Annotated in this window: 124 protein-coding genes and 4 tRNA genes (2 of these 128 only partly in view); 57 read left to right on the top strand and 71 right to left on the bottom strand. The window is 48.1% G+C overall.

Annotated elements, in window-relative coordinates; all coding sequences use genetic code 11:
* From AC0KH7_RS06680 to AC0KH7_RS06670, 3 genes are all read left to right on the top strand, one after another.
* On the top strand, positions 1 to 43 hold the 3' end of the coding sequence (locus tag AC0KH7_RS06680) for an ATP-dependent DNA helicase (RefSeq protein WP_472371864.1). Its footprint begins 1877 nt before the window's first position; only the last 43 of its 1920 coding nucleotides appear in the window; its start codon lies beyond the left edge, outside the window; the stop codon is at positions 41 to 43.
* Between the two features lies 1 nt (position 44).
* The gene (gene tsaB / locus AC0KH7_RS06675; RefSeq protein ID WP_472371862.1) at positions 45 to 707 is read left to right on the top strand and encodes a tRNA (adenosine(37)-N6)-threonylcarbamoyltransferase complex dimerization subunit type 1 TsaB; all 663 of its coding nucleotides are present in this window, start codon (positions 45 to 47) and stop codon (positions 705 to 707) included.
* Between the two features lie 234 nt (positions 708 to 941).
* Positions 942 to 1823: a hypothetical protein gene (locus AC0KH7_RS06670; protein ID WP_472371860.1), complete on the top strand. Its 882-nt coding sequence runs from the start codon at positions 942 to 944 to the stop codon at positions 1821 to 1823.
* 29 nt (positions 1824 to 1852) lie between these two features.
* Here the strand turns inward: AC0KH7_RS06670 and AC0KH7_RS06665 are convergent, their stop codons facing one another.
* On the bottom strand, positions 1853 to 2143 hold the full coding sequence (locus tag AC0KH7_RS06665) for a c-type cytochrome (RefSeq protein WP_472371858.1): 291 nt from the start codon (positions 2141 to 2143) through the stop codon (positions 1853 to 1855).
* A gap of 334 nt (positions 2144 to 2477) precedes the next feature.
* Between AC0KH7_RS06665 and ycaO the strand changes: the two genes are divergently transcribed.
* From ycaO to AC0KH7_RS06630, 7 genes are all read left to right on the top strand, one after another.
* The gene (gene ycaO / locus AC0KH7_RS06660) at positions 2478 to 4196 is read left to right on the top strand and encodes a 30S ribosomal protein S12 methylthiotransferase accessory factor YcaO (protein ID WP_472371856.1); all 1719 of its coding nucleotides are present in this window, start codon (positions 2478 to 2480) and stop codon (positions 4194 to 4196) included.
* A gap of 165 nt (positions 4197 to 4361) precedes the next feature.
* On the top strand, positions 4362 to 5318 hold the full coding sequence (locus AC0KH7_RS06655) for an acetyl-CoA carboxylase carboxyltransferase subunit alpha (protein WP_472371854.1): 957 nt from the start codon (positions 4362 to 4364) through the stop codon (positions 5316 to 5318).
* Between the two features lie 23 nt (positions 5319 to 5341).
* Entirely contained in the window at positions 5342 to 6616 is a 1275-nt protein-coding gene (gene tilS / locus AC0KH7_RS06650) for a tRNA lysidine(34) synthetase TilS (protein ID WP_472371852.1), read from the top strand.
* Between the two features lie 134 nt (positions 6617 to 6750).
* Positions 6751 to 8376 (top strand): CTP synthase, encoded by a 1626-nt coding sequence (locus AC0KH7_RS06645; protein WP_472371850.1) that lies wholly within the window; start codon positions 6751 to 6753, stop codon positions 8374 to 8376.
* Between the two features lie 16 nt (positions 8377 to 8392).
* Positions 8393 to 9226: a 3-deoxy-8-phosphooctulonate synthase gene (gene kdsA, locus AC0KH7_RS06640; protein ID WP_472371848.1), complete on the top strand. Its 834-nt coding sequence runs from the start codon at positions 8393 to 8395 to the stop codon at positions 9224 to 9226.
* 114 nt (positions 9227 to 9340) lie between these two features.
* Complete coding sequence (gene eno / locus AC0KH7_RS06635) at positions 9341 to 10621, top strand: phosphopyruvate hydratase (protein WP_472357298.1); 1281 nt, start codon at positions 9341 to 9343, stop codon at positions 10619 to 10621.
* 12 nt (positions 10622 to 10633) lie between these two features.
* The gene (locus AC0KH7_RS06630) at positions 10634 to 10990 is read left to right on the top strand and encodes an FtsB family cell division protein (protein WP_472371846.1); all 357 of its coding nucleotides are present in this window, start codon (positions 10634 to 10636) and stop codon (positions 10988 to 10990) included.
* Between the two features lie 3 nt (positions 10991 to 10993).
* Here AC0KH7_RS06630 and AC0KH7_RS06625 read toward each other — a convergent pair whose 3' ends face one another.
* Positions 10994 to 11539 (bottom strand): Smr/MutS family protein, encoded by a 546-nt coding sequence (locus AC0KH7_RS06625; protein WP_472371844.1) that lies wholly within the window; start codon positions 11537 to 11539, stop codon positions 10994 to 10996.
* Positions 11540 to 11596: 57 nt separating this feature from the next.
* Between AC0KH7_RS06625 and surE the strand changes: the two genes are divergently transcribed.
* From surE to AC0KH7_RS06605, 4 genes are read left to right on the top strand one after another with little or no spacing between them, the layout of a single operon-like run.
* On the top strand, positions 11597 to 12349 hold the full coding sequence (gene surE / locus AC0KH7_RS06620; protein WP_472357303.1) for a 5'/3'-nucleotidase SurE: 753 nt from the start codon (positions 11597 to 11599) through the stop codon (positions 12347 to 12349).
* Positions 12346 to 13047 carry a protein-L-isoaspartate(D-aspartate) O-methyltransferase gene (locus AC0KH7_RS06615; RefSeq protein ID WP_472371842.1) on the top strand — a complete coding sequence of 234 codons (702 nt, stop codon included), beginning with the start codon at positions 12346 to 12348 and terminating at the stop codon, positions 13045 to 13047. The genes surE and AC0KH7_RS06615 overlap by 4 nt, the downstream gene beginning before the upstream one ends.
* 49 nt (positions 13048 to 13096) lie before the next feature.
* Positions 13097 to 13669, top strand: coding sequence for a YqaA family protein (locus tag AC0KH7_RS06610; protein WP_472371840.1), 573 nt, complete (start codon positions 13097 to 13099; stop codon positions 13667 to 13669).
* A 51-nt stretch (positions 13670 to 13720) separates the two neighbouring features.
* On the top strand, positions 13721 to 14422 hold the full coding sequence (locus tag AC0KH7_RS06605) for a peptidoglycan DD-metalloendopeptidase family protein (RefSeq protein WP_472371838.1): 702 nt from the start codon (positions 13721 to 13723) through the stop codon (positions 14420 to 14422).
* Positions 14423 to 14485: 63 nt separating this feature from the next.
* On the opposite strand, the gene AC0KH7_RS06600 is transcribed toward AC0KH7_RS06605, so the two are convergent.
* The gene (locus AC0KH7_RS06600; RefSeq protein WP_472371836.1) at positions 14486 to 14869 is read right to left on the bottom strand and encodes an Mth938-like domain-containing protein; all 384 of its coding nucleotides are present in this window, start codon (positions 14867 to 14869) and stop codon (positions 14486 to 14488) included.
* A 316-nt stretch (positions 14870 to 15185) separates the two neighbouring features.
* Between AC0KH7_RS06600 and alaC the strand changes: the two genes are divergently transcribed.
* The 4 genes from alaC (at position 15186) to thrC (ending at position 20397) form a co-directional block, all read left to right on the top strand.
* Complete coding sequence (gene alaC / locus AC0KH7_RS06595; protein WP_472371834.1) at positions 15186 to 16382, top strand: alanine transaminase; 1197 nt, start codon at positions 15186 to 15188, stop codon at positions 16380 to 16382.
* Positions 16383 to 16395: 13 nt separating this feature from the next.
* Positions 16396 to 17712: a homoserine dehydrogenase gene (locus AC0KH7_RS06590; RefSeq protein WP_472371832.1), complete on the top strand. Its 1317-nt coding sequence runs from the start codon at positions 16396 to 16398 to the stop codon at positions 17710 to 17712.
* Between the two features lie 70 nt (positions 17713 to 17782).
* A complete protein-coding gene (locus AC0KH7_RS06585) occupies positions 17783 to 18841 on the top strand; it encodes a hypothetical protein (RefSeq protein ID WP_472371830.1) in 1059 nt (352 codons plus the stop codon).
* Positions 18842 to 18921: 80 nt separating this feature from the next.
* Positions 18922 to 20397: a threonine synthase gene (thrC, locus tag AC0KH7_RS06580; RefSeq protein ID WP_472371828.1), complete on the top strand. Its 1476-nt coding sequence runs from the start codon at positions 18922 to 18924 to the stop codon at positions 20395 to 20397.
* Between the two features lie 111 nt (positions 20398 to 20508).
* Here the strand turns inward: thrC and AC0KH7_RS06575 are convergent, their stop codons facing one another.
* The gene (locus tag AC0KH7_RS06575) at positions 20509 to 22314 is read right to left on the bottom strand and encodes a single-stranded-DNA-specific exonuclease RecJ (RefSeq protein WP_472371826.1); all 1806 of its coding nucleotides are present in this window, start codon (positions 22312 to 22314) and stop codon (positions 20509 to 20511) included.
* Between the two features lie 14 nt (positions 22315 to 22328).
* On the opposite strand from AC0KH7_RS06575, the gene AC0KH7_RS06570 reads away from it, so the two are divergent.
* Positions 22329 to 22910 (top strand): YqiA/YcfP family alpha/beta fold hydrolase, encoded by a 582-nt coding sequence (locus AC0KH7_RS06570; protein WP_472371824.1) that lies wholly within the window; start codon positions 22329 to 22331, stop codon positions 22908 to 22910.
* Positions 22911 to 23017: 107 nt separating this feature from the next.
* Here the strand turns inward: AC0KH7_RS06570 and AC0KH7_RS06565 are convergent, their stop codons facing one another.
* The 4 genes from AC0KH7_RS06565 to dksA are packed head-to-tail and all read right to left on the bottom strand — an operon-like array spanning position 23018 to position 25991.
* Complete coding sequence (locus tag AC0KH7_RS06565) at positions 23018 to 23239, bottom strand: hypothetical protein (RefSeq protein ID WP_472371822.1); 222 nt, start codon at positions 23237 to 23239, stop codon at positions 23018 to 23020.
* Positions 23240 to 23297: 58 nt separating this feature from the next.
* The gene (locus AC0KH7_RS06560; protein ID WP_472371820.1) at positions 23298 to 23876 is read right to left on the bottom strand and encodes a hypothetical protein; all 579 of its coding nucleotides are present in this window, start codon (positions 23874 to 23876) and stop codon (positions 23298 to 23300) included.
* 24 nt (positions 23877 to 23900) lie between these two features.
* Positions 23901 to 25526: a bifunctional aminoglycoside phosphotransferase/ATP-binding protein gene (locus AC0KH7_RS06555; RefSeq protein WP_472371818.1), complete on the bottom strand. Its 1626-nt coding sequence runs from the start codon at positions 25524 to 25526 to the stop codon at positions 23901 to 23903.
* A gap of 36 nt (positions 25527 to 25562) precedes the next feature.
* Positions 25563 to 25991, bottom strand: coding sequence for an RNA polymerase-binding protein DksA (dksA, locus tag AC0KH7_RS06550; protein WP_068648846.1), 429 nt, complete (start codon positions 25989 to 25991; stop codon positions 25563 to 25565).
* A 234-nt stretch (positions 25992 to 26225) separates the two neighbouring features.
* On the opposite strand from dksA, the gene AC0KH7_RS06545 reads away from it, so the two are divergent.
* Positions 26226 to 26987: an HAD family hydrolase gene (locus AC0KH7_RS06545; protein WP_472371816.1), complete on the top strand. Its 762-nt coding sequence runs from the start codon at positions 26226 to 26228 to the stop codon at positions 26985 to 26987.
* Between the two features lie 28 nt (positions 26988 to 27015).
* On the opposite strand, the gene AC0KH7_RS06540 is transcribed toward AC0KH7_RS06545, so the two are convergent.
* Positions 27016 to 28332: an FGGY-family carbohydrate kinase gene (locus AC0KH7_RS06540; RefSeq protein ID WP_472371814.1), complete on the bottom strand. Its 1317-nt coding sequence runs from the start codon at positions 28330 to 28332 to the stop codon at positions 27016 to 27018.
* Between the two features lie 161 nt (positions 28333 to 28493).
* Between AC0KH7_RS06540 and AC0KH7_RS06535 the strand changes: the two genes are divergently transcribed.
* The 3 genes from AC0KH7_RS06535 to yjgA are packed head-to-tail and all read left to right on the top strand — an operon-like array spanning position 28494 to position 32021.
* On the top strand, positions 28494 to 29408 hold the full coding sequence (locus AC0KH7_RS06535; RefSeq protein WP_472371812.1) for a cell division protein ZipA: 915 nt from the start codon (positions 28494 to 28496) through the stop codon (positions 29406 to 29408).
* A 15-nt stretch (positions 29409 to 29423) separates the two neighbouring features.
* Positions 29424 to 31442, top strand: coding sequence for an NAD-dependent DNA ligase LigA (ligA, locus tag AC0KH7_RS06530; protein ID WP_472371810.1), 2019 nt, complete (start codon positions 29424 to 29426; stop codon positions 31440 to 31442).
* A gap of 33 nt (positions 31443 to 31475) precedes the next feature.
* Complete coding sequence (gene yjgA / locus AC0KH7_RS06525) at positions 31476 to 32021, top strand: ribosome biogenesis factor YjgA (protein WP_472371808.1); 546 nt, start codon at positions 31476 to 31478, stop codon at positions 32019 to 32021.
* Positions 32022 to 32080: 59 nt separating this feature from the next.
* Here the strand turns inward: yjgA and AC0KH7_RS06520 are convergent, their stop codons facing one another.
* The 5 genes from AC0KH7_RS06520 to AC0KH7_RS06500 form a co-directional block, all read right to left on the bottom strand.
* On the bottom strand, positions 32081 to 32986 hold the full coding sequence (locus tag AC0KH7_RS06520; protein WP_472371806.1) for a DMT family transporter: 906 nt from the start codon (positions 32984 to 32986) through the stop codon (positions 32081 to 32083).
* Between the two features lie 85 nt (positions 32987 to 33071).
* Entirely contained in the window at positions 33072 to 33581 is a 510-nt protein-coding gene (locus AC0KH7_RS06515) for an asparaginase domain-containing protein (RefSeq protein WP_472371804.1), read from the bottom strand.
* A gap of 30 nt (positions 33582 to 33611) precedes the next feature.
* Positions 33612 to 34076: a transcriptional repressor LexA gene (gene lexA / locus AC0KH7_RS06510; RefSeq protein WP_472371802.1), complete on the bottom strand. Its 465-nt coding sequence runs from the start codon at positions 34074 to 34076 to the stop codon at positions 33612 to 33614.
* A 52-nt stretch (positions 34077 to 34128) separates the two neighbouring features.
* Complete coding sequence (locus AC0KH7_RS06505; protein ID WP_472371800.1) at positions 34129 to 34428, bottom strand: YciI family protein; 300 nt, start codon at positions 34426 to 34428, stop codon at positions 34129 to 34131.
* Between the two features lie 36 nt (positions 34429 to 34464).
* On the bottom strand, positions 34465 to 35118 hold the full coding sequence (locus AC0KH7_RS06500; protein ID WP_472371798.1) for a septation protein A: 654 nt from the start codon (positions 35116 to 35118) through the stop codon (positions 34465 to 34467).
* 239 nt (positions 35119 to 35357) lie between these two features.
* Here AC0KH7_RS06500 and AC0KH7_RS06495 point away from each other — a divergent pair, with 239 nt between their 5' ends.
* The 5 genes from AC0KH7_RS06495 to AC0KH7_RS06475 all read left to right on the top strand — a co-directional run bounded on the left by AC0KH7_RS06495 (position 35358) and on the right by AC0KH7_RS06475 (position 39335).
* Positions 35358 to 36236 (top strand): PHP domain-containing protein, encoded by an 879-nt coding sequence (locus tag AC0KH7_RS06495; RefSeq protein ID WP_472371796.1) that lies wholly within the window; start codon positions 35358 to 35360, stop codon positions 36234 to 36236.
* A 155-nt stretch (positions 36237 to 36391) separates the two neighbouring features.
* Complete coding sequence (locus AC0KH7_RS06490; RefSeq protein WP_472371794.1) at positions 36392 to 37015, top strand: L-threonylcarbamoyladenylate synthase; 624 nt, start codon at positions 36392 to 36394, stop codon at positions 37013 to 37015.
* Positions 37016 to 37045: 30 nt separating this feature from the next.
* On the top strand, positions 37046 to 37711 hold the full coding sequence (locus AC0KH7_RS06485) for a site-2 protease family protein (protein ID WP_128384895.1): 666 nt from the start codon (positions 37046 to 37048) through the stop codon (positions 37709 to 37711).
* Position 37712: 1 nt separating this feature from the next.
* Complete coding sequence (gene rluB / locus AC0KH7_RS06480; protein ID WP_472371791.1) at positions 37713 to 38588, top strand: 23S rRNA pseudouridine(2605) synthase RluB; 876 nt, start codon at positions 37713 to 37715, stop codon at positions 38586 to 38588.
* Between the two features lie 42 nt (positions 38589 to 38630).
* On the top strand, positions 38631 to 39335 hold the full coding sequence (locus AC0KH7_RS06475) for a DUF445 domain-containing protein (RefSeq protein ID WP_472371789.1): 705 nt from the start codon (positions 38631 to 38633) through the stop codon (positions 39333 to 39335).
* Between the two features lie 62 nt (positions 39336 to 39397).
* On the opposite strand, the gene AC0KH7_RS06470 is transcribed toward AC0KH7_RS06475, so the two are convergent.
* From AC0KH7_RS06470 to AC0KH7_RS06460, 3 genes are all read right to left on the bottom strand, one after another.
* Positions 39398 to 40834 carry a sensor histidine kinase gene (locus AC0KH7_RS06470; RefSeq protein WP_472371787.1) on the bottom strand — a complete coding sequence of 479 codons (1437 nt, stop codon included), beginning with the start codon at positions 40832 to 40834 and terminating at the stop codon, positions 39398 to 39400.
* The gene (locus AC0KH7_RS06465) at positions 40831 to 41562 is read right to left on the bottom strand and encodes a response regulator transcription factor (protein ID WP_472371785.1); all 732 of its coding nucleotides are present in this window, start codon (positions 41560 to 41562) and stop codon (positions 40831 to 40833) included. Before AC0KH7_RS06465 ends, AC0KH7_RS06470 begins: the two co-directional genes overlap by 4 nt.
* 63 nt (positions 41563 to 41625) lie before the next feature.
* Positions 41626 to 42183: a cytochrome P460 family protein gene (locus AC0KH7_RS06460; RefSeq protein ID WP_472371783.1), complete on the bottom strand. Its 558-nt coding sequence runs from the start codon at positions 42181 to 42183 to the stop codon at positions 41626 to 41628.
* A 342-nt stretch (positions 42184 to 42525) separates the two neighbouring features.
* Here AC0KH7_RS06460 and AC0KH7_RS06455 point away from each other — a divergent pair, with 342 nt between their 5' ends.
* A complete protein-coding gene (locus tag AC0KH7_RS06455) occupies positions 42526 to 44811 on the top strand; it encodes a right-handed parallel beta-helix repeat-containing protein (RefSeq protein WP_472371781.1) in 2286 nt (761 codons plus the stop codon).
* A gap of 31 nt (positions 44812 to 44842) precedes the next feature.
* On the opposite strand, the gene AC0KH7_RS06450 is transcribed toward AC0KH7_RS06455, so the two are convergent.
* The 14 genes from AC0KH7_RS06450 to AC0KH7_RS06385 form a co-directional block, all read right to left on the bottom strand.
* Positions 44843 to 45349 (bottom strand): DUF8051 family protein, encoded by a 507-nt coding sequence (locus AC0KH7_RS06450; RefSeq protein ID WP_472371779.1) that lies wholly within the window; start codon positions 45347 to 45349, stop codon positions 44843 to 44845.
* 126 nt (positions 45350 to 45475) lie between these two features.
* On the bottom strand, positions 45476 to 46294 hold the full coding sequence (locus AC0KH7_RS06445; protein WP_472371777.1) for an alpha/beta fold hydrolase: 819 nt from the start codon (positions 46292 to 46294) through the stop codon (positions 45476 to 45478).
* Positions 46295 to 46316: 22 nt separating this feature from the next.
* Positions 46317 to 46733 (bottom strand): hypothetical protein, encoded by a 417-nt coding sequence (locus tag AC0KH7_RS06440; RefSeq protein WP_472371775.1) that lies wholly within the window; start codon positions 46731 to 46733, stop codon positions 46317 to 46319.
* 104 nt (positions 46734 to 46837) lie between these two features.
* Positions 46838 to 47143, bottom strand: a complete 306-nt coding sequence (locus AC0KH7_RS06435) for a DUF3175 domain-containing protein (RefSeq protein ID WP_472371773.1) — start codon at positions 47141 to 47143, stop codon at positions 46838 to 46840.
* A 193-nt stretch (positions 47144 to 47336) separates the two neighbouring features.
* On the bottom strand, positions 47337 to 47891 hold the full coding sequence (locus AC0KH7_RS06430; RefSeq protein ID WP_472371771.1) for an HNH endonuclease: 555 nt from the start codon (positions 47889 to 47891) through the stop codon (positions 47337 to 47339).
* Positions 47892 to 47941: 50 nt separating this feature from the next.
* Entirely contained in the window at positions 47942 to 48229 is a 288-nt protein-coding gene (locus tag AC0KH7_RS06425; protein WP_472371769.1) for a YciI family protein, read from the bottom strand.
* Between the two features lie 171 nt (positions 48230 to 48400).
* On the bottom strand, positions 48401 to 48817 hold the full coding sequence (locus AC0KH7_RS06420; protein WP_472371767.1) for a GFA family protein: 417 nt from the start codon (positions 48815 to 48817) through the stop codon (positions 48401 to 48403).
* Between the two features lie 223 nt (positions 48818 to 49040).
* Positions 49041 to 49361 carry a DUF2834 domain-containing protein gene (locus tag AC0KH7_RS06415; protein ID WP_472371765.1) on the bottom strand — a complete coding sequence of 107 codons (321 nt, stop codon included), beginning with the start codon at positions 49359 to 49361 and terminating at the stop codon, positions 49041 to 49043.
* A 101-nt stretch (positions 49362 to 49462) separates the two neighbouring features.
* The gene (locus AC0KH7_RS06410) at positions 49463 to 49927 is read right to left on the bottom strand and encodes a DUF2867 domain-containing protein (protein ID WP_472373790.1); all 465 of its coding nucleotides are present in this window, start codon (positions 49925 to 49927) and stop codon (positions 49463 to 49465) included.
* A gap of 137 nt (positions 49928 to 50064) precedes the next feature.
* Positions 50065 to 50622, bottom strand: coding sequence for a histidine phosphatase family protein (locus AC0KH7_RS06405; RefSeq protein WP_472371763.1), 558 nt, complete (start codon positions 50620 to 50622; stop codon positions 50065 to 50067).
* Between the two features lie 52 nt (positions 50623 to 50674).
* Positions 50675 to 51178, bottom strand: coding sequence for a GrpB family protein (locus AC0KH7_RS06400; RefSeq protein ID WP_472371761.1), 504 nt, complete (start codon positions 51176 to 51178; stop codon positions 50675 to 50677).
* Between the two features lie 101 nt (positions 51179 to 51279).
* Entirely contained in the window at positions 51280 to 51828 is a 549-nt protein-coding gene (locus AC0KH7_RS06395) for a DUF6624 domain-containing protein (RefSeq protein WP_472371759.1), read from the bottom strand.
* A 72-nt stretch (positions 51829 to 51900) separates the two neighbouring features.
* Positions 51901 to 52518 carry an alpha/beta family hydrolase gene (locus AC0KH7_RS06390; RefSeq protein ID WP_472371757.1) on the bottom strand — a complete coding sequence of 206 codons (618 nt, stop codon included), beginning with the start codon at positions 52516 to 52518 and terminating at the stop codon, positions 51901 to 51903.
* Positions 52519 to 52638: 120 nt separating this feature from the next.
* Complete coding sequence (locus tag AC0KH7_RS06385) at positions 52639 to 52815, bottom strand: GFA family protein (protein WP_472371755.1); 177 nt, start codon at positions 52813 to 52815, stop codon at positions 52639 to 52641.
* Between the two features lie 166 nt (positions 52816 to 52981).
* Between AC0KH7_RS06385 and AC0KH7_RS06380 the strand changes: the two genes are divergently transcribed.
* Complete coding sequence (locus tag AC0KH7_RS06380) at positions 52982 to 53962, top strand: integron integrase (protein ID WP_472371753.1); 981 nt, start codon at positions 52982 to 52984, stop codon at positions 53960 to 53962.
* 101 nt (positions 53963 to 54063) lie between these two features.
* A complete protein-coding gene (locus tag AC0KH7_RS06375) occupies positions 54064 to 54993 on the top strand; it encodes a bile acid:sodium symporter family protein (protein ID WP_472371751.1) in 930 nt (309 codons plus the stop codon).
* A 55-nt stretch (positions 54994 to 55048) separates the two neighbouring features.
* Here AC0KH7_RS06375 and AC0KH7_RS06370 read toward each other — a convergent pair whose 3' ends face one another.
* The 4 genes from AC0KH7_RS06370 to AC0KH7_RS06355 form a co-directional block, all read right to left on the bottom strand.
* Positions 55049 to 55306 carry a hypothetical protein gene (locus AC0KH7_RS06370; RefSeq protein WP_472371749.1) on the bottom strand — a complete coding sequence of 86 codons (258 nt, stop codon included), beginning with the start codon at positions 55304 to 55306 and terminating at the stop codon, positions 55049 to 55051.
* 16 nt (positions 55307 to 55322) lie between these two features.
* On the bottom strand, positions 55323 to 55568 hold the full coding sequence (locus AC0KH7_RS06365) for a SlyX family protein (RefSeq protein ID WP_029938126.1): 246 nt from the start codon (positions 55566 to 55568) through the stop codon (positions 55323 to 55325).
* A complete protein-coding gene (locus tag AC0KH7_RS06360) occupies positions 55553 to 57358 on the bottom strand; it encodes a M61 family metallopeptidase (protein ID WP_472371747.1) in 1806 nt (601 codons plus the stop codon). Before AC0KH7_RS06360 ends, AC0KH7_RS06365 begins: the two co-directional genes overlap by 16 nt.
* Before the next feature lie 144 nt (positions 57359 to 57502).
* A complete protein-coding gene (locus AC0KH7_RS06355; protein ID WP_472371745.1) occupies positions 57503 to 59089 on the bottom strand; it encodes an FMN-binding glutamate synthase family protein in 1587 nt (528 codons plus the stop codon).
* A gap of 483 nt (positions 59090 to 59572) precedes the next feature.
* Between AC0KH7_RS06355 and gltX the strand changes: the two genes are divergently transcribed.
* The 8 genes from gltX to pgl all read left to right on the top strand — a co-directional run bounded on the left by gltX (position 59573) and on the right by pgl (position 65637).
* Positions 59573 to 60985: a glutamate--tRNA ligase gene (gene gltX, locus AC0KH7_RS06350; RefSeq protein ID WP_472371742.1), complete on the top strand. Its 1413-nt coding sequence runs from the start codon at positions 59573 to 59575 to the stop codon at positions 60983 to 60985.
* A 107-nt stretch (positions 60986 to 61092) separates the two neighbouring features.
* Positions 61093 to 61168, top strand: a tRNA-Ala gene (locus tag AC0KH7_RS06345).
* 113 nt (positions 61169 to 61281) lie between these two features.
* Positions 61282 to 61357 (top strand) — tRNA-Glu (locus tag AC0KH7_RS06340).
* 4 nt (positions 61358 to 61361) lie between these two features.
* Positions 61362 to 61436, top strand: a tRNA-Gly gene (locus AC0KH7_RS06335).
* A gap of 98 nt (positions 61437 to 61534) precedes the next feature.
* Positions 61535 to 61610, top strand: a tRNA-Glu gene (locus AC0KH7_RS06330).
* 396 nt (positions 61611 to 62006) lie between these two features.
* Positions 62007 to 63455, top strand: coding sequence for a decarboxylating NADP(+)-dependent phosphogluconate dehydrogenase (gene gnd / locus AC0KH7_RS06325; RefSeq protein WP_472371741.1), 1449 nt, complete (start codon positions 62007 to 62009; stop codon positions 63453 to 63455).
* A gap of 5 nt (positions 63456 to 63460) precedes the next feature.
* Positions 63461 to 64945 carry a glucose-6-phosphate dehydrogenase gene (zwf, locus tag AC0KH7_RS06320; RefSeq protein ID WP_472371739.1) on the top strand — a complete coding sequence of 495 codons (1485 nt, stop codon included), beginning with the start codon at positions 63461 to 63463 and terminating at the stop codon, positions 64943 to 64945.
* A complete protein-coding gene (pgl, locus tag AC0KH7_RS06315; RefSeq protein ID WP_472371737.1) occupies positions 64942 to 65637 on the top strand; it encodes a 6-phosphogluconolactonase in 696 nt (231 codons plus the stop codon). The genes zwf and pgl overlap by 4 nt, the downstream gene beginning before the upstream one ends.
* Positions 65638 to 65752: 115 nt before the next feature.
* On the opposite strand, the gene AC0KH7_RS06310 is transcribed toward pgl, so the two are convergent.
* The gene (locus tag AC0KH7_RS06310; RefSeq protein ID WP_472371734.1) at positions 65753 to 67927 is read right to left on the bottom strand and encodes a RelA/SpoT family protein; all 2175 of its coding nucleotides are present in this window, start codon (positions 67925 to 67927) and stop codon (positions 65753 to 65755) included.
* Positions 67928 to 68150: 223 nt separating this feature from the next.
* Between AC0KH7_RS06310 and AC0KH7_RS06305 the strand changes: the two genes are divergently transcribed.
* From AC0KH7_RS06305 to AC0KH7_RS06265, 9 genes are all read left to right on the top strand, one after another.
* On the top strand, positions 68151 to 70325 hold the full coding sequence (locus AC0KH7_RS06305) for a HAMP domain-containing methyl-accepting chemotaxis protein (RefSeq protein WP_472371732.1): 2175 nt from the start codon (positions 68151 to 68153) through the stop codon (positions 70323 to 70325).
* Between the two features lie 152 nt (positions 70326 to 70477).
* Positions 70478 to 71530, top strand: a complete 1053-nt coding sequence (dusA, locus tag AC0KH7_RS06300) for a tRNA dihydrouridine(20/20a) synthase DusA (RefSeq protein WP_472371730.1) — start codon at positions 70478 to 70480, stop codon at positions 71528 to 71530.
* Positions 71527 to 73104, top strand: a complete 1578-nt coding sequence (gene xseA / locus AC0KH7_RS06295) for an exodeoxyribonuclease VII large subunit (protein ID WP_472371728.1) — start codon at positions 71527 to 71529, stop codon at positions 73102 to 73104. Before dusA ends, xseA begins: the two co-directional genes overlap by 4 nt.
* Positions 73105 to 73125: 21 nt before the next feature.
* On the top strand, positions 73126 to 73353 hold the full coding sequence (gene xseB, locus AC0KH7_RS06290; protein ID WP_472371726.1) for an exodeoxyribonuclease VII small subunit: 228 nt from the start codon (positions 73126 to 73128) through the stop codon (positions 73351 to 73353).
* Between the two features lie 21 nt (positions 73354 to 73374).
* On the top strand, positions 73375 to 73731 hold the full coding sequence (gene arsC, locus AC0KH7_RS06285) for an arsenate reductase (glutaredoxin) (RefSeq protein ID WP_472371724.1): 357 nt from the start codon (positions 73375 to 73377) through the stop codon (positions 73729 to 73731).
* A gap of 207 nt (positions 73732 to 73938) precedes the next feature.
* Positions 73939 to 74193: a type II toxin-antitoxin system RelE family toxin gene (locus AC0KH7_RS06280; RefSeq protein WP_472371722.1), complete on the top strand. Its 255-nt coding sequence runs from the start codon at positions 73939 to 73941 to the stop codon at positions 74191 to 74193.
* Positions 74194 to 74271: 78 nt separating this feature from the next.
* Complete coding sequence (locus tag AC0KH7_RS06275) at positions 74272 to 74610, top strand: helix-turn-helix domain-containing protein (protein ID WP_472371720.1); 339 nt, start codon at positions 74272 to 74274, stop codon at positions 74608 to 74610.
* A gap of 235 nt (positions 74611 to 74845) precedes the next feature.
* Entirely contained in the window at positions 74846 to 75382 is a 537-nt protein-coding gene (locus AC0KH7_RS06270; protein WP_472371718.1) for a helix-turn-helix domain-containing protein, read from the top strand.
* Positions 75383 to 75403: 21 nt separating this feature from the next.
* The gene (locus AC0KH7_RS06265) at positions 75404 to 75898 is read left to right on the top strand and encodes a hypothetical protein (protein WP_472371716.1); all 495 of its coding nucleotides are present in this window, start codon (positions 75404 to 75406) and stop codon (positions 75896 to 75898) included.
* A gap of 666 nt (positions 75899 to 76564) precedes the next feature.
* Here the strand turns inward: AC0KH7_RS06265 and AC0KH7_RS06260 are convergent.
* The 21 genes from AC0KH7_RS06260 to AC0KH7_RS06160 all read right to left on the bottom strand — a co-directional run bounded on the left by AC0KH7_RS06260 (position 76565) and on the right by AC0KH7_RS06160 (position 87907).
* Positions 76565 to 76738 carry a hypothetical protein gene (locus AC0KH7_RS06260; RefSeq protein WP_472371714.1) on the bottom strand — a complete coding sequence of 58 codons (174 nt, stop codon included), beginning with the start codon at positions 76736 to 76738 and terminating at the stop codon, positions 76565 to 76567.
* Positions 76738 to 76899: a hypothetical protein gene (locus tag AC0KH7_RS06255; RefSeq protein WP_472371712.1), complete on the bottom strand. Its 162-nt coding sequence runs from the start codon at positions 76897 to 76899 to the stop codon at positions 76738 to 76740. Before AC0KH7_RS06255 ends, AC0KH7_RS06260 begins: the two co-directional genes overlap by 1 nt.
* Complete coding sequence (locus tag AC0KH7_RS06250; RefSeq protein ID WP_472371710.1) at positions 76896 to 77057, bottom strand: hypothetical protein; 162 nt, start codon at positions 77055 to 77057, stop codon at positions 76896 to 76898. Before AC0KH7_RS06250 ends, AC0KH7_RS06255 begins: the two co-directional genes overlap by 4 nt.
* A complete protein-coding gene (locus AC0KH7_RS06245) occupies positions 77054 to 77461 on the bottom strand; it encodes a hypothetical protein (RefSeq protein WP_472371708.1) in 408 nt (135 codons plus the stop codon). The genes AC0KH7_RS06250 and AC0KH7_RS06245 overlap by 4 nt, the downstream gene beginning before the upstream one ends.
* Before the next feature lie 65 nt (positions 77462 to 77526).
* Entirely contained in the window at positions 77527 to 77889 is a 363-nt protein-coding gene (locus AC0KH7_RS06240; protein ID WP_472371706.1) for a hypothetical protein, read from the bottom strand.
* The gene (locus AC0KH7_RS06235) at positions 77886 to 78638 is read right to left on the bottom strand and encodes a phage tail fiber repeat family protein (protein ID WP_472371704.1); all 753 of its coding nucleotides are present in this window, start codon (positions 78636 to 78638) and stop codon (positions 77886 to 77888) included. The genes AC0KH7_RS06240 and AC0KH7_RS06235 overlap by 4 nt, the downstream gene beginning before the upstream one ends.
* The gene (locus AC0KH7_RS06230) at positions 78639 to 79379 is read right to left on the bottom strand and encodes a hypothetical protein (protein ID WP_472371702.1); all 741 of its coding nucleotides are present in this window, start codon (positions 79377 to 79379) and stop codon (positions 78639 to 78641) included.
* Positions 79376 to 80170 carry a hypothetical protein gene (locus tag AC0KH7_RS06225; RefSeq protein ID WP_472371700.1) on the bottom strand — a complete coding sequence of 265 codons (795 nt, stop codon included), beginning with the start codon at positions 80168 to 80170 and terminating at the stop codon, positions 79376 to 79378. The genes AC0KH7_RS06230 and AC0KH7_RS06225 overlap by 4 nt, the downstream gene beginning before the upstream one ends.
* A complete protein-coding gene (locus AC0KH7_RS06220; RefSeq protein ID WP_472371698.1) occupies positions 80163 to 80537 on the bottom strand; it encodes a hypothetical protein in 375 nt (124 codons plus the stop codon). The genes AC0KH7_RS06225 and AC0KH7_RS06220 overlap by 8 nt, the downstream gene beginning before the upstream one ends.
* Positions 80534 to 80737 carry a hypothetical protein gene (locus tag AC0KH7_RS06215; protein WP_472371696.1) on the bottom strand — a complete coding sequence of 68 codons (204 nt, stop codon included), beginning with the start codon at positions 80735 to 80737 and terminating at the stop codon, positions 80534 to 80536. Before AC0KH7_RS06215 ends, AC0KH7_RS06220 begins: the two co-directional genes overlap by 4 nt.
* Positions 80734 to 80889 (bottom strand): hypothetical protein, encoded by a 156-nt coding sequence (locus tag AC0KH7_RS06210; RefSeq protein ID WP_472371694.1) that lies wholly within the window; start codon positions 80887 to 80889, stop codon positions 80734 to 80736. Before AC0KH7_RS06210 ends, AC0KH7_RS06215 begins: the two co-directional genes overlap by 4 nt.
* Before the next feature lies 1 nt (position 80890).
* Positions 80891 to 81136: a hypothetical protein gene (locus tag AC0KH7_RS06205; RefSeq protein WP_472371692.1), complete on the bottom strand. Its 246-nt coding sequence runs from the start codon at positions 81134 to 81136 to the stop codon at positions 80891 to 80893.
* A 9-nt stretch (positions 81137 to 81145) separates the two neighbouring features.
* Positions 81146 to 81985 (bottom strand): major capsid protein P2, encoded by an 840-nt coding sequence (locus tag AC0KH7_RS06200; RefSeq protein WP_472371690.1) that lies wholly within the window; start codon positions 81983 to 81985, stop codon positions 81146 to 81148.
* Positions 81986 to 82312: 327 nt separating this feature from the next.
* Positions 82313 to 83029 (bottom strand): hypothetical protein, encoded by a 717-nt coding sequence (locus AC0KH7_RS06195; protein WP_472371688.1) that lies wholly within the window; start codon positions 83027 to 83029, stop codon positions 82313 to 82315.
* Positions 83029 to 83532, bottom strand: coding sequence for a hypothetical protein (locus AC0KH7_RS06190; RefSeq protein WP_472371686.1), 504 nt, complete (start codon positions 83530 to 83532; stop codon positions 83029 to 83031). The genes AC0KH7_RS06195 and AC0KH7_RS06190 overlap by 1 nt, the downstream gene beginning before the upstream one ends.
* A gap of 2 nt (positions 83533 to 83534) precedes the next feature.
* Positions 83535 to 83837: a hypothetical protein gene (locus AC0KH7_RS06185; RefSeq protein WP_472371684.1), complete on the bottom strand. Its 303-nt coding sequence runs from the start codon at positions 83835 to 83837 to the stop codon at positions 83535 to 83537.
* Positions 83830 to 84192, bottom strand: coding sequence for a hypothetical protein (locus tag AC0KH7_RS06180; RefSeq protein ID WP_472371682.1), 363 nt, complete (start codon positions 84190 to 84192; stop codon positions 83830 to 83832). The genes AC0KH7_RS06185 and AC0KH7_RS06180 overlap by 8 nt, the downstream gene beginning before the upstream one ends.
* Positions 84193 to 84201: 9 nt before the next feature.
* Positions 84202 to 84561, bottom strand: a complete 360-nt coding sequence (locus tag AC0KH7_RS06175) for a hypothetical protein (RefSeq protein ID WP_472371680.1) — start codon at positions 84559 to 84561, stop codon at positions 84202 to 84204.
* Between the two features lie 14 nt (positions 84562 to 84575).
* Complete coding sequence (locus AC0KH7_RS06170; protein WP_472371678.1) at positions 84576 to 86678, bottom strand: replication endonuclease; 2103 nt, start codon at positions 86676 to 86678, stop codon at positions 84576 to 84578.
* Entirely contained in the window at positions 86675 to 87532 is an 858-nt protein-coding gene (locus tag AC0KH7_RS06165) for a DNA cytosine methyltransferase (RefSeq protein WP_472371676.1), read from the bottom strand. The genes AC0KH7_RS06170 and AC0KH7_RS06165 overlap by 4 nt, the downstream gene beginning before the upstream one ends.
* 168 nt (positions 87533 to 87700) lie before the next feature.
* Positions 87701 to 87907 (bottom strand): hypothetical protein, encoded by a 207-nt coding sequence (locus tag AC0KH7_RS06160; RefSeq protein ID WP_472371674.1) that lies wholly within the window; start codon positions 87905 to 87907, stop codon positions 87701 to 87703.
* Positions 87908 to 88162: 255 nt separating this feature from the next.
* Here AC0KH7_RS06160 and AC0KH7_RS06155 point away from each other — a divergent pair, with 255 nt between their 5' ends.
* Positions 88163 to 88765 (top strand): hypothetical protein, encoded by a 603-nt coding sequence (locus AC0KH7_RS06155; RefSeq protein ID WP_472371672.1) that lies wholly within the window; start codon positions 88163 to 88165, stop codon positions 88763 to 88765.
* On the opposite strand, the gene AC0KH7_RS06150 is transcribed toward AC0KH7_RS06155, so the two are convergent.
* Together AC0KH7_RS06150 and AC0KH7_RS06145 are read right to left on the bottom strand one after the other, a co-directional pair.
* The gene (locus tag AC0KH7_RS06150; protein ID WP_472371670.1) at positions 88654 to 89538 is read right to left on the bottom strand and encodes a hypothetical protein; all 885 of its coding nucleotides are present in this window, start codon (positions 89536 to 89538) and stop codon (positions 88654 to 88656) included. The two genes, AC0KH7_RS06155 and AC0KH7_RS06150, sit on opposite strands and share 112 nt — an antisense overlap.
* 178 nt (positions 89539 to 89716) lie before the next feature.
* Positions 89717 to 90169, bottom strand: a complete 453-nt coding sequence (locus tag AC0KH7_RS06145; RefSeq protein WP_472371668.1) for a hypothetical protein — start codon at positions 90167 to 90169, stop codon at positions 89717 to 89719.
* A 171-nt stretch (positions 90170 to 90340) separates the two neighbouring features.
* Here AC0KH7_RS06145 and AC0KH7_RS06140 point away from each other — a divergent pair, with 171 nt between their 5' ends.
* The 4 genes from AC0KH7_RS06140 to AC0KH7_RS06125 all read left to right on the top strand — a co-directional run bounded on the left by AC0KH7_RS06140 (position 90341) and on the right by AC0KH7_RS06125 (position 95203).
* Complete coding sequence (locus AC0KH7_RS06140; protein WP_472371666.1) at positions 90341 to 91831, top strand: RNA polymerase factor sigma-54; 1491 nt, start codon at positions 90341 to 90343, stop codon at positions 91829 to 91831.
* A gap of 80 nt (positions 91832 to 91911) precedes the next feature.
* Positions 91912 to 92847 carry a hypothetical protein gene (locus AC0KH7_RS06135; protein WP_472371664.1) on the top strand — a complete coding sequence of 312 codons (936 nt, stop codon included), beginning with the start codon at positions 91912 to 91914 and terminating at the stop codon, positions 92845 to 92847.
* Between the two features lie 56 nt (positions 92848 to 92903).
* Positions 92904 to 93605, top strand: coding sequence for a response regulator transcription factor (locus AC0KH7_RS06130; RefSeq protein WP_472371662.1), 702 nt, complete (start codon positions 92904 to 92906; stop codon positions 93603 to 93605).
* Between the two features lie 101 nt (positions 93606 to 93706).
* A complete protein-coding gene (locus tag AC0KH7_RS06125; protein WP_472371660.1) occupies positions 93707 to 95203 on the top strand; it encodes an ATP-binding protein in 1497 nt (498 codons plus the stop codon).
* A gap of 21 nt (positions 95204 to 95224) precedes the next feature.
* Here AC0KH7_RS06125 and pyrF read toward each other — a convergent pair whose 3' ends face one another.
* The 11 genes from pyrF to gyrA all read right to left on the bottom strand — a co-directional run bounded on the left by pyrF (position 95225) and on the right by gyrA (position 107704).
* The gene (pyrF, locus tag AC0KH7_RS06120) at positions 95225 to 95932 is read right to left on the bottom strand and encodes an orotidine-5'-phosphate decarboxylase (RefSeq protein WP_472371658.1); all 708 of its coding nucleotides are present in this window, start codon (positions 95930 to 95932) and stop codon (positions 95225 to 95227) included.
* Between the two features lie 51 nt (positions 95933 to 95983).
* Positions 95984 to 96331: a LapA family protein gene (locus AC0KH7_RS06115; RefSeq protein ID WP_472371656.1), complete on the bottom strand. Its 348-nt coding sequence runs from the start codon at positions 96329 to 96331 to the stop codon at positions 95984 to 95986.
* A gap of 59 nt (positions 96332 to 96390) precedes the next feature.
* Positions 96391 to 96696 (bottom strand): integration host factor subunit beta, encoded by a 306-nt coding sequence (locus tag AC0KH7_RS06110; protein ID WP_029938106.1) that lies wholly within the window; start codon positions 96694 to 96696, stop codon positions 96391 to 96393.
* Between the two features lie 119 nt (positions 96697 to 96815).
* Positions 96816 to 98489 carry a 30S ribosomal protein S1 gene (gene rpsA, locus AC0KH7_RS06105; protein ID WP_472371654.1) on the bottom strand — a complete coding sequence of 558 codons (1674 nt, stop codon included), beginning with the start codon at positions 98487 to 98489 and terminating at the stop codon, positions 96816 to 96818.
* A 196-nt stretch (positions 98490 to 98685) separates the two neighbouring features.
* On the bottom strand, positions 98686 to 99357 hold the full coding sequence (cmk, locus tag AC0KH7_RS06100) for a (d)CMP kinase (RefSeq protein ID WP_472371652.1): 672 nt from the start codon (positions 99355 to 99357) through the stop codon (positions 98686 to 98688).
* 2 nt (positions 99358 to 99359) lie between these two features.
* A complete protein-coding gene (aroA, locus tag AC0KH7_RS06095) occupies positions 99360 to 100697 on the bottom strand; it encodes a 3-phosphoshikimate 1-carboxyvinyltransferase (protein ID WP_472371650.1) in 1338 nt (445 codons plus the stop codon).
* Between the two features lie 65 nt (positions 100698 to 100762).
* Positions 100763 to 101653, bottom strand: coding sequence for a prephenate dehydrogenase (locus AC0KH7_RS06090; RefSeq protein ID WP_472371648.1), 891 nt, complete (start codon positions 101651 to 101653; stop codon positions 100763 to 100765).
* Between the two features lie 35 nt (positions 101654 to 101688).
* Positions 101689 to 102810 (bottom strand): histidinol-phosphate transaminase, encoded by a 1122-nt coding sequence (hisC, locus tag AC0KH7_RS06085; RefSeq protein WP_472371646.1) that lies wholly within the window; start codon positions 102808 to 102810, stop codon positions 101689 to 101691.
* Between the two features lie 17 nt (positions 102811 to 102827).
* Positions 102828 to 103928, bottom strand: a complete 1101-nt coding sequence (gene pheA / locus AC0KH7_RS06080) for a prephenate dehydratase (protein ID WP_472371644.1) — start codon at positions 103926 to 103928, stop codon at positions 102828 to 102830.
* A gap of 34 nt (positions 103929 to 103962) precedes the next feature.
* Positions 103963 to 105027 (bottom strand): 3-phosphoserine/phosphohydroxythreonine transaminase, encoded by a 1065-nt coding sequence (gene serC, locus AC0KH7_RS06075; RefSeq protein ID WP_472371642.1) that lies wholly within the window; start codon positions 105025 to 105027, stop codon positions 103963 to 103965.
* A 61-nt stretch (positions 105028 to 105088) separates the two neighbouring features.
* Entirely contained in the window at positions 105089 to 107704 is a 2616-nt protein-coding gene (gene gyrA, locus AC0KH7_RS06070; protein ID WP_472371640.1) for a DNA gyrase subunit A, read from the bottom strand.
* Positions 107705 to 107987: 283 nt separating this feature from the next.
* Here gyrA and ubiG point away from each other — a divergent pair, with 283 nt between their 5' ends.
* Genes ubiG through AC0KH7_RS06055 form a run of 3 tightly spaced genes read left to right on the top strand, consistent with a single transcriptional unit; the run spans position 107988 to position 110098 of the window.
* Positions 107988 to 108707, top strand: coding sequence for a bifunctional 2-polyprenyl-6-hydroxyphenol methylase/3-demethylubiquinol 3-O-methyltransferase UbiG (ubiG, locus tag AC0KH7_RS06065; protein WP_472371638.1), 720 nt, complete (start codon positions 107988 to 107990; stop codon positions 108705 to 108707).
* Positions 108708 to 108743: 36 nt separating this feature from the next.
* A complete protein-coding gene (locus tag AC0KH7_RS06060; protein WP_472371636.1) occupies positions 108744 to 109403 on the top strand; it encodes an HAD family hydrolase in 660 nt (219 codons plus the stop codon).
* Positions 109400 to 110098, top strand: coding sequence for an SDR family NAD(P)-dependent oxidoreductase (locus AC0KH7_RS06055; RefSeq protein WP_472371634.1), 699 nt, complete (start codon positions 109400 to 109402; stop codon positions 110096 to 110098). Before AC0KH7_RS06060 ends, AC0KH7_RS06055 begins: the two co-directional genes overlap by 4 nt.
* A 76-nt stretch (positions 110099 to 110174) precedes the next feature.
* Here the strand turns inward: AC0KH7_RS06055 and AC0KH7_RS06050 are convergent, their stop codons facing one another.
* Complete coding sequence (locus AC0KH7_RS06050; RefSeq protein ID WP_472371632.1) at positions 110175 to 110921, bottom strand: elongation factor-1 alpha; 747 nt, start codon at positions 110919 to 110921, stop codon at positions 110175 to 110177.
* Positions 110922 to 111293: 372 nt separating this feature from the next.
* On the opposite strand from AC0KH7_RS06050, the gene ppsA reads away from it, so the two are divergent.
* Positions 111294 to 111782 carry the beginning of a phosphoenolpyruvate synthase gene (gene ppsA / locus AC0KH7_RS06045; RefSeq protein WP_472371630.1) on the top strand. It continues 1926 nt past the right edge of the window, so only the first 489 of its 2415 coding nucleotides appear in the window; it begins with the start codon at positions 111294 to 111296; its stop codon lies off the right edge, out of view.

Raw genomic sequence — 111782 nt, 5'->3', positions numbered from 1 at the left:
TAATGCCGAAGAGGCTAAGCAAAAATTAACACGGGATGAATGATATGCAGACGATTTTAGCGGTGGAAACCTCCACGCAAGCCTGTTCGGCTTGTTTGAAACAGGGTGATGAGGTTTATTTGGAATATGAGCTTGCCCCTCAGAAGCATGCCGATCGCTTATTGCCAATGGTGGATTCGGTGCTGAAACAAGCCGGAATCAGGCCTGGTCAAATTGATGCGTTAGCATTTGGAGAGGGGCCGGGCGCCTTTACCGGTATTCGAATCGCATCCGGTGTGATCCAAGGCTTGGCCTTTGCCTGGGAAAAGCCAGTGGTGTCTGTGTCCACGTTAGAAGCGTTGGCCTGGCAAGGGTATCAAGCGTCGGGGCAAACGCAATGGTGGGCCTGTTTGGATGCTCGTATGCAAGAGCTTTATTTACAGGCTTGTCGTGTTGAATCGGACCGGCTTGTTTCGGAACCGGCGCAACTGGTCTCGGAAACCAACGCCTTGACGTTGATTTCCAATTCCGGCATTTCACAAGGCGCGGGTGATATTGATAGTGTTTTTCCAAATGTGAAGGCGACGTTCAAGCATTGGGAATCGGTGTTACCGTCTGCGCAAGCCATTGCCGACATTGCGGCTCAGCGCCCGGAGCAGACGTTTGGTGTGGAAGAACAACTGCCGATGCCGGTGTATTTGCGGAATGATGTGGCGGACAAAAAATGAAACCGGCGGGTTAAAAATCACGCGCATTTTTTGAGTGTTGAAATGATGTGCCTATTTTTTAATCATCTTAGGTAACCGTTAAGACATTACTCATTTTTTTCGACTTCTTGAGAGGTTGCACACAAAATTATCCACAATTTCTGTGTATAGTTAACAGGCTCGGAGATTGATAAAATGGCAACTGAATTGAGCGAATATTAGCGAGTATCAGCGAAAGGAATCCGATGGATTCCTGTGAAAATAGAATTGGAGACCGATTTGAAAATACGTTTATCTGCCCTAGTGGTGACTGTCACACTGTTGTTTTCTTCCTGGGTGCTGGCGGCCGATATGCTGTCGCATAAATTTAAAGTCGGTGAAACGGTGTTGGTGGGCTTTCCTTCCAATAACATCAAAGACGATGCTTACATTATTGGAATCGTTCGTAAAATCACACCGAAAGGGGATTATCAGATTGCGGTGCGCGATTTTGTGGAAGGGCACGACTATGGATTGTCCTGTGTGCCGATTGCGGTGGATTCATCCGGTAATGAAACCGGCCAGTCTGGCTGGGAGCTTTGGGATAATACCAAACAGTTAACCAGCCAAGGCTTGGAGTACATCGTTCCGGCCGATAAGGTCGTGAAGCTGGCCAAAGGCAAGCTGAACTATATTGATCGTTACAATGTGTACATTACTTATTCCCGTTGGAAGTCGAACGTGCCGGTGATGTCAGTCGATCATTTGCAAAGTGCGGAAGCGGAAGCGGCTTATGCCGGTATTCCGGGCATTATCCCGGCTTTCAAAGTGGCCGAGTTGGATCGCGCCAGTTATTTCGATCCGAAAAATGGACGCCCTTTCTGGCCTCACGAATCGGTTCCGCGTTTGACAAAATTGTTCGACCATATTATTCAGGTGTTGGATCGGGATCCGGCATTAAATAAACTCTGGCGCGCCAAAAAACGCAACTGGAAAGCGATTGATTCCAATATGAAAACGTATTTCCTTGTGGATGCCATCGATAAATCCGTCAAGGATGCCGATAATTTATTGGTCGAGGATGATGTGAAAAAAGCGGATCCCGAGGCGCTGAAAAAGCTGAAGAAACAACTTCGTTACCTCGGGCAAGACGTTTGAGCTTTTATCGTTTGATTTGTTAATCCTGTCTATTTCGGGAATTGGTAGTAGGTTTCGTTCAGGTAATCGACAACTTCTTCCCGCTCGTCGTCAAACCACCCCACATTTAAGTTACTGTCACAATAAGCAACGGCTTTTTGTAGGTCAGTATAGTTATGAGGTTTCATTTTGGTCAGGCTCGGTTTGTTGTAGCCCATATCCGCATGGCATTTTGCGCAGTTGGCATCATCGTATAGGGCTTTGCCCGGATGCACGTCGGCATAGGCCAGTATCGGAGAGACCAAAAGGCCGGCTAAAAGAGTATTGCGCGCTTGTTTCATAGTGCTGCCTCCAACATTTAAGTGTGATGGTTTAAAAGGGTATGGAATACGTAACACAGGTTTCATTCTACTGAAAACCGATTTGATTCCACATAAATGTTTTTGCTTGTATATTAGATGGAATTTATATTAGAAAATGCTTATTAAAAGGTTTGGGTTTTATTAGCATCAATGTCTCAATTTCACCAGGCCTGGTGAATATTAAATGACTGAAAAGAAAGGGGCTTTTTTCGGCGACTTCGATTAAAATGCGCGCCGGACACCTTTTTGTAATAAGTCACTGCTAACAGGTGTGGGAAAAGCCCGTTAAAGACAATGACACAAAGGAATGAATATGGTCGAACAAACGTTTATCAAAGGCAAGGACGCCTGTCTGGAAGACTCCATCAACCGGATGCAGGCACAGTTGGCATCCGCCGGATTCGATATTGAAGAAGCTTCTTGGCTGAATCCAGTGCCGAATGTCTATTCGGTCCATATTCGTGATCAAAAATGTCCGGCCTTGTTTACCAACGGTAAAGGGGCGAGTCGAAAAGCCACTTTAGCCAGTGCATTGGGTGAGTTTTTTGAACGTTTGGAAACCAATTACTTCTTTTCCGATTATTATCTCGATGCCTCCCCTGAGTGGTTGTATTTTACGGACGAAAAACTTGTCGCTTGTCGCGAATTTAAATCCCTGTTACCCGAATCGCTTTGGAAAATCTACGATGCCGATGGCGAGATGGAAGGCGAGGACTTGCTCAGTTTGAACGATGCCACAGAGGGGATTCGTTGTTTGCCCATGACGGCAGCAAGTTCCGGCGAGACAATTTATTTTCCGATGAATTTATTCAGCAACCTCTACGCGAGCAATGGCTTGAGTGCCGGGAACACCTCAACAGAAGCGTTGGTTCAAGGTTTGTCGGAAGTGTTTGAGCGTTGGGTGAAACGTCGTATTTTGACCGAAAACCTGTGTTTGCCGGAGGTGCCGGAATCTGTGGTCGCGCAATACCCGAATGTGATTCGTGCGCGGGATGCGCTTCGTGCGCAAGGAATTGATGTATCGATTCGAGATGCATCGTTGGGAGGGCGTTTCCCGGTGATGAACGTGACCTTGTTTGAACAGAAAACCGGCCGTTGCTTTGCCTCTTTCGGCGCTCATCCGATTTTTGAGGTGGCGTTGGAACGAACCTTGACCGAATCGCTTCAAGGGCGCAGTTTGGACCTGCTTGACGGCTTTCAGTTGCCGGTGTTTGATGAAGCGTTGGTGGCGGACGACGAAAACATTGAAAATCATTTTATCGACTCCAGTGGCCTGATTCACGCGCGCTTTATTTCCCATCAATACGACTTCGACTTCGTCGCCTGGGATTTTGAAGGGGATACCCAAGCTCAATTCAACGACTTGGTTGCGAAAATCCATCAACAGGGTGCGGAAGTTTACTATGCCGAGTACTCGCATTTTGGCGTGCCGGCTTGCCGTATTGTCGTGCCGGGCATGTCGGAGGTCTTTCCGTTGCATGAACTGCTGGATAATAACCAAAACCGCGGTCGAGCTTTACGGGAGTTATTGGAAAGTTTAGTGCAGTCCGACGCGCCGGATCGATTTGAAACCACGTTTGATGCCGTGGAATCTCTTGGTTTTTCCGAGCATCAAGGGGTGGCCAATTTGATTGGGCTGTTACCGGATGCAAACTCTTATTGGAAAAAATTCAAAATTGTCGAATTGCAGATGTGGTTGGCTTTGGCTAACCGAGAGCATGAAACCGCCTACGATCTTCTTCAGGCCAGTCTGTATTTTGTCGACGATGCAGAAATGTTCACGTTTTACAAAGCCTTGGGCTTTGCGCTGGAAATTTTAATGGAGAACGAACTGGCGGCGTATCCGCTATCGGTACAAAAACAGCTTTTTGGTGACGCTGTGGTGGATAAGGTATGGCGTAATATTGACGGCGAAGAAGTGTTTGGCGGTTTGCCGATGGGAATGGCGGCGTTTGAGGCCAGTCAAAGCCATCAGGCATTGTTGGGGGTATATCAACGGGTTCGTACGGTTAAGGCGCAAGACTGGCAATGAAACCGTCGTAGGGTTGATGCTTTTTCAACACTTAAGCGGTTTTAAATCAACACAAAAAGTCGGAATTTGATAAAATGGCGGCCAGATTTTATCAACCGAATAATACGCAAAGGCCCGAAGTTGAAACGGGCCCAAGCTTGCCTGAGATTGAAATAGGAAGCCACAATGAAACTGGATTTTTTAGATTTTGAACAGCCGATTGCCGAATTGGAAGCCAAGATCGACGAGTTGCGTCATCTGGATGGCCAAGACATGGATTTGCTAAAAGAAGTGTCGGCACTGGAAGAGAAAAGTAAAAACCTGACGCAGTCCATTTTCAGTCGTTTGTCGGACGTTCAGGTCGCTCAAGTGGCGCGTCACCCGCAACGTCCGTATATGCTGGATTACCTGAAAGAAATCTTTACCGACTTTAAGGAAATGCACGGTGATCGTGCGTTTGCTGACGATGCGGCGATTGTCGGTGGTCTGGCGCGTATCGACGGCCAACCGGTGATGGTGATCGGTCAGGAAAAAGGCCGTGACACGAAAGAAAAAATTCATCGTAATTTCGGCATGCCGCGTCCGGAAGGGTATCGTAAAGCGCTGCGTTTGATGAAAACGGCGGAACGTTTCAATTTGCCGATTTTAACCTTTATTGACACGCCGGGCGCTTATCCGGGCATCAATGCCGAAGAACGTGGCCAATCCGAAGCCATTGCCCGTAACCTGATTGAAATGTCCGAGTTGACGGTGCCGGTGATTTGTACCGTTATCGGCGAAGGCGGTTCCGGTGGCGCGCTGGCCATCGGCGTGGGGGATGTGACCATGATGATGCAATACAGCACCTACTCGGTCATTTCGCCGGAGGGCTGTGCGTCCATTTTGTGGAAAGACGCCGCCAATGCGGCTGATGCGGCCTCGGCATTGGGGATTACCGCGCCAAGACTGAAAGAGCTTGGGTTGATTGATGTGATTATCGAAGAACCTTTGGGGGGCGCGCATCGCGACTCGAAAGCCGCGGCCTCCGCTTTGAAGCAAGCGTTGCTGAGCCAGATGGAAACCCTGTCGAAACAGCCGGTGGACGCTCTATTGGAAAACCGTTACCAGCGCTATATGCAATATGGTAACTTCGACGTGGCTTAAACGCCATTTCGAATTCGAATACCATGTCTTTTTCAAAGGTTGAGTCAGCGGTTTCCTCGCTGAGCGACCTTTATACTTCCGAATACCGTTTTTTGGTCGCCTTCAGTGGCGGACTGGATTCCAGCGTATTGTTGGATGCCTTGTCGAAACATTTTCCGGCGCATCGCTTGCAAGCCGTTTACGTTCATCATGGGTTGCAGCCCGACGCGGATGACTGGGAAATCGTTACCCGGACTTTTTGCGAAGCCCGAAACATTTCCTATCAGGCCATTCGGGTTACCGTGCCCGAGTCGTCTCGTCAAGGCATGGAATCCGTGGCTCGTCAAGTCCGCTACAAGGCGCTTTATGATGTGTTGGATGATAAGACGGTTTTATTAACGGCGCACCATCAGCGTGACCAGGCGGAAACCTTTTTATTAAGTGCGTTGCGCGGTGGAGGCTTGGCCGGTTTGGCGGCCATGCCGTTTGAAAAAACCGTCTGTCATGAAGGCAAAGTGGTGCGGCATTGCCGACCACTGTTACATATCCCTTATGACGCTTTGAAAGCCTATGCCGCGCATTATCAATTGAGCTGGGTGGAAGACCCATCCAATCAGGATGTCGCCTTAAAACGCAACTTTATTCGTCACGAGTTGTTCCCTAAAATTCACCAGGCCTGGCCAAATTGCGAACAATCGTTTGCGCAGAGCGCGCAGCATTTATCGGAAAGTCTGGGGTTGTTGGACGATTTAGCGCAATCGGATTTGCAAAACTGTATTGCCAATCACTATCAGTTGACACTGCGACCTCTTGTCGATTTAGGGATGTCGCGAGTGAAAAACGCTTTGCGCTATTGGGCCAAAACGCAGGCGCCGCAGGTAACGCTTAACGCCAAAGTGTACGATTGGGTGGAAAGCTGTTTGAACAATCACAACCCGCAGGCGCATCCGAAATTAAAGCAAGCTCAATTGACGTTCCGTGTTTATCGACAAACGCTCTATGCGTTGCCGGACGCTCTGCCGACGGATTACCGAGTTCCTTGGGCAGCATTTGATCCGGCCCAATGGTATTTTTCCGAACCCTTCGGTGTCTGTTTTGAAATTGACCAGGCCTGGCCGAAAGCGCAATTGGCATCTTGCTCGGTGCGGGCGGTGACTGAGGCGGAAGCCGAAAAGCTGGGCCCGAAAACACATTTAAAAAAATGGTTTCAACTGCATGGCGTGCCGCCTTGGGATCGAAACCGTTGGCCGGTACTGGAAATGGATGGCAAAGCGGTGGCGATACTGGGGAAGGATACGAATTCTTCTGACCGGGATTGACGCAATCAAAGATTGCTCAAGGCTTGGGGTTACGGTATAATTAGCTTCCATTCTGATTACCCAATTCCGGTGGGTGCTTTATTCCAAACAAAGCTCTCAATTTGCTGAATTAAAGTCTAAACTAAAGTGATTTCATGACAAAGTTTATATTCGTTACTGGTGGTGTTGTTTCTTCCTTAGGAAAAGGAATTGCCGCTGCTTCTCTCGGGTCGCTTCTGGAAGCCAGAGGCCTCAAAGTCAGTATGTTAAAGATGGATCCGTACATCAACGTCGATCCAGGCACCATGAGCCCGTTCCAGCATGGCGAAGTGTTTGTCACCGATGACGGTGCGGAAACCGATTTGGATTTGGGGCATTACGAGCGCTTTGTACAACGTAATTTCACCAAACGGAACAGTTTTTCGACCGGCCAAGTGTATGAAAAAGTGATTCGTAACGAGCGCCGTGGTGATTATTTAGGCGGTACGGTTCAGGTGATTCCGCACATTACCGACGAAATCAAACACCGTATCAAGCTGGCAGCGGCCGGCGCCGATGTGGCGCTGGTGGAAGTGGGCGGCACCGTTGGGGATATCGAATCCTTGCCGTTTTTGGAAGCCATCCGCCAGTTGGGTGTGGAAGTCGGTCGTGAACGCGCCATGTTTATGCACCTGACCTTGTTGCCTTATATTGCGGTGGCCGGCGAAGTGAAAACCAAACCTACCCAGCACTCGGTCAAAGAATTGCGTTCCATCGGGATTCAGCCGGATATTCTCATTTGCCGTTCCGAACGTCCGTTGGAAGAATCGGAAAAACGCAAAATTGCATTGTTCACTAATGTGGAAGAGCAGGCGGTTATTAATTCGCTGGATGCGCGTACCATTTACGAAGTGCCGAGAATGTTGCACGAGCAAGGCTTGGATGAGCTGGTTACCAATCGTTTCCGTCTGGATGTCCCTGTAGCGGATTTGTCGGATTGGGATAAAGTCGTCGATGCGCAGTTGAACCCGAAAAAATCGGTCGATATCGCGATGGTCGGAAAATACGTCGATTTGACCGAAGCTTATAAATCCTTGATTGAAGCTTTAGTACACGGCGGGATTCAGACGCTGACGCAAGTGAATATTCACTACATCGATTCGGAAGACATCGAAAAATCCGGTACCGGCGTGATTGAAGATATGGATGCTATTTTGGTTCCGGGTGGTTTCGGTGAGCGTGGTGTGGAAGGCAAAATCGAAGCCATTCGTTATGCGCGTGAAAATAAGATTCCGTATCTGGGAATTTGTCTGGGCATGCAAATGGCGGTCGTGGAATATGCCCGTCACGTTGCCGGCATGACGAATGCGCACAGCACAGAGCTGGACGCCAAGACACCGACGCCGGTGGTCGCCTTGATTACCGAATGGACCGATGAAGACGGTAAAGTAATCGAACGCGACGAGACCGTTGACTTGGGTGGTACCATGCGTTTGGGCGGCCAAGGATGTTTGTTGGCAGAAGGCACTAAAATGCAACAAATTTACGGTGATACGTTGATTCGTGAACGTCACCGCCATCGTTATGAAGTGAATGACGGTTACATCGCCAAGCTGGAAGCGGCTGGTTTAATCATTTCCGGTCGCTCAGAAGACGGTAATTTGGTGGAAACCATTGAAATTGAAGACCACCCTTGGTTTGTGGCCTGTCAGTTCCACCCGGAGTTTACCTCTACGCCACGTAACGGTCACCCGTTGTTTAAAGCGTTTGTGGAAGCGGCAAACGAACACAAAAATTCTTAATTAAGAAGGCATTGAAATGAATTTATGCGGTTTTAATGTTGGCATTGACCAACCTTTATTTTTGATCGCCGGCCCGTGTGTGATCGAGTCGGAACAGTTAGCGATTGATACAGCGGGGCAATTGAAAGAACTGACCGATTCATTAGGCATCCCATTCATTTTTAAATCGTCTTACGATAAGGCGAACCGTTCGTCCACCAAGAGTTTTCGCGGACCGGGGATTGAAGAAGGCTTGCGTATTTTACAAAAAGTAAAAGACGACATCGGTGTACCGGTTTTGACCGATGTACATGAAGACACGCCTCTGGACGAAGTGGCGTCGGTGGTGGATGTGATGCAAACCCCAGCTTTCTTGGTGCGTCAAACCAACTTTATTCAAAACGTCTGTCGCCAGGGCCTGCCGGTCAATATCAAGAAAGGCCAGTTTCAGGCTCCGTGGGATATGGTTCAAGTGGTATTGAAAGCCCGTGAAGTCGGTAACGACCAAATCATGGTCTGTGATCGCGGTACGTCGTTTGGTTACAACACCTTGATTTCCGATATGCGTGGTTTGGCCTCCATGCGCCAAACTGGCTGCCCAGTGGTGTTCGATGCAACACATTCCGTGCAACAACCGGGTGGACAAGGCACCACGTCCGGTGGACAACGTGAAATGGTACCGGTTCTGGCTCGTGCCGCCGTCGCAGCCGGGGTGTCCGGTGTCTTTATGGAAACCCATCCGGATCCTGCGAGTGCCTTGTCGGACGGCCCGAACATGTGGCCGTTAGGCAACCTCAAGCCGTTATTGGAAACCTTGAAAGCCCTTGATGATGTGGTTAAGGAAAAAGGGTTTATCGAAACCCTGTCATAGATTGGGTTTTCGGCTAAAAATACGAATTTGTCATCCGTCTGCCATATTCTGTTTCTAGAATGGGTAAGATGAACGAAAAGAATCTGAGTAAAAAAAGAAAATAGGAAAATGCATATGTCATTGATTAAAGATATCAAAGCTCGTCAAGTCATCGACTCACGTGGTAACCCTACGGTTGAAGCCGATGTCATCTTGGAAGACGGCTCAAAAGGCCGTGGTATTTCTCCGTCAGGCGCTTCGACCGGCTCCCGCGAAGCCATTGAATTGCGCGACGGCGATGCGTCGAAATTTGGCGGTAAAGGTGTTTTGAACGCGGTGAATAATATCAATACCGAAATCAAAGCCTGCTTGCTCGGTAAAGATGCCACCGACCAAGTCGCGATTGACAATGCCATGATCGAGTTGGACGGAACCGACAATAAAGCCCGCTTAGGCGCCAATGCCATTCTGGCGGTGTCGATTGCGGTGGCGCAAGCGGCGGCAAAATCCAAGGGCTTGCCATTGTATGCTTACCTGAAAACGGATGATTATAAAATGCCGGTTCCAATGATGAATATCATCAACGGTGGGGAGCATGCAGACAACTCGGTCGATTTCCAGGAATTCATGATTATGCCGGTCGGCGCACCGTCCATGTCGGAAGCCATTCGCTATGGTGCTGAAATCTTCCATGCGTTGAAAAAAGTATTGCACGATAAAGGCTACAACACGGCCGTCGGTGATGAAGGCGGTTTTGCACCGGACCTGAAATCGAATGAAGAGGCGATTCAGGTGATTCTGGAAGCCATCGAAAAAGCTGGCTACAAAGCCGGTGACGACATTATGATTGCAATGGATGCGGCGTCTTCCGAACTGTATAAAGACGGCCAATATTACCTGGCTTCGGAAAACAAAACGCTGTCTTCCAATGAAATGGTTGACTTGTTGTCCGGTTGGGTCAGCAAATACCCGATTATTTCGATTGAAGACGGTTTGGACGAGTCCGACTGGGACGGGTTCAAATATCAGACGGAAAAAGACGGCAAGCGCCTGCAGATTGTCGGGGATGACTTGTTCGTGACCAACCCGAAAATTTTAAAAGAAGGGATCGAAAAGGGCATTGCCAATTCGATTTTGATTAAGATCAATCAGATCGGTACTTTGACCGAAACTTTCCAAGCGATTCAAATGGCCAAAGACGCCGGTTACACGGCGGTGGTGTCTCACCGTTCCGGTGAAACCGAAGATACCGTCATTGCCGATATCGCTGTGGCGACTGGCGCCGGACAAATCAAAACCGGTTCCATGTCCAGAACAGACCGTATCGCGAAATACAACCAGCTGATTCGTATTGAAGAAGAACTGGGCGACAAGGCGGTTTACCCTGGAAAAGACACCTTTTATAACCTGAAATAATTCGGGTCAATCTTGAAAATCATCTACATTGCGCTCGCAATTGTTATTTTGATTCTACAGGTTCGTCTACTGTCATCGGACGGTGGCGTGGGCGAACTGATCTCCCTTCAAAAAAATCTCGATGAACTGCACGCCAAAATCGATGTGTTGGAACAAGACAATGCTTTGCTTCGTAAAGAGGTGAAAGATTTGCAATCCAGTACACAAGCGATTGAAACCATTGCCCGTCAAAAATTGGGCATGATTGGTGAGGATGAAGCCTTCATTAAGATTATCGAATTGCCGAAATCATCCCCAAAAACGCTTGAAAAACAAACCGGTATCGAAAACGGTGAGACGCCTGACGCGTCTTCGAAACCGGCTCCGTAACGCTTAGCGTTGATTTTTCAGAAACACGTAAACGGCTCCGGTGCCGCCATCCTTAGGCTGTGCGCTGCAAAACCCAAGTACATCGGGAATTTGCGGTAAACGATAGTTCACCAGGTTTTTGAGGATTGGGTAATCGGAATCCGAATGGTAGCCTTTGCCGTGCACGATAATGAGATAGCGGGCTTGGTTTTGTAAGGCATCGTGAACAAAATGCTCTAAAGCTTTTTCGGATTCCAATTCGGTGTATCCGTGTAAGTCCAGGCAAAAGGGTGTCTTGAAATCACCTTTTCGCAGGCGCTTGAAATCCTGTGCTGAGCAATTTGGGTGTTGATATTCAATGTATTCAAATGCGGATACGCGGGACGGCCAGGCCTGGTCGTTTTCCTGAAACAGCTCACCGGGTTCACGAGAATTCGAATGGCGTTTGTGGCGCAGGGGCGGCTGCGATTTCGGCGTACCCGTTGCGACGGTTTTACGCGGATTCAGTTTTTGCGTGCCTTGAACGGCTTCCGCAAACAGGGATTTATCTTCATCTGAAATGTGAGACATACTATAATGACACGGTCTAACTGGACAGTTGTTATTTTACCTTAGTCAAGGCAGGTTATGAAAATCTTGTTATCCAATGATGATGGCTATGATGCTCCGGGCATTCGGGCTTTATGGCAGTGCATGCATCGACTGAATGTCCACTCTGATATTCGCCTTATCGCACCGGATCGCAACCGCAGTGCGGCCAGTAACTCTCTCACCTTGATGGAACCACTTCGAATTAATCAGCATGAAGATGCGATTTACAGCGTGAACGGCACGCCAACCGATTGTGTGCATCTGGGCATCAACGGTGCCTTGGATTTTCAGCCGGAAATGGTGATTTCCGGCATTAATGCCGGGGCAAATATGGGGGATGATGTCCTTTATTCCGGCACGGTTGCGGCTGCAACGGAAGGGCGCTTTCTTGGCAAACCGTCGATTGCGGTGTCGTTATGCGGTGACCGCCATTTCGAAACCGCCGCAGAAGTCGTTACTCGCCTGTTTAAAGACTTTCAAAAATTACCGCTTGATAAATCCACCATTCTCAATATCAATGTGCCGGACATCCCGGTTGAAGCCTTGAAAGGCATTCAAATTACCCGACAGGGGAAACGCCATTGTTCGGAGCAGGTTGTGCGTACTAAAGACCCGCGTGGCAAACCCATTTACTGGGTGGGGCCGGCCGGTGATGCCGAGGACGCATCGGAAGGAACGGATTTTCATGCGGTTGAAAACGGCTATGCTTCTGTTACCCCTTTGAAAATTGATTTAACCCATTATGAAATGCAGGCTTTGCTGAAAGGCTGGTTTGACGAAAACGAATGAAAACGCTGTTGAATCAACCGATTGAATATCCTAATGAGGCCTATTTCGAGGCGCAGGGAGTGGGGATGACGTCGCAACGCACCCGTAACCGTTTGGTGGAACGTTTGATGGCTTTGGGGATTACGGATGAGGCGGTTTTAAATGCCATTCGGGTCACGCCCAGACATTTGTTTATCGATGAAGCCATGGCCTCGCGCGCTTATGAAGATACGGCCTTACCAATCGGTCACGGCCAGACGATTTCTCAGCCTTGGGTGGTGGCGAAAATGACATCCTGGCTATTGGCCGGTGGTCCTTTGAATAAGGTATTGGATGTTGGAACCGGCTCCGGTTACCAAGCGGCGATATTAGCCTTGCTGGTGGGTGAAGTATACAGTGTCGAGCGAATTGAACCGCTGTTGCATCGTGCTCAACAAGTATTGAAACGTTTGAAGCTGGATAATGTTCACGCCAGTGTGGCGGACGGTTTTTGGGGAATTCCGGCCGAGGCACCGTTTGATGGTATTGTGTGTGCGGCGTCACCGGAATCGGTGCCGCAGGAGTTACTCGATCAGCTGAGAGTCGGTGGTCGTTTGGTCATGCCGATTGGCGGAACCGAACAAGGCTTGTTCGGCTTTATCAAAACCGAAACCGGTTATATAGAAGATTATCTAGGACCGGTCATGTTCGTTCCAATGTTGACCGGTATCGAAACGTAAATGACACCCCTAACAACGCATGTGATAAGTATTACGAAAAGGATGACCATTGTTCCGTCGATTGTACGATAAGACCCTTCTGTGGTCGAAGCACCCAAAAGCCCCGTGGTATCTTGGCGGGATGAGTTTTGCCGAAGCCTCTTTTTTCCCGATTCCGCCCGATGTGATGTTGATGCCGATGAGTCTGTCTCAACCAAATCGGGCGTATTTTTTTGCCTGGATCACCACCATTACCTCTTTGATTGGCGGGTTGTTGGGTTACGCCATCGGTTACTGGATGCTGGAAGCTACCTGGCCGTTGCTGGAGTCAGTGAATTACGTTGACAAGTATCGAACCATCGAAGGTTTTTTTGATGAGTACGGGGTGTGGATTGTTTTCTTGGCCGGATTCAGCCCGATTCCCTACAAGCTCTTTACCATTTCCGCCGGAGCCACTAACATGGCATTATTGCCGTTTATACTGGCTTCTTTTGTTGGCCGCGGCGCACGTTTCTTTTTGGTGGCGGCCTTGATGAAAATAGGGGGGGAGCGGTATGAATCCAAGATTCGTCAATACATCGATTGGATTGGTTATGGTTTAATCCTGTTGGTGGTCGCTTATCTTTTAATCAAACAGTTATAAGAGAGCCTTGCAAGAACATGTAAGGCTCTCATACAGAGGTTTTGTCACGTCATGAAACAAACACTTGTCGGGTTACTGCTGATGGAAGTGGTGTTATTGATTACAGCCTGTGCGCCGGCGAGGTATCGCGGAGAGGGTGGAAGCCGTGCTTATTTTGATGATCTGTCCGGCTGTGACTCGGTTTATGTGGTGCGCAGCGGTGACACTCTCAGTGAAATCGCAGCGCGTTGTAATGTGGATATGATGGCCTTGGCGGATAAAAACCATTTGGCGCCTCCCTATACGTTGTATGTTAAGCAAGAGCTGTCGATTCCAAGCAGTTCCGCAAGCCACCGTACGACGTCGCGACGCACGTCAAAAACGCAAGCGTCTTCCAGTGCTTATAAAAAAGCCAACTTTAGCTGGCCGGTTAAAAAGAAACTGAAATACGAATATGTGAAAGATGCGTCTGGCTTTAACAGTTTGCGCATTTACGGCAGCATTGGTGACGGCGTTTATGCGGTAGCGGCCGGTAAGGTGGTGTATGCCGGTAATGGTATTCGTCAGTATGGCAATATGGTGGTGATTAAGCACGACACCGAACACTTAACGGTGTATGCACACAATGATTCATTGCAGGTTAAGGAAGGGCAGCGCGTGAAGCAGGGGCAGCTGATTGCAACCATCGGGCAAACCGGCACGGTGAAAAAGCCTGAACTGTATGTTGAAGCCCGCTACCGTGGTCGTAAAATCGACATTAAAAAATTGTTTTGAAGCCCTGCAACCGCCGTTATCAGCCCATTTATTTAAGCATTCAAAAGTGCGCTTAGATCAAGCTTAGACCGAAGAGGCTTCCATAATCAATGCCAAGGCCACTTCCCGGTCTTCGGTGGTTAACACATTGTACGTTCGACAGGCGGCCGCATTATCCATGACTTCCAGGCCGATACCGTTTTGAGTGCAGAACGCAAACAGCTTGGGAGCCGGAAAGGCTTGAGTTTCGCCGGTTCCCAAAATAATGACTTCCGGTTGCAATGAAAACACATCTTGAAGATGGCTTTCATTCAATTCACTCAAGCGATGACACGCCCAATCCGTAACCAATTCGTGCTGATTTAAAAAGCAACTGCCATGCACTTCGATATCATTGATTTTGACCAGGCCTGGCTGATATTTCTTGACTGAAAGAATGTTGGAATCTCGATGTTCGGTAAATTTCATAGTTTGGCTCCTTCAGTCGCTTTTTACCACGAATTATACCGACATTTCAATTGACGAAAAAAAATGTTTCTGTATCATAAACAGACTAAATCTCATTACACTTTCTGCTTATAGGAGCCGCAAAGCCCGCACAGTGAAATTGTGAGTGCGCGCTTTGATGTTTCGAGGTTTCAAAACCGTCTGTTTTGTCTGATACATCCTGAAAACACGGATACAAGCAACGATTGTCGTTGTTCTAGACAAGGAGAATCTCGTTTCTGAAAAAACCGAAGGCAAGGCCCCGTTTGGCAGAACCAATTTAAAGGTTAAACACTCCGTGACTGGCGACTTTCAAAGAATCAAACGACTTCCTCCTTATGTATTCAATATCGTCGGAGAGCTAAAAGCCGAAGCCCGACGTCGTGGTGAAGACATCATCGACTTCGGGATGGGGAATCCGGATCAGGACACCCCGAAACACATCGTCGACAAACTCATCGAAGTGGTGCAGCGTGAAGGCACACACCGTTATTCTGTTTCGCAAGGCATTCCGCGTTTGCGTAAAGCCATCTGCAACTGGTACAAAACGAAATTTGACGTTGATTTGGATATGGACACCGAAGCGGTCGTCACCATCGGTTCCAAAGAAGGTCTGGCGCACTTGGCCTTGGCCACGGTTGATAAAGGGGACACCGTTCTTGTCCCGAACCCTGCTTATCCAATTCACCCTTACGGTTTCGTGATTGCGGGGGCCGATATTCGCCATGTGCGCATGACACCGGATGTCGACTTCTTTGAAGAATTGGAAAAAGCTATTAAAGAATCCTGGCCAACGCCGAAAATGTTGGTGTTGAACTTCCCGGGGAACCCAACCACGCAAACGGTGGATTTGGAATTCTTTGAAAAAGTTGTCGCTATCGCCAAGGAACACGATATCTGGGTAATTCATGATTTGGCCTATGCCGACATTGTGTTTGACGGGTATCGCGCGCCCTCCATCCTTCAGGTGGAAGGCGCCAAAGACATTGCCGTTGAGTTTTACACTCTGTCGAAAAGTTATAACATGCCCGGTTGGCGTGTTGGCTTCATGGTCGGTAATCCAGAATTGGTGAATGCGCTTAAACGCATGAAATCCTATCTGGATTATGGTACCTTTACGCCGATTCAAGTGGCGGCTATTGCGGCTTTGGAAGGCCCGCAGGACTGTGTTCAAGAAATCAGCGACATGTATCTTTCCCGCCGTGATGTCTTGTGCCAAGGACTCAATAGTATTGGCTGGGAAGTCGAGCCGCCAAAAGCGACCATGTTTGTTTGGGCGCCCATTCCGGAAGCCTATCGTGAAATAGGCTCTCTGGAGTTTTCCAAAAAATTGTTGACCGACGCCAAGGTTGCCGTGTCACCAGGCATCGGTTTTGGTGACTATGGCGACGATCATGTGCGTTTCGGTTTGATTGAGAATGAACATCGTACCCGTCAGGCGATTCGTGGCATTCGGGATATGTTCCGAAAAGACGGATTGATCAACGTAAAATAAGTGTGGAGTAAGCGTGAAGCAAGTTAAGTTAGGTTTGTTGGGGTTTGGTACCGTTGGCGGTGGCACAGCCACTATTTTGCAAAACACCCTGTCTGAAATTAAACGCCGATTGGGTGGAGAGGTTTCGGTTCAAATCATCCACATTGCGGTTCGCGACTTAAATCGCAAACGTGCCGTTGACGTGGATGGCGCCATTATGACGGATCAACCGCTGGACGTGGTTAATAACCCGGATGTCGATTTGGTTGTCGAACTGATGGGCGGTACAACGCTTGCGAAAACCTGTATTGAAACCGCTATGGCCAATGGAAAATCGGTTGTGACGGCGAACAAAGCGTTGATTGCCGAACACGGTAACGAATTGTTTGAATTGGCGGCCCAAAAGGGCGTTACGATTGCCTATGAAGCCGCCGTGGCTGGTGGCATTCCGATTATCAAAGCCTTGCGTGAAGGCTTGGCCGGGAATCAAATTGAATGGGTGGCCGGTATTATCAATGGCACCGGCAACTATATTTTGACGGAAATGAAAAAGCCCGGAGCGGATTTCGCCAAAGTATTGAAAACGGCTCAGGAACTGGGTTATGCCGAAGCCGACCCAACGTTCGACGTTGAAGGCATTGACGCCGCGCATAAATTGACTATTCTGGCTTCGATTGCTTTCGGTATTAAGTTGCAATTTGACGGTGTGTTTACAGAAGGCATCAGCCAGGTAACGGCGGAAGATATTCGTTTTGCCGATCAGCTGGGCTATGAAATCAAACACCTAGGCATTGCCAACCGTTCCGAAGCCGGTTTCTCGCTCAGAGTTCACCCGACCTTGGTGCCGAAGTCGGTGTTGTTGGCACAGGTGAATGGCGTGATGAATGCCGTGATGGTCAGTGGTGATCATGTTGGGCCAACCATGTATTACGGACCGGGTGCGGGGGCAGGACCGACCGCCAGCGCCGTGGTCGCGGATATTATCGATTTGATTCGCGCCGAGCATCAACCGGTGGCTGATCGAGTGCCAGGCCTGGGGTTTGCTCTGGATTCATTGGAATCGGCGCCGGTGCTACCCATCACAGAGATTCATTCCGCGTATTATTTGAGATGCTTTGCGAAAGACAATGCCGGTGTCTTGGCTGAACTGAGTGCCACGCTGGCCGAACATCACATTAATATCGAATTATTGCACCAGGAACCGTCTTCTCAAAACCCGGATGATGCGACCGTGGTCATTATCACCAATGAAGTCAAAGAATCCGATGTTGACCAGGCGATTCAAAAACTGGAAGCGATGGAAGCCATTGACGGCAAGATTATGCGCATTCGCGTCGGCGCACTGGATTAATACTGTTTAACCGGCCCGATGGCCGGTGTGGCTTTCCGGTACCTCTCTGTAACAAAGGACTTTTCGTTTTATGGCTTCTCAAGCAAAAGCGGTCACGCTTTGGTTGCCGGACCTACTGGCACCCTTATCGTCCTCGTCGTCTTCGTCAGCCCTTTCGGACGCGGATGTAAACGCCTTGAGTTTGCCAGGGTTGCGAACGCTGTTATCCCGTGCCGATGCATTTCCGGCCAAAACGCAAACCTTTCACCAAGCCGCCAGCTATCTTTTTCATCAAACGCATACCTTGCCGATCGCTACGGTGATGGCGGCCATGCAGTTACCGGATTATGACACTCAGGCCTTCTGGTTGCGTGCCGAACCGTGTCAGGTCATTCCCGACCGCGATACGTTGGTGATGATTCCGCCGACCGATCTGGCGATTACGGAAGATGAATCCAAGGCGTTATTAGCGGCGTTTAACGCGCACTTTGCCGAAGACGGCGTTCAGTTGGAATACGGCGGCGCAACCGATTGGTATTTACGTATTGCCCAGCCGGTGGATTTACAATCCACTCCGATGTCGCAAGCGGCGTATCAAAATATTAATCCGCATTACCCCAAAGGCAATGCGGCCGGTTACTGGCACCAATTGATGAATGAAGCGCAAATGCTGTTTTTTACGCACCCAGTCAATGAAATCCGCCGTGAACGCGGTTGGCCGGAAATTAACAGCTTGTGGTTCTGGGGGGAGGGGCGTTTGGAGCCTGAGCGCATCGAAATTCGTCCGCGCGCGCAGGTGTGGTCGCAAAATGCTTACTTGCAAGGCTTGGCCAAGCTATCGCAGGCGCAGTTGGCCGACGAACCTCAAAACTACCAGGCCTGGTCAAAATCCGCTTTGCTGACGTCAGACGCGGTTTCCCATCATTTGGTGCATCTAGCCACGCCAACGGCGGGGCAGCAAACGGAAGATGAATGGCTGGCGCGCTTGGAACGGCTGGAGACGGATTGGTTCCAGCCGCTGTTACAGGCGTTGAAAGATCAGCACATCGACTCGTTATTTATCGATGTCGGCCGCTCAAAACGTTATCACCTTAAACCCAAACATTTACGCCGCTTCTGGCGACGTAAGAAACCGCTTACGCGGCTATAGGCAGTGCATAATCGGGATTTTGCCCTCGAATTTTTGTATAATCTGCCGTTATTTACGAACTGATATTCACTGGAATCTGTATGAAATTTATCGAAACCCGCGGTAACGACGGTCAAAGACCCGAATCGATCACGTTCTCTCAAGCGATTTTAAGCCCGATGTCTTCTTTTGGTGGTATTTATTCGCCGGAAAGCCTGCCGCACTTCGGGTTGGATTTTTTGCAGCAACATGCCGGTTCCGATTATAAAACCCTGGCGAAAGCGATTCTGGCGATGTTCGAAGTGGATATCGACGAAAATGTGATTGATGAAGCGCTGTCGTTATACGATGCTTTCGACGACCCGAAAAATCCGGTGCCGGTGGTGAAAGTCTACGACGACCTTTACGTGAGTGAGCTGTATCACGGCCCGACACGCGCCTTTAAAGACATGGCGCTGCAGCCATTTGGTAAGGTACTGTCATCGGTGGCACAGACCCATGGCGATAAATATTTGATTCTGGCGGCCACCAGCGGCGATACCGGCCCGGCCGCTCTGGAAACCTTCAAGAACCGCGACAATGTTCAAGTGGCCTGTTTGTATCCGGACGGCGGCACCTCCGACGTCCAGCGTTTGCAAATGGTGACCGAAGATGCCGGCAATTTGAAAGTGATTGGGATTCACGGTGATTTCGACGATGCTCAGACCGCCTTGAAAACCCTGCTGGTGTCCGATACCTTCCGTGACAAGCTCAATGAAAATCATATTTCCTTGTCCGCAGCCAACTCGGTGAATTTCGGGCGCATTATTTTTCAGACCATTTATCACATCCACAGTTATTTGGAATTGATTCGTCAAAACGCCATTGAATTGGGGGATTTGGTGTATTTGAATGTGCCGAGCGGTAACTTCGGAAATGCGTTAGGCGGTTATTACGCTTACAAAATGGGCTTGCCGGTCAAGCAGATTCACATTGCGTCCAATCAGAACAATGTGCTGACCAAATTCATTAAAACCGGTGAATACGATTTACGTGACGCCTCGGTGATTCCAACCACGTCACCGGCGATGGATATTCTGAAATCCTCGAATATCGAGCGGATTCTGTTTGATTTGTTTGGCGCAGCGCGTACCAAAGAGCTGATGCTGAAATTGGATAACGACAAATATTATGCGCTGAACGCCGATGAATTAAAGCAGGTTCAAGCGATTTTCGCAGCGGATTTCTGTACCGATCAGGAAGGTAAAGAGTACATTCGTTCGGCGTTTGAGGCCGGGTATTTGATGTGCCCGCACACGGCGACCTGTTTTAAAGCTTACGATACCTGTCGTGAAGACACCGCCATCAAGACCATCGCCTATTCGACCGCGGAATGGACTAAGTTCTCGCCGGTGATTGCCGATGCGTTGACGGGGCAGAGCTTCGAACATGATAAAGAGGCCTTGGAAATGATTTCGCAGAAAGCGAAGGTGAAAATCCCGGAACAGATTGCAGCGTTATTTGATAAAAAAGTCGCTCAGAAAACCGTGATCGATAAAGCAGAGATTGAACAAGAAATTCTCAGCTTTTTGGGCTAGGGTTTTAATGGGTTAATGAATGCGTCAAGAAAACCTGTTTCGGGCTTTTTCGTCTATTCTTTGTGAACTTAAAAACCGACCAGGCCTGGTCGGTTTTTTTATGTCTGCCGATTACGCCGGTTGCAGGGTGACGATTTTTAACTGTAAGCTGGTGCGGCCATAAAAGGTGTTTAAGCTGGGTTGATAAACGCAGCAAACCGGCTCGTTACCGAAAAAACGATCCGGGGTGTCCGCCGACGGCTTGGCATTAAATTGTATGCCCGACAAAACTTGACCGTTTTGAGTCTGTAACTTGACCGATAAATGGGTTTTTGTCTGTCCGACGTTGCGCGCCTCTAATAATCGAAACTCACCATAAAACAACGGCTTGGGCCATTCTCTGCCGTAAGGTTCGAGCTGATTTAATTCTTGAATCAGCGCCGGGGTGAGCTGCCAATCTTCCAGGCGCCCGTCGGTTTCAATCATCGGAACCGGCACTTCATCGTTGAGTTGCTGACGAACGGCTTCTTCAAACAAGATGGAAAACACGTCGAATTTTTCAATCGGAATCATGCAACCCGCTGCGCCTTTGTGGCCGCCCATCGAATGGAAGAGCCCTTCATGGTTGTCGGCCATCCACTGAAACGCTTCGCGTAAATCGATATCGGGAACAATACCGCGACCGCTGCCGGCGAGGTTGCCGTCTTTTAAATCGGTCATGGCAATGGTCGGTACGCCGTATTCTTCACCGATCCGTGAAGCGATGATTCCTTGGATGCCCGCATTGCCCTGCATTTGAATGCTCAGCGTGAATTTTCGGTCATGGTAGAGCTGTTTGGCTTGTTCGCGTGCTTGTGCCAGCATGGCTTCCTGCTGTTGACGACGATCCTGGTTGTCCTGGTCCAGCTGCTCCAAATAATGAGCGGCTTCCGGTAAACTGCTGGCATTTAAAAATTTGAACGCGGTGGTCACATCACTGACTCGGCTGGCGGCATTAATGCGGGTGGCGACCTGAAAGCCCAAGTATTCAGCATTTAACGGTTGACCTTGGTTGTCGTTCATTTGGTGAAGAGCTTGCCAGGTCGGGTGCTGTAACTGGTTGATAACGCCAAGCCCGGATTGCACGATGGCTCGGTTGTTTAAACTTTTCAAGCTGACGCTGTCGGCGACGGTGCCCAGTGCGATATTGGGGGCCAGAGCTTTCAGGCTGGGGCTGTCTTTCGGTAAGCGTCCGCGCCGGATCAATTCGCTGCGTGTCTGGCCCATGACTAAGAAAATCACGAAACAGCCCGCCACGGTTTTATCGTAACCGCAGCCGTCTTGTTGTGGGTTCACGGTACAGGCGGCACTGGCGGGGGCTCCGGCCACGCTCATTTGGTGGTGGTCGGTGACACACACCGGAACCCCGGCATCGGCCAGTTGGCGGATACGGGCTTCGTCGCTGGAGCCTTGGTCGGCGGAAATCACCAGGTCGATGGGGTCCGGGATGGCAAGAATGCGGTTAACGACATCCTCGTTGATGCCATAGCCTTCGCTGCGTTCACCGATAATATGTTCGATGCGTTGCGGATCAACACCGAAAAAATCGATCAGCGCGCGGGTGGCGACCCAAGCCGAGGTGACACCATCGGTATCGTAATCGGTGGCGAGCACGATTTTACCGTTGGATTCGATGGCATCGGCGATTAAGCGTGCGGCTTGATCGGCCTGTTTCAGTTCATTGGGGTGTTGAAGATATTGCAGCTTGGGAAAAACGATTTTTTGCACCGTTTCGACCGTGTTATCATCGAGAATATCCGCTGGGGATAAGCGGTTGGCCACCAGCTTGGCTTGCAACGGGGTTAACCCCAACGAAAGGGCGGCTTGCAGGATGTCCGGGTTCGGTGAGCGTTCGAGAATTTGCGGTTGTTTAGCGTGCGTTTGATTCGTTTTTGACATAAAGAGATTTTAGCATGATTCTGTATTTACATGGTTTTTTAAGCTCGGGGAACAGTCATAAAGGCCAATGGGTCAAGCAAGCCTTCGAAGCCGAAGGCATTGAGGTGCTGACGCCGACTTATCCTATTTCGTCGCCGCAAGCCTCGGTTGAGGCCATAGACGCCGTTGTCCGGGAGGCCATATTGAAAAACGACCAGGCCTGGTGTGTTTTCGGATCTTCCATGGGCGGTTTTTACGGGCGTTATATTGCGCAGCGCTATGGCGTGCCGATCGGCATGATTAACCCCGCGCTGACACCGAAACCGGTTTTGGGCGCCTATCTAGGTGAGCACGATAATCCGGCCACAGGTGAACACTTTTGTTTGGATGAGGCCTACTTGAAAGCCTTGGAACCGTTTCATACGCAAGTCGATGACCATCAGCCAGCGCTGTTGCTATTGGATAAAGGCGATGAAGTGATTCCGTACCAGTGGGCGTATGACGCCTATAAAGATGTGGGAGAGGTCTGTGCGTTTGAAGGTGGAAATCATGCTTTTCAGCATCTTGACCAGGCCTGGTCAAATATGAAGCGATTTGTTGAACGAAATGTGACCTGAAAGGTTGAATGAAAAAGCTTGAGTTAAGACTATCGATCTAAGACTATCGTTGTTTCGTGGCGCTCAAGCCCAACCGGACACAGCCGCTTAAGGCATATTAAACCATGTTAGGTCATAATGTCGATAATGGTGCCCAGCATGTCGTTGCCGGTTTTCAGAGCTTTGGCCGAGCTTTGGACTTGGGTTTCGGATTGCTTTAAATCCACTAAGGGTTCGGCTTTGTCAGGATTGTTCATATCCGCCAGTTTCGCACTGGTGTTGTCCAGTTGATTGAAACCGTTTTGAATCCCTTGGTAGGCATAAGCGTTGGCGGAAGTGGAAATGTCCATGGAAAAAGCTCCTGCAAAAGTCGTCGCAAAAAATCAGTCGTTCCGTTTTATCTTAATCCTATTTGTTTTTTTCCGCAACAAAATAGGGGTCTCGGTTGACAGTGTAGCGAATGAAGACATTGCCGTAACGTTCACTGCCTTCACGGTCGACTTCGACTTTCAGTTGATCGTTCTGCCAAATATAAGCGGTGTAATCGGGTGACCCGCCCCAGCCTTTTCGAATAATGCGGGTGGGTGGCCCGATTTGCTTCACAATGGTTTGCGCGACCGCTTTGGTGCTGATGGGGGTTCGGCGGTTTTCGAATAGAATGGATTGCGGGCGGAACAAGCGATAAGCCGAGGTGATCTTTCCGGCATTGTCGTAGCGGAATTCCACATAGTAACTGTCGCGTATTCGTGACCAGGTGAAAAATTTATCCAGGTTGCGTTGGCGTTTGGTAGAGTCGGCTTGTTTAAAGCCGCCGATATCCCACAGTTGTTTGCGCACGCTGTCGAGGTCGTTGTCCGTCAGTGTGAGGCCTAAAAAGGTGATTTGGTCAATCGGTTTGGGGCGTTCGTCGGCCGCCCATCCATAGATGGGGAAAAGCACGACGACCGTCGCAATGAACAGTTTGAAAAAAGCACGCATCATAATCATCAGTTTAACCGAGTTCGTTATGAATTATAGCGGCGGGTTGAGCCAATTCTTGAGCGATTCTTCATCAAAATGGCTGCCCGGTGAAAGGGTTAGGGTAACGTCATTTTCAGAAGGCGCTTCAAACGTCTCTAACTGACGATGCATAACGGCTTTGTCGGCATCGGAAGGACTGGTGTTTAAAGCGGCGCGTCGAGTTAGATTGTCGTGAATGCGTTCAAGCTGTTCGTGAGGCGCGATGTAAAGCTGGTGGAATGAGCAATTGAGTTGTTGGGCCAGGTCAGCAAACGGTTGACGGTGTTCGGCCTTTAAAAAAGTGGCGTCAACAATGACGCTGTAACCTTCGCTCAAAAGCGTTTCCGCCAGCTGTTGAAGGCGTTGATAGGTTTGTCGGCTCATTTCCGGCGCGTAAAGGCGCGCTTTTTCAACCTCGGAAACCCGGTGTGTCGGCTCAATGCCGTACAGTCGTTTTCGTTCGACATCGGAGCTGAGGATAATGGCGTCCAGGTGGCGGAGAAGTTCATGGGCATAGTGCGATTTTCCGGAGCCGGAAACCCCCACCGTTAAAATCAATTTGGGCTCGGGCAGGGCGTAAGCATCGTCTTCGGCTTGTTTTAAATATTGTAGAGCCAGGTCAAAATGTTGCCGTGCTTCGAACGAATCTTTTGGCAATTGGTGATACCGTAATGCGGTGATCTTGGAACGCACCATGGAACGGTAAACTTGATAGAAACGCAATAATTTCAATCCATTATAGTCGCCGGTTAAACTCAAATATTGACTGAGGATTTTGCGTTTCAGTCCCGTTTTCTGGCGGTTGTCGAGATCAATCATCAAGAACGCCAAGTCGTTCATCACATCAATCCAGCGAAACTGTTCATTGAACTCAATGCCGTCGAATAGGGTTGGGCTGTCTTCCAATAAGGTAATGTTGTCGAGATGCATATCGCCGTGACAGGCGCGGATAAAGCCATCGGCTTTGCGTTTGAGCAAGTCATCGTATAGCGCTTTTTGGGTGAAGTGTGTCCAGTCCGCCAATTGTTTGAGCCGATACTGCTGGTCCGGGTGGCTAAAGCTTTTCAGCAGGGGCGGAAAGTTTTCCAACATCGGGTGGATGAGGTTATCCGGGTGGCCAAAATCGTCTTGTTCAATGGTGGCTTCGGCGGTTTCGTGAAATTGGGCAATGCGTTCCGATAATTGCCGAACCTGGATGTCGTTCAGGGTATTTTCTTTTAGATAGCGCCCCAAGACCCGGTTTGGGTCGAATTGCTTCATTTTAATGAGGTACTCAACCGGTTCGCCGGCCGCTTCGAACTGTAAGTGGCCGTTTTGAAGATAAAGCGGGCAGATGTCGAGATACAAATCCGGGGCGCTGCGCTGGTTGAGTTGAATTTCCAGTTGGCAGTAACGTTGTCGGTCGGTCAATTGTGAAAAGTCCAAAAAACCGAAATCGACAGGCTTTTTGAGTTTATAGGCATAGTCGCCGGTTAGAAAAACGATGGAGATATGGGTTTCAATCGTGGTGATGACTTCGGTCGGGTGCGGGTATACATCGGCACGAGACAATTCATCAATAAGAAACGTTAAATTCACAAAATCCGTAGTGTGAGTTAGGTCGTCGTCGATGGGACGATTGAATTTAAAAGCGCCCATTTAAAGGCGCTTTAAGAGAAGAGTGCGATTTGAAAATTAGGCGATGCCTTGTTTTTCACGCATTTCCTGTTTGGTTTTCATTTCGACAGTCAGGGTGGCGGTTGGTCGAGCTTCCATTCTCGCTAAACCAATCGGTTCACCGCTCATTTGGCAGAAACCGTATTCACCGTCTTCGATGTCTCTCAGTGACTTGTCGATTTTGGAAATCAGTTTGCGCTCACGATCACGCGTTCTGAGCTCCAGTGCGAACTCTTCTTCTTGAGAGGCGCGGTCACTGGGATCGGCGGGTGTGGAGGAGTCGGATTTCAAATGGTTTACCGTATTGCTGGCTTCCCAAATCAATTGCTCTTTCCAAGCCTGTAATTTGTTTTTGAAATGCTCAAGCATTTCAGGGCTCATATACTCTTCGCCTGGCTTTGGCTCGTATAGAGGGTAGTTTTCGATAAAATCATGTGAAAGTTCCATCACTTTCCCTTTTTTGTCGTTTTATATAGGAAGACCTTATCTCTCGTCCCTGACTCGTGAAAAGATCTCAGACTTAAAAAAATCTAACTGCGTTTTATACCAAGTTTTAAAAAGGGTGACAACAAAATTTTTTGCTATTTGCTCATCATGAAAGTTGCATATTTCGAGAAATACGCTTTAATAACGGCAGTTTTTTTAAATTTAATGCTTAAAAATTATAAGGAAATAAACGTTATGGCAGAGTTAAAAGCATTGTTGTTTGATGTAGATGGAACCCTTGCGGATACTGAACGAGATGGCCACCGTGTGGCGTTTAACATGGCTTTTGAGGAAGCGGGTTTGGATTGGCATTGGGACGAAGCCCTTTATGGCGAGTTATTGGCGGTGACGGGTGGTAAAGAGCGCATCCGTTATTATTTGGAAAAGTTCAATACCGACTTCAAAAAGCCGGAAAATTTTGATGATTTCGTCAAAGGGTTGCATGCCGCTAAGACCAAGTTCTACACGCAATTGCTGTCCGAAGGCAAAATTCCACTGCGAACCGGTGTGGAACGTTTGATTCAAGAAGCGAGAGATGCGGGCATGCGTATGGCAGTCGTGACCACGACCACGCCAGCCAATGTGACGGCGTTGTTGACCAATACGTTGGGCGAGGATTCCGAGTCCTGGTTTGAAGTGATTGCCGCCGGTGATATTGTGCCGGCTAAAAAGCCGGCGCCGGATATTTATCATTGGGCCTTGGAACAAATGTCGTTGACACCGGAAGATGCGATTGCTTTTGAGGATTCCTTAAACGGTATCCTGTCGTCCTCTGCGGCGAGTGTGCGCACCATTGTAACGATTAATGAATACACCAAAGACGACGATTTCTCAGCGGCGCATTTGGTGCTGGATCACATGGGTGAGCCGGATAATGGGTTTGAGGTGCTGTCCGGCGATGCCAAAGGGCATAGCCATTTGAATCTGGATTTGGTGAAAGCCATTGCCCACGCCTGATACGGTGATTTAACAAATTGCCGAGCGGTCAGAAGGGGGCCCGTTGTAATAAGCGGGTAACCCCCAGAGCCGCATCGGCGTTGTCCATCGGGATAATCTCGCTGTTAAAACCTTGCATTCGCAGCGCCATCCACGCCGAATTTTGAATGCCACCGCCTGTGGTGAAAATACGCGTTACTTTCGGAGCCCCTAAGGCTTCTAATCGTTCATAGCCCATCGTTTCGACGGTCACCAGTCCTTCCAATAAACCTTGCAAAAAACGTTCGTCTGAATTCGGTCGGGGTTCCAGCTTTGGCGGTAAATTTGGATTACTGATTGGAAAACGCTCGCCGGGTGTCAACAAAGGGTAATAATTTAACCCGGTGGGTTCTTGGAGATTTAAGCGCGGAATGAGAGACGTCAGCGTTTCCAGCGGAAAGTATTTTAATAACACCGCGCCTCCGGCATTGGAGGCGCCCCCGACCAGCCACTGATTCCATAAACGATGACTGTAAATGCCAAATTCCGGTGCAAAGATCGGCGTATCCGACAGCAGCTTTAGCGCAATGGTCGAGCCTAACGAGCTGACCGCATCACCGATTTGGTTGGCACCGGAGGCCAGGAAGGCGGCAATGCTGTCAGTGGTGCCGCTGTATACGGTTAACTCGGGCTGAAACCCATAAGTCTTGGCTAAAGACGGCGTAATACGGCCAATTGGTGTGCCGGGGGGAACCACTTCGGGAAGCGGCCGTTTGGTTAATGCTTGTAACCAATTTGGCCAGGCCTGGCGAATCGGGTCGTAACCGAGTTTTAAGGCATTGTTCTCGTCCGTCAGGTTGCAACGACCGGTTAAGTAGAAATTGACCCAATCCAATTGATGAAAAATGATCGCCTCATCATATTGGGTTGCATTTAAAGCATGACGTTCCAGCCACATGACTTTGGCCAGGGTACTCGAAGCACCGTGGGCCGCCGTGTCGCTTGGTGCCACCTGACGAATAGATTTCGCTTCGGATAACGCACGTTTGTCATCATACATCAAAGCCGGTGTCCAGGCTTCGCCATGCCGATTGCCGAGCAAGACTGTTGACGAAGTGGCATCCAGCGCCATGCGAGTGACTCGCGGTAGATAACCGGTTTTGGACAAGGCTTCAAATAATTGATTCAAACTCTGAATCCAATGGTCGGCGCTTTGTTCACTGACGGGGCCATCCCGTTCGGGCAACGGCATGGAAACCGTGGCTAATGTAAGCGGTGTCGGCAAAGCGTCTGAAGAGGTGACTTCTTCAACAATGACTCCGCGGATTCCCGAGGTACCAATGTCGATGCCCAGCCATAACGCCGGGGTCGGTTTTGTTTGTGACATGAAAAGTTCTTGATTTAAAAGTGAAGGGGTTGTTTATTTAACGGGAGCCAACCGATTAAAACATCCGTAGGCGCTTTTCTTTGTACCCAAATTAAAGTAAAATTTTGCGCATTAATAATTCCATATTCTATCAACTCAAACAAACTTAAGGGAAGTGCTGAATGAACGAATTGCAACAAGTGTTACTGATATTTGCAATTATTGTCATTGCCGGGCTTTATATCCTTCAAAAACTCAAGGCAAAGCGCAATTCATCAGCACAACAAAACGGAACGCCCACCGGGCCTAACCGTGATTCGGCGGAAAAAGCCTTAAACGAATTAGGCGAAGCGCACATTCCCTTGTCTCAAAAAACGCAACACCGTTTGCATATGGATGAGGAAGGCGAAGACGAAGAGGTGGTTCCGGATTCCCAGTTGGGGTTGTCGTTTGGCCAAGAATTTGAAAAACCGAAGCCAGCCTCTCCGGTTGAAAATGGTGACGAAACAGCGGAAACCGAAGAGCGGAAACCGCGTCATATCGTTTTGGAAGCGGAAGACATTCATCCGGTCGGCGGCGTGGAAGCGGGCGGTGCGCCAACCGATGACGACGACTATAAACCAAGCTTCGGTATTCCGGAAGGCGGTGTGAATACACCGGAAACGGAGGTGGAAACCGAGCTGAAAGACCCTCAGGTTTTTGCGATTATCGTAATGGGAACCGATGATTTTCTTTGGCCGAAAGTCAATCAAACCTTGCAGGGCGTCGGTTTGGTGCCTTCCGAACAAAGCATCTTCGTGAAAAAAGATTCCATGGGCAATGAAATCATTCGTGTCGCCAACCTGATGGAACCCGGAACTTTTCCGCTGGATCAGCCAACCAACAGCGAGTTGAAAACCGCCGGAGTGGTGCTGATTCTGGAATTGCCGACCACCGTGAAGGCGCCGGCGGTCATGCATGATATGATTATGATGTCGCGCAAAATTTCCCAACGTTTGAACGGGCGTCTGTACGATGCCGAGCGCCATCTTTTGAAAGAATCCGATCTGCAAGCCATGCGCGATGCAGCGGTGGCGTATGAGTCGGCGGCCATTTAAGCCCTAACCCTGTTTATGTCCAAACGCCAACAGTACCTCGACCTAGTTGAAACCCTCAACAAGCACAGCTATCAGTATTATGTTCTTGACGATCCGCTGATCAGCGATCCTCAATACGATCAACTCTACCAAGAATTACTGGTGCTGGAAACCGAACATCCTGATTGGGTGGTCAAGGAATCCCCCAGCCAGCGCGTGGGTGATCAGCCCCTGACCGAATTCAAAACCGTCCGTCACGCCCTGGCCATGTACTCGTTGGACAATGCCTTTAATGACGAAGACCTGGCCGCGTTTATGAAGCGCATTCAGGAAAAAGCGCCAGGCCTGGCGGAAATCGATTTTTCCGCAGAACCGAAAATGGACGGTCTGGCCATTAATATCCGTTACGAACACGGTGAGCTGGTGCAAGCCACCACCCGCGGTGACGGCCAAGTCGGTGAAGACGTCACCCACAATATCCGCACCATTCAATCCATTCCGTTAAAGCTTTTTGGCCAGGCCTGGCCGGATGTGGTGGAAGTGCGTGGCGAAGTGTTTATGTCCAAACAGGCGTTTGAAAAGCTGAATGCCTATCAGCAATCCATCGACGGTAAAGTGTTTGCCAACCCGCGAAATGCCGCCGCTGGTTCCTTGCGACAACTGGATGCCAAAATCGTCGCCAAGCGTCAATTGAGTTTTTACCTCTATGGCTGGGGCGAAATCAGCGACAACTGGCCGGTGCCGGAACGTTATTCGGACATGATCGATCAATTAGTGCAATGGGGATTGCCGTCCAATCCGCATTCCGAAGTGGTTCGTAACCTCGACGGGCTGCTGGGGTACTATGAAAAGTTGTTGCGTTTGCGTGAAACGCTGCCCTATGAAATCGATGGCATTGTGTATAAAGTCAATCGCATCGCTTTGCAACAGCAACTCGGGTTTACCGCGCGGTTCCCGCGTTGGGCCATTGCCCGTAAATTTCCGGCGCAGGAGGTCTGGACGAAGCTGCTAGACATTGAAGTACAGGTCGGGCGAACCGGGGCGATTACGCCGGTGGCGCGTCTGGAACCGGTTTCCGTGGGTGGAGTGACGGTTTCCAATGCGACCTTGCATAATATGGATGAAATTCGCCGCAAGGACGTGCGCATCGGCGATACCGTGATTGTCCGCCGTGCCGGAGACGTGATTCCGGAAGTCGTGGGGCCGGTGTTGGCGCAGCGTCCAGAAGAGACCCGACTGTTTGAAATGCCGAGTCACTGCCCGGAGTGCGGTTCCGATGTGGTTAAAGAAGCCGATAAAGCGGCTTATCGCTGTACCGGCGGCTTGGTTTGCCCGGCCCAGCGTAAACGTTCTTTATATCACTTTGTATCGCGTAAAGCGATGGATATTCAGGGATTAGGTGATAAACTGATTGACCAGTTGGTGGATATCGGCTGGGTGAAACATCCGGATGATTTTTATCATTTAACGGTCGAACAGCTGGCGAGCTTGGAACGCATGGGCGAAAAGTCGGCGCAAAATGTCGTGGACGGCATTCAAGCGTCCCGCGAAACCACCTTGGCCAAGTTTATTTACAGTCTGGGGATTCCGGAAGTCGGTGAGGTCACCGCGCGCAATTTAGCCAATCACTTCAAGGACTTGCCAAGCATTCAACAGGCCACGCTTGAAGCCTTCGTCGAAGTGGATGATGTGGGCGAAGTGGTGGCGGAACATTTGGTGAACTTCTTTAAAGAACCGCATAATGAAGAAGTGATTCAAGGTTTGCTGGATGCCGGCATGCATTGGCCGGCACCGCAAACCGCCGAGGTTCCGAGCGATTCACCGTTTGACGGAAAAGTCGTGGTTTTGACCGGCACCTTAACCGAAATGAGTCGGCCGGAGGCTAAAGATTGGCTGGAATCACTCGGTGCGAAAGTGACCGGCAGTGTATCGGCCAAAACCGATTATGTGGTGGCCGGCGAGAAAGCCGGTTCGAAACTGACCAAGGCCGAGTCGTTAGGCGTGGCGGTATTGAGCGAACCCGAGTGGTTGGAAATGATGCCACCGCGCGGGTAAGTGCCTTTTTAAAATTTGAGATGGGAAGCGATTATGGTTAGACCTCGTAATGTCAACCGAGCCAAAGCGAAAAAAGAAATTCCGGATTGGGAACAAGAAGAATTCGAAAGCCGGACAGACATCAAAAAAGCCGCTCAGGCGGTGACCGACCTGGGTGTACAACTGACGGAACTGTCGGATTCGGTCTTGAAATCCATTGAGTTGCCGGATGACGTTTTAAAGGCGGTCACGCAGCTTAAAGAAATGAAAAATGGCCCGGCGGTGAAGCGCCAAAAACTGTTTCTCGGTAAATTGTTGCGTAAAAACGAACCCTTGATCGTACAGATCAAGCAACGATTGTTTGAAATCGAGCAGAAATCCAAACAGCAAGCGGCGCATTTTCATCGTTTGGAAAAGTGGCGTGACCGTTTGGTCACCGAAGGCGACGAGGCGTTGAACGACTTTATGGCCGAATACACCCACGCCGATCGTTCCCAATTGCGCCAATGGATTCGTAACGCGCAGAAAGAAGCCGAACAAAACAAACCGCCCAAAGCCTACCGGGCGATTTTTCAATATTTAAAAGGCTTGGAATGGTAAACTCGTTGTCATGCCCGAACGTCTTCCCGTTTGGCTGAGTGAAACGGTTAAGGCGGTTATTAAGGCATTCTGGAGGTCAGTAACCGGAAATTCTCTCTTGAGATACGGTGACCGAATTCAAACGAGATTAACCCTAAAATCACCAGGCCTGCGCCCATCCAAATTTGGCTGTTTAACGGTTCCTGATTCAAAAAGTGTCCGAGCAGCAGCGCCATCACCGGCGTAATCAAGGTAATCAATCCCAACCGAATCGCATCCAGGCGTTTCAACACGTAGTAGTAGAGCACAAATCCCATCAGCGAACCGAATACGCCCAGATAAACAATGGCGCCCAGCGCCTTGGGCGGTAGTGTCGGCAATTGCGTCAAAAATTGCGGATGAATCAACAGATATACCGTACTGGTGATCCAAACGGCGGCCGCGACTATGTGGGTGTTTGGTAGGCCATGATTGTATTTCTTGACCAGTACCGTGCTTAAGGAATGAAAAGTGACGGCGGTCACCGCCAAGCCGATGCCAATCAGTAACTCTTGACCGTGTGTCCAGTCCAGGTTCGGGCCGAGTATGACCGCCAGGCCACTGAAACTGACGATAATGCCCAAGTATTTACTGAAGGTGAGTTGCAGGTTCTTTAAAATCAAAAACGCCATCACACCGGTGACAATCGGGGTCAGCCCGAAAATCAATGAAATCCAGCCGGATGGCATGGTTTGGGCGGCATAATACATGGGGGTCATGCCGCCGAGCATGCCCAGACTGGCGGATAAATAAATTTTGATGTCGCGCCATCGCAGCGAGAAGGGCTGACGTGTCCACCAAATCAGAATCGGGATAATCAGGGTTGCGCTGATGAAAATCCGTCCGGCCACGCCGACAAACCAATCAACTTGGCCGCTCCATTGAATCGCCAACGGCGTAGTGGCCCAAATGACGACGACCGCCAAATAAGCGAATAAAACATTCATAAATAAGAAATCCTTAAAGTGTCAAAACCGAAAAAATATGGAAGAGAAGGCTTCGGGGCGGGTGTTTCAAACCAAGGTGTCTTTGTTACACCGTCAGTTCGAAAACACCCTTTTGTCGGTTTTTCATCACTCGGCTGGCGTTGAAGAGTTCGCCGTTCATGGCGATATAAACGCCGTTCTCGGCCAGTTGAGCGGCCATGAGAGCCGCTCCGAGGTTAAAGCAGGCATCGGATTCGCCAAGACGGAAAGGGCGCATTGCACCGGTCAGTACAATGGTTTTATCAGACAATTCGGCGTTTTCAGACAGGGCTAAAGCGGTATCGGCCATGGTATCGGTGCCATGCGTAATGACAATGGTGTCGGTCTCGGTTTCCCGGCAGGCCTGGGCAATATCGTCGCGATCCAAATCGGTCATTTCCAGACTGTCTTTGAGCATCAATACCCGTGTTTCAATGGCCAGTGTGGTGTTGGCCTGGCGCAGTATATCCGGCAAATGGGTTTCGGAAAACACCAGCGCACCCGTGCTGGTTTGGTAATCCTTATCCAGCGTGCCGCCGGTAACAATGAGAGTGAGTTTGGGGTCTTTTGGGTGCATGCCGTTTACTGCTGTTAAGGGTGTTTGTTGTTATCCTGGCTGCCGTAAAATACCGGTCACGATGCCTAGGATTTCGATGTTGTCATTGGTGATGTAAATGGGTTCCATTTCCGAGTTGGCCGGTTGCAAACGAATACCGTTTTTCTCGATATAGAACTTTTTCATCGTGACTTCTTCGTTATTGATACGAACCACCACGGATTCACCGTTTTCGGCCGTGGAGCGACGTTCGATGATGACAATGTCGCCGTCTTCAATGTTTTCTTCGATCATGGAGTTGCCTTTGACCCGCAGGGCAAAGGTTTCTTTGCGTACCATCGCCTGCGGAACGGCCACTGTGTCGTAGTCCATTTCCATTTGAATGGGCTCACCCGCTGAGGTCCAGCCCAGCAGAGGCACCTGTACGAAATCAATGTCGACCAGCTCAAGCGGGTCGGCCGCTTCCAGCTGGAGTTTTTGATTACGCTTCGGAATCAGGTAGGCTACATTTGACATGGGGCATCTCGCTGTCAGTTAGGATAGTCCAATATTAACGTGAAATGACGACTTATGGAAGTACCTTTTTAAACGGTTTGACCTCAACTTTTTCATAAACGCCGGCGGCCAGGTAAGGGTCGGCATTTGCCCAGGCCTGGGCGTCTTTCAATGAATCGAACTGGGCCACAATCAAGCTGCCGCTGAAACCGGCCTCGCCGGGTTCTTCGGAGTCGATGGCCGGGTTTGGGCCCGCCAGAATCAGACGGCCCTGTTCGGCCATTTCTTTCAGGCGCGCAATGTGCCCAGGGCGGGCTTCGGCGCGCAAGGGTAAACTGTTTTCGACATCATAGGCAAAGATGGAATAAAGCATGGAATCCTCCGGGAAATAAATGACAAAGCGAATCGTTTAATGCGACTCTTCGGATGGCTTGTTGCGTGACTTGGCCGGTGAAACCGAATCCAGTTCTGCATCCGCCAGCGTTTCGATGGACGCATCCATGACACGTTGTTCGGTCTCATCGAAATTTTTACCGGTTTCTTTAATGTAACGGCTGATGTAAATGCCTTGGATGATGATGAACACCAACGTCAAGCCCATTAAACCGAACAGTTTGAAGTTTACCCAGGTGTCGGTATCGTATTGGTAAGCCACGTAAATGTTGGCCACGCCGGAGAAAATGAAAAACACAACCCACATATAGCTTAAGTTCAACCAAACGCGATCCGGCAAGCTGATGGCCTGGTCCATCATGCGGCGGATAATCGGTTTTTCGCCAATAAAGTGGCTACCCAGAAACACCAGTGCAAAGCCCCAGTTAACGACCGTCGGTTTCCACTTGATAAAGGCTTCGTCTTGGAAAATCAGCGTGGCGCCCCCAAGAATGACAATCAACGCCAGGGTGATAATGTGCATTTTTTCGACGCGCTTGTTTTTGGCATACACATAAGCCACTTGAAGAATTGAGGCGACGATGGCCACGGCGGTGGCGACATAAATGCCGTAGAGCTTGAAGGCGATGAAAAAGAGGATGACGGGAAATAAATCGAATAATAGTTTCATTACAATACTTTTGGCTGTGTTTGGTAGAATAAAAAGAGCCGTTTCTTTTTACCGTTTCTAAAACCATTATAAATCCAATCAATGGTTTTGCTGAATGACTCTGGAACCGCAATTTTATATGGGATTCCATTGTAAAGAAACCCGCGAGCGGTTTTTTTACTGTTATCGTCAGAATTGACGCATCCCTTGATTCAAGATCAACCCAATATCAACCCATATCAACGCAATTAGGAAAGACCATGAAAGCCGATTTTCACTGCCACACGACCGCATCGGACGGTTCTTTGACGCCGAAAGAACTGATTGATCGAGCTTTGGAAAAGGAGCTTTCCGCCTTAGCCATTACCGACCATGACACTACCGCCGGTTATGAACAAATTCAGCGCTACGCCGAAGACGCAGGGCTGGATTTGATTCCCGCCTCGGAAATTTCCTGCCAATGGCAAGGCCATACGATTCATGTAGTCGGTTTGAATGTTGACGTTAATAACGAGCGTTTGCAAGCCGGTTTGAAGTTGAATCGCATCAAACGCTGGACACGGGCATTTGAAATCGATGCCAAATTTCAAAGCCGCCGCTTCAACGGCTTATTGGAAAAAATTCTACCCGCCGTCGGAGAAGGGATGATTGGCCGTAATCATTTTGCTCAGGTGCTGATTGAAGAAGGGCATATCAAGAACCATCAACAAGCTTTTGACCGCTTTCTGAAAAAAGGCAAGCCTATGTACGCCCCGGTTGAATGGCCGGAGTTAACCGAGGTGGTGGATTGGATTCTGGAGGCGAAAGGCGTACCGGTGATTGCGCATCCGCATATTTATAAAATCGGTTCCAATAAACTCAATAAAATGATTGAAGAGTTTAAGGCCTCCGGTGGTCAGGCGCTTGAAGTGGTCAATCAGCCACGTCCTTGTGCCGATCAAATCGGGATGGCACAGCGAGCCGCACGCTATGAATTACATGCCTCTTTAGGATCCGATTTTCATCGTCCGGAGCAGACCTGGCGGGATTTGGGGTGGTTGGCTCCAATGCCTAAAATTTGCCAGCCGGTTTGGGAATTGTTTGAAAATAGTTTATCCAAGACCACGCAAGAGACTCTGCTCGGAAACCATAACGCTTAAATTCCAGAACCGAACTTCAAACTAATGATGTTATTTAATTGAATTTATTGGATTCCTGGCGCTTTTTAAAGGGTTTTGCAGTATAATTTTCGGCGTTGCAACCTCGGCCTTCAGCGTGAGTCTCGGCCAGCAAACCAAATTAAACGGAAATCATTGTGCGAAGAGAGTGTCAATATTTGTCGGTACACCCCGACAACCCTCAAGAACGAATTTTAAAACAGGCGGTCGATATTTTGAATTCAGGCGGCGTCATTGCCTACCCTACGGAATCGGGTTATGCCTTGGGCTGTCTGCTGGATAATAAAGAGGGCGCTGACCGCATTCGTGCCATTCGTCGGTTGGACGACAAGCATTACTTCACATTGGTCTGCCCCGATTTAAGCCACTTATCGGCCTACGCAAAAGTTGGAAATGTACAATTTCGTTATTTGAAATCGCATTTACCGGGCCCTTATACGTTTATTCTACCGGCCAGCCGTGAAGTTCCGCGCCGTTTGCAAACGCCGAAGCGTAAATATATCGGCTTACGCGTCACCCCCAATACCGTTACGAATGCGCTGCTGTCTTATTTTGACAAGCCGTTGATTTCGGTATCGTTGATTTTACCGGGCGAAGAATTGCCGATGACGGATGGTTGGACCATTCAGGAAACCATCGGCCATGCTTTGGATGCGGTTGTGGATGGTGGCTTCTGCGGTTATGAACCCACCACCGTTATCGACTTTACCGAAGACGTGCCGGTCTTGATTCGCCAGGGGCAGGGCGAGTTTAACGAATAGTCGAACGCATTCGGCTGATGAGAGGAAATCATGATTGAACTTTCGATAATGCAGAAAATCGCCATTTGGACCATTCCGGTGTTGCTGGCCATTACCTTGCATGAGGCGGCACACGGCTGGGTGGCGTCCAAACTGGGCGATAAAACCGCGGAAATGCTCGGTCGCGTTACCCTAAACCCATTAAAGCATATCGACTTGGTCGGTACCGTTATTGTTCCGATTGCGTTATTGGTACTGGGCGGGTTTGTATTTGGCTGGGCCAAAGCCGTTCCGGTGAATGCCCGTAACTTTAAAAATCCGGCCAGAGACATGGCTTGGGTCGCGGTGGCCGGGCCATTATCGAATTTGCTGATGGCCATCGGTTGGGCGATTGTCGCCAAAATCGGTTATGACCTGTCGGCCGGTGGCACCTCACCGGACAATATCGGTCAGTTTCTGGCCTATTCCGGTATGGCGGGCATCGCCATTAACCTGGTGTTGCTCGTGCTGAACATGATTCCGATCCCACCGTTGGACGGCAGCCGCGTTGTATCGGCGTTTTTGCCATCCGGCTTATCTTACACTTACAACCGCCTGGAACCTTATGGCCTATTTATTCTATTAGGCATGATGTTTTTAGGCGTATTGGGGCCGATTATTTCCGGGCCTTATCAAGCGCTTCAGGGCTATTTGCTGCAACTGGTGGGATTACACTGATATGACGAATACAAAACACACAACAAACGTTGCCAAGCCGCAGGGTGAAAAGCTTCAGAAAATTTTGGCGCGCGGCGGTTTCGGGTCGCGGCGCGAAGTGGAGAAACTGATTGCCGAAGGTCTGGTGAAGGTCAACGGTAAAGTCGCCACACTCGGCGACCGTGCTTTTACCACGGATACGATTAAAGTTCGCGATCAGCAAGTTCGAGAAACGCGTCTCGCCACCCAACCGACTCAGGTCATTTTATACAATAAACCGGAAGGGCAGGTGTGTAGCCGAAAAGACGAAAAAGGCCGAGAGACCATCTTCGAGCATTTGCCGCGTATCATCAACAGTCGCTGGGTCAGTGTCGGTCGCCTGGATATCAATACCTCCGGCTTGTTGGTTTTGACCAATAACGGTGAACTGGCCAACCGCATGATGCATCCGTCCTATGAAATGGAGCGGGAATATTCGGTGCGCGTGTTTGGCGAGGTGTCGGATGACATCATCAAACAGCTTAAAAAAGGCGTCAAGCTGGAAGACGGCTGGGCCAAATTTGAACGCGTTGACAAAATTCCGCAACAGGAAGAAGATTCCATCAACCAGTGGTATCGAGTCATCATCAAGGAAGGCCGTAACCGCGAAGTACGCCGTATTTGGGAATCGCAAGGCGTACAAGTCAGCCGCTTGGTGCGCACTCGCTACGGCATTTTCGATTTACCCCGTACTTTGCGCCGAGGCAAAACGGAAGCGTTAACCTGGAAACAAATCAATCAACTGTTGAAATCGGTTGGTTTGCCGGAAGAGGCCCGGCCGGATATCCGCACTCGCCCCACAAATGCCAATAAGCCGATATCGGGCGGCAAAAGCCCATACAAAGGTAAACGCAAGTAATTCAAAGATTTAAATGCACTTGATAGGAACATTGTTGCAAAAATGAATAAGAGTTTTATTACCAACCTCATTAGTTTGTTACTGTTAATGGCCGGGTTGCTCTTGCCGAACAATTGGCTGTTAATGGTCGGTTTGTTTGCTTTGTCGGGCGCATTGACCAACTGGTTGGCCATTTATATGTTATTTGAAAAAGTGCCAGGCCTGGTGGGTTCCGGGGTCATTCCGGCACGTTTTGAAGCCTTCAAGACAGCTATTCGAGACTTGATGATGCAGCAGTTTTTCACACAGGAAAACATCGACCGTTTTGTTAACCAAAGCGCCCAGCCAAGCTTGCATTTAGCTCCGGTGATTGAAAAAGTCGATTTAACCCCGGCCTTTGATCGTCTGGCGGATGTGATTATGGCGTCCAGCTTCGGCAGCATGCTTGGCATGTTTGGCGGTAAAGACGCACTGAATCCGTTAAAAGACCCTTTCGTGAGTAACATGAAAGCCGCGTTGATTGAAATGACCGAAAAAGAGCAGTTCGTGGAATTGCTGCAAAATGAAATCGATCAACCGGATGTGATGGCGGAAATTCGGCATAAAGTGGAAGCCATTATCGAAGCCCGTTTGGCCGAACTCACACCGAAAATGGTCAAAACCATGGTGCAACAGATGATTGAAGAGCACTTGGGTTGGCTGGTTGTTTGGGGTGGTGTATTCGGTGGTCTGATCGGGTTGGCTTCCAATGCGCTATTGCAATTGTAATCCCACCTTGATTTCTTCTTAAAACGCTCAAAAAATCATCCAAAGCTTTGTCCAAAGCCTGGCTAATCGTTCTCGTACGGCAGAATGATGACAAAGCTGTGGGCGATTCCACCTCGGTATTCAAAATGGCCGCCGTGTTTTTCGGCAATGGTCTTGACGATTTGCAGCCCGAGGCCGGAACCGGCGTTTGGCCGATGTGGTTGCGCGGCGGTTTGCTGAGCAAACGGATGGGTTAAATAGGTTTGAAATGTCTCGTCCAAAGGCTCGCCCTCGTCGCGGACAGCGATTTCCAGTTCCGAGCCCTGTGCTTTCAATGACAACACGGTGGTGCCTTGGCCGTATTTGACGGCATTGTCGAGTAGATTACGAATCGCGCTTTCCAAACGATTCGGGTCAAACTCATAAAGCAGGCCTGGTTGAATGTCGGCTTTAAAGGTACGTTCCGGCGTGGTGTGCTGATAGTGTTGCAGAATATCGAAACAGAACTCGCTTAAGGATAAGCTTTGGCGGCGCAACTGAAAGGATTCCAGCTCCAGCTTGGCGAAGTCGAACAGTTGGTCGAGATAATGTTTCAGCTTCAAACCGTTTTTATAGGCAATTTCCAAGTAGACATCCTGCGTGGTTTGCGAAGCCTGCTCCATATAACCGAGCAGGTTGGTCAAAGGTGTTCTCAAATCGTGCGACAGGCTGGAAATCATAAAGCGGCGCTGACGGTCGGTGTCTTCCAGTTGCGTTAAGGTTTGATGCAATTGTTGTGACATATCAGCCAGCGTGGTTTGCAGTCGGTCCAAATCGTCTGGATGCGGTTTCGGTTGGGCTTGAATCGGCTGTTCCGGATGGCTTTTAAAGTGTTCAACCGTTTGTGATAGCGCCACCAAACGGCGCGTCAGGTGCCAGAAAACACCGCCACCCAATATTAAACCCACCAGTAAACTGACCAGAAACGACCAGGCGCTTAACTCCAATAAAAGGCTTTCCTGTAATTGGCGGTTGGCTTCTTGCTCGACACTGTTTCGGATAATCACATACAAAAACAAACCGTCTGGCAGAGCGGCCACGGAAAACGGCGCTTGCCCGGTGGCTTTTCTCGGGTCATCGCCCATCGGAAAAGGGCGGCCAGCGTCGGAAGGTTTCGATAGCGCCGCGAACAGCGGTGTCATATCAATATGACGACGCAGAATCTTTTTGTCGTCCGCCGAATATTGCAGCACCTGTCCGTTTCGGTTGACCAGATAAATTTCCAAGTAAGGGTTCAACAGCATATAGCGCTTGAAGGTGGTGGCGAGCGCGTCTTGATCCACTTGACCTCGTTCAACTAAATCGTGGTCTTGCACCAAGGTCTCGGCAATGTGTTGGTGAACTTGGGTTTGCACCTGTTTCAGATAGTAATGAGAACCGAACAGGCTGATGGCAAGATAGGTGAAGCCCATAATAGAAAACACCAGTATAAACAACAAGCTGTAACGTCTGGCTAACGCGGATTTTAGGAAAATATTCATTGCGTTTCCGCCTCGGATGCCGTTTGCAGGGCATCGGCATTGAGTTTGTAACCCACGCCCCAAACGGTTTCCAGCAGGCACGGATTGGCCGGATCCGCTTCCACCTTATTGCGCAATCGGTTCAAATGCGAATTGACGGTATGTTCGTAACCATCATGCTCGATGCCCCAAACCTGTTCGAGCAAATCCAAACGGCTGAACACTTCGCCCGGGTGGCGAGCCAAAAAGTGCAGTAATTCGAACTCTTTGGCGGTTAAATGAAGCTCTTGCTGAAATAGCCAGGCCTGGTGCTTTTTCGGGTCAATCTTTAATTGCCCCAATGACACGGTTGTGGGTGACGATTGGGCATGAATATGATTGGCGCGACGAATCAAGGCTTTGATACGGGCTTTAAGTTCGGCCAGGCCGAAGGGTTTGCTTAAATAGTCGTCGGCACCCAGTTCCAAACCAAGGACACGGTCCACTTCATCGGAGCGCGCGGTGAGCATGAGTATCGGGGTGGTTTCATCCTGTTCGCGAAATCGTCGGCAAAATGCCAGGCCATCGCCGTCGGGTAAGGACAAATCCAGAATCAGTAAATGGATGGGGTGCTGTTCGCAATAGACTTGCGCCTCCCCCAGTTGGGAAACATGGTGATGGCTTCCCTGTAGGCTGTCCACCTGCAGAGCGACCAGGTGTGCGATATCCGGATCGTCTTCAACAATGAGGGCATGAAAGGCAGGGGACATAAAAGGTATTCTCTTAATAAACCGGGTTCCATTTTACAAAATAGAACCCGTTAGCAGGTAAGGTTATTTTTTGCTGTAAATGCGTTTCGGTAAAATGGCCGGTTTGGTAAAGACCCAATCCTGTCCTTTAACCGGTGTGTGGCAGGCGATGCAAGAGGCACTGGCCGCTTGAGGTGTGTTGCCGAAGGGTTTTTGTTCCGTGCCTAGCCAGCGTGCCCACCCCCAGCCTTTGGTGTCTTTCCATTTTTCGGCATCCTTGAACATGAATTCGGCATGAATGAACTTGCCCGGAACCGTTGCGGCTTTCCAGTGGTTATCCTGGCGGTCTTTCCAAACCAGTTTGCCCAACGCCGCACCATCGGGCCAGGGGTTGGTTTGCCCGGCTTCAACGGCTTTTACCGCGATGTCGTTACCAATAATGGCGCGCAGGGTTTTGTTATCTTCACGGTGGGAAACCGCAACAATGTCCCAGTCTTGATAATTGACCGGAAAATCAATGCCGTTGGCCGTCGGTGGCGGAATTTCGTAACGTGGCTGCTCGGTTGCCGTGTCGCTCATGGCAAAAGCCAGGCTGCTGGTGAATAATGCAAATACGCTGGCGTAAGTGAATAGCGCTTTCATGGTGATTCTCCTTTGGTGAGATTTGATTGCTTGCGGGAGCATTATTGAAATTTACCGACAAGAAGTCCTCACAAAAGGTTCACAATTCACTCACAAATTGAAATAGCGCTTTTGGCCAGGCCTGGGGAAAAGGGGGATTGTCATTCGTTCATCCAGCAGATACATAAAAAACATAAAGTTTTGAGCTCAAAACTATTTTTTGCTTTTATAGACCCAAAATCCATGTAAAATCATGGGAAAATCGAAATTGATAAAAATTTTACTTAGATGAATCAAATCAGTTTTCGCATCATTTTAAAACGGATGGAACGACACATGCACTCAGGAAGGGAAGGTGGTCCCATGAAGGTCATTATTAAAGGTTATATTGTTTTTTTGTTCACGGTAACCGCACCGCTTTTCCTTGTTTCCTGCAATCTGTTTGACTCCGGCGGTGATACGGCTAATAACTATGATATTTGGGTTTCACCCGATGGCGATGATGCCAGCAGTGGCAGTTTGAACAGTCCTTTCAAAACGATACAACGCGCACAGCAAGAAGCGCGGAAAATCACGGATTCAGCGACCAATATCACCGTCAACCTTAAGGAAGGTGTTTACCGGTTGGATGAAACCTTGACGTTTGATGCAAGTGACTCCCCGCAAAACGGCTTCATGGTCACTTACAAAGCGCAAGACGGGGCCGATGTTGGTTTATACGGTTCAAAACAGATCGACAACTGGACATTATGCGATGCCGGCAAGAATATCTATTGCGCCAATGCCAAAGGTCTTAATTCCCGCCAGCTTTACATTAATGGCGTGAGAGCGACGCGGGCGAGAACAGGAAATTACCCGGGTGGGTTCTGGCCGTATTACGGTTATAATCCGGCTTCCCCGGCCAGCAGCGATCCGGGCGGCATTTTGTACATTCCGGTGCAAAAGATGGATGGTTCACTGGATGCCAACTGGCCCAATCCAAACACCTGGCGAAATATTGAAGACATTGAAGCCGTCTCGTTACCGCAATGGAAAATGCAGCGTGTGCCGCTCAAGTCCATTACCTCCTACCCAAACTACAACAACACCCATATCAGTTCCGTTGACGAACTGTTGTTTTATATCCATGAAATTACGATTGACGTTTCCGACGATGGCTATCTCGATTACGACTTGACCAAAACCGGGCTGATAACGCTTCAAGACCCAGCCTGGACAAATTCCAACCTTTATTTGGACAAAGATAAAACGCAAACCAATATGTGGAGCTTCTTCCGGGTCGCTTTTTTTGAAAATGCCTATGAATTTCTGGATGAAAAAGGGGAGTGGTACCTAGATAAAAGCCAAGACACCGTTTACTACATCCCGCTGGATGGCCAGGACATGTCCACCGCCACGGCCGAAATGCCGTTTTTGCAAAAGTTGATTACGGTGACGGGCTCACCGTCGGAACCCGTCAAAAATCTGCGGTTCCAAAACCTGAATTTTGCTTATGCCACCTGGATGACGCCGAGCACCAATATCGGTTATGTGTCCGACCAAAGTGGTAACCTGGTGGTTGATACCACCTATAACTACAACAGCATCGGCCATGTCCAGTATGTGCAGGAAACGCCAGGCAATATCGAGCTGGAATATGTCAATGGCGTGGTGTTTGATGGCAATATTTTTGAACACATGGGCGCGGTCGCTCTGCATTTCGGTACCGGCACGCAGAATTCGGTGATTCGCAGTAATTTGTTTGAAGACATTTCCTCATCCGCGATTTGGTTGGGTGGCGTCCAGCAAGAAGATTATGCGCCCAACAGCGCGCAAATTACCCAAAACAACACTATTTCCAACAACCTCATACGTCATGTCGGCCAGGAATATTATGATGTGGCCGGCATTTATGTCGGCTTCTCGGCCAATACGCTCATCGACCACAACACCATTATGTACACGCCTTGGTCCGCCATTGCGATGGGTTGGGGCTGGGGGCTGCTCGATCCGGGTGTCAATCTAGGCTTGTCAACCGCCACGCCGTATATGTGGGGCGTGCATACCGATTACACGCCGAACAGCGATAACAAAATCACCAATAACCGTACCTATTCCACACTGGAACAACTCTGGGACGGCGGCGGTGTTTATACCACCGGGTATCAAGGCAGTTCAGCGGAAAACGCGCTGTTGATTGAGGGCAATGTCTTTTCCGACAAGAACCCGAATCGCGGCGGTAACACCGTTTACAGCGACGGCATGAGCCGACACATCAACGTCAAGAACAACGTCATGTATAACAACCCTCAAGCCAAGGCCTTCTTTGGCACGGACATTACGCTCAACGATCCTTTCTATATCCAATACGCCATCTTTTCACTGATGAACGATTTCGAGTATGGCTATGATACCGGCGGTTGCCGAACCTATGGTGACATTGCCTATGACGGCAATTTCTGGCATTACGACCAGTTTTTCAATATCTGTCCATTCACCTATGAAGGCACGAGCTACCCGACAGCGTTGTCGTACAGCGGAAATCAAAAAATCGCCACCAATATTCCCGATGCGCAAATCATCGCGAATGACGCCGGTGTGACGTCCAGACCGTCTTCCATTCCGGCATCCCGGTGGATAACGCCTTCCAAGGTCATTACGCTTAACTGATTGAACTGATTGCTAGGCGCTGATTCGCTGATTACTTTTTCATCGTAACCTTGGTGGCGGATATAACGATTCCAATGCCCAAGATTACCATTAAGAAAAGTAAAGCCATTCCGAAGCCTGACAATTGAAAGTCCTGTGTTTCGGTTTCCAACATGGACGCGGACATAAACGATAGCCATGTCATTGGAATGGACAATATGAGGCCGGTCAGTTCAATAATGAATAAAGCCGGTGACATTTTGTCCGGCGATACCGGGAAGATCTTCCCAAGATCAAGCGCATAGACTAAAAAATAGGATATCCCGCAAATTGCGGCGGCATAGTAGGCCCACTGATGCCCCGCAAAACAAAAATAGACAACGACCAGACTCCCAAATACCAATATGGTGAGAAAGGTATTGAACGCGCCTAATATAAATGGTGAATAATGACCAAATTTCCTCGTTTCAACAGGGCCGCCAGGAACTAACGTCGAAAGCATAATAGTTGAAAGTAACAAAAGCGTGGGGACTGAGTAAATTATATATTTTGCCATCATTTTCTTTTCCTTTTCCTAACGCTGGCCATCACCGGTGGCGAAGCCGAAAGGGAAGGGCTTTGCATCCGGGGACATGGTTTGGTTATGTAATTTTAGGTCTTAGTTAATCCTAGTTAAAGTTTTAGTTTAGGCCTCAGTAAAAGCTAAGATTTCCTTTACTAAGTCACCGGGTTTCTCTTCAATGACTAAGTGGCCTGAATCATCAATAATACGAAGAACAGAATTCGGTATCATTTTGTGAAGCTCTTCCCCTCGCGCCAAAGGTATCCAGCTATCCTCCCGTCCCCACAAAATCAAAGTGGGCGTCGTGATTTTATGATACAGCGCTTGAACTTCGTCGGTATATTTGGAATCCGCCTGAGCGATTTGGCGATAGAATGCCGCCTTACCTTCTTCACCGAGCCATGGCGAAACAATACCGTTCAATGTCTCTTCATCAAGCGGTGTATAGGCAGCCGTTTGCACATAAGCTCGGACGATTGCTTCATGAATATATTCTGGTAATCCTGTGAAAGCGGTTTCATGGATATTCACATGTCGGAAAAAAGGAGAGCCCCAAGGAGAAACGGCCACCGGATCAATCAGAATTATTTTCTCAAACGTTCGGTTATTGAGTAGGTGAACTCTTAGCGTGGTGGCACCACCAAAATCATGCCCAACAATCATCGGGTTATCCAGCTTCCAATGGTCAAGCAAATCATTCAGAAGTTCATTTTGAACACCTAATGAAACATCGCCTTCCTCTTTACTGGATTGACCGTAGCCCAGCAGGTCAAAAAAGTAGACCTTGTACTCTCTGGACAAACCTTCGATTAAGTGACGTAGATTAAATGACGACCAAGGGGTGCCATGTACAAGCACCATGGGTGGACCATCACCTATGGTTCCATATCGAACGTTCCGCCCTTTGAAATTATAAGATTCGGAAAGATTCCAATCATTCATAATCGTTCTTCACGCACGTGCATCACGCCAAGCGCCTACGCATGATTTCAAGCGCAGTTTGCAACCTTTCTGCCAAATCTGGATCGTAGTTTGCTCGGGCAGCTTCAAGGCCTAAACGGGCCTTTTCAATAAAATTGATGCGCGTGGTGTCTGTCGCCATATTGGCTGGTTGACCGGTCGTCACCGAGATTTTCATAGTCATTCCCATGAAAGGTGAGCTTTCATCAAGCGACATTTCCCCGCTACGGATTTGGTCGTTCATCCAGTCAAACATTTCCTTACGCGTCATGCTTGTGAAATCTGTCTGTTTGACGGGAGCTGTTTCGGCCGTGGCTGTTGTTAGTGCGGACGAAAACGATGCAGAATTGATATTTTCAGCCGTGGATGCCTGCGCGCGTTGCGTGATGTTAAAATGATTTGACTCAGTATTGACCTTCATAAAAACATCCTTTCAATGGCGGTGGAGAAATAAGCATAACATCTTACATCACTGGTCGCAAAAAGTGAGGTGAACAACGGTTTTGACCAGGCCTGGCGGAAAGACTATGTTTTGTCGTAAAGCTTGCGTAGCTCTTGTTTGGCGTCTTCCAGAATAGCGGCTTGCGCCGGAGCCAGTTTTTTCCCGGCGCGATTGATATAGAAAACCAACATCGACATGGCCGATTGAAAGGGCGTTGTTTTGCGGTGACGGCTTGAATCAGCGGACTTTTTAAGCGATTCGGCAATTTTCTTTGGGTCGTCCCAAGTGAAAACACCTTCCTCCAAATCCAGCGCATGACTGTGTTCGGTGACTTCTTGAGACCATTTCGAAGCAGTAGAGGAGTTTTTGTTTTTTGAATTCGTTGCCATAAAAGACGATTCCGACTACGTGGTTATACAGAGTTTGCTTGATTAGATTGCCGCAGGCGGCCTCACCAGGTCTATTATCGCCACCCCGTTAAGCTAACCGCTTTCGGTCAGCTTAACGCCGAAAATCACCGGAGACAAAAAGCAGAGCGTAGCGGGGATTTTGGGCGTCCGAGTAATTTTCCTTGTTATGTGCTTATTCAACAACCAGCACCAATTCACTGGGTTTTGGGAAGCTCACTGGAATATAGTTAATATTGAACGGATGTCTTTGATTTTGCACTTCATTTACTTGGCATTGCATTAGATTATTTTCAATGCAATACGAAACGACCAGCTTCAAGTAACGCCTCAGTATCATTAATGGTGGAAATGAATTCTGATCATTCATCCATTCCATCATGTCTTTTTTTCCTTTTGAGCTGTTACAAGACCGACACGCATAAATCAAATTATCTCCTGCATCTTTTCCACCTAGTTTTTTAGCAAAAATATGGTCAAGCGCTAAATTCTCAGTGGAACCACAATAGCTGCATTTGGTACCTGACAATAATTTTACTTTCTCATCATCAAATAATGTTCGGATGTTCATCGTTCCTTTAATAAGTCCTTTGAACAGCTTCGCTCTTATCATGTAGTTAAATGTAGCGTATTTTTCTTGTTTTCTATCCACAGCCGTATGCGCCATAGCGAGATTGGCATACGACCAAAACAAGACTTCTTGCACGGTGTTTAGTTCTTTTTTTGCCACCCCGTTATACTGTCGCAAGCGTCCAGTGCAGCTACTTGTTATGTTTTTTTCTAAGCACACAAAAAAGAAAGCGCTTCTGACGTTTTACTTGGAATGAACTCTATCACTTCATAATTAGCCAATCCATTGATTTTGAAAGGGTCTTTAGCTATTAATTTTTCTAATTCAGCACGACTTTCCATTTGGGCTAGAATGACACCACCCGTTCTAGGTTCTTTACGGCCTGACGCAAGAAATATACCTTTCGCATAATTTTCATCAAGGTACTCAATATGATCTGCTAAGTGTTTTTCAATTTCACTCAGTTCACAAACGTAAGTCAGTGACACTACAAACATAGCTATATTCCTTTTTCTCTGATTACAATTTAATGCCAATTCTAAGAGGCTGAGACATAACGCCTTGCTCACTGATGAGTAAGTTGTCGCGGTTTTTGCTAATTTTTTTTAGCAAAAACCGCGACAACTGTATCGAGTCCGAGTGCAGCAACTTGTTAGCTGTTTCTTAAATTACGGCTGTTTATCAAAAACTTTAACCCCATCTGGGATTTGGAACCAATCTTGTTTCTCGCTTACCCACACATGAACAGTCGGATTTATGATGCGGGTATCTGCTAAATTACTTGGTTTGAGTTTTAACTGATCTGGCTCGTTAGGATTGAAATGATAAATTCTATTGCCACACGTAGGACAAAATTTTGCCCCGTTGACATTGCCACTATCTGCAACTCGACTCCACTCACTCATTATGCCTTTAAATTTTACGCTATCTGATTTAACTATTGCTGTTATGCTAAACGCACTAGTAGATAATTTTTGACATTCTTTGCAATGGCAGGCGACAACCATCAAAGGCGGCTCAAGAAGCTCATAGGTAACCTCACCACATTGGCAAGATCCTTTGATGGGATATTGAATATTGTTCATGATTTTCTCCAATCTATACAGCTAACGGGGTGGGGATAACCTGCGTGGCTTCGCGCACGAAAAATTTTAATTTTTGGGGCGTGGTAGGCTGTCGCACGCGGTTTCACCAGCTAATCTATTATCGCCACCCCGTTAAGCTGGCCGCTTGCGGTCAGCTTAACGCCTAAAGCAGCGGCCGAGCGTAGCGAGGTCCAGCCTCCCAGGGGCATGCTGCCTTTGCTTGTTAGGGCTGTGGTTGAGGGGACTGCTTTTCCTTGAAGTATAGATACAATGGAAGCCCGAACGACACGCCAACAATCAAAGTTCCAAGCACTGCAAGATATCGATATCTCACTTTATTTCTATGACCGTCCACAACGATAAAACTCAGTAAAGCAACAGCCGCTACTAAAATATCAAGCCAAGCAAACATACTAATAGGGTTAGCCACAGCTTCATTAAACAAAAGACCAATATTTAAACCATTATCAACTAGCCAAGGAATAAAAGCCCCATACGGCAGAAAAATACCTAACAAAGTAAGAACCAAATAAAACCTTTCCATTTCGCTATCCTTGCAAATTTTTAGCAATAAGCTTTAACGTCTTGTCCACTAAAAAAATAGCGATCGCGAGTAATTTTTCCAGTGTAGCAATTTTTCATACATTATTTCACAATACTGGCCGTTCTGACGCGAGCTAAAGCATTGCGAGCAATAAGAATATGGAATGGAAGAATAGTTTTAAGATAAAGTTTTCCACCTATATTATGCGTATGCACCCATGTCGCTAAGAACACTCTCCCTTCTTGAGAAATTACTGAAACTCTAAAATCCAAGTGTCTATCGTTAAATCCAGCAATCAATTCGTGACTGTTTTCCATTTCCACAGGGAAAAAGCCAACCTTATCTGATGCTGCAGGACCGTCACTTGAAAGATCAAATGGCGTGGTCACAAAATCACGTATCCCTATAAGGAAACGAGCCCAACCTGGAAAGTCCGTAATGATATCTGCAGCATCACGAGGTGACAGGTCGGACTTAACAGAGTAACAATCCAAGAAATCAGTTGTCTTCACCCGATCACCAAGAAGGCTTTGTAATGGAAGCTCAGTTGCTATTACGTTACTCATTTTCAATTACTCATCTTTTTTGTATATGGAGTACGACTCAAAAATAGCCAAATTAATCGCTACTAGAATGTATAACGCTGCAAAGCAGGGCGCAGCGGCGCCTTTTGGCGTCCCAGTGAATTTGCCTTGTTATGTTTTTATTGTTCATAAATACCGAATGTCCAATGATTAGACCCCGGATTTTTTGGCCCAGCCCAACCACGACGCCTTAGTTCATTAGCTAGCATTCTATTGTAAACACCATGTCCTACAAAGAGAACGCTCTCATACTCCTGTGCTAAATCTGAAAGTTTTTCCACTGCTTCTGATGCCCTGAATTTTGCTTCTTTTAATGTCTCAGAATTTCTTGAATAGCCCAACAACCAGAGAATTCTAAATACTACTGCCCATATTTTGGGGGTTAGCTTCAATACTTGCCAATTCGCAACTGGCAATCCTGCCTCGTTAAAGATTGGATCGGATAAAACAATGCTTTTATTATTAAATGCCTTTGCTGACTCAATTGATCTAGGTAATGTGCTACAAACAACGGCATTGCATTCATCAGCACACTTTTTCGCGTGTTTCGTTGGCTTTGATGTTGGACATAAACCAGCAGCATTGTATTCATGAACCCAGCCCGAAAACGCCGATGCGCTAAGTTTTCTCAATGACGGGATAATGGGTTTTCCGTGTCTTAGTATGACGATTTTCATTTTGTCCTTTTAACATAACGGGGTGGCGATAATCTACGTGGCTTTGTTAGCATTACATGTCTCGCAAAGCCCGTTGAATAAATGGCCACTTTTGTTCTGTATAAGCTTCACGATCTTCTTTATATTCCGAAGCCAGCTTACGTTTTAAATTTGCATATTCTTTTGCCACTTTGTCATTTGAAAGCAAAAGCTCACGGAATTTAATACGTTCTTGCCATAGCGGGCTTTCATACGGGATTAAGTGAAGATGATGAGTTCGGAAAGCGTCGGATGGTTTACAAAACCAATGCATTACTTCGGTTTTATAAGGCCAGTATTCATACCCGTTTTCTACAAGAGCTTCTATTGCAGGTTTGGATTCATTTAACGACTTAACACCAAACATAACATCTATGACTGGTTTCGCGACCATGCCAGGAATAGCTGTACTGCCTACATGCTCAATACTTCCATAAAACCATTTGCCAGCAATAGCCATCAGGTGATCTTTTTCTTTCTCGAATTTCGCAGGCCACGAAGAATCATACTCTTCAAGGATTACAGGTGCTCTGCTCATGGTTCAAACTTTCCTCTTGATGCTAACGCCGCAAATCACCGGAAGCAAAAAAGCAAAGCGGAGCGGCGCTTTTTTTTGCTGTCCAAGTGAATTTGCTTTGTTTAGCCATTATTTTCACGACGATTGGCCACGGTTAAATTGTGCCTTTGTTGAATTCGTTTCGTAGCATCAGAAAGTGGCTCAAGCCCTACTTCCTTGCGTAGCGTTTCAACTTTTTCAGGATCCTCAATTGGCAATGGATAGGCAATTCCATTTTCGTCAATGTCATGCTGGGTGCCATATTTTTGAGGCTTACCTGACATTGTAAGAACCCTGTCTTGAAGGTATGCCAGACACCATCCTTCTGCTTCACCCTGAGTTATTGCATTTTGTAACAGGGGTAAGCATTTATCCATGAATTCTGTATCCAAAACCGCATGCTGAACGACTAACCAGGCGGCTTCTGAACCTTCTTTGCCGACTAAACTAAAACCTGGCCAACCATATTGGTTGATAATTTCCTTGATGCGCGCATTGTTCTTTTCATGAACTGCTTTCATTCTAGGATGGTAATCATTAGTTCCCAACTCTCCGCTATCAATTAATTCTTGCAAAACTCGTTGATCTTTCTGTTGCATCGACTGCAATTCGTTTTTTAATTCCTGATTCAACTCAATGATTCCTTTGCTGGCTAACTTTGACTTAATTGGCGGCACGTAGTGACGTCCAAATTTAAGTTTTTGTTATGTTTTTTTGCTTAAACCAGTGACACGCTCAATCAACTCTATTTTTTCACTGAGGACATATTTATGTTCTATTTCTAGCCCACCATATTCATCATCAACACCTTGAATGATGAGCATTGGGGTTTTCAACTGCGCCAAGTGAGCATATCGTTCAGGCTCATCACCGTGATGGGGATGTTTGAAAGGGTAGCCTAAACAAACAATATGTTTGATCCCCAATTGATCTGCGATTAACGACGAAACTCGCCCACCAGAAGATCGTGAAAGAATGATGGTCTGTGCTGCGATACCACGTGTGCAAATTATATTTGCCAATAATTCACAACGAGATAGCACATCGTTGCGTTTTCTTTTGTATAGATAGACAAGATAAGATGGATTTAACAACCCATAAAGTATCTGAACTATTCGGAGATTAAGCTTTCTCATTCTTTTTGGAAGAATGCCAATTTTACTCTCAATTTTTCTGAGAAGATGAATAACCTCAGCAGCCGGATCTTCCCAAAGGACTTCGATGTTATTCGCTCTCAATTTATTGAGTAGAGCTAAATTTAAAGCTTCATCTTTTTGCCAATCAGAGCGGCCAACTAAAAGAATAATATTATTTTTTGTCACACTCAGGTCTCGGGAATGAGGAAAACATAACGTTTAAGCTAACCGGCCGCGCTTTAGCGCGGTCGGGTTGAGTTTATTGTTAAGCATTCATGACTCTTTCTTTGGAAATGAACCTTAACTCTACTTTAGCAGGTTTTCACCAAACTTCCATGAAAATTGTTTTCCATTGACAATCGTCGCTGAATTTGAGGCCGATCCTCCTTGTTTGCGACATTGAGAGCAGTGGCATTGATACAGATTTGGAATGGTATCAGCGATCTCGAACTCAACTCCACCACATAAACATTTACCTATCATGTGAAATCCTTTAGAACTTAACATTTAGTATAAGGTACTTTTGCCTTGTTATTTTATACTGGCATGCTTTTCAGGTATTTATGCTCTTATATTGAGTTAAACCTGTTATTGTGACAGGTTATGCGATATTGTATTGATATTCCTGTCATAGCGAAAAAGCACTTTTATGAATAATACATCAAAGAAAACATCGTTGCTAGATGAAATGCGCGCTAAATTACGTAGAGAGGGCTATGCGTATTCGACTGAAAACAGTTATTGCGATTGGGTGCGGCGGTTTGTGAAATTTCATGCATTTGAGAGTCGTGAGGCGATGTTGGTTGATTCGGCTCAGAAGGTGGAGTCGTTTTTGACGAACTTGGCAGTGGTACAAAACGTGGCGCCTTCAACGCAGAGTCAGGCGTTAAATGCTTTGGTTTATTGTTATAACCGAGTTTTAAATGTGCCGTTTTCGGATGTTAAGGCGAGCCGTTCGCGTAAAGAACCGCGTATTCCGGTGGTGTTGACTAAGGAGGAAGTTGGGCAGGTTTTATCCTTGATGGATGGCGCGCCGGGCTTGATTACGAAAATGCTATACGCTTCTGGTTTGCGTATTACTGAAGCGGTACGTTTGCGGGTGCAGGATATTGATTTTGGTTTCAAGCAAATTACGGTGCGGGATGGCAAGGGCAAAAAAGACCGGGTAACGCCTTTGGCAAATAATTTGATTCCATTATTAGAAGTGCAACTGGAAAAAGTAAAAGCGCTTCATCAACAGGATTTAAAGCAAGGTTTTGGTTCAGTTTATTTGCCTTATGCGTTGGCTAAAAAATATCCGAATGCAGATAAGGAATTGGCCTGGCAATATGTTTTCCCCAGCAGCAATTTGGCGGAAGACCCACGTTCTGGCATTACTCGCCGCCACCATGTGGACCAGTCACTGGTGAACAAGGCGATTAAAAGGGCTGTTAAGTCGTGTGGTATTCATAAAAAAGTGAGTGCACATACGTTTCGGCATTCCTTTGCAACGCATTTATTGCAGACGGGGACGGATATTCGCACCATTCAATCTTTACTTGGCCATGCTAATTTACAAACCACGATGATTTACACTCATGTATTGAAACAGGGCGGACAAGGGGTTGCGAGTCCGTTTGATGCGTTGTGACTGAAACCGCCAGGCCTGGTGGTTTTGTCGGTATTCAATTGGTATTTCATGCATGAACCTGTTTAAATGACCTCACTTGATTCAAAGCAGGATTAAACGATATGGCGGTGTTTTCGATTCATCTTTTCCCGGTCTGGGTGTTGATTTTTTCGGTGTATGCGTTTTTTTCGCCGACGTTTTTCGTGGATTTGAAAAGTGCGATTGTGCCGTTGTTGATGCTGGTGATGTTCGGCATGGGGATGACGTTACGTTGGCAGGATTTCCGCCAGGTGATGCAGAATAAGGCGGCCGTATTATTGGGCGTGAGTGTGCAGTTTATTGTGATGCCGCTGGCGGCCTTGGGGTTGGCCAAGCTGTTTCATTTGTCACCGGAGCTGACGGTCGGTTTGATGCTGGTCGGTGCGACGGCGGGCGGCACGGCGTCGAATGTGATGGCGTATTTGGCGAAAGGGGATGTGGCCTTGTCGGTAAGCATGACATTGGTTTCGACCTTGTGCGCCATTGTATTGTTGCCGTTGCTGACGTGGTTTTATCTGAACGAAACCGTTTCCGTGCCGGTGTGGGATATGCTGGTGAGTTTGTTACAGTTGATTCTGCTGCCGGTGTTGTTGGGTGTGGTGTTGAATCAGTTCTTTCCGAAACCGCTGGAGTTGATTCAGCCAGTATTGCCGGTTTTTTCAATGTTTGCGATTGTGATTATCGTAGCGATTGTGGTGGCGTTGAATACCACGCAACTGCATTCCTTGGCGTGGAGTTTGGCCTTGGTGATTGTATTGCATAATGCGATTGGGTTGGTGTCGGGCTATGGTTTGTCGCGTTTGTTCGGATTCGATAAGCGGGTGGCGAAAACGGTGGCGATTGAAGTGGGGATGCAGAATTCCGGCTTGAGTGTGGCGCTGGCGTTGAAGTATTTTGGCGCGGTGAGTGCGTTGCCGGGCGCGTTGTTCAGTGTGTGGCACAATATTTCCGGGTCAATGTTGGCGGCCTATTGGCAGCGCAAAGAAACCAAAGAAAACGAGACGTTGCCTTAGAAACGCAAAAACCACCAGGCCTGGTGGTTTTTATGATTTGAGTGGGTGCTGGAATTTAAAACCCGAAAGCGGATTTAGCTTTTTCCATGTCCACGGAATCTTTGGCTTTGCCTTTATCGACGGATTCGTAGGCTTTTTGATAATCCACGCCGTCTTTGGCCGACAGGGCTTCCGTGGCCTTTTCCTGATCCACCGATTCCACGGCTTTTTGTTTATCGACCGACTCGGCCAGTTTGCCGTAATCGACGGCGTAAACTTGAGCACTGGCGGTTAAGATCAGTAGGGCGCTGAAGAGTAGGGATTTTGTTTTCATCTTGTTTTTTCCTGTTTCAGTAGTGCGGTGGCGGGACTTCTTCGCTGGGCAATTTGATGTCGCTGCCGATTTCGTATTTGAGTTGTTTGATATAGTCGGACAATACTTTTACCTGCGTTTGCAGAAGCTGTATTTCCTGATGTTGTTTACCCAGTGTTTTATTGAGATGCTCGATGACATCTTCCTGGTAAGCCGAGCTGACTTCCAGGTGATGTATTTTATCGGTTAAATCAATCAGTTGTTGATTTATTTGCTCATCCATTCTAAGGCCTCATCCGGTTTTTTCAACGCCGGTTCCAATAATACCCTGTCGCAGGGTGGTTCGTACAGATGTATGACGGTTTCATGCAGTTCGTCGCGGCGGAAATAGTGGCAGGGGATGTCGTCTCCTATGTCCTGACGCGCCAGATAACTTTCCAGTGCTTGAACGGAAGCCATTTTGAAACCGCTCAGGGCGATGATTTCGTCACCAGCCGCTAAACCGGCTTGCCCGGCGGATTGTTCGTTCCAGACATGAGTGAGTTTGACGGTTTGATGTTCGGTATTGGCCAAGTTGGCGCCCAACTGCGGCGGGAAGCTTTTTTGCTCGGTTTTGCCGCCGGTGTCTTTGGCGTTGGTGGCCGGGCGCAAGGTGAAGTCGATGCCGAATTTGGCGAACAGGCTTTCAAACGGCAGGTCTTCGGTGCCGAACAGATAACGTTGGAAAAAGTCTTTTAAATCCAAACCGGAAGCACGCTCGCAAATGGATTCGATTTCGCCTTCCTGTAAGCCTTTTCCGGTGGCACCGTATTCACGCCACAAGGTCAGTAACACGTCGTCCAGTGATTTGGCGTTTTGGGTTTCGGCACGGATGGTCAAATCCAGCCCAAGCGCAATCAAACTGCCTTTGGTGTAATAACTGACAATGGCATTGGGGGCGTTTTCGTCCTGTTGGTAGAACTTGGTCCAGGTCAAAAAGCTGGATTCCGCCACGGATTGTTTGAAACGGCCCGGCATGCGATACACACGGGTCATTTCTTTGGCGAGCTGGTTCAAGTAACTGTCGTGTTCGAGAATACCGGCGCGGTGCAAAATCTGGGCATCGTAGAAGGAGGTGATGCCTTCAAACCACCAGAGTTGGTTGGTGTAAACCGGCTCCTTCAATGACGCGGTTTGATAGATTTCAGGCTGGATGCGTTTGACGTTCCAGGTGTGGAAATATTCGTGCGAGCAGAGTTCCAGAAACTGAATGTAACCGTCGCTGCGTTTGTTGTCGTTTAAGTAAGGCAGGTCACTGCGTGCGCAGATGAGTGCCGTGGAGTCGCGGTGTTCCAAACCGCCGTAGTCTTTTTCGGTGACGGTGACTTGGAAAAGATAGCGTTCAATCGGGTAAGGCTGACCGAACAGTTTCAGCTCGGTTTCGCAGATGCGGGTTAAATCGTCCAGCAGTTGTTTTTTGTCGATGCAATGAAATTCGATTTTGCCGGTGAAGGCGATTTGGTGCGGAATCCCGCAGGCTTCGAATTCCAGTAAATGGAAGAGCCCCATTTCCACCGGATAATCGATCAGCGTTAAATAATTGTCGGCGCGGTATAAGCCGAAGCCGTGTTCATTGATGTTTTCCGGTGGCAGGGTGGTGGCAACACGCCAGTTTTCCGCTTCCGAATAGGGCGACGGAGCAATCTCCACCGAGCAGGCCTGGTCACGTTGGCCATCCACCGCCAGAAACACCGAAGTGCCATTGAAAAAAGCGTGCGTTTGGTCAAAGTGCGCGCCACGGACGGATAAATCCCAGGCGTACACATTGTATTGCACTTTGATTGGCCCGTTATGCGGCGCGACTTGCCAGTGGGATTTTTCAAGCGGCGTGATTTGCAAAGGTTCACCGCTTGCGGTTTCAGCTTGCAGGTCGTTCAGGTGCTTGGAAAAGTCTCGAATCAAATAACTGCCGGGAATCCAGTTCGGCAGGCTGAGTGATTGCCCGTCAACTTCCGGTTGGTCGATTTCCAGTTCAACATGGAATAAATGGGCATTGGGGTTGGCAGGGGCGATTCGATAACGTATGTCCGGCATAGAGATGATTTTCCTTGGTTTGTTTTTAAATGAGAGCTTGGCTGAGGAACTCGTCAAAATGGGTTTTAAAATACAAAAGGGCTTTTAAAAGCCCCTTTTGGTCGTTTCAGAATGGTTACTTCATATTAAATGGTTTGACGTCCATCACCACTCATAGGCACTGGCGGCTTGCCAGGCCTGGCGGAAATTGGCGGGAACCGTTTCCGCTTTCAATAAGCAGCCTTTTTCCAATGGCGGGAAAATTTCTTGATAACTTTTCACTTCGGTTTCACTGACACGGCGCATAATTTGGCTGGGTGAAATATCGTTAGGGCGACGTAGCCCGGTGGCCGCAGACAAGTGCATCAAGTTATGGATGACCGAGGCATGATAGCGCGCCACGCGCTGGCTTTTATCATCGATATCTAAATGCTTATAACGTTCCGGGTCCTGAGTCGCTACACCCGTTGGGCAGGTGTTGTTGTGGCAACTTCTGGACTGCACACAGCCCAACGAAAACATCATGCCGCGTGCGGAGTTGACCATGTCCGCGCCCAGGGCCAGCAAGCCGAGTAAATGCGCCGCCGAAAAGGATTTGCCCGAAGCGATGATTTTAATGTCGTCGCGCAACCCGAAACCGACCAGTGTGGTGTTCACAAAATGCAAAGCTTCCCGCAAAGGGGTGCCCACTGAATTGGTGAACTCGATGGGGGCTGCGCCCGTGCCACCTTCGGCACCGTCGACGGTGATGAAGTCCGGCGTTAAGCCAGTTTCGACCATGGCTTTACAGATGGCGATAAATTCGCTGGGTTCGCCAATACACAGTTTAAACCCCACCGGTTTGCCGCCGGAAAGTTCGCGAAGTTGCGAGACAAACTGTAACAGGCCAACCGGTGTCGTAAAGGCGCTGTGAGTGGGAGGGGAGATGACGTCCTGACCTTCTGGCACAATACGGATTTTGGCAATTTCCGCAGTGACCTTATCGGCCGGAAGTACGCCGCCATGTGCCGGTTTGGCGCCTTGCGAGAGTTTGATTTCAATCATTTTGACCTGATCGAGTTTGGACTTTTCGGCAAACATTTCGCGGTCAAAATCGCCGTCACGAGTTCGGCAGGAAAAATATCCTGTGCCGATTTGCCAGACTAGGTCACCGCCTTCCTGCAAGTGGTAGTCGGTTAAGCCGCCTTCACCGGTGTTATGGTAGAAGTCGCCCATTTTGGCGGCACGGTTCAATGCGATAATGGCATGTTTGCTCAGAGCTCCAAAACTCATGGCGGAAATATTTAGGTGCGAAGCGGCGTAGGGTTTGGCGCAGTTTTTTTCGCCAACCAGCTCACGCTTTTGAACTTCCGGAACGCTTTGGGGTTTCAGAGAGTGTTTAATCCATTCGTAGCCGACTCGATAGGTATCGAAAATGGTGCCGAACGGGCGGGTGTCGATTACGCCTTTGGCGCGCTGATAAATCAAAGAACGAAATTCGCGTGGTACCGGCTTGCCGTTGGTTTCACTTTCGACAAAATATTGTTGAATTTCCGGACGAATGGATTCGAAAATATAACGTATATGACCGAGAACGGGGTAGAGCCTGAGTAGAGTGTGTTTTTTCTGCCACATGTCGTAAACACCGAGCAGAATAAATGGGCCGACCAGAAGCCATAAATAAGCGGCTTGTGCCCAAACGGCCGATGCCGCCGTAACAGCGATTGCCAGGACCGCCGATGTCCCCATAAACAATTTTCGCGTTGTTCTCATGTTGTTTTCTCTCCTCCAGGCCTGGTCATTATGTATTCTCGCGCAAAACAAAGCTATGTCACGAGAGATGGCTGAGCTTAGTATAATGTCTTAAAGAGAGCTTTGCACCCAAAGGGCATAAACACGCGATGGATACACGGCTAAAAATGGCTAAAATCTTCCTGAATGTCGTTGAAAAACTCGTTAATAGCCAGCTATTCGCTTCGTTTTCCGCCTAATTCAAAAAAATTTTTATCTCATTTTTTACGCGCGTCCCACCCGAGCAAAGCTCTCTTAGAGTTTTCATTGAAACAATCGCCGGGGAATTTCCGTAAACACTTTCCGGTACAGTCGCCGAGTCTTTAAAATTCTTTAAATGAAATTCCCCCTCCAATCGCATCGGCATTCCCTTTATAATAAGTCGACATTTTTGAACCGTTGTCTTTACGGCCAGATTGACTCAAACATCCGTCAAAGACGAACGAATGACATTAGGAGATTTTCGTGATCAAAACTCGTTTTGCCCCCAGCCCGACCGGTTATCTACACATTGGTGGCGTTCGCACGGCCTTGTTTTCCTGGTTGTATGCCAGACAAAATAAGGGTCAGTTCATCCTGCGTATCGAAGATACCGATTTGGAGCGCTCCACTCAGGAATCCGTCCAGGCGATTTTAGACGGTATGGAATGGCTTGGGCTGGATTACGACGAAGGGCCGGTTTATCAGACAGAGCGTTTTGATCGTTATAAAGCCGTCATTCAGGATTTACTGGACCGTGATTTGGCTTATTACTGCTATGCGTCACCGGAAGAGCTGGACGAAATGCGCGAGCAACAAAAAGCCCGTGGTGAAAAACCGCGTTACGATGGGCGTTACCGTTGCTTTACCGGCACACCACCGGAAGGGGTTAACCCCGTGGTGCGTTTTAAGAACCCAACCGACGGCGAAGTGGTGATTGACGATTTGGTCAAGGGGCAAATCGTGGTGTCCAACTCGGAACTGGATGATTTGATTATTGCACGCTCCGACGGCACGCCGACGTACAATCTGACGGTGGTGGTGGATGACTGGGATATGGGCATGACGCACGTGATTCGCGGTGACGACCACGTCAACAACACCCCCAGACAAATCAACCTTTATAAAGCCTTGGGCGCGGAAGTGCCGAAGTTCGCGCATATTCCAATGGTGTTGGGCGAAGACGGCAGTCGTTTATCCAAACGCCACGGCGCGGTGTCGGTTTTACAATATAAAGAAGAAGGGTTTCTTCCAGAAGCCTTGTTGAATTATCTGGTGCGTTTGGGCTGGTCTTATAAGGATCAGGAAATCTTCACTGTTCCGCAGATGGTGGAATTGTTTGACCTGGAAAGCGTGAACTCTTCGCCTTCGACGTTCAATACCGAAAAGCTGCTATGGATTAACCAACAGCACATTCAAACCACCGACATTGACAATTTGGTGTCGCATTTGACGCCGTTTATGGAAGAGAAGGGTTTGGATGTATCGCAAGGCCCAGCGTTGTCAAAAATCGCTGACTTGTTACGCGAACGTGCCCGTACCTTAATTGAGATGGCAGATGGCGCGACCTATTTCTATCAGGATTTCACCGAGTTTGAAGCCGGTGCCGCGAAAAAGCATCTTCGACCGGTGGCGGAAGAACCGTTGCGCTTGGTACAACAAAAATTTGCGGCGTTATCCGATTGGAAGACGGAAACCATTCACGCCGCCATTCAGGAAGCCGCTTCCGAGTTGGATGTGGGCATGGGCAAAGTCGGAATGCCATTGCGAGTGGCCATTACCGGTGGCGGTCAATCGCCGTCGATTGATGCCACGGCGGAATTGATCGGGCAGGAAAAATGTATTGCCCGTATAGACTTAGCGTTACAGGCCATCGAAACCCGAAAGCAGAACGCTTAAACAGCAGGGCGGGCGCGGTGCGAATCGGTCAAAATAATATGGCATTTTTATTAAAAAAGTCTTGACCGTTTCGATAAGTTCTATATAATACGCGCTCATCAGCTTGAGGGGCTATAGCTCAGCTGGGAGAGCGCAACACTGGCAGTGTTGAGGTCAGCGGTTCGATCCCGCTTAGCTCCACCAATTCTGATACTTTTCTGGAATCTTTTAAGACCACTAGGCCGGACTTAAAATGATGAGATTTTAGAAGAGACTGGAGAAATCCAGACACAGATTAACTTGGTTAATCACATTGTGTCCCGTTCGTCTAGAGGCCTAGGACACGGCCCTTTCACGGCTGTAACAGGGGTTCGACTCCCCTACGGGACGCCACTATGCGGGAATAGCTCAGCGGTAGAGCACAACCTTGCCAAGGTTGGGGTCGCGAGTTCGATCCTCGTTTCCCGCTCCAAATTCAAATTGATTGAAAAGGTCTGCCTCTAGGTCGGTAGAACGAAACCGGTTCAATTGATTGCTTGTTGAAATACAAGCCGGATGACAATCCACATTGTCCCGTTCGTCTAGAGGCCTAGGACACGGCCCTTTCACGGCTGTAACAGGGGTTCGACTCCCCTACGGGACGCCACTTTCAAAAGCCCGCTTGAGTTTTCAGGCGGGCTTTTTCATTTCCGGACATTTGTCCGATTACGACTTCCTTTTACGTATTTTGACCAGGCCTGGCTCCGTGGTTCGTTTCTTGCTTGTATTGACGCCGAACGTTTAAAATTTTTATGAAAGCTTTGCACGAGTAGGACGCGAAGAAAAAATGAGAGAAAATTTGGCTGGTTGAGGCGGAAAACGCAGCTAATAGCGAGCTATTAGCCAGTTTTTCAACAAAAATCAGACGGATTTTAGCCATTTTTACTCGTGTAACTATCTCGTGCAAAGCTCTCTTTATAAATTCTTCTTAAAACTATCTTTTTAAGACGGCCGTTATTGATTAATATGGAGTCGTCTTGTCAGCGTACATTTTGGAGTAAATATGTCTCAAGCGGATATCGGTTTAGTTGGGTTAGCGGTCATGGGCCAGAACTTGGTTTTGAACATGGCCGATCATGGGTTTCACGTCAGTGTTTACAATCGTTCAAAGCAGAAAACGGACGACTTCATTCAAAACCGTGCGGAAGACAAACCCATTACCGGCTACGACTCGCTTGAAGGCTTGGTAAACAGCCTGAAATCGCCCCGCAAGGTGATGCTGATGGTCAAGGCCGGGGAAGTTGTGGACCACTTTATCGATCAGTTGTTACCGCTGCTGGACAAGGGCGATATGATTATCGATGGCGGAAACTCCTTATACACCGATTCCACTCGACGTACGCAATCCTTGAAAGAGAAAGGCATCCTGTTTGTCGGCACCGGCGTGTCCGGTGGGGAAGAGGGGGCGCGTCACGGGCCGTCCATTATGCCGGGCGGCGACCCGGCGGCGTGGCCGTCGGTGAAACCGATTTTTCAGGCCATCGCCGCGCAATCGGATGGCGAACCTTGTTGTGACTGGGTGGGTCCAGAAGGGGCCGGACATTATGTCAAAATGGTGCATAACGGGATCGAATATGGTGATATGCAGCTCATTACCGAAGCCTATCAATTGATGCGAGAAGGCTTGGGTATGTCCGCCGACGAATGTCAAGCCGTGTTTGCAAAATGGAATAAAGGCGTTCTGGATTCTTACCTGATTGAAATCACCGCCGACATTTTGAGTTTTAAAGACGCGGACGGCGAACCGCTGGTCGATAAAATTCTCGATGCCGCCGGTCAAAAGGGCACCGGAAAGTGGACGGGCATCAGCTCGCTGGAACTGGGCATGCCATTAACGCTGATTACCGAATCGGTTTACGCACGTTGCTTATCCGCCCTGAAAAGCGAGCGAGTGGAAGCGGCTAAATTGTACCCTCGCAGCGACAAGACGCTGGATGTCGATAAAGAAGCCATATTAACGGCGATTCACGATGCACTTTACGCTTCGAAAATCATTTCCTATGCACAGGGTTATATGTTGATGTCCGAAGCGGCGAAAGACTTCAACTGGGATTTGAACTACGGCGGCATCGCCCTGATGTGGCGCGGCGGTTGTATTATTCGCAGTACCTTCCTGGGCGAAATCAAGAAGGCCTATGATGCGTCGCCGAACCTGTCCAATCTATTGAAAGCCCCCTTCTTTGAAGACGCCATTAAATCGGCGGAAGCCAATTGGCGCCAAGCGGTGATTTTCGGTATTCAAAGCCAAATTCCAACGCCGGCGCTGAGTTCCGCCTTGGCGTTCTTCGACGGTTATCGCAGCGAACGAGTGCCGGCCAATTTGTTACAGGCACAGCGCGATTATTTCGGCGCACACACCTATGAACGTGTCGACGCCCCACGTGGTGAATACTTTCATACCGATTGGATTCATTCCGGCGGTAATGTTAGCTCTACAACGTACGAGGTGTAAGTCTTATGTCGGAAGCCTGTACTTATGTGGTATTCGGTGCCACCGGAAACCTGTCGTTATCGAAACTCATGCCCAGCTTTTATCACCTGGAACAGGTCGGACGCTTGGACGATGACATGCGCATCCTAGCCATTGGGCGACGCGAATGGAGCCGAGACGACTGGATAAAGGTCGTTAAAAAAGCCGTTGAACCCAAAGCGCGTGGCGGTTTGGACAAGCATCTGTTTAAACGCTTCTGTGAGCGTTTGGATTATTTTCAAATGGACATCAATAAAACCGAATCCTATCACGCACTCGCGAAACTCATCGCGACCGATGCCTGGCCAAACAATGTGGTGCATTACCTGTCGCTGGGGCCGGATCATTTTGCCAGCACCGTGCGCCATTTGGGTGAAAGTGGCATGTTGGCCGAAACCGACGGCTGGAAGCGCGTGGTGTTGGAAAAACCTTTCGGTTACGATTCCGACAGCGCCAAACAACTGCAAGCTCAACTCAATAAATATCTGGATGAAGACCAGACCTACCGAATCGACCATTATTTGGGTAAAGGCATGGTGCAGAACATTATGGTGTTCCGCTTCGCCAACCTGTTAATGGAGCCGCTTTGGAACCGAAATTACATCGACCATATTCAGATTACCCACGCCGAAGACCGGCCCATCGGAACACGCGCGGGGTATTACGACACCAGTGGTGCAATGCGCGATATGATTCAAAGCCATTTGTTGCAACTGTTGGCGCTGGTCACTATGGAACCGCCGGCCTCGATGGATGCGGAAGATTTGCGCGACGAAAAAGTGAAACTGTTAAAGTCGATTCGAGGCATTTCCAAGAAAAACGTCTCGGCGCAAGCCTACCGGGCGCAGTATGCCGCCGGGGAAATTCACGGCAAGCCAGTACCAGCTTATCTGGATGAGCCCGGTATGTCGCAAGACAGCGTCACCGAAACCTATGCCGCCTTGAAGCTTTACATCGACAACTGGCGATGGGCCGGGGTGCCGTTCTACATTCAGACCGGCAAGAACATGGCGAAAAACAAGATGCTGGTGTCAATTTGCTTCAAGCATTCGCCGAAGCAATTTTTCCGCGATTCACACGTCCAGAAAATGAAACCCAACTGGATTATTTTCGGCATTCAACCAGATGAATCCATCAAAATTGAAATGATGGCCAAACAGCCAGGCCTGGAGATTAATACCGAACAAATCAGTCTGGATGCTTCGATGGGGCGCGAAGGCGAAGAGCCGAACGATGCCTATGAAGAATTGTTGCTGGATGTCATTAAGGGCGACCGCTCCTTGTTCTTGCGCTACGACGAAGTCAAGGCCGCCTGGAAAGTGGTGGACCCGGTGATTCAGGTTTGGGGCACGGAAACCGGTTACATCGATACCTACAAGTCGGGCAGCTGGGGGCCGGAAGGGGCCAATAAACTGTTTGATTCGCCGGAGCAGAATTGGCGTTACCATGTTCACCCGGAATCTGAACAATGACTGAAGTGAATGGCTTGCCGGCGGATTGGCGCGTATTCGACACGGCGGCGGATGTCGCTGCGCATACGGTGGAACAGTTGTTGACACTGGCAGATCAAGCCATTCGTGCCCGAGGGCGCTTTACCTTGGTCACAGCAGGCGGCACCACGCCACAAAAATGTTATGAATTGTTGGCGGAACAATCTGCTGATTGGGCCAACTGGCATATTTACATGGGCGACGAGCGTTGTTTACCAAAGGAAGACAGCGAGCGCAACAGTGTCAGTTTGCACCAGGCCTGGTTGTTTTTCGGCCATATTCCGGAGAAGAACATTCACATTATGCCGGCGGAACTCGGACCGGAATTAGCCGCTAAATCTTACCAAGCCACGGTGGATGTGATTGATCGTTTTGATGTGGTTTTGCTTGGCATGGGCGAAGACGGCCACACCGCCAGTTTGTTTCCGGGGCATGTGTATCCGGGGGATATTTCCGTGGTGACGGAGTATCATTCGCCGAAACCACCGCCGGAACGCATCAGTTTGTCATACGAGCGTTTGAATCGAAGTCGCCATGTGTTCAAGTTGATTACCGGCGCGGGAAAACGGGAGGCGGTTAAGCAGCTATTATTGGACAGGGACGGCACCGATTTACCCATTCAGCGAGTGAAGGGCGACGAGACATGGGTGTTGATCGATTCCAGCGCGTTGTAATCTTGTAGCCTAAAAAACGCTTCAAATTTATCCGAACCACGTCCAATATGAAAAACCGCCAGGCCTGATATTCGGGCCTGGCGGTTTTTTGTTTTTAAATACTTTTTTCAAACACTTAATGCAGCGTTTGTGAAATGGATGAATCCTTTTCTTTGTTCAAGTTAATGGACGTTGAGACCACGTTTTGAATCTGCTCGATCTGATCCAGCAATTCCCCGACATTGGTTTGGGGTTCGACTTCGATTTGCAATGTCATGGATACACTGCCGTCGGCTTTGTCAGTGCGCGTGTCGGAATTGATGAGGTTAATGTCCCAATGGGTCAACATCGCCATAATGTCTCGTAATAAGCCTTTTCGGTCGAACGCCAGAATCTGCAATACCGCATCGTAAGCTTCCGGCTCCGGTTTGGCACCGTGCCAGGCCACTTCGATCAGGCGTTTTTGTTCGTCGTAAGTTAGATTGAGAATGTTCGGACAATCTTTTTTGTGCACCGTGACGCCGCGCCCACGGGTAACGTAACCGATAATCTGGTCGGATTCATCCGGCTGACAGCAGGGCGCCAAAGAGGTTTTCAATTGCGGCACACCGACCACATACGCGTTGCCCGGCTCCAGCGGAACATCGTGCTCCAGCAAATCACGGGAGCGCGGACGCATGTGTTCTTCTTCCGGCTTGATGAGTTTTTGGATGGCGTTGGTCAATTGGCGTTCATTGATTTGGCCTTTGCCGATGCCTTCGTACAATTCATCGACGGTTTCCAGCTTGAAACGCTCCAAGAGCATTTCGGCACTGATGTCGTCGGCCTGCAGGCGACGAACTTCTTTGTGGAATAAGCCTTCGCCGGCTTCGATGTTGGCGTCTTTATTTTGCTGGTTAAACCAATGACGAACCTTGGTGCGCGAACGGCTGCTGCCCAAATAGTTCAGGTTCGGGTTTAGCCAGTTACGGTTCGGCGTACCTTCCTTAACGGTAAGGATTTCCACTGAATCGCCGGTTTTCAGCTGATAGGTCAAGGGCATGATTTTACCGTTGATTTTGGCACCACGACAACGGTGACCCAGTTCGGTGTGAATCTGATAAGCGAAGTCCAGCGGTGTACAGCCTTTATTCATGGTGATGATTTCATTGGCAGGCGTCATCACGTAAATATGTTCGCTCAGCAGTTCGGTACTGATTTCATTCAACAAATCCGGATTGTCATTATATTCAAGCATTTGGCGCACAAGGTTAATGCTTTGCTCCAGGCTTGGATCAATCGGTTTGCCGCCTTCTTTATAGCGCCAGTGGGCGGCAATCCCGAATTCGGCGTGGCGGTGCATTTCGTGCGTACGAATCTGGATTTCGACGGTTTTGTTTTCCGCGCCGATGATAACGGTGTGAATCGATTGATAACCGTTTTCCTTCGGGCTGGCGATGTAATCGTCAAACTCGTCTTTGATGTAGGCCCAGCGGCTGTGAATCATGCCCAGCACTTCGTAACATTCCCGCACGGAATCGACATAGATGCGCACTGCACGTAAGTCGTACAGCGCATCAATCGGCAGGTTTTTACGGGTCATTTTGCGCCAGATACTGTAGATGTGTTTCGGGCGGCCGGAAATGTGGTACTCGATGCTGGAGTTTTTGAGCATCTCTTGCAGTTCTTGCATGATGCTGTTGATATAGGCTTCACGGCCTAGACGCTTGGCGTCCAGTTGACGGGCGACTTCTTTATAGATTTCCGGTTCCAGAAAACGAAAGGACAGGTCTTCCAGCTCCCATTTCAATTGAGCAATCCCCAAACGGTTTGCCAGTGGGGCGAAAATCAGTTGCGTTTCCGAAGCAATTTGGCGGCGAACATCTTCATCTTCGTTTTTGAGGTTACGCAGACGCACGACACGATAGGCGAGTTTGACAATCATGGTTCGGATGTCGGAGGTCATGGCCAACAACATTTGGCGTAAACGCTCATTCTGAACTTCATTGGAAGTGTTGGCCGGCATGAAATCACGGAATTGATTCAAGCGACGAATACCATCGACCATCTTGGCAATGGAATCCCCGAAGGTGTCCGAGATTTGTGAAATGGAATAATGCGGTTCTAAGGTCATGTCACTGATCAAGGTGGCGATCAGAGTGTCGCGATCCAGTTTTAAGTCCGCTAAAACAACGGCGACTTCAGCACTGCGCACAATGCTTTGTTTGGGTAATTCGTAGGCATCTTGTGCCATTTCACAAGCTTTGATACCAAGCTCATCATACTCTTCGGATTTGAATACTTTTTGATAGAGAGCCTGAATCGAATCCATAACGACTTTACATAACCTGAACTTAACTTAAAAAACACATTGACTGTAGCAGAACCAAGCACCATTTTAAGCGAAAACTACCGATAATTCTGTACTTATGAAGGCCTAATTTTGACTTTCATGGAGGTTCATTTTGATCGAAAGCCAAATTTCATAAAATTTTTATTTATTTTACCCCGCAAATCACTATAGTGACCTGTCAGCAACGGAGGTAACTTTTTCAATGACTATGACCATCAAGCAACGCATTATTTTCATTATTTCACTTTTAATTGGCTTCCTGATGGCTTCCATCGTGGCAGGCCTGGTGATTATGAAGCAAAACAATCAATCCTTTCACGCCATTTACCAAGACCGAATCATTCCGCTGAAAGATTTGAAAATCATTGCCGACGAATACGCCGTTAATATCGTGGACACCAACCATAAGTTACGAAATGGAAACCTGACATTCAAACAGGCCAGCGGCAACATTCAGCAAGCTCAAAAAGTCATTGAAGAAACCTGGCATAAATACATGGCCACAACCTTAACCCAACAAGAAGCCGCTTTAGCCGAACAGGCCCAAACATTAATGCAACAGGCCAATGAATCGATTGAAGGTCTAAAATCGGCCATCGCGTCTCGAAACATGGGCGCCGTTGAGCGTTACAGCATCGAACAGCTTTATCCGGCAATTGACCCGATTTCGGAGGCCATCACCAACTTGATCGATTTGCAATTATCCATTGCAGGACAGCTCAACGAAGACAATGAAGTGGCCTATCAAACGGTGCTTAAAGCGGCCATCGCCATTGCACTGCTGATGTTGATTGTATCGGTTCTTCTGTCTTATCAAATGTTAAGAGCCATTTTGCACCCGATGAATGAGCTTATGGACGTTTCACAAAATGTGGTCAAAAACGGCGATTTTTCCAAGCGCATTCCAATTTATCATCAAGATGAAATCGGTCGTGCTTCCATGGCTTTTAACCAGTTATTGGATCAAACCAAAGCCACTTTCGATGGGGCCAATGCCACGGTAGCGGCCATCGCTGACGGCGACTTTACTAAACGCATGGACGGCGATTTTGTTGGTGAGATGCTGGCGTTGAAAAACGGCATCAACGCTTCGGCCGAAAGCGTCGAGTTTATGATGAGCGAACTCGACAGTATTATGAATGCCCTGCAAAACGGTCATTTGGATGCCAAAATGGATGAGCGTGTTGCTGAATCGTTCCGTCTAAAAGTGGAAGGCGCCTTGTCCAACACCGCTAATATCATCAACCAAATCAACCGCGTGATGCACGCCGTCGCGTCGGGTGATTATTCTCACCGAGTGCAAGCGTCCGCGTCCGGTAGCTTCGATGAATTGAAGCAAAGCATTAACAGCAGCGTCGATTCACTGGGGACGGTTATGCAGGAAATCAGCCGTATTCTGACCTTGATTGCCAAGGGGGATCTGACCGAAAACATGTCCGGCCGTTATCCGGGTGAATTGGCCAATATCCAAGAAAACCTGAACAATGCCATTAGTAATCTGGACCGAATCGTAAATCAGGTTAATGGCGCAACCCAGATTGTTTTATCCGCCTCGGAAGAGGTTTCCAAGGGCGCGTTGGATTTAAGCCAACGTGTGCAACAGCAAGCCGCAGCGGTGGAGCAAACTTCCGCGACGATGGAAGAGATGAACGCAACGGTTCAAAACAACACCAAAAACGCCATCGAAGCTTCAAACCTTTCCGAAGCGGTTCAGCAAAAAACCGAAAGGGGCGCTGACGTGATGAAGCAGACCATTGAAGCGATGAACTCCATTGAGAGTTCCAGTCAGCGCATTAACGACATCGTGACTTTGATTGACAGCATTGCGTTTCAAACCAACCTATTGGCACTGAATGCGGCCGTGGAAGCGGCGCGAGCAGGGGATCACGGGCGCGGGTTTGCCGTGGTGGCCGGTGAAGTCCGCGGGTTGGCGCAAAAATCGGCCGATGCGGCACGTGACATTAAAAACCTGATTAATGAGAGTAATGAATTGGTGCAACAAGGGTCACAGTTGACCGGTGAATCCGGTGATATGCTGTCGGAAATCCGTGAATCCATCACTCATGTGCATGAAATGATTGAGACCATTGCGAAATCATCGGAAGAACAAGCCAAAGGCATTGAACAGGTGCACACCGCGATCAGTGACATCGATTCCGCGACTCAGCAGAATGCCGCTTTGGTGGAAGAAACTTCGGCGGCGACGGAAAGCATGTCCGATCAGGCGCAAACGCTATCGAGCGAAATGGCGTTCTTTAAAACCGGTTCGGCGGCACTGACCCAACCGGCTCAAAAAAACGCAGCCCCAAAAACGTTGGCCCCGCCAAGCCCAAGTAAGGGGAAAGACGTGTCCAGCAATGATTGGAATGATTTCTAAACGGCACGTTTGCCAATTTTGACCAGGCCTGGCCGAATCCGAACCGGGTCTTTTCGGCGGGCATCCATTATGTAAAAAACAGCATGCCGCTGATATTCAGGCGGCTTTCACTTATAATACGTTTCTTTGTTGATTCGCAATAAGGAAGCGTTTTGCCCAAAAATCAAACCACTAGCGTCAAATCATGCAGTGCCCAACACTTTTCGGTGGCTCCCATGCTGGATTGGACCGACCGTCACTGCCGTGTTTTTCATCGTCAGCTCACACGTCAGGCCTGGTTATATTCGGAAATGGTGACGACGGGCGCAATCATTTACGGCAACAATCTGGAACGCTTTTTGGGGCATTCCGACGTGGATGTGCCGGTGGTGTTGCAACTGGGCGGCTCCGGCCCGGAAGACTTGGCCAAATGTGCTGCCTTGGGCGAAGAGTGGGGTTATTCGGAAATTAACCTCAATGTCGGCTGCCCGTCTGACCGGGTGCAAAACAATATGATTGGCGCGTGCTTGATGGGCCATCCGGAGTTGGTTGCAGAAGGGGTGGCCGAGATGAAAGCGGCCGTATCGACCATTCCGGTGACAGTGAAATCGCGAATCGGTATCGATGATCAGGAAGACTTTGAAACTCTGGTGGACTTTGTGACTCAAGTGCATGCCGCCGGCGCAGACGGCATGATCATTCACGCTCGAAAAGCTTGGTTACAAGGGCTTTCACCCAAAGAAAACCGCGAAGTGCCGCCGTTGAAATACGACTGGGTTCGACGCATTAAGCAATTATTCCCCGGCTGGCCAATTGCCATTAACGGCGGAATTGCATCCCCTCAAGACGGCTTGGTTTTTTTGCAACCCGACGGCGAGCTGCCGGCTGTGGATGGCGTGATGCTTGGGCGAGCCGTTTATGAAAAGCCGTACTTATTGACGGAAGTCGACCGGCTTTATTATGATGATACGTCTGAACCATTGAATCGTGAAGCCGTATTGGAAGCCATGTACCCTTATATTGAACAACATTTGTCGTCCGGTGGGAAACTGAACCAGGTGAGCCGTCATATGCTGGGTTTGTTTGCCGGCTTGCCGGGCGGACGTATGTGGCGCCGTTACATTTCCGAAAATGCGTTCCAACCGGGGGCCGGCATTGAGGTCCTAGAGGAAGCTTATCGCCGGGTCGCGCAAGAAATCCAACGAATGGAAGAACAAAACCGATGATTTTGCTGGAAGTGCCCTTTGCGGAAAAAGACGCGGCCAAATCCTTGGGCGCACGCTGGAACCCTGTAGAAAAAAAATGGTATGTGCCTGAAAACTTGGCCGACGACCTAGCGCCATTCGAACGCTGGTTGCCTAATCAGCCAACCTTGTCCATTGTCGATTCCCCTTTGGCGCCCGACGCCGTGCCCGCCAATGAAAAAGAGAAGGGCGTCACGCTTGGCCAGCTGATGTTTCAAGTGCAGTCAGCGCTGCGCCAATCCTTTCCCGGCGCGGTATGGGTTAAAGCCGAAATCGCCAATCTGAATGAACGAAGAGGGCACGTTTATCTGGAGTTGACGGAAACGTCTGAAAGCGGTGCGCCAGTCGCGACTTGCCGAGCCATGATTTGGCAGCGCCAAGTAACCCGAATTATGGACACCTTCGCCAAACAAACCGGTTCCGAGTTAAAACCGGGTCAAAAAGTATTGCTGTTGGCCGAAATTAATTTCCATGAAAAGTTCGGTTTCTCTCTCGTGGTTCAGGACATTGATCCGAGCTTCACGCTGGGTGAATTGGAAGCCAATTTGAATAAAATCCGTCAGCAATTGGTGGCCGAGCAACTCTACGACCGTAACAAACAATTTTCTTTGCCGACGGATTTTTTCCGTGTTGCCGTGATCGCGCCACCAAATGCGGCCGGTTTAGGCGATTTTCGTGCCGATGCTGATTTGCTGCAACAAGCCGAACTCTGCGAATTCAAATATTTCTATTCTGCTTTCCAGGGGGAACAGGTGGAATCGGAAATGCTCACCGCTTTCGAGGCTTTTGAAGCGTTACATCATGCCAATCCGTTCGATGCCCTAATCATCATCCGCGGTGGCGGTGCCAAACTGGATTTAAACCCGCTGAATGTTTACAGCTTGGCTAAAGCCATCGCACAGACCCCAATCCCTGTTTTGACGGGTATCGGTCATGAACGCGACAATACCTTGCTGGACGAAGTCGCCGCCGTTCGGTTTGATACGCCCAGTAAGGTTATCGCCGGAGTGCGTCAAGCGATTTTTGAAGGGGCGCAAAAAGCACAACGTCATTGGCTGACGATTGAACAAGCCAGTCAGCTGTACGTACAAAAGCAAAAACAGACCCTCGCCGAGATGGAAAAAACGGTTCAACGCCAAAGCCTCACCATTACCGAACGGCTCAAGCGGTTATTAACACCATTGCATTATCAAATTCAGCGCCAAAGCCTTGGGTTGATTCAAACACAAAAACACGTTTTGTTTCAGCTAAATCAAGAGCTTAAGCACCAGGTTTCAAGTCTGTTGCAACTGCAAAAACATCAATTAATACAGTACCAAGCCACTTTGAAAAGTGCGCCATTTCAATATTTGGAAAAAGCCCGCATCCAAAATAAACAATGGATTCGCTTTGTTTTAAGCTCCGGTCCAAAAAACCAGTTAAACCGCGGGTTTGCGATCGTTAAAGACAAAAAGGGCGGTACACCGATTAAGTCTGCGGAAGTCGCCAAGCGGCAGTCGCAAATTGAAATTACCTTTAAGGATGGCGCGATACAAGCCATTCCGGTAGAAGAATAACCACCATCAAAGGAACGTGTTATGGCCGACAGCACCAACGAAAGTTATCAAAAAAACTACGCCAAGCTACAAGAAATCGCTCAGAAACTATCGAATTCCGACGAAATCGATATTGACGAATTGGTGCCAATGGTCGATGAAGCGACGCGGGCTTATCAGATTTGCCAGTCGCGCATTGAAGCCGTTGAAGCCGCGTTGAATAAGCGAATTGCTCCCGAAAACACGGACTCGGAAACCACCGACCAATAACGATAAATCAAAGAAAACCTCATGAAACACGCCATTATTTATCATAACCCACGTTGCTCTAAAAGCCGCCAAACGCACGCCTTATTGGAAGAAAACGGTTACGAGATTGAAGAAGTCCGTTATCTGGATACGCCGCCCAGCATTGATGTGTTGGATGAACTGTGCCGTTTATTGAATGTGGAACCCACCGAAATCATTCGTACCGACGAAGCGGAATTCAAAGCATTGGGATTATCTTTAAAAGACAATGCAACAAATCGCCAGGCCTGGCTGGAAATCCTACATCAACATCCTAAACTGATCCAACGACCGATTGTTCGTATCGGCGATAAAGCCGTTATCGGGCGTCCACCGGAAAACGTTCTTAGCTTGTTTTAAATATTTCTTTAAAATTTTTAGAACTGAACAGAAAAGATGGGCTAGTTAGTTTGCTCATCTGCGATTTCCTACTGTTTTATGACTATTTCTTATGCTTTTTACGTACAATTTGAGTACGGTTATTCAATACTTTTTAATATAAATCCATTGACTATAATGTTATAAATGTTATAATTAAATTGTTATAAACGTTATCAAGGTTTTTTGATGAAATTAAATTGGCAACCCAAGGCGCTTAAACAGTTAAGAAAGTTTAAAGATAAAGCGGTTATTACGCGGGTTACAAATTCAGTTCAAAAGTTAATCGGATTTCCTGATGTTCCGAATGTAAAAGCCTTGTCGTCACATGAATATCAATATCGTTTGCGAGTTGGCGATTACAGGGTGTTTTTTAATGTTGATGACGTCATTGAAATTATTTCTATTGAAGAAGTTAAAAAGCGGGATGAACGTACTTATTAACGTTTCATCTCATTGAGTAACAAGATTAGATTTAGTAACAGTAAAAAGGATACTTAGTATTCTTTAGGAGTAAGAAAGATGGACTATACAGTGGTTTCACAAAACGGGAAGCCAGCTTTCGCTGTTGTTCCTTATGATGACTTTATGAGTCTTTTAGAGCATGGAAAACGTGTTCCTTTAGAAAACGGTTTGATCCCACATGAAATTGTTGAACGTCATTTGTTGAATGATGTTTCTTTGGTTAAATGTTGGCGTGAACATATTGGCTTAACTCAAATAGAGTTAGCAGATAAGGCTGGTTTAAAACAATCTTCTTTGGCTCGTATTGAATCCGGCCAGAGTAAACCTAGAAAAACTACGTTAGAGAAATTAGCGGAAGCTATGAATTTGACGTTAGAACAATTGGAAGAAGAATAATCACTTTTTCATAAATCCATGAAAGCGTTAATTTGGCGTTAGGCCGCCATAATAGGGCTTTTACATGGATTTTTTAATAAATATTTAATTTAACATAATATACATTATGCGAACATGGAAAAGAAAAGTGCGGGCGGCTTATCATCGTGTTTATTCCGCATTATGTCGTATTTTTGGCACTCATCGGCATGGTTCTAACGTTGCTTTGGGCTTTTAACAAAGCACCGGAGCAATTATGTTTCGTAACGAATACTTAGATAAGTTAGCACTCAACACATACCCTGATTACCTGAAAGAACTCCGCCAATACGCCGGACTGTCACGCGAAGAACTCGCGGACATTACCGGCATTTCTGCAAGCACCATCCGCCGCCACGAATCCCACTGGCGGCACTACCGAACACCGCCTAAACACTATGAAATGCTGTTGCGATTTTTGTGCGGTGATTTGTCGCATTTTGGCCAGGCCTGGGCGAATTGCCGAATACACCCATCCGACAAAAAAATGATTAACCCTTACACGCCGCATACAAGAATGGAACCCGCCGACATGAACGCTCAATACTCACGAATTTGGAACGACGCACAACAAAAAATCCGCGAATTTGAAAAGCAAATTGCGGCATTGGAAGCCCATAACAAGGCGCTGGCCGCTGATAATGAACTGTTATCCGTGCAACTGGAACGGCTCAAGAATGATAACGAGCGCCTTCAATTGCACAAGAATAGCGTTAAATCTGGTAAAGTTGTTCCGCTTTTTAAGCAAAATTAACTATAAAAATAAGGATTAGCAATGCACAACATTAGAATTTTCTTTGCCCTGTTGACTGTTTCATTTTTGACCGCCTGTGGCGGCGGCGGTGGTGGCGGTAGTGATTCCCCCGCCGTTGATTCCAAAACCGTGACCTTAACCGGCTCTTGGAATACGGTGGCGACGAATACGGTTTGCACCGGATTAACGGCTTCTTACACGGCGGATTTCCAAACGGTGAACGGTACGACCATTTCACAGGTGCAACGGTATGGCGGCGGCGGCGCGGCGTTGATTGATTTGGATACGTGTACGCTGATTTCGTTTGCCGGTGATTACATTGATTTGTCTTCTTTGGCGCTCCCGCTGGACGTTACTGCAAGCGAGTTTTCGGCTTTCGCCAAGTTTGGCACGGCTGGTTATTATGGCCTCGACCCGTCTGAAATAACGGTGACCGTGGATGTGTTTACCGATGATAAATTACAGTACACGGCATACGGCGCGAACATATCGGAAACGTTGACGCTGACCAGATAACAAAAAAGCCCCTTTTCGGGGCTTTTCTTTTTGCGGTCGGCGCGTCACGTTTTTAAATCGCGTCTTTAAACCTTGCGACCGCAAACATAATAGCAAACACTATTGCTAACCATACCAGAAATGGGATTTCGTAAATCCAATCAAACATTATTTTCTCGCTATCAGAAACACCGTTACCCATATCATACACCCGAATAAAATTAAATTTAACGCCTTTTGCTCCTGTTCTGGCTTTTCAGCCAGACCATAAGCCAGTGAACCGCCGACTATGACACCCACGGCAGCGTTTCTAAAATCCGTTTGAACACTCATTTTTTAAGCCTAACCCCTGCATAAGCGAACACGGCCAGAGCGATAAAAATCAAAACCCCGATTGTCTCTAGTGACAATGAGATTTTGACCTCGACCGGCTTCAAATCGACCGTGTTATTGGTTGTGACTGTATCTGGAATCATCGTTTTTTCTTACAAAGACAATACCAGATACCAAACAAGGCAATCATCACGGCGACAAACTTAGACCACTCCGAAACACCTTCCCAATCACGGCGCGTCATCATTTTTTACGGCCTTTCTTTGCCTTGATGATGCGCCCGCCTTTTCCGTAGCGGTAGCCTTTTTTTAGTCGCCCGCTCGACTTCAATGCTTCTTTTTTTGTTGCCATGCCTTACCCCTTATTGATGTGATTGTCGTGTGATTCCACGATTACTTTCAACTTGACCAACTCAAGTTTTAACGCTTGAATGGTCAAATACTGCCGCCAGATAATGAACAGCATCGCGCCGCCCGGCACCGTTACGCCGTACTCTGCTAACTGGCGAATAATTTCTAGTTCCGCCATTAATCATCCCATTCGACCATTTCGGATACCGAATCACTGACGGCATTGGCGACCGGCGCGGTGACGGTTGGCGGTAGGCCAACATATACACCACCAGCCGAAATGACGCCAAACAGAATCCAGCCTAACCACGTTTTCGATTTTTTCTTTTCGCTACTCATAGAACCCCCCATAGGTTTGAATACCCATCCTCTGTTTCATTCTTGGCTACCGGTGGCGCAATAATGTTTCGATTCCGCATCCACGATGTAATGGCGATGACGAAAACGCCAATCACCACGCCTTTTAAAATTTCCTGACCAACTGACTGAGCGTTCACGCGACCGCCTTCATGCCTTCGGAAATACCGCGCGCAATGTCGTAATCTGCAATCGTTCGCCCGTTTTCGTGGTAGATGATTGCTTCGACAATATCGCGCAAATACGGTTCCAGCGCTGGCAATTGTTCGTCCGGGTTTACCCCGGCCTTGGCCGCGACGTGATTCACGTATGAATCGGTGGCGTTTTCACTTGGCGGGGCGTATCGGTTGATAATGCCGCGCACTGTTTTAATGCCGTGGCGGTAATAGTAGTTTGACACTAGGATGGTCAAGGCTCGCACGCCGTTTTCCATCTTGTCGAACTTCTCAAACGCGCCGTCGTTTCCGACTTTGCCGACCCAAGCGCTCCCGCTCATTCGGATATTGCCCGGATTGTTGTTTCTAATCCCGCGTGGTAATCGCATTTTATATACTCCCCAACCGATCAACGCGGCCACCGCGACCGCGATTAAAATTTTTACTTCTTTCGTCACACCAGACCGGCGCGCTCTGCCCTCAGTTGCGCCGCCTCCGTGTCCAATTCACTCAACTTGTCCGTGTCTGCCGTTTTTTGCGTTGCGTTTTGAATGGCTCGCAGTGGCCGCACGCTTTCTAAGTCGATTTCCACAAGACGTTTATCAATCTCAAAAACTCGTTTTTCGTTGCTTAACTTTTCGATTTCTTCTGGTGACATTGGCACAAATGGCTGGTATTCTCCGGAATCTATTAGCGCCTTGATTTCTTCAAAACGTTCATCAGAATCAATTTGCGCTTTCCCCAAGTACAACGAGTCTCCGCCCTCATAAGTGACTTTAAAAAACTCATTTCCCTCGCTCAAAGACTGAATATTCATTCGACCCTCATCCACATTGCGTATCCAGAATTACTATCAGGGTTTGCAGACAGTTTCTCTAAACACATCCATTTCCCCTCCGGGATTTCCATGTATCCGCCTGATGCATCGTTTGTGTATAGCACAACCATTGCAGTCGGTGACCCCATAGCGGCTAAAACCTCATCCCCTTGATATACATCAACCGGAATATCAAGATAATTATGGAACGCCATACGGCGAACCGCACCAATCCCAAAGCCACTGATTTGACCGCCCAGCATCTCGTTAATGATTGGATTCAAATTAACAGAACTTGACACAGAACCCGCGCCCTTATAAATACTCAAGTACCCCGTATCCTGCCTAAATCTCAAAGGCGACGATGCCGCAAGTGCTTGAATTGAGTTCGTTCGCACGTATTTAGATGGGCCAACCCCGCCCAGCTTATCCGAATCCGCCGCCTTTCCGCCATTAGCAAGCTTTGTATCCAATGCGGCTTGCAAACCCGACACATCATTGATTTGGTGGCCGTGGCCGGTGTTGCTTTTTTGATTTAACGCGTTCTGCAAACCCGACACATCATTGATTTGGTGGCCGTGGCCGGTGTTGCTTTTCTGATTTAACGCGGTTCCCACCGCGCCTAAAATGGCTTCATCTTGAGCCGATTGCATATCGTTAATGGCGTCTTTGTCATAGTAATTCACCAAATTTGCACCGTTTTGCAACGACGCAATTAACGCGAGTGGGTTTGCTCCTGAAACTGGCATTTAGACCCCCATGACTTCCATCAAATACACTTCATCCCCGGCGACTTCCGCAAAAATTTGGATGTCTGCCGTAATCTTTCCGGAATAGGCTTCCCCCATCCCAAGCGGAATGCCACGCCCGGCGGCGTCTCCGCCAATCCAGATATTCCCGGAATTGGCTAAGGCCGCTTTAATCTCAATTAACTTGCGGTTACTGTTACCAGCAATCGTTTTTACCTGCGGCGTACATTCGATTTTGTCCAAACCGATCACCTGGCCGGAAGTATCTTCCACGACCTTATCCGCGATACTCACCGCCGGAAGTTCAGACACTACAACCGCCGGAAGTTCAGACACTACAACCTTTCCTTCTACATTCTGCGTATCTGGAAAATTATTTACTCCAACTTGAGAACCATCCCGAATCAGGATATCCGCATCATCGGCAATCTGAACCGTTCCAACGTCAATCGACGAACCCGGCGCAATACTTACTTGCGAACCCGGCGCGATGGTTACGGAATCCTGTTCCTTAATCTCAAATGCTGACGTCTGCAATTCAACTTCCAGAACTTCCGTTTTCCGGTTAATCAACTGCGCCCGGCGCGGTTCCATCAAGTCAATACGCTGTTTATTTCGCAGTTCAAAAGCTGGCTTTCCAGCCACTTCGATTTCAAACACATCACTTGCGTAAATGACAAGTAGGAAACGGTGTTCAAGTTCAACTTGCTTACGTCCGCCCGGCTCAATAATAAACTTCATTTTTTACCCCGCATCATCAAAACGATTAATACCACCGCAACCAGCGAGACCACGACATATAACAGGGTTTTTTGCGCCCCGCTTTGCTCAGACGTCGCTCCGGCTTTCAAGTTTTCGGCCAGGCTTTTCACAGTATTGATAACACCGCTCGTTGTGGCCGCCAAAGTATTCACTTGACTGTCTGCAAAGCCCATCATCGCCGCACTGTTTTTATTCACCGACTCCAATGAATTATCAGCAAACTCATAAGCCAATTCGGTCGTGTAGGCGTTATGCTCTAAAGCATTCTCCGTGACACCAGCCGCGGACTCAATTGCGCCACTTGCAAAACCAAGCGTGTTTTCGTTTAACTCGCTCGTTACGTCAATGACTTTATCGACGCTGTCAAATGCCAACTCTGTCGAGTAAGCATTTTGCTCCATTGCGTCTTCCGTGACACCAACCGCCGAATCAAATACATCACTAGCAAAACCAAGCGACTCACTATTTAATTCTGTCGTGACATCAACAACGTTGTCGACCGAATCAAACAAATCTCCGGTCGACCCTTCAAACGTGTTTAAAACGTCTTCACCAAAGCCTAAAACGTCTTCACCGAACCCGAAAGCCGACTCGATTGCTCCGCCATCCAACACGTTATATGCATAACTACTGCCACCACCGGTTGCACCGGAACCAGCACGACCACTCGGCGGATTGACCCCCATTTGAACGACCGTTCCGCCATTTTGTAAATTGACCGAACTGTCATTAATGACGTCACCGGCTGAACTACTCGATGAACTACTCATTTACCAACCTTTTGCTATAAACCACTTCTTGAACTTCAAAATTATTTAACAGCTTATGAAGCCCTTTGTGTTGCGTGTGAAAACGAATGGTTTCATGCCCGTTATCTGCCGCCCATTTCTCAATAACCGGCGCGGCTTTCCTTAACCCCTTTCCCTCGATGCAACAAATCACAAGCTCCGCATAACCGTCTTTTTGCTCACGACGCATAATTGACCACAAATCAATACCCTCGCCGTCACTAATGTGAATAGCTTGCGCACGGCCATTTTCACATTGCGTTTTCAAAATACGCCCGTCCCCTCTAAGCGAATTTTTAAGCAATGAAAAAAGTGCGTCATCCCATTTATGCAGAACAAAATTAATCATTTTTTCGAGAAAAACAAAAAGAACACAAACGCAATAACAGCCAATACAGCGAATACCATCATCGTATTATTTGAAATACCGTTGTCGCCAAACTTGGCTCCAAACTGAATATTAGTATCGCCTTTACTGGCACCCGAACTCGCGCTCGAACTCGCGCTCACAGAATAGCCGCCACCGGCGGCCCCTGCCGCTCCCATCATTTGATAATCCCCATTTTCTTAGCCGCTGACCAAGCCAGCACGACCAGCACTAAAATAAATAACCATTTTAGCCAGCCGCCCGCCGTCCAGTTGCCGACCGCCCAGCCGGTGCCAAACACACCCAATGCGGCCGGAATCAATAACAACGGCATATCACTTGCTCCGAATAATCAGAACAAAAATTAAAAGCAGAACCAGCACACCGCCGCCAATCAACCCCCATTTGAGCATTGAATTATCGGCTTGCTGAACAACTACTTGCGTCGAACCGTCCGGATTAGTGCCTTTTACCGGTTCTTGAACCGGTGTTACTGCCGATTCAACCGACCCGGCCGGTTTTTCAGTGTTCTTTTCGACAAACACCCCGGCCACGTCGTAAATGTCTTCCCAAAGAGACATATAACCCCCTTACGCCGATTTCAGAGCGTTCAAAGGACTCATTCGCGGATTGTCGACATATTCCAAAGTGTGCATGACCACAGCCATGTCACCCGGAGTCTCCACGGTCGGCAAAATCTCAAGTTTTCGCCCGGCCGTGTCCAGCGCATCCAATAGACCGAAGTGCGTCATAATCGGCGCAAAGACAAATTGACCACCCACAGAATGCAAACCATGTCGTTCAAGTTCGCGTCTTTGCTCGATATTGGTTAGGTCGTAAACTTCCTTATCGTTGACTTTGATTCGCAATGATTCCATGCGGCCTTCATCGCGGAAGAACATACGACGAATAGACGGACCAGTAACAAACGTTTTATAGTTGTTTTCACCGGTCATACCGATTGCGATATTTTCTTGATAAATTCGTGGCAACACCTTACGAACACCACGGCTGGCCGATACGGTCATAAATCCGGACAAACCCGGAACCAAGTTATTATCGGCTTGACCTTGCGTCTGCGAACCAATGCGCACCGACAAAATCAAATTGTCAGTCGGCATGGTGACAAGGCTTGTAAATTTCTGCCCGGCGTCGGTCATCAAGGACAAATCGCGGAACGGAATACGAAGGACACCCGTTTCCGGCGGCATACCCAAATGGGTATCAATATCTTTCAGGTGTTTCCCGTCGATGGAAACGAAAGCATCACCATTTAAGATACACTCGACACGATCAACCTGGTCGATATTGATGTTTTCGAGATTCAAAACGATTTCTTCAATCGTTGAACCGACGTCCAATTGCTGTTTAAACTGGTTGTTGTAACCGCCACCAGTGAAGCCGTCTAAACGTTTTTTTGCGTCTCTCATTGCTCTCGCTCCCTGTTACCGATTAACCGATTGTGTCTTCAACAACAGACACGTTATTCGACGCCCACACAACGACCGCCGCCACTACTGAACAAATCACAATCAACGTGACCAGCTCTTTACCCTTTGGAAATTTCATTCACTTACCCCTAAGCAACTGTTAAAAAATAAAGGCCGTTCCCCGGCGCTTTTTAACAGTGAATCAAATCGTTTTCGGAAACTGTCAACCCCCTGTTTCCGGTAAAAAATTATTTTTTCCGGTAATTTTTTTCGTTCGGGCATAAAAAAACCGGGCGAACCCGGTTTTTATTGCGCAGCGCTGTCACATTAGAAGTAATTCACCCCTTTAAATGTGCCGTCACGCTCAAGCTTTAGATTTACCGCTCGATTTGAACCATGCTTAATCCCACGGAACTTAATAGCCCCGCCTGCCGCCTTTGTCGTTTTTCCTTCACGCACTAAGATACCTTTACCGGCTCGCCACACTATGAACTCATAAGGATTGGCCGGAAGCTGGGTAATATCACCGCCAATTTTTTTGACCATATACCGCTTGTCTTCATCCGTTCCGTGCTGGGTTACATACAAAAACGATGCGTTGTTAATCAAATCATTGTCAATACTTTGTCCACGCTGAGCGGTTGCGAAGATAATTGGTCCATAGGCCAACGATTGACTAACCAACCGACCCCAATCACCGGTTGCTTTTGACGAATTCAAATAGATTGACAATTCTTCCGGCACCAGCACCGCACGCGCTTGCATATTGAACACGAACGCACAGGCGCACCAGAACTGAAAATCTTGTTTGCTTCCAGACGTTGGCACAAAACAGGCCTTGCAGTTCCCTTTTTCGCCCTTAATACGCTCAACAAACGCTTTTTTGTCGGTAAATCGCTCAAAGCCCAAGAATTGATATTCGTCTTTTGGGTCAAAAACCAAAACACGCTTTTCATCTTTCACGATTTCTTTAATCGGTGTTGACTTACCAGACCGGCTCACACCGACAAAAAAACCCAAAACCCCATTTGGTCGACTCTGCATTATGCGGCCTCCTGTTCATTTTCGTATTCGTCCACTTTGTCGCGCATGGCATCCTTTGCGCGTTCCTTCAATTCTTTCTGACTGACTGCTATTTCCATCCGTGACTTGCGAATAGCACCGAACAGAATTAACGACGCTGACCCGGCGGCAATTAAATCCCCGTAGGCTTCCATAAAGTCCGTAATCGGATTATCAGGGAATCGCTTCACAATCACCACAGCCCACGACGCGCAAAAATCATCAGTGATATTTTCCGGCAAGTCTGTCACTTGCAACACGCCCAACACCATACCCAAAGAACCTTTAATCAGCGACGCTGTCAAATGCTCTTTTACGGCTCGTTCCTCTGAACTCAAGATAATTTCCGCTTCGCCACTTTCCGGCGTTTCTTCGGAAAAATTACCGGCACCAGCTTCGTCTTCTTCCGGTAATAGCCCGTATTTTTCCTCTAAGTCCGCCCATTCACTCGCCACCTTTTCCGGTGACACATCCACTGGATTCATGCTTACCCCCTGTTAAATAATCTTGAAAAGAAGCCGTCGTTTTCCGGTGCCGGTTCCGGCGGTGTTTCCGGTTTTACCGGTGTTTCTGGTTTTTCGGCCGGCGCGTCACTTTCGGCCAGGCCTGGCACATTTTGACACTCTGCCAAAAGCGCCCGCGCCTTTTCCTGATATTGCTTACCCTGCATATTCACCAGCCCGAATTTTTCCGACTTGATATAAAGCCGCGCCCCGTTCGCCGTTTCAAAAATTTGATATTTTCCTAATTCGGCATTTCTTCCCGTGCAAATTGGTTTTTTTTCAGCCATTCAAACGCCCCTCCAATTCTTCCACGCGCTTGACCAGCTCCACGATCACTTGCGTTTGTTTTTCATCCACTTCTTGCGCTTTCAACATTGCGTTATAAAGCGGTGCTAATTCTGGAATAACTTCCTGTAATTTCGGAATCATCCCGGCCAGACCAAACACCCCGGCGCTCTGTAATGTTTCGGAAACTTCCCGGACTTTTTCGGAATTTTTAACCCGCTCAAAGTCGTGTTTAATGCTGGCTTTCCCACGGTGAATTTCCGACAACAACCCGGCCAAATCCCCGGCGATTCTTTCCACCGTTACCGGTGACTGCACCGGTAAATCCGATTCTCTGTTTTCGCTATAATGCCCCATGCTTCCCCCTTACATTTTTGCGTTCAAAAATTTGACTAGTCTCAAATAACCCTGTTTGCTTTCTAGTCTCATATCTTCATTTTCAAAAAGCTTTTCTTTTCTACTGCCACGCCCCACATTTACATAAATTTCGCCATCTTCAACGAAGAACCCTTCCGGATAACAAAGTTCTTCAAATTCAGCGCAAAACTTTTTAACTACTTTTGATATTCTTATTACCTCGTTTTTTTGACCTTCCGGCGTCGGATAGATAAGCTTTTCAAACTTATACCCACCAAAATTTACAACTCTTATTTCTTGTGGAATTGGCCCCATGTTCCCCCCTAAATTTTCACCACTTAGCACATACAACGGACAGCCGCACGACATACTTGCCCCCTTACTCACTCAAAAAAATCAAGCGCATATTCGTCGAACAAATACTCTTTCGCCATTTGTTCAAGGTACCCGCCCACATAATCGTCAAACGTTCCGACCATGCCGCCGAACGCTTCATATTCCCCGGCCAAGTCGTGTACGCTTACCACGCCCTGCAACTTGACAACCACAGAATCCAATAAATCGGGCGTAACCACCCAACTCCGGTATTTTTCGGAAAGGATTTCCGGTATTTTTCGCCGCCTGACCGCATCCAAAACACTGTCATAGTCAAAACCTTTGGCGACCATGCCGGTAATTTCCGGCGCGAACTCGTACAGCCTTCGGTCAAATTCGCTTTTCGCTTCAATGAGCGGCGATTCGTCCTTAATTTCAAACGTACAGTTAGTGTAAGGACTCCAAGCTGTCGCACTCGCCTTCGGCGGCGCTCCGGCCTGCGCCGGTTCCGGCACTACTTTTTTCCACTCATGGAACCGCGTTTGATAGTCTTCCCCATGCCCCAAGAAGCGAACCCCCTTCACAACCTCTTTCCGCGAAAATGTTTCCTCCGACCGCATCAACTCTTTATCAATAACAATGTCGTATTCATCCATCATCAACACATAATTGAACCAATCGTTATTCCGGCAATACTGGCGCAACTGTTCGGCCTTTTCCGATAAAACCAACCCTTCCTTTTTAATTACTTCATCCGACAAACGGCGCATCTCTTTCCACACGCCCAACTTTGCATCCCCTCCAAATTGGAATTGGCGAATACGGTGCGTTCGCGCCCAAGTTGTCACCCGGTCGGCGTTGGCCGTCACTTCATCCGGTGCCTTGCTTTCGTCGTGGCGCTGAATGTTCTTTGAAATGTATTTAATGATGTACCCGGTCGGGTGGCCTAGATGCGGTAACATACGTTTGATTTCCAGCCGGGGTGTTCGGAAAACTACACCCTTTTTCCGGTGTTTTTCCGGCGGCACAAAGCGGATAAAACCGTCCTTATTGACCAGTTCCCGGTTATCGGTTTCCATCGCGTACACTTTGAAAGCGTTATCGACAAGCATTTGGGCTCGACCCGGTTGAACCCATACCATTAAATGCCAATGCGGTGTGCCGTCTTTGTGGGCTTCGGCCACACGAACAAAGAACCAATCGACGCCCAGCTTATTGATGTGGGAGCGCACTTTTTCCCAAACGCCCTGCAAATGCTCCCGCGCTTCCCCCGGTGTTTTGTTGTCGTAATAGTCTGATTTTTTGTGATACTTCGACGGAGCCGTCAAAGTGTAAAAGGTTGGCGTGTAATTCAACTCGTTTCCAAGGCGCTCAAGCCCGGCCACCCGCGCCATCATTTGAGCGTGTCGGTTGGCCGGGTTCGCCAGCGAGTGTTTTACAACTTCATCAAGTGAAAAACGCTCGCCATCGTCGCGTTCAATTTCCATGCCTGACAAAAACATTTGGTTCCGCTTGTCCGTCGCCACCTGTTCACGCAATGCATTTTCCGAACAGTACAACGACACAAAGCCCAAACGCCGGGCCAGTTCTTCTTTTTGTCGGCGAATTTCACGCTTGTATTTTCGGAACCACGTCGCCGGATCTGTCGCCTTGATTACAAAACTCAAAACATCCCGGTGGTATTCCTTTTGGTCTTCTGCAAAATCGGTTAGATACTTCTCCCAATCCAGCGGCGGCACCTTTACAAAGCCGTCGGCTTCCGCCAGACTGCGGATTTTTCCATACACCAACCCCAACCCCTGCAATGCGTGTAACTGTTCGGACTTCGGCGTATCTTCGGAAACATTAAAAGCGTAAGAATGCTCGTTAATGTAGTCGTAAACACGGAGGGAAAAGCGCTCACAATGACGTTGTAAAGCCGCTTCGTTTTGAGCGCGTTTTGAGCGCAATCGCTTGTAGTCATGCACGGCGCTTTTGACCTGTTTCAGCATTACGCCAAAATCCAAAAGAATGTCCATTCTTTTCGCTTGGTCACGCCCGTACAATTCCCGGAACTTATCGGCCATTTTCAAAAAACGCTGTTTGACCGAATACCGAAAATCGTGCGGCACAGAATCGCAAAACTTATCTATCAGATACTCGTTTACAATCATGTGTTGCGCTTGGTTCATTCACCACCCCGGCGACTTAGTCTTTTTCGGCAAGCGGCGGAACACGTTTTGGCTCGACCCGTCACAATTCGACCGCACATAACGCAACGTTTTTCACCTGGTCCTGTCACGGTTTTTTCCTTACCCGGAACGTCACATTTTTCTACTGCTGCACGGTCACATTTTGCCCCTGGTCCTGTCACATTTTTTTCGTTGGCCACGTCACCAATATGAATAGCCTGGCCAGTCACACGTTTAACTTCTTTTGCCAAAACACGCCCAAGAACCAACGGAACACCGTTACCCACTGCCCGCTTTTTTCCTTTAACGTTGAAACTCGGCAAATCAAAATCGGCCGGCAACCCCTGCAAGCGCACCAACTCTTTAAACGAACGGTCATCATTCGCCACGGCACACCCGTCACACCCCGGCAAAACTTCACCTCGCGGAATGTCCAAATACCGACCGGCCGGACACAAATCCAGCCGATAACCAAACTGAATATGACGAAGCCGCGTCACACCTTCATACCACCCTTGATTGATGTCGAACCGTTGCCATGAATAACCTTCAATCTTCATATCTGGTACGGTTGGCACGTTTTCCATTAGCCACCAATCTGGTTGCGTCTCTTCAATGACTCGCCTACCTTCATCCAACAAACGCAAACCTTCCGCGCGATCAGGGTTTCGGTTTAAAAGTGAAAATTCGGTACAAGGCGGCGTACAAATAACACCCTCGAATACGTCAGGCTCGGCATTAAAGTTTTCAATTCCCATGCCCCACAACAAATCAGGGCCATGCACAACGTTGTAACCCTGTTCGGTGAACGCTCGGCCAAGCAAATCAATGCCGGGAAAAACTGAAAGAATCATTTTTAACCCCGGCCAGAACGGTGAGATAAAAGCCAGTGCAAACGCGCTTTGTTTTGCTCTGGCGTTAGATGGGCTTCGGTAAGGTTTTTGAATAGGTCGCTCATTAACACTACCTAGCCTTTATGCACGTGCAAAACCATTAGAAAGATTGCTATTTCCATAACAAATTCAACTCTCATAAATCGCTACCCCACCGTAGTTTTTAATTCTTTCTTCCACCTTTCGCAATGCTGAAATATCTTCCGTAACCAAACTCATTTCAATTTCACCAAAAAACCCGGCACGAAAAGTACCTTGAAAAAACTCAAAACGCTCATCTATCCGTTTTTCCAAAGCCCAAAACATGGATAAAAGTTCTTCAATACTGAATTCCATAAGACCCCCAAAGTTAAAAAGAAGTGTTCCCAAAGCCGTTTTAAAACCCCCGACCGTCGCCGGGGTAACTTTAAGGAATATTTCCCGACCGGGAAATATTAAATCGAATGATATTTCCTAACCGGGAAATATGTCAAGTAAAAATTTCTCGGCTGGGAAATATTGATTTACCGGAAAATTACCGGAGAATAGACAAAAACTATCTTTCAACCATGAAGTAATTTTTTCAGAACACCTAACTTTAAGGAAATAACCATGGGCGACATAACAGCAAAATATTTAGAAATGGCTCGGAACGAAGTAACGAAACAACTTTCTGAAAAATCCGGGAAATTCACAAAGGCAACGGATTACAAACTTGCAAAGGTTTTAGGTATCAGCACCACCGGAATTCACTCTTATCTTAAAAGCGAACGAGAGTGCGACGACGACGATATTATTTTTGCCATTGCCTATTATGCGCAGGTCGACCCCATGCAAATCATTGGAGCATTACGCGCAAAGCGCGCAAAAAATGAAGAAGTGAAAAAGTTTTGGGCTAAAGCCGCAAAGGGCGGCGCGGCTGGGTTTGGCGCTCTGATGTTGGCGGGCGCATTGACTTTCGCACCCTCCGAATCTTACGCCGCGTCGACTGTATCGAATAGCGTCACTTCTGTAAGCGACCCTCTATACATTATGCGAACATTTATATATCAAAAAAAACCAGAGAAAAACCTCTGGTTCCTTTTTATACTGCTTATACCGCTTTATTTTGGAAATACGATGTTGTGTATTTTCGTTTTGGTTTCGGAATCCTTGATTTGGTTTCGGACATTTCCATTCTCATTATGGATTGCCAAAACGGAGATTTCGAAATAACCATTACCATTAATGTCGTCGAGATAAGTGAAATCTTTCGGTGTCCAGTTGGCATTAAAGAACGGAATTCGTTTGATTAAAGTTTTAGAGTGACTGTCTTTGATGACAACAACAGGTTTGCTTGTGGAGCCTGCAATCATCAAAACGGCCAATTCCGGATAACCATTGCCATTCATATCCGGCAAAACTTCTGTCGAGATAATGGTGTTTGCACTTTTTGCCGGCGCAGTGATTGGTCCAACATCTCCTGGTAAAGCGCTTGTATCCAACACCCATTCTTCAGCATCAAACCGCCACTTAAGGTCACACGCATTTGCTCTCCAGTCCCCAGCAATAAAACGAATATCTTTGGCATCACCATATTGACTGATTGGATAAGTGCCATCGTAGCCGTGTGAATTATGAATGGTAACTTGGTTATTATCAAAATCTACGAGCATGCCGGAGGTATTGGCACTGTGAAGAATGATTTTATTATCCACCATTTGTTCAAGCGTATCTCCCCAGGCAATCCCGGCGAAGCCACAATACTGGGAATCCACTTCAAAATAAAAAGCGCCGGTTGGCTGAATGCCTAATTCATTAAGGGTTTTACTTGCAACAGCGACCTGCTCTGTATTGGTTCTTACAGTCGAAATTTCTTTAGTGGGAATCTTGACTCGGGTGGCGTCACCCATTACATCCGAAAAGAACGTTTCAAATGTGGATGCCGCTAGTGAATAGGTTGAAAATTGTAATAAAAATACCAGTACTAACCAGTTCCTTTTTTTCATAATAACAATCCTTTTAAAAGCTAGTGTTTATGCTTATTTTTTAAGCATGAACCATTGTAAAGAATTTCAAAAGGTTTATGTTATAAGTTATTCAAATAAAAGGACTAATTCTGAATGTTACATACAAAAAACGCCCAGGCCTGGGCGTTTCTTTGGTGAGGTTGTTTTGAACGAGAAACTATTTAAAGTAATCGACGTGCTCACTCAAAACCATAATCATCGGTGCCATGGAGACAATGGCCATTAAAATCGGTACCCAGGCTCTAGGCTGGTGGTGTTTTACGCCAATTGCACCGGCCACCACGGCAATCGGCGCAGCCAACCAAGTAATTGGCGGGAAAACAAAAGCAAAGAAAACCGCGATAATCCCGGAGACCATGCCAAGCGTAGCGGCATTTCCCGGGTTGTAAGAACGGGTGTCACGCATATCGTCCGGACGTGAACTGGAGGATTCCAAGCGCCCCATAATGGTCGAAATTTCCGCTTCGGATAAATCTTTTTGCGACAACTCGAGATCGGTCATTCCCAAGGTGATTTTTTGATTACGATACAGACTTTTAACCAGTTCGTTCCAATCGGCATCATCCGGCAGTGCATCAACGATCGCATGGGCTTGTTGTTTGATAGACATCCCTGTCGCTCCTCTCATTTTTTGTATTATTGAATTGAAATTTAAAAACTGGCATGTTTTTTAAAACTCTACTCCAAGAGCATACCGTTTTAGTGAATTTTCGATTATTATATAAACATTACTGAGATACTCAACCATTAATCATTTACGGGTACAAAGGAGAGATTCTCTATGGCATTAATGCCGGGCTTACAAATTAATATTGGTCAACAACTGAAGCTGACGCCGCAATTGCAACAATCCATCAAGATTCTGCAATATTCCGCGTTGGAAGTTCAGCAAACCATTTCGACCACACTCGAAACCAATTTCATGTTGGAACTCGACGAAGACCGCCCGGAAGATGATGCTGAAGAATTTACCGATGAGGAAGAAGCTACTGAGGTGGCTGATGCCAGTGAGAATGAAATTGATATCGAAGAATCCGATACCTTATCCGAGGATTTGCAAATTGATTGTGAATGGGAAGAGGTCTACACGGATGTCTCCCCTGCTTCCAGCTCAATCAAAGCGGATAGTGACGACTATACCGCACCGGAGAACTACACCGCATCCGAAGTGACATTGAGTGAAAAACTTTACTGGCAATCTGACATCTACTCATGGACCGAAACGCAGGAACTGATTGCCTCTTACATTATTGATGACATTAACGACGAAGGTTATCTAAAAACGCCTTTGGAAGAAATTCTGGACGACATCCAAGCAAAAGAGCCCGATTTATTGATTGGCTTACCGGACATCGAAGCCGTACTGAAGGTGATTCAGCAGTTTGAACCCACTGGCGTTGGCGCACGAGACTTATCGGAATGCCTGATACTGCAACTCAAGGCTTTACATCAAAACCCCTATGTTGTGACCGCCATCAAAATTATCGAAGAAAACTTCGATCTTCTCAGCGTACGCGATTACAAACGCATTAAAAAAATCTACCTTCTAAACGATGACGAATTGGCGGAAGTCATTCAAGTTATTCAATCGCTCAGCCCAAGACCCGGGCGCGAATATTCCTCTACACAGGGGGAAATCGTTATTCCGGATTTACGACTTTATCGCACCAAAGATGGGTTTATGGTGGAGCTGAACCAGGAAGCGTTCCCGCGTTTAACCATCAACTCCGCTTACATCAACATGGCCGGAGACCTGGGGTCAAGCAGCCAGGAAGCCAAACAAATTAAAGAACAGCTGACCGAAGCGAAAGGTTTGATTAAAAGCATCCAAAGCCGCGGTGAAACCCTGCTTCGCGTTGGAAAATACATTGTCGAAAAACAGGCTCGCTTTTTTGACGAAGGAGAGCAAGCCATGCAACCGATGGTGTTGCGCGATGTAGCGGAGTCGCTGGAGCTGCATGAATCGACCATTTCTCGTGCCACCAACCAGAAGTACATGCAAACCCCACGTGGGACTTTTGAGTTGAAATACTTTTTCTCGACCGGGGTGTCACAATACGGCAGTGAAGACCAATCCGCCATTGCCATCAAATCGCACATCAAGCAGTTGATTGATGACGAAGACCCCAATAAACCGCTTAGCGATAATAAGCTGATGGCATTATTGGAAGACAAAGAAATCAATGTCGCACGGCGAACCATCGCCAAATATCGTGAAGCGCTGAACATTCCGTCATCCAGCGAACGTAAAAAACTCAATAAATTTAAATAGCCGGTGCCGCCTTGGTCGTAGCACCGCCCTTTCTTTTTCGATAGCTCAATATCAAAATAAATCGACAGGAATTTTGAACGATGATCATACCAAAGCAAGCCGTTGAACAACGCCAAGAAGCCGCACAACAGCAATGGGAAGCGCAAGCCGATTTTAAAGAGTATATGTCGGCCGTTAACCCACCCATGCCGAAAATTGATGTGGTGGACTACCCTTCCAGTCTGCATGAACAAGGCGATACACGCATCATCCCATTTGACTTGTCGAAACGTTTGGACATTCAATATCCGGCCACCAGCCCCAATTTGATGGCGAACTTTATTAAGATCAACCCGAATGACACCTTAAAAACCCAAGCTCAAGCAACTTCTCAAATGTTTTTCGTCATTCGCGGTGCCGGCAAGACGCAAATGTCTGAAGGAACCATTGAGTGGAAAGAAGGCGATTTATTCACCTTGCCTGCGGTTCCGGACGCACTGCATACCGCCACGCAGGACAGCGCGCTTTACTGGGTACACGATGGCCCGTTACTGAACTATTTAGGTGTCGCGCCACAAACCAAACGGTTTTCGCCTGTCTTGTATACCAAAGAGCGTCTCACCAAAGAACTGGAAGCCATTCGTGAAGAAGCGGCAGGCCGTAACCGCACCGGCGTCTTGCTGGCCAACCCGAACTTCCCGCAAACCATGACCTTAACCCATACGCTCTGGTCTTTGTACAATGCCCTTCCGGCCGGTGTCGTCCAAAAACCACACCGTCATAATTCCATTGCGTTGGATTATTGCGTGTCTGCCGGCCCGGATACCTACACCATGATTGCCAAGGAAATCGATGCCGACGGCAACTTGGTCAATCCGGTCAAAGCGATGTGGACGCCAGGCTCGGTTTTTGTGACCCCTCCGGGCTGGTGGCACTCGCACCACAACCATTCCGATCAGGATGCCATTGTGCTGCCGATTCAAGATGCTGGAATCATTATGAATATGCAGGTACTGGACTTCCAATACATTGCGTGACCAGCATAGAATAAAGTGATTAGGGCACCTTACCCGTATTGTGGAGAAACACAACTATGTTAAACACGGATTACACCATTACCATTATTGAAGACGATCCGCTTCAGTTAGAAAACCTGGAAACCGCTTTGACTGAACAAGGCTTTCAAGTCAAAGCGTTTACCGAGCGTAAACCGGCCGAGGCTAGTTTCGATGAAGCCCTGCCAGACCTGGTAATTTCCGACATTATCCTCGGCAATGAGATTGACGGCGGCTTTGAATTGGCCAAACATCTGTTATCTTATGAGCGGGCCATTCCGGTGATCTTTTTGTCGGAACGCCAGTCTGAGTTCGACATCTACACCGGCCACGCCCTCGGCGCGATTGACTATTTGCCCAAACCAATCAGCTTGAGTGTTTTGACGGCGAAGGTCAAAAACCTTTTACGCATCACCGGCACGGCACCGACACCGGACAAGGCCGAAAAATCGATTATCGATGGTTTACGGTTGGCCAATGAAGAGTTTAAAGCTTACTGGAAAGACAACGCGCTGGATTTAACCGCCACCGAATTTGAAATGCTGAAGCAGTTCGCTTTGACCGGAGAGCGTGGCGTGGTCACCTACGATACCTTGCAGGAATCAACGCAAGGTGTTGTGGAGCGTAATACCATTAATACCCATATTTGTCGTATTCGATCGGCCTTCAAAAAAATCGACCCGACATTCAATATGATTCACAATGAATATGGGCGCGGCTACAGCTGGTATGAAAAATAGCCAGGCCTGGCCGTTTTGGAGAGAGCGGATGACGGATTGATATGCAAAACAAGCCCCCTTTTCAACTGCGTCTCTCCATTCGAACAAGGTTTTTTATCTTATTGTTATTATTAACAATATTGCCTTTCTTGGCGTATAAGTTTGCGGTGGATCTACACCGTTTATTGTTGAAAAACCAAGCCATTATTCAACAGCAGACGGTCGTAAACCTCTCCTACATCTTGGAGAACCGAACCGACCTTTGGGCGCTGCAAATACAAGCCGGCAACCCCACCAGCCAATTGGCGCATTTAAACCTCGAAAAATCCGTACTGTGGATTGTGAACGAATTTGGCCAAGCCACTTATGTGGTGGGACGCTTACCCAACTACGACGAAAATGCGCAAAAAAACCGTGACCCCTTCAGTTTATTGGGGCACTTTTTAATCAAAACGTTTTCAACCATTATTCCATACACTCTGCCCTATCCGTATCCGCAGAGTAAAACCCCTGAAATCGCGTTAATCCGCCAGGCCATCAATGGCCGAACCTTTCAGCAATATCGAATGAATCGCGATAACCAACCGATCTCTTTAATGTCGGCCACGCCGTTGCGTTTGCAGAACAAAATCATCGGAGCCGCCGTACTAGAGCAGACAATGGACAGTTTGTTATCGGATTCATTGAACTATTTCTACCGCTTAATCGGCATCGGTGGCGTGGTGTTTTTATTAGTGATCTTCGGCGCGATTTTTTATACCGCATCGCTTTCGAACCGCATTGTCCGTTTGGACAAGGACGTCAGCAATACCTTTGACACCTACGGCAAAGTGAATCAACTGTCATTTCCGGATACCCGTATCCGCGGTTACCACGACGAACTGTCCGATCTGCGACACCATATTTACGAAATGCTCACCCAGCTATCATCTTATGAACGCTATCTAAAACAGTTACCCCGAACTTTGCGCCATGAAATCCATAACCCGCTAAACCGTTTATCGATGTCGCTATCACTGTTGGAAAAGGATGTGGAACACAAACAGGTTCATTATTCGAAACATGCTTTAGAGCAGCTTAAGCAAATCATTGCTTCGTTATCGGAGGCCTCCAGTATTGAAGACAGTTTGCATTCGCAGACACCGGAAGCGTTTGATATTGGTGAAATGCTCCAACATTATCTCGACAGTATTCGCGAAACCAACGATGCCAGCGAAATTGAAGTCGATTACCGTCTGAACCACAACACCCTACTGCTGGGGGATGGCTTTATGATTGAGCAGATGATGGATAAACTCATCAGTAACGCCAAAGACTTTAATGACCATCAAGCACCCATTCGAATCAGCGCTCATCAAAGCGATAAAGACATTATTATCTCGGTGCAGAATTCCGGTCCGGCTTTACCAAACGGCTATGAAAAACAAATTTTCGACGGCATGATGTCGATTCGGGAAGTCAATGCAGACAATCAGACTCATCTAGGCTTAGGCTTGTTCATTGTTAAACTGATTACCGATTTTCACAAAGGCAATGTCGAAGCCAGTAATCTCTACGATGTCGATGGCCAACCTTACGGCGTGGAGTTTCGATTGGAATTGCCGGTTTACAAAGCATAGACCGGCCGTTGAAAAAAAGGTTTATCGAATAGACTTGTTAATGGACTTTAAAACCGCCACAGGATCATCGGCTTGCGTAATCGGTCGCCCCACCACCAAATAGCTGGAGCCCGCCTCGATGGCTTGAGATGGCGTCATAATTCGACGCTGATCATCATTGGCACTGTCAGCCGGGCGAATTCCCGGCGTGACCAAACAGAAATCGTCTCCCAGTTCACTGCGAATGGCGCTCGCTTCCTGTGCCGAACAAACCACACCATCCAAACCGGACGATTTGGCCAGGCCTGCCAAGCGCAATACATTTTCTTTCGGTGTGCCTTGTAAGCCGATTTCCGTCAAATCCGACTGTTCCATACTGGTCAGCACAGTGACGCCAATCAATAGCGGCGGCTGTTCACATTGCATGATCGCTTCTTTGGCCGCTTCCATCATACGGCGCCCACCCAAGGCATGCACATTCAACATCCAGACACCTAAATCAGCGGCCGCTTTACAAGCCATAGCCACAGTATTGGGAATGTCATGGTATTTTAAATCCAAAAAGACATCGAAGCCTTTTCCAACCAGCGCTTTAACCAATTGTGGTCCACCGATGGCAAACAACTCTTTTCCTACTTTCAGGCGACACAAACTCGGTTCCAGTTGTTCAACGAACGCAAGTGCCATGGATTCTTTCGGAAAGTCCAACGCGACCACCACTTTAGGGTCGGAAGAAATGATATCTGTCATAAATTACTCTTAAATCAAAATAACGTAAAAGGTCAGGCGGGATTTTTTTGTTCAAGTTCTGGAAGTCACTTCAAGAGATGGTGCTATATCCGTACTTTCCGGGTGTTTTTTCTGCAAATCGAGAATGTCCTTTTTCAAACGAATGATTTCATCCATTTGTTTTTTATTGTTTTTTTCGGATCGTCTCAGTTCCCACTTTAACTTAATTAACTGTGAAAAAGCATAGAAACCAGCCAGCAACATCCCCACAACCACGGCAATGGCCAATAATAACGAAAGCGGTATTTCAATTTGCGTCCAGAAAACATCGAACGGGACAATGGCCGGGTTAAGCACCCCTAAAATCAATCCGGCGGACAGGAATAACAGCGTGATAATCAATGAAAGAATTCGAGACATAAAAAAAGGCCACAATATTTTTTCAATATTGTAACCTTTTCATAATTGAGTTGAAATGATTAACCGATAATATCGGTAAAATCCTTTGACTCATCCACACGATCTCGCAAGGATTTACCTGGCTTGAAGTGTGGCACACGTTTTGCAGTTAACTGGACTTTCTCTCCCGTCTTCGGGTTTCGGCCCATGCGTGCTTTTCGGTGATGAAGACTGAAACTTCCAAAGCCACGAATTTCAATTCTGTCGCCTTCTGATAAAGTGTCTATCATCGAGTCTAAGATTTGGTTGATCGCCAGTTCCACATCCTTTTGACTAAACTGAGTCTGCTTTCGGGCTATCAATTCAATTAATTCTGACTTCGTCATTGTAATTTGTCTCTTTCTTCATTCATTAGAAATGAATCGTTGTCCGGCCGGCGTACACAGACGCACAACCGGATTCAAAAAGGTCGACTCAGGCGCAAAGCGCCCGAACCTTACAACAATTACTCTTCAGAAGAAAGTTGACCTTTTAGCAAGTCACCCAGCGTATTTTGGGCTTGTGGTTGGTTTGCAGAATAGTCTTTGACAGCGTTTGCTTCTTCTTGAGCCGCTTTCGCTTTAACCGACAACGAAACATTGCGGTTCTTACGATCCACATTGGTAATTTTCGCTTCTACGGAATCACCGACTTTCAAGACAGAGCTGGCATCACGCGTATCTTCTTCCAGTTCGGAAGCACGAAGGTAACCTTCCACTTCTTCGGCTAGGTCAATGACCGCACCTTTTTCATCAACAGACTTAACCGTACCGTTTACGATGCTATTCTTGCCGTTTTCAGCCACAAACTCGCCGAATGGGTCTTGCTCAAGTTGCTTCAAGCCAAGAGAGATACGTTCACGATCTGGGTCAATCGACAGGATAACCGTTTCAAGCTCATCGCCTTTCTTGAATTCACGAACCGCTTCTTCACCAGACTGAGACCAAGAAATGTCGGTCAAATGAACCAAACCATCGATGTTGCCTTCCAAGCCGATGAAGATACCGAAATCGGTAATGGACTTGATGCTACCGGTGATTTTGTCGCCTTTCGCATGGGTGGCCGAGAAAGCTTCCCAAGGGTTAACTGTACACTGCTTGATGGACAAGGAGATACGACGACGTTCTTGGTCGACATCCAAAATCTTAACTTTAACTTCTTCACCTAGGTGAACCACTTTCGATGGGTGGATGTTACGGTTTGTCCAATCCAGTTCAGACGTGTGAACCAAACCTTCGATACCATCTTCGATTTCAATAAAGGCACCGTAATCGGTAATATTGGCCACTTTCCCCATGATTTCAGAACCAATTGGGTAACGTGCAACCATATCGGTCCATGGATCTTCTTGTAGCTGTTTCATGCCCAGAGAGACACGGTTCTTCTCACGGTCGAACTTCAAGACCTTCACTTCAATCTCATCACCGACTTGGATGACTTCGGAAGGATGGTTAACACGACGCCAAGCCATGTCCGTGATGTGCAATAGACCGTCAATACCGCCTAGGTCGATGAACGCACCGTAGTCAGTTAGGTTTTTAACGATACCGTTCAATACAGAACCTTCTTCCATATTGGCCAGAAGCGCTTCACGCTCAACAGAGTTTTCAGCTTCAATAACGGCACGACGAGAAACGACAACGTTGTTACGTTTACGGTCAAGCTTGACCAGTTTCAATTCAACTTCTTTACCTTCCAAGAAGCCGAAGTCGCGAATTGGGCGGACATCCACAAGTGAACCTGGAAGGAATCCTCGAACACCTTCAACATCAACTGTAAGACCACCTTTAACTTTACCAGTAACCGTACCGGTAACGGTTTCGCTATCTTCAAGAGCCGCTTCCAAACGATCCCAAGTCTTAGCGCGTTTCGCTTTTTCACGAGAAAGACGTGTTTCACCGAAACCGTCTTCCAAAGTCTCAAGATAGACTTCAACGTCATCCCCGACAGCCACTTCCAGCTCACCGCTGGCATCTTCAAATTGGCTCTTAGGAATCGCTGACTCAGATTTCATACCTGCGTCAACCAAAACGGTTTCTTTATCGATACCAACAACTTTACCGATAATCAAAGAACCGGTTTGGAATTTGTCTTCTTGCAAAGACTGCTCAAATAATTCAGCGAAAGATAATTCACTCATGGATAATTTACCAAATTTTCATAGCCGTTCACTTCTTTCATATTGGGGTTTCCAGAAAGTTAACGGGTCCGTTATTAATATTGCCGACATCCCAACAAGTCAGCAAATCGTCAAAAAACAAAATCCCCATTCGTCAACCGAACGAGGATTTCAATAAAATCTTTTAATTCAATAAGTTAATGCAATAAATACAAACTTACTTGATTAACCCATGTTTCCATAATTGATCCATCGCCAATTTGCAGACGTCTTCAATGCTTAAATCGGTTGTATCGATTTCCAACGCATCGTCTGCCGGAACCAATGGAGAGGTCTTCCGAGTGCGGTCGCGCTCGTCTCTTTCCATAATGTCTTGAGTTATTTGGCGAATATTAACATCAACCCCTTGATTTTTCAACTGTTTAACGCGCCTTTTTGCTCTTTCTTCCGCCGAAGCCGTTAAAAACAACTTAACCGGTGCATCGGGAAAGACCACTGTGCCCATATCCCGGCCATCGGCAATCAGGCCAGGCGCTTGTGCATAGTCTTTTTGACGCTTCAGTAACGCGGTACGCACTTCTGGAATCGCGGCGACTTTAGACGCAGTGGCCGCGACTTCTTCCGTGCGCACTTTAGAGGTGATGTCTTCGTCTTGGTACAGAATACTGGTTTCAACAAACGTCACCGGCAGATTTTCGGCCAATTTGACCAGGCCTGATAAGTCGTCCAGTGCCAAGTTCGCTTTCAAAACACCGTAAGCTAAGCTACGGTAAATAGCTCCGCTGTCCAGCAGATGAAATCCGGTTTTGCAGCAGAGATATTGTGCCAGCGTGCCTTTCCCGACGCCGCTTGGCCCATCGATGGTGACAATCGCGTTTGTGGTTTCCATGTTTAAGCCTCCTCGGCCATGACGTGCATGCCGACCTGATTAATCAATTCAATAAAGGATGGGAAGGATGTATTCACATTCGCGCAGTCATCTACCACCACCTCATCGACAGCTCGTAATCCCGCAACCGTCGCCGCCATCGAAATACGGTGGTCGTGATGGCTCAAAATGGCCGCGGACTGCGGTGATTGTGCCCCTCCTTCGATAATCATGCCGTCCTCGGTTGGCGTCGCTTGAATGCCAAGTGCCGTTAAAGCATCCGCCATCACTTGAATGCGATCGGATTCCTTAACGCGTAACTCTTCAGCCCCAGTTAAGACGGTACGCCCTTCTGCGGCAGAAGCCGCGACAAACAAAACCGGAAACTCATCAATGGCCAAGGGTACGAGATGCGGAGGAATTTCGATCCCTTTCAATTTTGACGAACGGATTCGGATATCCGCCACCGGTTCGCCACCGACCGTCGCTTCATTTTCCAGCGTAATATCGGCGCCCATCAGTTTCAGAATATCCAATACACCGGTACGGGTTGGATTGATGCCAACATGCTCGATAACCAAGTCGGCTTCTTCGGCAATCGCCGCCGCCACCATAAAAAACGCGGCGGAGGAAATATCGGACGGCACGTCAATATCGGAAGCGGTTAAGGTTTTCCCGCCCGTTAACGACACGCGTGTTCGCATATCGTCCAGTTTTTCGGACTGCACATCGTAACCGAAACCTCGCAACATGCGTTCGGTATGGTCTCGGGTGGGTGCCGGTTCTTCAACCGAGGTTTGCCCTTCTGCATACAACCCGGCCAGCAGAACACAGGATTTGACCTGCGCGCTTGCCATCGGCAATACATAATCAATCGCCTTCAACGGACCGCCGCGTTTGATTTTCAGCGGCGGTGTCCCGCCGGCTTCCGTTTCAATTTCCGCGCCCATTGTTGCAAGTGGATCGGTTACCCGCTTCATAGGGCGTTTGGACAAAGACGCATCTCCTACCAGTTCACACTCAAAATCTTGACCGGCCAAAATCCCGGCCATCAAACGCATGGCTGTTCCGGAGTTCCCCATATCCAACGGGTGAGTCGGTGCTTTCAAACCTTTCAGGCCTACGCCGTGTACCGTCACGCGGCCATTATCCGGCCCTTCGATCTCAACTCCCATCGCCTGAAATGCTTTCAAGGTCGCTAAACTGTCCTCACCTTCCAAAAAACCGCTAATATGGGTGGTGCCATCTGCAATGGCGCCAAGCATAATACTGCGGTGAGAAACCGACTTGTCGCCCGGAACACGGATACGACCTTGAATCTTTCCGCCCGGACGGACTTTGAACTGGATGTTTTTTGACATAATCAATTTCCTAAGGTTACGAGAAGCGCCACTATGGCTTAAAACCATTTGCGTCTCGAGCCATCTTAATGTTTATTTTGAGCGCTATTCGGTTTAACGATGTGTTCGTCTCGTGCCTGTTTGGCTTGCGCAAAATAATCGTGAATGCCTTGACCGTCACCGGATCTGACTAAGTCGGTCAAGGCTTGAATTTCGGCTTGATAATGATTTAACCATTTGACGATGGCGTCACGATTGGTCAAGGCGATGTCTCGCCACATCACCGCGTCGCTGGATGCAATGCGGGTAAAATCCCGAAAACCACCGGCCGTATACTGAAACACATTGCCCAATTCTTCATGTTCATTCAGTAGGTTGACCAATCCAAACGCTAACAAGTGTGGCAAATGGCTGGTGGCGGCAAACACCTCGTCATGAAATTCCGGTGTCATTTCCGATACACACGCACCTGTCGCCTGCCATAGTTCGGTTAATTTCACCAAAGCGGTTTTATCGGTCTCCGCCGTCGGGGTCAAAATAACACGATGATCGACAAACAAGTTTTCACAGGCCGCTTCAACGCCGCTTTTTTCTTTTCCGGCAATCGGATGGCCGGCCACAAAGTATTTCGGAATCTGTCCAAACGCGGCTTCAACCGCTTTCAATACCGATGTTTTTGCACTGCCGACATCGGTCACAATCGTGTTCTCCGTTAAGTGAGGTGCCATCGCTTTTAAAACGGATTCCATAGCGCCCAACGGCACCGCCAACACGACCAAATCGGCGTTTTGAACCGCCTTTTCCAACGACAGGGAATAATCGTCGATTACACCCAATTGTTGTGCTTTTTGCAGGTTTTCTTCGCGCGAGCCATAGCCCATCACGGTTTTGACCAGGCCTGCTTTTTTCAGGGCCTTAGCCAAAGAACCGCCGATAAGCCCTACGCCAATAATCGTGATTTTATTCCATTGTTTCATTTCGTATTTATCCATTGTCGCCCAGCGTGCCAGGCTTACCCGGCCGAACGATTTAAAATCTTACGCAAAGCGTCCATGAAGTGACTGTTTTCTTTTTGAAGGCCGATCGACACCCGCAGGAACTCAGCAAAAGGCCCTTGTTTGGCCACCGGGCGGACAATAACACCCTCTTTCAGCAACGCTTGGTTGAAGCTCGCCGCCTGCTCACCCAATCGAACACAGATAAAGTTACCTTGCGAAGGAATATATTCCAAACTCATATCCTCGAAAAAACGAGTCAGGCTCGTCATGCCTTGTTGATTGAGCGTCACCGTTTTTTTGACAAAGGCCTGATCGGTCAAAGCGGTTTGCGCGGCCACCTGCGCCAGATGGTTGATATTAAAGGGCTCACGAATACGGTTAATGTAACCGATGATTTCCGGATGTCCGACCATATAACCCACGCGTAAGGCGGCTAAACCGTAAGCTTTGGAAAAGGTACGCGAGACCAGCAGATTTGGGTAATCGTTTAAATAATCCAAACCGTCTGCATAGTCTGGATCGGTGACGTATTCGGTGTAAGCTTCATCCAGCACGACGATGACATTTTGCGGCACTTTCTGAATGAAATCTTCCCATTCGGTTTTGCCAAAAAAAGTTCCCGTCGGGTTATTCGGGTTGGCCAAATAAATCAGTTTGGTTCGCTCGGTAATCGCTTCGGCCATCGCCGCCAAATCATGCCCCCAGTCTTTTGCGGGGACTTCAACACCTGTGGCTCCGACCACCTGGGCGCTGATGGCGTACACCGCAAATCCGTATTGCGAATAAACGATTTCATCGCCCGGCCCGGCAAATGCTCGAGCCGCGATTTCCAACAACTCGTTGGAACCATTCCCCAAGGCAATTTGCGAAACGTCGCGCTGCAAAAAATCCGCCAACGCGTGCTTCAGGTAATAGTTATTGCCATCCGGGTAGCGCCCAAGGTTCATCAATTCCGATTGAATCGCTTTCACCACTTTCGGACTGCTGCCCAGCGGGTTTTCGTTGGAGGCCAGTTTGGAAATGCGGAAGAGGTTGTGTTCACGTTGCAATTCAGAAATTGGCTTACCAGGCTGGTAAACCTCAATACTGTTAACGTGTGATAGGACCTGATCGGAAAACAAAGGAGTATTGGGCATATCGTAATCGCTTCAAACTAGTTCAACGGGGACACGGGGAAAGACCCCAGAATTTTACAGAAGCTGGTTTTTTGCTGAACCTCTTGAATCGCTTCCGCCAGATTAGCGTCCTTTTGATGACCGTCGACATCGATGAAAAATAAATAATCCCATTTGGTTTCGGGCGACGGAATCGACACAATACGCGTCATACTGATATTGCGAGAGGCAAAACTTGACAAGACCCCCAATAAAGAACCTGCCTTGTTTGGCATGGCCAACACCATAGCGGTTTTATCTTCGCCGCTGGGCTCGGTCGTTTCGGAACCGATGACCCAGAACTTGGTCGTATTATCCTTGCGGTCTTCGATATGCGTTTCCAGTACGTTTAAAGAATACAGCTGCGCCGCCGCTTCCGACGCAATCGCGCCTAAACTCGCATCCTGCTGCGCTATTTGTGCCGCCAAGGCATTGGATTCCACCGGCTCCAGCACGATGCGCGGTGCATTGTTTTTCAACCACTCTTCACATTGGCCAAGCGCTTGAGGATGGGCAACAATCTTTTCAATGCCGTCCAACGAATTCTGTTGTGACAACAGGCCGTGATGGATTTCCAGCCCCACTTCTCCCGAAACTTTCAAAGGCGTGGTCACCAGCTCATTTTGAGTTTGTTTCACCACCCCTTCGGTGGAATTTTCCACCGGAACCAAGCCATAATTAGCCTCGCCTTTTTCAACGGCTTCAAACACTTCTTCAATCGACGAAACCGCCAGCGGGTGTACCGAAGAACCGAACTGCTTGATGACACCGGCGTGCGTAAAGCTCCCTTCCGGCCCTAAGTAGGCCACTTTGATCGGTTGCTCCAATGCCAGACAGACCGACATGATTTCTCGAAACAAACGCGCCATTTCATTATCGGAAATCAAGCTTTTATTGCGTTCTTTAACGGCTCTTAAGACCTGTGCTTCCCGCTCGGGACGGTAAAAAACCGCCTCGACCTGACCGCCTTTGGTTTTAATATCCGCCACTTTTTGTGCGCAATCGGCACGACGGGCAATCAACGTCTGAATCTCAGCGTCGATTTGATCGATCTCTAGTCGGATCTTATTCAATTGTTGTTTTTCGGTTTCGTCAATCATACAGTCTTGTCGTTTTACTCAGGGCTGGCCATCATCAGGCGTATTTCGCTTCGAAGTTTTTCATAAATTGAACCAATGCATCCACACCTTCTTCCGGCATGGCGTTATAGATGCTGGCGCGCATGCCGCCATAGGCTTTATGACCTTTCAAACTCAACAGACCGGCCGCTTTCGATTCTTCCAAGAAGGCCGCATCCAAATCGGTATTTTTCAACTTAAAGGTCACGTTCATCCAAGAGCGTACCGATGGATCCACTTCGTTGTAGAAGAAGTCCGACGCATCAATCAAGTCGTACAGTTTTTTCGATTTACGCTGATTGATTTCGCCCATGGCTTCAACCCCGCCCTGCTCTTTAATCCAATCAAACACCAATCCGGCTAAATACCAAGAGAAGGTCGCGGGAGTATTGAACATCGAACCGTTGTCATTGTAGGTTTTCCAGTTCATTAGGTTTGGCGTATCGGATCGTGCGTGACCGATCAAGTCCTCGCGTACCACAACAATCGCCAGGCCTGCCGGACCGATGTTTTTTTGCGCACCGGCATAGATGACACCGTAATCGGAAACATTGATTGGGCGGGAAAGTACGGTGGATGAGAAGTCGGAAATAATGGGTTTGTCGCTGAGGGGCGCAGACTGATATTCTACACCGGTGATGGTTTCGTTTTGGCAGATGTGCAAATACTTGGCTTCAGGTGACAAACGCCATGTTTCCGGTGATGGAATGGTGTTTTCGGCCTTCGCCACTTCGTTCACATTGACATAACGGGCGGCTTCTTTAATCGCTTTTTGTGACCAGACACCGGTATTGACGTAATCCACCACATCATCGGCTTCCGTCAAATTCATCGGCACACCGGCAAACTGCAAAGAAGCGCCGCCGTGCAAAAACAGCACCTTATAATTGTTTGGAATCCCCATGATCTCACGCAAAGTGGCTTCCATGTGGTGGGCGACTTCCATGAATTCCTTGCTGCGGTGACTCATTTCCATCACCGACATACCGGTATTATTCCAATTTAAAAATTCCGCCTGCGCCTTGCGCATAACAGCTTCCGGCAACATGGCAGGGCCGGCACTAAAATTAAATGCTCTCATTGTGTCTCTTTATTTCTTGAACTAGGAATTCGGGCCTGAGAAACAGGCCCTTATTTGAACGTTATTCCGTTGCGGAGTCCTCTTCCGATTCCGGCGCTGCATTCTCGATGGAAACGCTATCCGCTTCGTCGATGGCTTCCAGCAACGCTTCATCCTGAACGTCAACCACAGCCAAACCGACCACGACTTCGCCTTTGCCGACGTTAATCAGCTTCACGCCTTGAGTATTTCGCCCCACAACGGAGATTTCGGAAACGCGCGTACGAACCAAAGTCCCTTTATTGGTGATCAACACCACTTCCTGTTCCGGCGTGACCGCCACGGATGAAACCACGTTACCGTTTCGATCCGACGTTTTAATGGAAATGACCCCTTGTCCGCCACGGTTAATGGTGGAGTAATCGTCCACCGGTGTGCATTTACCGTAACCGTGCTCGGTCGCGGTCAAAATCAGGGTGTCTTTACGGGCCACCTGCATACTGATAATCGACATCTCGTCTTTCAGTTTCATACCGCGTACACCGCGTGCCTGACGCCCCATGACACGAACATCATTTTCGTCGAAACGAATGGCTTTGCCGATATTGCTGAACAGCATAATGTCCTGCTCGCCGTCGGTAATCGCCGTGCCGACCAGTTCGTCGTCATCCAATAAATCGACGGCAATGATACCGTTCGCTCTTGGGCGTGAAAAATCGGCCAGCGCCACACGTTTCACCGTCGATTTTTTGGTCGCCATAAAGACATAATAGCCCTCGGAGAATTCACTTACCGGTAAAACAGAAGTAATGTATTCGCCATCTTCCAATGGCAACACATTCACAATCGGCTTGCCTTTGGAACCACGACTGGCCAACGGTAACTGCCAGGTTTTCTGCCAGTAAAGTTTGCCACGGTTGGAGAAGCACAGCAGCATATCATGCGTGCTGGCCACCAGAATTTTACCGACCTGGTCATCTTCTTTCATCTGAGTAGCGGATTTACCGCGACCCCCGCGACGTTGCGCCTGATAATCGGACAACGGCTGTGTTTTGATGTAACCGTCTTGCGATAAAGTGACAATGCGGTCTTCCACCGCAATCAAGTCCTCGGCATCGATTTCCTGATACGAATGGTCAATTTCGGTACGACGTTCGTCACCGAAATTTTCAACCACTTCCAGCAATTCCTCTCGCACCACTTCGGTCAAACGATCCGGGTTGCGAAGGATTTCTAGGAACTCGGCGATTTTTTCGATCAATTCGCGGTATTCGTTTAGAATTTTGTCTTGCTCGAGGCCTGTCAGGCGATGCAAACGCATTTCCAGAATCGCTTGCGCCTGAGCCGGTGACAACTTATAGATATCGCCTTCCGCCCCAAAGCCGGCCGGTAAATCTTCTGGACGGACATCGTCCATTTCGACACGATCCAGTAGTTGACCGACATTCCCTATTGGCCAGTCGCGTTCCAGCATACGCTCTTTCGCAACCGACGGACTTGGCGACGACTTAATCAATTCGATCATTTCGTCGATATTGTTCAACGCCAACGCCAAGCCCTCTAAAATATGAGCTTTTTCACGCGCTTTGCGCAGATCGAAAATTGTACGACGCGTTACCACTTCACGACGGTGACGAATAAAGGCTTCCAGCACATCTTTCAGGTTTAGCAACTTCGGCTGACCGTCCATCAAGGCCACCATATTGATACCGAAGACGGTTTGCAATGCGGTTTGCTTGTACAAATTATTGATGAGTACTTCCGGCACTTCACCACGGCGCACTTCAATCACAATACGCATCCCATCCTTATCGGACTCGTCACGTAACGCGGTAATACCATCAATCTTTTTCTCTTTGACCAACTCGGCAATGCGTTCAATCAACTTCGCTTTGTTAACCTGATACGGAATCTCATGGACGATAATCGATGCTTTACCGCTCTTGTCGGTTTCCACACTGGTTTTAGCACGCATTTGTACGCGGCCGCGGCCGGTTTCATAAGCTTCGCGAATCCCTTTGGTGCCGTTGATAATGCCATAGGTCGGAAAGTCCGGCCCAGGCAGATATTCCATCAAGCCTGAAATATCCAATTCTGGGTTATCGATCAACGCCACACAGGCATTGATGGTTTCATTCAGATTGTGCGGCGGAATATTGGTCGCCATCCCCACGGCAATCCCGGAAGAACCGTTGACCAGCAAATTCGGTACCCGCGTTGGCAAAACGTCTGGCTCAGATTCAGAACCGTCGTAGTTTGGCGTGAAGTTAACGGTTTCCTTTTCCAGGTCCGCCAGCAATTCATGTGCAATTTTTGCCATCCGGACTTCGGTGTAACGCATCGCCGCCGGCGCGTCCCCGTCGATCGAACCGAAATTCCCCTGCCCGTCCACCAGCATATAGCGTAGTGAAAACGGTTGCGCCATACGGACGATGGTGTCGTAAACCGCTGTATCACCGTGCGGGTGATATTTACCAATCACGTCACCGACGATACGTGCCGATTTTTTGTAAGGCTTGTTCCAGGCGTTTCCGAGTTCGTTCATCGCATAAAGCACACGACGGTGAACCGGCTTCAAACCGTCTCGAACATCCGGCAAGGCTCGCCCAACAATAACGCTCATCGCATAGCTGAGATAAGATTGTTTCATCTCATCTTCTAATGAGATCGGAAGAATTTCTCTTGCAAAATCTGACATAGAATCACAGTTTTCTTTTTAGTTGACATTAACTAAGCATTATAACCCAAAAACAGGCCTTTCCACTAGGTTTTATACGTCCTGGAGACAAATGAAGCACCTTGAGCCCTTTCCGGCCATTTATCAGGGTTTTCACGATGTTTTAAGGTTGGCTTTATCGAAGGATTTAAATTTTCAATCACGTAAACCCCGTCTCGGATTAAGTCACATAAAAACTCAAGTAGTTGCTATAATCACGGGCAATTTTCCAATCATCAGAACGCTTTGAGGAAATTTTGAATCCATGTCGAAGTCCCAAATGCCACACAACAACGCCGACCAAGCCGAACTGAACAACTTCAACCAACTGGCCAATACCTGGTGGGATGAATCCGGTGAATTTGGTGCTTTGCATAAAATCAACCCCTTCCGCTTAAGCTTTATCGAACAGTTCCAATCCATTGACGGACAAACCGTGCTCGACATCGGCTGTGGCGGTGGCATTTTATCTGAAGCCATGGCCAAAGCCGGTGGCCGAGTCACGGGCATCGACTTGGCCGATGAAGTGTTAACGGTCGCCAAACTGCACGGTTTGGATTCCGGCGTTAAAGTCGATTACCGATTGGAAGCGGCTGAAGATCACGCCGAAAAGCACCACGAACATTACGACATCGTGACCTGTATGGAAATGTTGGAACATGTTCCTGAGCCTGCTGCCATTATCCAGGCGGCTGCCAATGCGGTAAAACCGGGCGGTTGGGTGTTTTTTTCCACCCTGAACCGCAATTATAAATCCTATTTACTGGCGATTTTCGCCGCGGAACAAATACTGGATCTGGTACCGAAAGGCACTCATACGCACGAAAAATTCATTCAACCATCCGAGCTGGACGCCATGGCTCGGCAAGCCGGGTTGATACTGAAAGACGGCGCTGGTATTGAGTTCAACCCGCTCCTGAAGCGCTACGGTCTAAGCGAAAAGCTGGACGTTAACTATCTGGTGGCTTACCAGAAACCCGTTTAACCCCGTCTATTACCCGATTTAGAAGAGATTAACCCCATGACCATTCAATGTGTGCTTTTTGATTTGGACGGCACCCTGCTCGACACCTCCTACGATTTTGCCTACGCCCTGAACCACACCTGTCGCCATTACGGCCAGAAACCGTTGCATTATCAAGACATCCGTAAAACCGTTTCTCAAGGCGGGCTGGCTATGACCCAGCTGGCCTTTCCCGGGTTGGAAGGTGATGAACTGGAAAGCAAGCGTCAGTTTTTCTTGGATGTGTATTTCAAACACATTGATATGCACACACGTTTATTCCCGGGCCTGGAAGCAGGCCTGGCGGAAATTGCCGAACGCAATATTCCCTGGGGAATCGTCACCAATAAACCCACTTGGCTAACGGAAAAGCTATTAGAGAACATTCAATTTCCATCCGAACCGGCCAGCCTTGTTTGCGGCGACACCTTAAGTGTGCGCAAACCTCACCCGGAACCGCTGTTATTGGCGGCCCAACAATGCGGCGTCACCGCCGACCAATGCATTTATCTCGGCGATCACCCGAGAGACATTGAGGCCGGCATCAATGCCGGCATGCAAACCGGTGCCGCCATGTTTGGTTATTTGCCGGAAGCGGCTTCCGAAACCGCTTGGCCGGCCGATTATTTTTTTGAAACCCCGATTGAAATCACCCACTTCATTCAAGAGACATTATGAGCATTTATTTGATTACCGGTGCCGCAGAAGGTTTGGGGCGCAGCCTCGCACTGGCCTTAGCACATGACAACAACCAGCTGATTTTATTGGATAAAAACCTTAAAGGCCTGAATCATCTGTACGACACCATTGTTGAATCCGATGATTATCAAGCCGAACCGGCTTTGTTTCCAATGGATTTGCTCGGCGCCAACATCGAGCATTATGAACAACTGAGAAGCACGCTGGAAAATGAATACAGCCACCTTGACGGCGTGTTTTTGAATGCCGCCACCTTGCCGGCTTTTACGCCGATTGAGTATTTCGATTACACTCAATGGTATGAAGTGCTACACACCAACTTAAACGCCAATTTTCATTTAATCCAACAGACGTTGCCGCTGCTGCGTGCCGCCGAAAGCGGCCAGCTGGTTGCGATACTGGATCGAAACCTGACAGCCAACCCAGCTTATTACGGCGCTTACGGTGTCGCAAAAGCCGGACTGGAACAGTTAATGAAAACCGTGGCCATCGAAAATCAAAAAGACAAGATTCGCTTTTACAGCGCCAAGCTCGGCGCTTTTCAATCCAATACGCGCAGCCGTCAATTCCCGAGCGAGAATCCAGATACAATTCCGACCAGCCAAGCAACCGCCATCGAGCTACTGAAAGCCTTGCAAAATGATTGCAACACGGACGGTCTGCAAAAACTCTAACTCAAAAACCGCCCAGGCCTGGGCGGTTTGGTTATTCAACCATGTCACCTTTTTCAGAATGCGTTTTGAATGATGGTTACGCGATTGGCTTTTTACGCGCTTCTAGCCACGGCATCACCCACATTTGATACAAAGACGTGAATAGCATAATCGTCGCCGCAATGCTGTACCCAAACCCGCCGATAATGACAAACCAGGCAAATTGCGGGTTCATTTTCGTTAACCACCAAGAAGCAATATCCACCACCAAAAAGGCAAACGGAATGAAGATAATCACCGCCTTGACCCAGCGATTGAAGCCAACCGCCATCGAAAAGATATAACCGACAAAGAAGAAAATGAACGAAATGCCGAACAGGTGAATGTGTGAAACGCGTGTTAAAGAAGTAATGTCCGCGCCCTCATCCACTTTGGCGATTTCTTTCATGGTGTTGAGCTGAGTCACATTTGGCAACGACTTGATGTGCGCATGACAAACCGCGCATTTCTGCATCACAATCGGTTCAACAATCGGTTCCCACTCCGATTCTTTCGCCCCATCACGCGCCCATTTAATCAGTGTCATTCGTTCTTCCGGCGTAGCCTTGTCTTTCATCGAACCATTCAATTTCGATTCCAGTTTGGAACCGGTTCGATTCCCGTAATAACTGTACACAATATCGTCAACCGAAATCCCGAATTTGCCGTCTGCCATACCGTGCGTCAGCAGTATTTGACCGCCGGCCATCAAGAGCCCCAGCCCGACCACCATGATGTAGCCAGTGAATAAAGATTTTAACGGAATACTGAGCTCAGGGAGTGACCAGTTTCGGGTAGCGTTCATTATCGAATTTCCTCATTATCGGGTTACAATTGAAATGCAAATCGAATGCTGAACAAACGGCTTAACGGATATTTGAATGTATTGTATTGGCTTGCCGAAACCCATTGAAGATGAGTTGGCGCACTTTGGTTTTAATCTGCTTCGGAAAGTCGTATGATGTTACACAGCATTAACACCCACAAACTATACACCTTTTTAGCCGAATGTTTCATGAATTTGTGCTGAGACTGCGCAGAGCATTGGGTTCACAAGGAAATTTTCGAAGACGTGTCGTATCGGTGATTACGACCGACTGAGAAAATATTTCTTGTGGAATCAAGGAACAAGCAAAGTCGGTGCAAATTTGTGAAATATTCGGATTAGGAGAACATTATGGCAAAGCGGCGTTATATTCGTTTTTTTGATGAGATCGGAATTGATGACATTCCGTTAGTAGGTGGCAAAAACGCCTCTCTGGGAGAGATGTTCCAAGCCCTGACCCCGGTAGGCATTCCAATCCCAAACGGCTTTGCGGTCACGGCTGAAGCCTACCGAGCCGTTTTAACCGAAAACAAACTCTGGGATAAATTGCATGACATTCTCGATCCGCTCGATGAATCCAATGTTACCGATCTGGCCGAGCGCGGCCAAGGCGCGCGGCAGCTGATTTATCAGGCGGATTTACCCCAAGCGTTGACGAAAGAAATTCTCGACGCTTACCAGGCGTTAAACGATTGTTTTAAAACCCCCATTACGTTGGCCATTCGCAGTTCTGCCACGGCGGAAGACCTCCCCACAGCCAGTTTCGCTGGGCAACAGGATACCTATCTCAACATCAGCGGCGAAACCGCTCTACTGGATGCGTGTAAACGTTGTTTTGCC

The organism is Hydrogenovibrio sp., assembly GCF_965140365.1.
Lineage (GTDB): Bacteria > Pseudomonadota > Gammaproteobacteria > Thiomicrospirales > Thiomicrospiraceae > Hydrogenovibrio.
Note: the sequence above shows the minus strand (reverse complement) of the source record. Positions and strands in the feature narration are given on the sequence as shown.

Excerpts from the sequence above, each read along its gene's own strand:
- tsaB (WP_472371862.1), top strand. The coding sequence starts at position 45 with ATGCAGACGATTTTAGCGGTGGAAACCTCCACGCAAGCCTGTTCGGCT.
- AC0KH7_RS06665 (WP_472371858.1), bottom strand. The coding sequence starts at position 2,143 with ATGAAACAAGCGCGCAATACTCTTTTAGCCGGCCTTTTGGTCTCTCCG.
- ycaO (WP_472371856.1), top strand. The coding sequence starts at position 2,478 with ATGGTCGAACAAACGTTTATCAAAGGCAAGGACGCCTGTCTGGAAGAC.
- AC0KH7_RS06655 (WP_472371854.1), top strand. The coding sequence starts at position 4,362 with ATGAAACTGGATTTTTTAGATTTTGAACAGCCGATTGCCGAATTGGAA.
- tilS (WP_472371852.1), top strand. The coding sequence starts at position 5,342 with ATGTCTTTTTCAAAGGTTGAGTCAGCGGTTTCCTCGCTGAGCGACCTT.
- AC0KH7_RS06645 (WP_472371850.1), top strand. The coding sequence starts at position 6,751 with ATGACAAAGTTTATATTCGTTACTGGTGGTGTTGTTTCTTCCTTAGGA.
- kdsA (WP_472371848.1), top strand. The coding sequence starts at position 8,393 with ATGAATTTATGCGGTTTTAATGTTGGCATTGACCAACCTTTATTTTTG.
- eno (WP_472357298.1), top strand. The coding sequence starts at position 9,341 with ATGTCATTGATTAAAGATATCAAAGCTCGTCAAGTCATCGACTCACGT.
- AC0KH7_RS06625 (WP_472371844.1), bottom strand. The coding sequence starts at position 11,539 with ATGTCTCACATTTCAGATGAAGATAAATCCCTGTTTGCGGAAGCCGTT.
- surE (WP_472357303.1), top strand. The coding sequence starts at position 11,597 with ATGAAAATCTTGTTATCCAATGATGATGGCTATGATGCTCCGGGCATT.
- AC0KH7_RS06615 (WP_472371842.1), top strand. The coding sequence starts at position 12,346 with ATGAAAACGCTGTTGAATCAACCGATTGAATATCCTAATGAGGCCTAT.
- AC0KH7_RS06605 (WP_472371838.1), top strand. The coding sequence starts at position 13,721 with ATGAAACAAACACTTGTCGGGTTACTGCTGATGGAAGTGGTGTTATTG.
- AC0KH7_RS06600 (WP_472371836.1), bottom strand. The coding sequence starts at position 14,869 with ATGAAATTTACCGAACATCGAGATTCCAACATTCTTTCAGTCAAGAAA.
- AC0KH7_RS06585 (WP_472371830.1), top strand. The coding sequence starts at position 17,783 with ATGGCTTCTCAAGCAAAAGCGGTCACGCTTTGGTTGCCGGACCTACTG.
- thrC (WP_472371828.1), top strand. The coding sequence starts at position 18,922 with ATGAAATTTATCGAAACCCGCGGTAACGACGGTCAAAGACCCGAATCG.
- AC0KH7_RS06575 (WP_472371826.1), bottom strand. The coding sequence starts at position 22,314 with ATGTCAAAAACGAATCAAACGCACGCTAAACAACCGCAAATTCTCGAA.
- AC0KH7_RS06570 (WP_472371824.1), top strand. The coding sequence starts at position 22,329 with ATGATTCTGTATTTACATGGTTTTTTAAGCTCGGGGAACAGTCATAAA.
- AC0KH7_RS06565 (WP_472371822.1), bottom strand. The coding sequence starts at position 23,239 with ATGGACATTTCCACTTCCGCCAACGCTTATGCCTACCAAGGGATTCAA.
- AC0KH7_RS06560 (WP_472371820.1), bottom strand. The coding sequence starts at position 23,876 with ATGATTATGATGCGTGCTTTTTTCAAACTGTTCATTGCGACGGTCGTC.
- AC0KH7_RS06555 (WP_472371818.1), bottom strand. The coding sequence starts at position 25,526 with ATGGGCGCTTTTAAATTCAATCGTCCCATCGACGACGACCTAACTCAC.
- dksA (WP_068648846.1), bottom strand. The coding sequence starts at position 25,991 with ATGGAACTTTCACATGATTTTATCGAAAACTACCCTCTATACGAGCCA.
- AC0KH7_RS06545 (WP_472371816.1), top strand. The coding sequence starts at position 26,226 with ATGGCAGAGTTAAAAGCATTGTTGTTTGATGTAGATGGAACCCTTGCG.
- AC0KH7_RS06540 (WP_472371814.1), bottom strand. The coding sequence starts at position 28,332 with ATGTCACAAACAAAACCGACCCCGGCGTTATGGCTGGGCATCGACATT.
- AC0KH7_RS06535 (WP_472371812.1), top strand. The coding sequence starts at position 28,494 with ATGAACGAATTGCAACAAGTGTTACTGATATTTGCAATTATTGTCATT.
- ligA (WP_472371810.1), top strand. The coding sequence starts at position 29,424 with ATGTCCAAACGCCAACAGTACCTCGACCTAGTTGAAACCCTCAACAAG.
- yjgA (WP_472371808.1), top strand. The coding sequence starts at position 31,476 with ATGGTTAGACCTCGTAATGTCAACCGAGCCAAAGCGAAAAAAGAAATT.
- AC0KH7_RS06520 (WP_472371806.1), bottom strand. The coding sequence starts at position 32,986 with ATGAATGTTTTATTCGCTTATTTGGCGGTCGTCGTCATTTGGGCCACT.
- AC0KH7_RS06515 (WP_472371804.1), bottom strand. The coding sequence starts at position 33,581 with ATGCACCCAAAAGACCCCAAACTCACTCTCATTGTTACCGGCGGCACG.
- lexA (WP_472371802.1), bottom strand. The coding sequence starts at position 34,076 with ATGTCAAATGTAGCCTACCTGATTCCGAAGCGTAATCAAAAACTCCAG.
- AC0KH7_RS06505 (WP_472371800.1), bottom strand. The coding sequence starts at position 34,428 with ATGCTTTATTCCATCTTTGCCTATGATGTCGAAAACAGTTTACCCTTG.
- AC0KH7_RS06500 (WP_472371798.1), bottom strand. The coding sequence starts at position 35,118 with ATGAAACTATTATTCGATTTATTTCCCGTCATCCTCTTTTTCATCGCC.
- AC0KH7_RS06495 (WP_472371796.1), top strand. The coding sequence starts at position 35,358 with ATGAAAGCCGATTTTCACTGCCACACGACCGCATCGGACGGTTCTTTG.
- AC0KH7_RS06485 (WP_128384895.1), top strand. The coding sequence starts at position 37,046 with ATGATTGAACTTTCGATAATGCAGAAAATCGCCATTTGGACCATTCCG.
- rluB (WP_472371791.1), top strand. The coding sequence starts at position 37,713 with ATGACGAATACAAAACACACAACAAACGTTGCCAAGCCGCAGGGTGAA.
- AC0KH7_RS06475 (WP_472371789.1), top strand. The coding sequence starts at position 38,631 with ATGAATAAGAGTTTTATTACCAACCTCATTAGTTTGTTACTGTTAATG.
- AC0KH7_RS06470 (WP_472371787.1), bottom strand. The coding sequence starts at position 40,834 with ATGAATATTTTCCTAAAATCCGCGTTAGCCAGACGTTACAGCTTGTTG.
- AC0KH7_RS06465 (WP_472371785.1), bottom strand. The coding sequence starts at position 41,562 with ATGTCCCCTGCCTTTCATGCCCTCATTGTTGAAGACGATCCGGATATC.
- AC0KH7_RS06460 (WP_472371783.1), bottom strand. The coding sequence starts at position 42,183 with ATGAAAGCGCTATTCACTTACGCCAGCGTATTTGCATTATTCACCAGC.
- AC0KH7_RS06455 (WP_472371781.1), top strand. The coding sequence starts at position 42,526 with ATGAAGGTCATTATTAAAGGTTATATTGTTTTTTTGTTCACGGTAACC.
- AC0KH7_RS06450 (WP_472371779.1), bottom strand. The coding sequence starts at position 45,349 with ATGATGGCAAAATATATAATTTACTCAGTCCCCACGCTTTTGTTACTT.
- AC0KH7_RS06445 (WP_472371777.1), bottom strand. The coding sequence starts at position 46,294 with ATGAATGATTGGAATCTTTCCGAATCTTATAATTTCAAAGGGCGGAAC.
- AC0KH7_RS06440 (WP_472371775.1), bottom strand. The coding sequence starts at position 46,733 with ATGAAGGTCAATACTGAGTCAAATCATTTTAACATCACGCAACGCGCG.
- AC0KH7_RS06435 (WP_472371773.1), bottom strand. The coding sequence starts at position 47,143 with ATGGCAACGAATTCAAAAAACAAAAACTCCTCTACTGCTTCGAAATGG.
- AC0KH7_RS06425 (WP_472371769.1), bottom strand. The coding sequence starts at position 48,229 with ATGTTTGTAGTGTCACTGACTTACGTTTGTGAACTGAGTGAAATTGAA.
- AC0KH7_RS06420 (WP_472371767.1), bottom strand. The coding sequence starts at position 48,817 with ATGAACAATATTCAATATCCCATCAAAGGATCTTGCCAATGTGGTGAG.
- AC0KH7_RS06415 (WP_472371765.1), bottom strand. The coding sequence starts at position 49,361 with ATGGAAAGGTTTTATTTGGTTCTTACTTTGTTAGGTATTTTTCTGCCG.
- AC0KH7_RS06410 (WP_472373790.1), bottom strand. The coding sequence starts at position 49,927 with ATGAGTAACGTAATAGCAACTGAGCTTCCATTACAAAGCCTTCTTGGT.
- AC0KH7_RS06405 (WP_472371763.1), bottom strand. The coding sequence starts at position 50,622 with ATGAAAATCGTCATACTAAGACACGGAAAACCCATTATCCCGTCATTG.
- AC0KH7_RS06400 (WP_472371761.1), bottom strand. The coding sequence starts at position 51,178 with ATGAGCAGAGCACCTGTAATCCTTGAAGAGTATGATTCTTCGTGGCCT.
- AC0KH7_RS06385 (WP_472371755.1), bottom strand. The coding sequence starts at position 52,815 with ATGATAGGTAAATGTTTATGTGGTGGAGTTGAGTTCGAGATCGCTGAT.
- AC0KH7_RS06380 (WP_472371753.1), top strand. The coding sequence starts at position 52,982 with ATGAATAATACATCAAAGAAAACATCGTTGCTAGATGAAATGCGCGCT.
- AC0KH7_RS06375 (WP_472371751.1), top strand. The coding sequence starts at position 54,064 with ATGGCGGTGTTTTCGATTCATCTTTTCCCGGTCTGGGTGTTGATTTTT.
- AC0KH7_RS06370 (WP_472371749.1), bottom strand. The coding sequence starts at position 55,306 with ATGAAAACAAAATCCCTACTCTTCAGCGCCCTACTGATCTTAACCGCC.
- AC0KH7_RS06365 (WP_029938126.1), bottom strand. The coding sequence starts at position 55,568 with ATGGATGAGCAAATAAATCAACAACTGATTGATTTAACCGATAAAATA.
- AC0KH7_RS06360 (WP_472371747.1), bottom strand. The coding sequence starts at position 57,358 with ATGCCGGACATACGTTATCGAATCGCCCCTGCCAACCCCAATGCCCAT.
- AC0KH7_RS06355 (WP_472371745.1), bottom strand. The coding sequence starts at position 59,089 with ATGAGAACAACGCGAAAATTGTTTATGGGGACATCGGCGGTCCTGGCA.
- gnd (WP_472371741.1), top strand. The coding sequence starts at position 62,007 with ATGTCTCAAGCGGATATCGGTTTAGTTGGGTTAGCGGTCATGGGCCAG.
- zwf (WP_472371739.1), top strand. The coding sequence starts at position 63,461 with ATGTCGGAAGCCTGTACTTATGTGGTATTCGGTGCCACCGGAAACCTG.
- pgl (WP_472371737.1), top strand. The coding sequence starts at position 64,942 with ATGACTGAAGTGAATGGCTTGCCGGCGGATTGGCGCGTATTCGACACG.
- AC0KH7_RS06310 (WP_472371734.1), bottom strand. The coding sequence starts at position 67,927 with ATGGATTCGATTCAGGCTCTCTATCAAAAAGTATTCAAATCCGAAGAG.
- AC0KH7_RS06305 (WP_472371732.1), top strand. The coding sequence starts at position 68,151 with ATGACTATGACCATCAAGCAACGCATTATTTTCATTATTTCACTTTTA.
- xseA (WP_472371728.1), top strand. The coding sequence starts at position 71,527 with ATGATTTTGCTGGAAGTGCCCTTTGCGGAAAAAGACGCGGCCAAATCC.
- xseB (WP_472371726.1), top strand. The coding sequence starts at position 73,126 with ATGGCCGACAGCACCAACGAAAGTTATCAAAAAAACTACGCCAAGCTA.
- arsC (WP_472371724.1), top strand. The coding sequence starts at position 73,375 with ATGAAACACGCCATTATTTATCATAACCCACGTTGCTCTAAAAGCCGC.
- AC0KH7_RS06280 (WP_472371722.1), top strand. The coding sequence starts at position 73,939 with ATGAAATTAAATTGGCAACCCAAGGCGCTTAAACAGTTAAGAAAGTTT.
- AC0KH7_RS06275 (WP_472371720.1), top strand. The coding sequence starts at position 74,272 with ATGGACTATACAGTGGTTTCACAAAACGGGAAGCCAGCTTTCGCTGTT.
- AC0KH7_RS06270 (WP_472371718.1), top strand. The coding sequence starts at position 74,846 with ATGTTTCGTAACGAATACTTAGATAAGTTAGCACTCAACACATACCCT.
- AC0KH7_RS06265 (WP_472371716.1), top strand. The coding sequence starts at position 75,404 with ATGCACAACATTAGAATTTTCTTTGCCCTGTTGACTGTTTCATTTTTG.
- AC0KH7_RS06260 (WP_472371714.1), bottom strand. The coding sequence starts at position 76,738 with ATGGCGGAACTAGAAATTATTCGCCAGTTAGCAGAGTACGGCGTAACG.
- AC0KH7_RS06255 (WP_472371712.1), bottom strand. The coding sequence starts at position 76,899 with ATGAGTAGCGAAAAGAAAAAATCGAAAACGTGGTTAGGCTGGATTCTG.
- AC0KH7_RS06245 (WP_472371708.1), bottom strand. The coding sequence starts at position 77,461 with ATGCGATTACCACGCGGGATTAGAAACAACAATCCGGGCAATATCCGA.
- AC0KH7_RS06240 (WP_472371706.1), bottom strand. The coding sequence starts at position 77,889 with ATGAATATTCAGTCTTTGAGCGAGGGAAATGAGTTTTTTAAAGTCACT.
- AC0KH7_RS06235 (WP_472371704.1), bottom strand. The coding sequence starts at position 78,638 with ATGCCAGTTTCAGGAGCAAACCCACTCGCGTTAATTGCGTCGTTGCAA.
- AC0KH7_RS06230 (WP_472371702.1), bottom strand. The coding sequence starts at position 79,379 with ATGAAGTTTATTATTGAGCCGGGCGGACGTAAGCAAGTTGAACTTGAA.
- AC0KH7_RS06225 (WP_472371700.1), bottom strand. The coding sequence starts at position 80,170 with ATGAGTAGTTCATCGAGTAGTTCAGCCGGTGACGTCATTAATGACAGT.
- AC0KH7_RS06220 (WP_472371698.1), bottom strand. The coding sequence starts at position 80,537 with ATGATTAATTTTGTTCTGCATAAATGGGATGACGCACTTTTTTCATTG.
- AC0KH7_RS06215 (WP_472371696.1), bottom strand. The coding sequence starts at position 80,737 with ATGATGGGAGCGGCAGGGGCCGCCGGTGGCGGCTATTCTGTGAGCGCG.
- AC0KH7_RS06210 (WP_472371694.1), bottom strand. The coding sequence starts at position 80,889 with ATGCCGTTGTTATTGATTCCGGCCGCATTGGGTGTGTTTGGCACCGGC.
- AC0KH7_RS06205 (WP_472371692.1), bottom strand. The coding sequence starts at position 81,136 with ATGTCTCTTTGGGAAGACATTTACGACGTGGCCGGGGTGTTTGTCGAA.
- AC0KH7_RS06200 (WP_472371690.1), bottom strand. The coding sequence starts at position 81,985 with ATGAGAGACGCAAAAAAACGTTTAGACGGCTTCACTGGTGGCGGTTAC.
- AC0KH7_RS06195 (WP_472371688.1), bottom strand. The coding sequence starts at position 83,029 with ATGCAGAGTCGACCAAATGGGGTTTTGGGTTTTTTTGTCGGTGTGAGC.
- AC0KH7_RS06190 (WP_472371686.1), bottom strand. The coding sequence starts at position 83,532 with ATGAATCCAGTGGATGTGTCACCGGAAAAGGTGGCGAGTGAATGGGCG.
- AC0KH7_RS06185 (WP_472371684.1), bottom strand. The coding sequence starts at position 83,837 with ATGGCTGAAAAAAAACCAATTTGCACGGGAAGAAATGCCGAATTAGGA.
- AC0KH7_RS06180 (WP_472371682.1), bottom strand. The coding sequence starts at position 84,192 with ATGGGGCATTATAGCGAAAACAGAGAATCGGATTTACCGGTGCAGTCA.
- AC0KH7_RS06175 (WP_472371680.1), bottom strand. The coding sequence starts at position 84,561 with ATGTCGTGCGGCTGTCCGTTGTATGTGCTAAGTGGTGAAAATTTAGGG.
- AC0KH7_RS06170 (WP_472371678.1), bottom strand. The coding sequence starts at position 86,678 with ATGAACCAAGCGCAACACATGATTGTAAACGAGTATCTGATAGATAAG.
- AC0KH7_RS06165 (WP_472371676.1), bottom strand. The coding sequence starts at position 87,532 with ATGATTCTTTCAGTTTTTCCCGGCATTGATTTGCTTGGCCGAGCGTTC.
- AC0KH7_RS06160 (WP_472371674.1), bottom strand. The coding sequence starts at position 87,907 with ATGGAATTCAGTATTGAAGAACTTTTATCCATGTTTTGGGCTTTGGAA.
- AC0KH7_RS06155 (WP_472371672.1), top strand. The coding sequence starts at position 88,163 with ATGGGCGACATAACAGCAAAATATTTAGAAATGGCTCGGAACGAAGTA.
- AC0KH7_RS06150 (WP_472371670.1), bottom strand. The coding sequence starts at position 89,538 with ATGAAAAAAAGGAACTGGTTAGTACTGGTATTTTTATTACAATTTTCA.
- AC0KH7_RS06145 (WP_472371668.1), bottom strand. The coding sequence starts at position 90,169 with ATGTCTATCAAACAACAAGCCCATGCGATCGTTGATGCACTGCCGGAT.
- AC0KH7_RS06140 (WP_472371666.1), top strand. The coding sequence starts at position 90,341 with ATGGCATTAATGCCGGGCTTACAAATTAATATTGGTCAACAACTGAAG.
- AC0KH7_RS06135 (WP_472371664.1), top strand. The coding sequence starts at position 91,912 with ATGATCATACCAAAGCAAGCCGTTGAACAACGCCAAGAAGCCGCACAA.
- AC0KH7_RS06130 (WP_472371662.1), top strand. The coding sequence starts at position 92,904 with ATGTTAAACACGGATTACACCATTACCATTATTGAAGACGATCCGCTT.
- pyrF (WP_472371658.1), bottom strand. The coding sequence starts at position 95,932 with ATGACAGATATCATTTCTTCCGACCCTAAAGTGGTGGTCGCGTTGGAC.
- AC0KH7_RS06115 (WP_472371656.1), bottom strand. The coding sequence starts at position 96,331 with ATGTCTCGAATTCTTTCATTGATTATCACGCTGTTATTCCTGTCCGCC.
- AC0KH7_RS06110 (WP_029938106.1), bottom strand. The coding sequence starts at position 96,696 with ATGACGAAGTCAGAATTAATTGAATTGATAGCCCGAAAGCAGACTCAG.
- rpsA (WP_472371654.1), bottom strand. The coding sequence starts at position 98,489 with ATGAGTGAATTATCTTTCGCTGAATTATTTGAGCAGTCTTTGCAAGAA.
- cmk (WP_472371652.1), bottom strand. The coding sequence starts at position 99,357 with ATGGAAACCACAAACGCGATTGTCACCATCGATGGGCCAAGCGGCGTC.
- aroA (WP_472371650.1), bottom strand. The coding sequence starts at position 100,697 with ATGTCAAAAAACATCCAGTTCAAAGTCCGTCCGGGCGGAAAGATTCAA.
- AC0KH7_RS06090 (WP_472371648.1), bottom strand. The coding sequence starts at position 101,653 with ATGAAACAATGGAATAAAATCACGATTATTGGCGTAGGGCTTATCGGC.
- hisC (WP_472371646.1), bottom strand. The coding sequence starts at position 102,810 with ATGCCCAATACTCCTTTGTTTTCCGATCAGGTCCTATCACACGTTAAC.
- pheA (WP_472371644.1), bottom strand. The coding sequence starts at position 103,928 with ATGATTGACGAAACCGAAAAACAACAATTGAATAAGATCCGACTAGAG.
- serC (WP_472371642.1), bottom strand. The coding sequence starts at position 105,027 with ATGAGAGCATTTAATTTTAGTGCCGGCCCTGCCATGTTGCCGGAAGCT.
- gyrA (WP_472371640.1), bottom strand. The coding sequence starts at position 107,704 with ATGTCAGATTTTGCAAGAGAAATTCTTCCGATCTCATTAGAAGATGAG.
- ubiG (WP_472371638.1), top strand. The coding sequence starts at position 107,988 with ATGTCGAAGTCCCAAATGCCACACAACAACGCCGACCAAGCCGAACTG.
- AC0KH7_RS06060 (WP_472371636.1), top strand. The coding sequence starts at position 108,744 with ATGACCATTCAATGTGTGCTTTTTGATTTGGACGGCACCCTGCTCGAC.
- AC0KH7_RS06055 (WP_472371634.1), top strand. The coding sequence starts at position 109,400 with ATGAGCATTTATTTGATTACCGGTGCCGCAGAAGGTTTGGGGCGCAGC.
- AC0KH7_RS06050 (WP_472371632.1), bottom strand. The coding sequence starts at position 110,921 with ATGAACGCTACCCGAAACTGGTCACTCCCTGAGCTCAGTATTCCGTTA.